Annotated in this window: 110 protein-coding genes and 1 pseudogene (1 of these 111 only partly in view); 29 read left to right on the top strand and 82 right to left on the bottom strand. The window is 63.4% G+C overall.

All coding sequences use genetic code 11. The annotated features are described in order from the left end of the window. From ABIE35_RS20885 to argC, 7 genes are all read right to left on the bottom strand, one after another. Positions 1-639: the 5' portion of an argininosuccinate synthase gene (locus tag ABIE35_RS20885; RefSeq protein ID WP_354517793.1), read on the bottom strand. Its footprint begins 567 nt before the window's first position; only the first 639 of its 1206 coding nucleotides appear in the window; the start codon lies at positions 637-639; its stop codon lies off the left edge, out of view. A gap of 68 nt (positions 640-707) precedes the next feature. Then, on the bottom strand, positions 708-1247 hold the full coding sequence (locus ABIE35_RS20880; RefSeq protein WP_089594443.1) for an arginine repressor: 540 nt from the start codon (positions 1245-1247) through the stop codon (positions 708-710). After that, positions 1247-2251 carry an ornithine carbamoyltransferase gene (gene argF, locus ABIE35_RS20875; RefSeq protein ID WP_354517792.1) on the bottom strand — a complete coding sequence of 335 codons (1005 nt, stop codon included), beginning with the start codon at positions 2249-2251 and terminating at the stop codon, positions 1247-1249. The genes ABIE35_RS20880 and argF overlap by 1 nt, the downstream gene beginning before the upstream one ends. Then, complete coding sequence (locus ABIE35_RS20870) at positions 2248-3573, bottom strand: acetylornithine transaminase (RefSeq protein WP_354517791.1); 1326 nt, start codon at positions 3571-3573, stop codon at positions 2248-2250. The genes argF and ABIE35_RS20870 overlap by 4 nt, the downstream gene beginning before the upstream one ends. Then, positions 3570-4526, bottom strand: a complete 957-nt coding sequence (gene argB / locus ABIE35_RS20865; RefSeq protein ID WP_502921405.1) for an acetylglutamate kinase — start codon at positions 4524-4526, stop codon at positions 3570-3572. The genes ABIE35_RS20870 and argB overlap by 4 nt, the downstream gene beginning before the upstream one ends. Before the next feature lie 10 nt (positions 4527-4536). Continuing rightward, the gene (gene argJ / locus ABIE35_RS20860; protein ID WP_354517789.1) at positions 4537-5703 is read right to left on the bottom strand and encodes a bifunctional glutamate N-acetyltransferase/amino-acid acetyltransferase ArgJ; all 1167 of its coding nucleotides are present in this window, start codon (positions 5701-5703) and stop codon (positions 4537-4539) included. Further along, the gene (gene argC, locus ABIE35_RS20855; RefSeq protein WP_354517788.1) at positions 5700-6731 is read right to left on the bottom strand and encodes an N-acetyl-gamma-glutamyl-phosphate reductase; all 1032 of its coding nucleotides are present in this window, start codon (positions 6729-6731) and stop codon (positions 5700-5702) included. The genes argJ and argC overlap by 4 nt, the downstream gene beginning before the upstream one ends. Before the next feature lie 167 nt (positions 6732-6898). Here argC and ABIE35_RS20850 point away from each other — a divergent pair, with 167 nt between their 5' ends. From ABIE35_RS20850 to ABIE35_RS20835, 4 genes are all read left to right on the top strand, one after another. Further along, entirely contained in the window at positions 6899-7987 is a 1089-nt protein-coding gene (locus ABIE35_RS20850) for a fatty acid desaturase family protein (RefSeq protein WP_207597061.1), read from the top strand. An 85-nt stretch (positions 7988-8072) separates the two neighbouring features. Continuing rightward, entirely contained in the window at positions 8073-9038 is a 966-nt protein-coding gene (locus ABIE35_RS20845) for a quinone oxidoreductase family protein (protein ID WP_354517787.1), read from the top strand. Positions 9039-9157: 119 nt separating this feature from the next. Continuing rightward, on the top strand, positions 9158-13114 hold the full coding sequence (locus tag ABIE35_RS20840; protein ID WP_354517786.1) for a Pls/PosA family non-ribosomal peptide synthetase: 3957 nt from the start codon (positions 9158-9160) through the stop codon (positions 13112-13114). Positions 13115-13126: 12 nt separating this feature from the next. Continuing rightward, positions 13127-14470 carry a M1 family metallopeptidase gene (locus ABIE35_RS20835; RefSeq protein ID WP_354517785.1) on the top strand — a complete coding sequence of 448 codons (1344 nt, stop codon included), beginning with the start codon at positions 13127-13129 and terminating at the stop codon, positions 14468-14470. On the opposite strand, the gene ABIE35_RS20830 is transcribed toward ABIE35_RS20835, so the two are convergent. From ABIE35_RS20830 to ABIE35_RS20805, 6 genes are all read right to left on the bottom strand, one after another. Next, entirely contained in the window at positions 14467-15105 is a 639-nt protein-coding gene (locus ABIE35_RS20830; protein WP_354517784.1) for a 4'-phosphopantetheinyl transferase family protein, read from the bottom strand. The two genes, ABIE35_RS20835 and ABIE35_RS20830, sit on opposite strands and share 4 nt — an antisense overlap. A gap of 78 nt (positions 15106-15183) precedes the next feature. After that, a complete protein-coding gene (locus ABIE35_RS20825) occupies positions 15184-15381 on the bottom strand; it encodes a hypothetical protein (protein WP_354517783.1) in 198 nt (65 codons plus the stop codon). 163 nt (positions 15382-15544) lie between these two features. Further along, positions 15545-16411, bottom strand: coding sequence for a trypsin-like serine peptidase (locus tag ABIE35_RS20820; RefSeq protein WP_354517782.1), 867 nt, complete (start codon positions 16409-16411; stop codon positions 15545-15547). A 185-nt stretch (positions 16412-16596) separates the two neighbouring features. Beyond that, positions 16597-19140: a phenylalanine--tRNA ligase subunit beta gene (gene pheT, locus ABIE35_RS20815; RefSeq protein WP_354517781.1), complete on the bottom strand. Its 2544-nt coding sequence runs from the start codon at positions 19138-19140 to the stop codon at positions 16597-16599. A gap of 2 nt (positions 19141-19142) precedes the next feature. After that, entirely contained in the window at positions 19143-20204 is a 1062-nt protein-coding gene (gene pheS, locus ABIE35_RS20810) for a phenylalanine--tRNA ligase subunit alpha (protein ID WP_354517780.1), read from the bottom strand. A gap of 192 nt (positions 20205-20396) precedes the next feature. Next, positions 20397-21332 (bottom strand): LppM family (lipo)protein, encoded by a 936-nt coding sequence (locus ABIE35_RS20805; RefSeq protein ID WP_354517779.1) that lies wholly within the window; start codon positions 21330-21332, stop codon positions 20397-20399. Between the two features lie 101 nt (positions 21333-21433). Between ABIE35_RS20805 and ABIE35_RS20800 the strand changes: the two genes are divergently transcribed. Together ABIE35_RS20800 and ABIE35_RS20795 are read left to right on the top strand one after the other, a co-directional pair. Continuing rightward, entirely contained in the window at positions 21434-21883 is a 450-nt protein-coding gene (locus tag ABIE35_RS20800; protein ID WP_354517778.1) for a hypothetical protein, read from the top strand. Next, a complete protein-coding gene (locus ABIE35_RS20795; RefSeq protein WP_354517777.1) occupies positions 21880-22509 on the top strand; it encodes an SIMPL domain-containing protein in 630 nt (209 codons plus the stop codon). Before ABIE35_RS20800 ends, ABIE35_RS20795 begins: the two co-directional genes overlap by 4 nt. Here ABIE35_RS20795 and pcp read toward each other — a convergent pair. Next, positions 22506-23147 (bottom strand): pyroglutamyl-peptidase I, encoded by a 642-nt coding sequence (gene pcp / locus ABIE35_RS20790; RefSeq protein ID WP_354517776.1) that lies wholly within the window; start codon positions 23145-23147, stop codon positions 22506-22508. The two genes, ABIE35_RS20795 and pcp, sit on opposite strands and share 4 nt — an antisense overlap. A gap of 92 nt (positions 23148-23239) precedes the next feature. Between pcp and ABIE35_RS20785 the strand changes: the two genes are divergently transcribed. After that, complete coding sequence (locus tag ABIE35_RS20785; protein WP_354517775.1) at positions 23240-24328, top strand: Rv2578c family radical SAM protein; 1089 nt, start codon at positions 23240-23242, stop codon at positions 24326-24328. Positions 24329-24338: 10 nt separating this feature from the next. Here the strand turns inward: ABIE35_RS20785 and ABIE35_RS20780 are convergent, their stop codons facing one another. Beyond that, positions 24339-24773 carry a (deoxy)nucleoside triphosphate pyrophosphohydrolase gene (locus ABIE35_RS20780; RefSeq protein ID WP_354517774.1) on the bottom strand — a complete coding sequence of 145 codons (435 nt, stop codon included), beginning with the start codon at positions 24771-24773 and terminating at the stop codon, positions 24339-24341. Between the two features lie 134 nt (positions 24774-24907). Here ABIE35_RS20780 and ABIE35_RS20775 point away from each other — a divergent pair, with 134 nt between their 5' ends. Beyond that, entirely contained in the window at positions 24908-26116 is a 1209-nt protein-coding gene (locus ABIE35_RS20775; protein ID WP_354517773.1) for an MFS transporter, read from the top strand. 148 nt (positions 26117-26264) lie between these two features. Here the strand turns inward: ABIE35_RS20775 and ABIE35_RS20770 are convergent, their stop codons facing one another. From ABIE35_RS20770 to infC, 4 genes are all read right to left on the bottom strand, one after another. Beyond that, entirely contained in the window at positions 26265-27176 is a 912-nt protein-coding gene (locus ABIE35_RS20770; RefSeq protein ID WP_354517772.1) for a TrmH family RNA methyltransferase, read from the bottom strand. A gap of 26 nt (positions 27177-27202) precedes the next feature. Further along, positions 27203-27877 (bottom strand): 50S ribosomal protein L20, sunset domain variant, encoded by a 675-nt coding sequence (gene rplT / locus ABIE35_RS20765; RefSeq protein WP_089594417.1) that lies wholly within the window; start codon positions 27875-27877, stop codon positions 27203-27205. A 119-nt stretch (positions 27878-27996) separates the two neighbouring features. Then, a complete protein-coding gene (gene rpmI, locus ABIE35_RS20760) occupies positions 27997-28191 on the bottom strand; it encodes a 50S ribosomal protein L35 (RefSeq protein ID WP_011774324.1) in 195 nt (64 codons plus the stop codon). Positions 28192-28312: 121 nt separating this feature from the next. Then, a complete protein-coding gene (gene infC / locus ABIE35_RS20755; RefSeq protein ID WP_502921404.1) occupies positions 28313-29353 on the bottom strand; it encodes a translation initiation factor IF-3 in 1041 nt (346 codons plus the stop codon). A 393-nt stretch (positions 29354-29746) separates the two neighbouring features. On the opposite strand from infC, the gene ABIE35_RS20750 reads away from it, so the two are divergent. After that, complete coding sequence (locus ABIE35_RS20750) at positions 29747-30148, top strand: DUF1844 domain-containing protein (protein WP_089597300.1); 402 nt, start codon at positions 29747-29749, stop codon at positions 30146-30148. An 81-nt stretch (positions 30149-30229) separates the two neighbouring features. On the opposite strand, the gene ABIE35_RS20745 is transcribed toward ABIE35_RS20750, so the two are convergent. The 8 genes from ABIE35_RS20745 to ABIE35_RS20710 form a co-directional block, all read right to left on the bottom strand. Next, a complete protein-coding gene (locus ABIE35_RS20745) occupies positions 30230-31534 on the bottom strand; it encodes an MFS transporter (RefSeq protein ID WP_354517771.1) in 1305 nt (434 codons plus the stop codon). Positions 31535-31583: 49 nt separating this feature from the next. Next, positions 31584-32504, bottom strand: a complete 921-nt coding sequence (locus ABIE35_RS20740; RefSeq protein WP_354517770.1) for an SseB family protein — start codon at positions 32502-32504, stop codon at positions 31584-31586. Next, on the bottom strand, positions 32504-33247 hold the full coding sequence (gene priA / locus ABIE35_RS20735; protein ID WP_354517769.1) for a bifunctional 1-(5-phosphoribosyl)-5-((5-phosphoribosylamino)methylideneamino)imidazole-4-carboxamide isomerase/phosphoribosylanthranilate isomerase PriA: 744 nt from the start codon (positions 33245-33247) through the stop codon (positions 32504-32506). Before priA ends, ABIE35_RS20740 begins: the two co-directional genes overlap by 1 nt. Before the next feature lie 47 nt (positions 33248-33294). After that, a complete protein-coding gene (locus tag ABIE35_RS20730) occupies positions 33295-33453 on the bottom strand; it encodes a CG2302 family histidine operon protein (RefSeq protein WP_354517768.1) in 159 nt (52 codons plus the stop codon). Continuing rightward, on the bottom strand, positions 33454-34206 hold the full coding sequence (hisH, locus tag ABIE35_RS20725; protein ID WP_354517767.1) for an imidazole glycerol phosphate synthase subunit HisH: 753 nt from the start codon (positions 34204-34206) through the stop codon (positions 33454-33456). Next, on the bottom strand, positions 34203-34829 hold the full coding sequence (gene hisB / locus ABIE35_RS20720) for an imidazoleglycerol-phosphate dehydratase HisB (protein WP_089594411.1): 627 nt from the start codon (positions 34827-34829) through the stop codon (positions 34203-34205). The genes hisH and hisB overlap by 4 nt, the downstream gene beginning before the upstream one ends. Before the next feature lie 46 nt (positions 34830-34875). Continuing rightward, entirely contained in the window at positions 34876-35994 is a 1119-nt protein-coding gene (locus ABIE35_RS20715; RefSeq protein WP_354517766.1) for a histidinol-phosphate transaminase, read from the bottom strand. 77 nt (positions 35995-36071) lie between these two features. Further along, entirely contained in the window at positions 36072-36431 is a 360-nt protein-coding gene (locus ABIE35_RS20710; protein WP_354517765.1) for a LysM peptidoglycan-binding domain-containing protein, read from the bottom strand. Positions 36432-36776: 345 nt separating this feature from the next. On the opposite strand from ABIE35_RS20710, the gene lexA reads away from it, so the two are divergent. Continuing rightward, a complete protein-coding gene (lexA, locus tag ABIE35_RS20705; RefSeq protein ID WP_354517764.1) occupies positions 36777-37520 on the top strand; it encodes a transcriptional repressor LexA in 744 nt (247 codons plus the stop codon). On the opposite strand, the gene ABIE35_RS20700 is transcribed toward lexA, so the two are convergent. Further along, a complete protein-coding gene (locus ABIE35_RS20700) occupies positions 37517-39577 on the bottom strand; it encodes an ATP-dependent DNA helicase (RefSeq protein ID WP_354517763.1) in 2061 nt (686 codons plus the stop codon). The genes lexA and ABIE35_RS20700 overlap by 4 nt on opposite strands. Continuing rightward, positions 39570-41132 carry a GTPase HflX gene (gene hflX / locus ABIE35_RS20695; RefSeq protein WP_354517762.1) on the bottom strand — a complete coding sequence of 521 codons (1563 nt, stop codon included), beginning with the start codon at positions 41130-41132 and terminating at the stop codon, positions 39570-39572. Before hflX ends, ABIE35_RS20700 begins: the two co-directional genes overlap by 8 nt. Before the next feature lie 522 nt (positions 41133-41654). Here hflX and ABIE35_RS20690 point away from each other — a divergent pair. Next, on the top strand, positions 41655-42269 hold the full coding sequence (locus ABIE35_RS20690) for a class I SAM-dependent methyltransferase (RefSeq protein WP_354517761.1): 615 nt from the start codon (positions 41655-41657) through the stop codon (positions 42267-42269). Here ABIE35_RS20690 and dapF read toward each other — a convergent pair. The 6 genes from dapF to ABIE35_RS20660 all read right to left on the bottom strand — a co-directional run bounded on the left by dapF (position 42250) and on the right by ABIE35_RS20660 (position 47775). Continuing rightward, positions 42250-43218, bottom strand: coding sequence for a diaminopimelate epimerase (dapF, locus tag ABIE35_RS20685; RefSeq protein ID WP_354517760.1), 969 nt, complete (start codon positions 43216-43218; stop codon positions 42250-42252). The two genes, ABIE35_RS20690 and dapF, sit on opposite strands and share 20 nt — an antisense overlap. A gap of 37 nt (positions 43219-43255) precedes the next feature. Further along, entirely contained in the window at positions 43256-44182 is a 927-nt protein-coding gene (miaA, locus tag ABIE35_RS20680) for a tRNA (adenosine(37)-N6)-dimethylallyltransferase MiaA (protein WP_354517759.1), read from the bottom strand. An 18-nt stretch (positions 44183-44200) separates the two neighbouring features. Beyond that, positions 44201-45730, bottom strand: coding sequence for a tRNA (N6-isopentenyl adenosine(37)-C2)-methylthiotransferase MiaB (gene miaB / locus ABIE35_RS20675; protein WP_354517758.1), 1530 nt, complete (start codon positions 45728-45730; stop codon positions 44201-44203). After that, on the bottom strand, positions 45730-46272 hold the full coding sequence (locus ABIE35_RS20670; protein WP_354517757.1) for a regulatory protein RecX: 543 nt from the start codon (positions 46270-46272) through the stop codon (positions 45730-45732). Before ABIE35_RS20670 ends, miaB begins: the two co-directional genes overlap by 1 nt. Then, on the bottom strand, positions 46262-47302 hold the full coding sequence (gene recA / locus ABIE35_RS20665) for a recombinase RecA (RefSeq protein ID WP_089594401.1): 1041 nt from the start codon (positions 47300-47302) through the stop codon (positions 46262-46264). The genes ABIE35_RS20670 and recA overlap by 11 nt, the downstream gene beginning before the upstream one ends. A 248-nt stretch (positions 47303-47550) precedes the next feature. Continuing rightward, complete coding sequence (locus ABIE35_RS20660) at positions 47551-47775, bottom strand: DUF3046 domain-containing protein (protein ID WP_089594400.1); 225 nt, start codon at positions 47773-47775, stop codon at positions 47551-47553. Between the two features lie 41 nt (positions 47776-47816). Here ABIE35_RS20660 and ABIE35_RS20655 point away from each other — a divergent pair, with 41 nt between their 5' ends. Beyond that, positions 47817-48368, top strand: a complete 552-nt coding sequence (locus tag ABIE35_RS20655; RefSeq protein WP_354517756.1) for a MarR family winged helix-turn-helix transcriptional regulator — start codon at positions 47817-47819, stop codon at positions 48366-48368. 96 nt (positions 48369-48464) lie between these two features. Here the strand turns inward: ABIE35_RS20655 and ABIE35_RS20650 are convergent, their stop codons facing one another. The 8 genes from ABIE35_RS20650 to ABIE35_RS20615 all read right to left on the bottom strand — a co-directional run bounded on the left by ABIE35_RS20650 (position 48465) and on the right by ABIE35_RS20615 (position 57234). Continuing rightward, positions 48465-48899 carry a helix-turn-helix domain-containing protein gene (locus tag ABIE35_RS20650; RefSeq protein ID WP_014921288.1) on the bottom strand — a complete coding sequence of 145 codons (435 nt, stop codon included), beginning with the start codon at positions 48897-48899 and terminating at the stop codon, positions 48465-48467. A gap of 137 nt (positions 48900-49036) precedes the next feature. Next, on the bottom strand, positions 49037-49579 hold the full coding sequence (locus ABIE35_RS20645) for a CinA family protein (protein WP_354517755.1): 543 nt from the start codon (positions 49577-49579) through the stop codon (positions 49037-49039). Next, positions 49576-50178, bottom strand: coding sequence for a CDP-diacylglycerol--glycerol-3-phosphate 3-phosphatidyltransferase (gene pgsA / locus ABIE35_RS20640; RefSeq protein WP_354517754.1), 603 nt, complete (start codon positions 50176-50178; stop codon positions 49576-49578). The genes ABIE35_RS20645 and pgsA overlap by 4 nt, the downstream gene beginning before the upstream one ends. Positions 50179-50216: 38 nt before the next feature. Continuing rightward, a complete protein-coding gene (locus tag ABIE35_RS20635) occupies positions 50217-53081 on the bottom strand; it encodes an FtsK/SpoIIIE family DNA translocase (protein ID WP_354517753.1) in 2865 nt (954 codons plus the stop codon). A 75-nt stretch (positions 53082-53156) separates the two neighbouring features. Continuing rightward, positions 53157-54848 carry a ribonuclease J gene (locus ABIE35_RS20630; RefSeq protein WP_207597024.1) on the bottom strand — a complete coding sequence of 564 codons (1692 nt, stop codon included), beginning with the start codon at positions 54846-54848 and terminating at the stop codon, positions 53157-53159. Positions 54849-54875: 27 nt separating this feature from the next. After that, the gene (gene dapA / locus ABIE35_RS20625) at positions 54876-55787 is read right to left on the bottom strand and encodes a 4-hydroxy-tetrahydrodipicolinate synthase (protein ID WP_089594395.1); all 912 of its coding nucleotides are present in this window, start codon (positions 55785-55787) and stop codon (positions 54876-54878) included. 58 nt (positions 55788-55845) lie between these two features. Continuing rightward, positions 55846-56802, bottom strand: a complete 957-nt coding sequence (locus tag ABIE35_RS20620) for a carbon-nitrogen hydrolase family protein (RefSeq protein WP_354517752.1) — start codon at positions 56800-56802, stop codon at positions 55846-55848. 96 nt (positions 56803-56898) lie between these two features. Next, positions 56899-57234 (bottom strand): hypothetical protein, encoded by a 336-nt coding sequence (locus tag ABIE35_RS20615; protein ID WP_354517751.1) that lies wholly within the window; start codon positions 57232-57234, stop codon positions 56899-56901. A gap of 89 nt (positions 57235-57323) precedes the next feature. Between ABIE35_RS20615 and ABIE35_RS20610 the strand changes: the two genes are divergently transcribed. Beyond that, the gene (locus ABIE35_RS20610) at positions 57324-58559 is read left to right on the top strand and encodes a heparan-alpha-glucosaminide N-acetyltransferase domain-containing protein (RefSeq protein ID WP_354517750.1); all 1236 of its coding nucleotides are present in this window, start codon (positions 57324-57326) and stop codon (positions 58557-58559) included. Here ABIE35_RS20610 and ABIE35_RS20605 read toward each other — a convergent pair. The 9 genes from ABIE35_RS20605 to ABIE35_RS20565 are packed head-to-tail and all read right to left on the bottom strand — an operon-like array spanning position 58535 to position 66164. Beyond that, entirely contained in the window at positions 58535-59023 is a 489-nt protein-coding gene (locus tag ABIE35_RS20605; RefSeq protein ID WP_207597021.1) for a hypothetical protein, read from the bottom strand. The two genes, ABIE35_RS20610 and ABIE35_RS20605, sit on opposite strands and share 25 nt — an antisense overlap. Before the next feature lie 4 nt (positions 59024-59027). Continuing rightward, complete coding sequence (dapB, locus tag ABIE35_RS20600; protein WP_354517749.1) at positions 59028-59786, bottom strand: 4-hydroxy-tetrahydrodipicolinate reductase; 759 nt, start codon at positions 59784-59786, stop codon at positions 59028-59030. 51 nt (positions 59787-59837) lie between these two features. Further along, positions 59838-60293: a molybdenum cofactor biosynthesis protein MoaE gene (locus tag ABIE35_RS20595; protein ID WP_354517748.1), complete on the bottom strand. Its 456-nt coding sequence runs from the start codon at positions 60291-60293 to the stop codon at positions 59838-59840. Beyond that, positions 60283-60780: a MogA/MoaB family molybdenum cofactor biosynthesis protein gene (locus ABIE35_RS20590; protein ID WP_354517747.1), complete on the bottom strand. Its 498-nt coding sequence runs from the start codon at positions 60778-60780 to the stop codon at positions 60283-60285. Before ABIE35_RS20590 ends, ABIE35_RS20595 begins: the two co-directional genes overlap by 11 nt. Continuing rightward, positions 60777-61313: a cyclic pyranopterin monophosphate synthase MoaC gene (moaC, locus tag ABIE35_RS20585; protein WP_354517746.1), complete on the bottom strand. Its 537-nt coding sequence runs from the start codon at positions 61311-61313 to the stop codon at positions 60777-60779. Before moaC ends, ABIE35_RS20590 begins: the two co-directional genes overlap by 4 nt. Beyond that, positions 61301-62527 carry a molybdopterin molybdotransferase MoeA gene (locus ABIE35_RS20580; protein ID WP_354517745.1) on the bottom strand — a complete coding sequence of 409 codons (1227 nt, stop codon included), beginning with the start codon at positions 62525-62527 and terminating at the stop codon, positions 61301-61303. The genes moaC and ABIE35_RS20580 overlap by 13 nt, the downstream gene beginning before the upstream one ends. Before the next feature lie 58 nt (positions 62528-62585). Further along, positions 62586-64193 (bottom strand): molybdopterin-dependent oxidoreductase, encoded by a 1608-nt coding sequence (locus tag ABIE35_RS20575; RefSeq protein ID WP_354517744.1) that lies wholly within the window; start codon positions 64191-64193, stop codon positions 62586-62588. Then, complete coding sequence (locus ABIE35_RS20570) at positions 64190-65410, bottom strand: sensor histidine kinase (protein WP_354517743.1); 1221 nt, start codon at positions 65408-65410, stop codon at positions 64190-64192. The genes ABIE35_RS20575 and ABIE35_RS20570 overlap by 4 nt, the downstream gene beginning before the upstream one ends. Then, entirely contained in the window at positions 65397-66164 is a 768-nt protein-coding gene (locus tag ABIE35_RS20565) for a response regulator transcription factor (RefSeq protein ID WP_354517742.1), read from the bottom strand. Before ABIE35_RS20565 ends, ABIE35_RS20570 begins: the two co-directional genes overlap by 14 nt. A 134-nt stretch (positions 66165-66298) precedes the next feature. Here ABIE35_RS20565 and moaA point away from each other — a divergent pair, with 134 nt between their 5' ends. Next, entirely contained in the window at positions 66299-67438 is a 1140-nt protein-coding gene (moaA, locus tag ABIE35_RS20560; protein WP_354517741.1) for a GTP 3',8-cyclase MoaA, read from the top strand. 4 nt (positions 67439-67442) lie between these two features. After that, complete coding sequence (locus tag ABIE35_RS20555) at positions 67443-67709, top strand: MoaD/ThiS family protein (protein ID WP_089594386.1); 267 nt, start codon at positions 67443-67445, stop codon at positions 67707-67709. 9 nt (positions 67710-67718) lie between these two features. Here ABIE35_RS20555 and ABIE35_RS20550 read toward each other — a convergent pair whose 3' ends face one another. The 8 genes from ABIE35_RS20550 to truB form a co-directional block, all read right to left on the bottom strand. Further along, positions 67719-68180, bottom strand: a complete 462-nt coding sequence (locus ABIE35_RS20550) for a DUF1579 family protein (protein WP_354517740.1) — start codon at positions 68178-68180, stop codon at positions 67719-67721. 78 nt (positions 68181-68258) lie between these two features. Next, on the bottom strand, positions 68259-69602 hold the full coding sequence (locus ABIE35_RS20545) for a M16 family metallopeptidase (protein ID WP_354517739.1): 1344 nt from the start codon (positions 69600-69602) through the stop codon (positions 68259-68261). 89 nt (positions 69603-69691) lie between these two features. Beyond that, positions 69692-71944, bottom strand: a complete 2253-nt coding sequence (locus tag ABIE35_RS20540; RefSeq protein WP_354517738.1) for a polyribonucleotide nucleotidyltransferase — start codon at positions 71942-71944, stop codon at positions 69692-69694. A 238-nt stretch (positions 71945-72182) separates the two neighbouring features. Further along, a complete protein-coding gene (rpsO, locus tag ABIE35_RS20535; RefSeq protein WP_039240590.1) occupies positions 72183-72452 on the bottom strand; it encodes a 30S ribosomal protein S15 in 270 nt (89 codons plus the stop codon). A gap of 159 nt (positions 72453-72611) precedes the next feature. Beyond that, positions 72612-73595: a bifunctional riboflavin kinase/FAD synthetase gene (locus tag ABIE35_RS20530; RefSeq protein WP_354517737.1), complete on the bottom strand. Its 984-nt coding sequence runs from the start codon at positions 73593-73595 to the stop codon at positions 72612-72614. A gap of 88 nt (positions 73596-73683) precedes the next feature. Next, positions 73684-74130: a hypothetical protein gene (locus ABIE35_RS20525; protein ID WP_354517736.1), complete on the bottom strand. Its 447-nt coding sequence runs from the start codon at positions 74128-74130 to the stop codon at positions 73684-73686. 2 nt (positions 74131-74132) lie between these two features. Then, the gene (locus ABIE35_RS20520; protein WP_089594379.1) at positions 74133-74486 is read right to left on the bottom strand and encodes a hypothetical protein; all 354 of its coding nucleotides are present in this window, start codon (positions 74484-74486) and stop codon (positions 74133-74135) included. A gap of 2 nt (positions 74487-74488) precedes the next feature. Then, on the bottom strand, positions 74489-75418 hold the full coding sequence (gene truB / locus ABIE35_RS20515) for a tRNA pseudouridine(55) synthase TruB (protein ID WP_354517735.1): 930 nt from the start codon (positions 75416-75418) through the stop codon (positions 74489-74491). A 34-nt stretch (positions 75419-75452) separates the two neighbouring features. Here truB and ABIE35_RS20510 point away from each other — a divergent pair, with 34 nt between their 5' ends. Continuing rightward, positions 75453-76607: a pyridoxal phosphate-dependent aminotransferase gene (locus ABIE35_RS20510; RefSeq protein WP_354517734.1), complete on the top strand. Its 1155-nt coding sequence runs from the start codon at positions 75453-75455 to the stop codon at positions 76605-76607. Positions 76608-76652: 45 nt separating this feature from the next. Here the strand turns inward: ABIE35_RS20510 and ABIE35_RS20505 are convergent, their stop codons facing one another. The 6 genes from ABIE35_RS20505 to rimP all read right to left on the bottom strand — a co-directional run bounded on the left by ABIE35_RS20505 (position 76653) and on the right by rimP (position 82954). After that, positions 76653-77135 (bottom strand): nucleoside deaminase, encoded by a 483-nt coding sequence (locus ABIE35_RS20505; RefSeq protein ID WP_354517733.1) that lies wholly within the window; start codon positions 77133-77135, stop codon positions 76653-76655. Between the two features lie 84 nt (positions 77136-77219). Further along, on the bottom strand, positions 77220-77723 hold the full coding sequence (gene rbfA, locus ABIE35_RS20500) for a 30S ribosome-binding factor RbfA (RefSeq protein WP_354517732.1): 504 nt from the start codon (positions 77721-77723) through the stop codon (positions 77220-77222). 78 nt (positions 77724-77801) lie between these two features. Beyond that, the gene (gene infB, locus ABIE35_RS20495; protein WP_354517731.1) at positions 77802-80672 is read right to left on the bottom strand and encodes a translation initiation factor IF-2; all 2871 of its coding nucleotides are present in this window, start codon (positions 80670-80672) and stop codon (positions 77802-77804) included. 152 nt (positions 80673-80824) lie between these two features. Beyond that, positions 80825-81166 carry a YlxR family protein gene (locus ABIE35_RS20490; protein ID WP_354517730.1) on the bottom strand — a complete coding sequence of 114 codons (342 nt, stop codon included), beginning with the start codon at positions 81164-81166 and terminating at the stop codon, positions 80825-80827. Between the two features lie 196 nt (positions 81167-81362). Continuing rightward, positions 81363-82343, bottom strand: coding sequence for a transcription termination factor NusA (gene nusA, locus ABIE35_RS20485; RefSeq protein WP_089594374.1), 981 nt, complete (start codon positions 82341-82343; stop codon positions 81363-81365). Continuing rightward, positions 82343-82954 carry a ribosome maturation factor RimP gene (rimP, locus tag ABIE35_RS20480; protein ID WP_089594373.1) on the bottom strand — a complete coding sequence of 204 codons (612 nt, stop codon included), beginning with the start codon at positions 82952-82954 and terminating at the stop codon, positions 82343-82345. Before rimP ends, nusA begins: the two co-directional genes overlap by 1 nt. Before the next feature lie 105 nt (positions 82955-83059). Between rimP and ABIE35_RS20475 the strand changes: the two genes are divergently transcribed. Genes ABIE35_RS20475 through ABIE35_RS20460 form a run of 4 tightly spaced genes read left to right on the top strand, consistent with a single transcriptional unit; the run spans position 83060 to position 86822 of the window. Then, entirely contained in the window at positions 83060-84205 is a 1146-nt protein-coding gene (locus ABIE35_RS20475; protein WP_354517729.1) for a DUF4439 domain-containing protein, read from the top strand. 51 nt (positions 84206-84256) lie between these two features. After that, positions 84257-84985: a VIT1/CCC1 transporter family protein gene (locus tag ABIE35_RS20470; RefSeq protein ID WP_354517728.1), complete on the top strand. Its 729-nt coding sequence runs from the start codon at positions 84257-84259 to the stop codon at positions 84983-84985. A 34-nt stretch (positions 84986-85019) separates the two neighbouring features. Further along, entirely contained in the window at positions 85020-86042 is a 1023-nt protein-coding gene (locus ABIE35_RS20465) for an aminoglycoside phosphotransferase family protein (protein WP_354517727.1), read from the top strand. 3 nt (positions 86043-86045) lie between these two features. Then, on the top strand, positions 86046-86822 hold the full coding sequence (locus tag ABIE35_RS20460) for an aspartate dehydrogenase domain-containing protein (protein WP_354517726.1): 777 nt from the start codon (positions 86046-86048) through the stop codon (positions 86820-86822). Positions 86823-86836: 14 nt separating this feature from the next. On the opposite strand, the gene ABIE35_RS20455 is transcribed toward ABIE35_RS20460, so the two are convergent. The 8 genes from ABIE35_RS20455 to dxr form a co-directional block, all read right to left on the bottom strand. After that, on the bottom strand, positions 86837-87634 hold the full coding sequence (locus ABIE35_RS20455; RefSeq protein WP_354517725.1) for a sulfite exporter TauE/SafE family protein: 798 nt from the start codon (positions 87632-87634) through the stop codon (positions 86837-86839). Further along, positions 87631-89442 carry a proline--tRNA ligase gene (locus tag ABIE35_RS20450; protein ID WP_354517724.1) on the bottom strand — a complete coding sequence of 604 codons (1812 nt, stop codon included), beginning with the start codon at positions 89440-89442 and terminating at the stop codon, positions 87631-87633. Before ABIE35_RS20450 ends, ABIE35_RS20455 begins: the two co-directional genes overlap by 4 nt. A gap of 400 nt (positions 89443-89842) precedes the next feature. Further along, a complete protein-coding gene (locus ABIE35_RS20445) occupies positions 89843-90574 on the bottom strand; it encodes a prolipoprotein diacylglyceryl transferase (protein WP_354517723.1) in 732 nt (243 codons plus the stop codon). A 74-nt stretch (positions 90575-90648) separates the two neighbouring features. Then, positions 90649-91527, bottom strand: coding sequence for a GNAT family N-acetyltransferase (locus tag ABIE35_RS20440; RefSeq protein ID WP_354517801.1), 879 nt, complete (start codon positions 91525-91527; stop codon positions 90649-90651). Further along, a complete protein-coding gene (gene ispG, locus ABIE35_RS20435; protein WP_011774258.1) occupies positions 91490-92656 on the bottom strand; it encodes a flavodoxin-dependent (E)-4-hydroxy-3-methylbut-2-enyl-diphosphate synthase in 1167 nt (388 codons plus the stop codon). Before ispG ends, ABIE35_RS20440 begins: the two co-directional genes overlap by 38 nt. A 46-nt stretch (positions 92657-92702) precedes the next feature. Next, positions 92703-92996 (bottom strand): YciI family protein, encoded by a 294-nt coding sequence (locus tag ABIE35_RS20430; protein ID WP_354517722.1) that lies wholly within the window; start codon positions 92994-92996, stop codon positions 92703-92705. Positions 92997-93059: 63 nt separating this feature from the next. Beyond that, the gene (locus ABIE35_RS20425; protein ID WP_354517721.1) at positions 93060-94391 is read right to left on the bottom strand and encodes a M50 family metallopeptidase; all 1332 of its coding nucleotides are present in this window, start codon (positions 94389-94391) and stop codon (positions 93060-93062) included. A gap of 32 nt (positions 94392-94423) precedes the next feature. Beyond that, positions 94424-95608 (bottom strand): 1-deoxy-D-xylulose-5-phosphate reductoisomerase, encoded by a 1185-nt coding sequence (gene dxr / locus ABIE35_RS20420; RefSeq protein WP_354517720.1) that lies wholly within the window; start codon positions 95606-95608, stop codon positions 94424-94426. Positions 95609-95713: 105 nt separating this feature from the next. Between dxr and ABIE35_RS20415 the strand changes: the two genes are divergently transcribed. Beyond that, a complete protein-coding gene (locus tag ABIE35_RS20415) occupies positions 95714-97174 on the top strand; it encodes a lipase maturation factor family protein (RefSeq protein WP_354517719.1) in 1461 nt (486 codons plus the stop codon). Here ABIE35_RS20415 and ABIE35_RS20410 read toward each other — a convergent pair. Continuing rightward, positions 97145-98212: a LacI family DNA-binding transcriptional regulator gene (locus ABIE35_RS20410; RefSeq protein ID WP_354517718.1), complete on the bottom strand. Its 1068-nt coding sequence runs from the start codon at positions 98210-98212 to the stop codon at positions 97145-97147. The genes ABIE35_RS20415 and ABIE35_RS20410 overlap by 30 nt on opposite strands. A gap of 282 nt (positions 98213-98494) precedes the next feature. Here ABIE35_RS20410 and ABIE35_RS20405 point away from each other — a divergent pair, with 282 nt between their 5' ends. Genes ABIE35_RS20405 through ABIE35_RS20380 form a run of 6 tightly spaced genes read left to right on the top strand, consistent with a single transcriptional unit; the run spans position 98495 to position 104694 of the window. Beyond that, on the top strand, positions 98495-99814 hold the full coding sequence (locus tag ABIE35_RS20405) for an extracellular solute-binding protein (RefSeq protein ID WP_354517717.1): 1320 nt from the start codon (positions 98495-98497) through the stop codon (positions 99812-99814). A 4-nt stretch (positions 99815-99818) separates the two neighbouring features. After that, positions 99819-100745 (top strand): carbohydrate ABC transporter permease, encoded by a 927-nt coding sequence (locus ABIE35_RS20400; RefSeq protein ID WP_502921403.1) that lies wholly within the window; start codon positions 99819-99821, stop codon positions 100743-100745. Continuing rightward, positions 100745-101644: a carbohydrate ABC transporter permease gene (locus ABIE35_RS20395; RefSeq protein ID WP_354517716.1), complete on the top strand. Its 900-nt coding sequence runs from the start codon at positions 100745-100747 to the stop codon at positions 101642-101644. Before ABIE35_RS20400 ends, ABIE35_RS20395 begins: the two co-directional genes overlap by 1 nt. 30 nt (positions 101645-101674) lie before the next feature. After that, positions 101675-102895, top strand: coding sequence for a Gfo/Idh/MocA family protein (locus ABIE35_RS20390; protein WP_354517715.1), 1221 nt, complete (start codon positions 101675-101677; stop codon positions 102893-102895). 9 nt (positions 102896-102904) lie between these two features. Next, on the top strand, positions 102905-103606 hold the full coding sequence (locus ABIE35_RS20385) for a ThuA domain-containing protein (RefSeq protein ID WP_354517714.1): 702 nt from the start codon (positions 102905-102907) through the stop codon (positions 103604-103606). Then, positions 103591-104694, top strand: coding sequence for a Gfo/Idh/MocA family protein (locus tag ABIE35_RS20380; protein ID WP_354517713.1), 1104 nt, complete (start codon positions 103591-103593; stop codon positions 104692-104694). The genes ABIE35_RS20385 and ABIE35_RS20380 overlap by 16 nt, the downstream gene beginning before the upstream one ends. A gap of 65 nt (positions 104695-104759) precedes the next feature. Here ABIE35_RS20380 and ABIE35_RS20375 read toward each other — a convergent pair whose 3' ends face one another. From ABIE35_RS20375 to ABIE35_RS20345, 7 genes are read right to left on the bottom strand one after another with little or no spacing between them, the layout of a single operon-like run. Further along, positions 104760-105629, bottom strand: a complete 870-nt coding sequence (locus ABIE35_RS20375) for an HpcH/HpaI aldolase/citrate lyase family protein (protein ID WP_354517712.1) — start codon at positions 105627-105629, stop codon at positions 104760-104762. A 46-nt stretch (positions 105630-105675) separates the two neighbouring features. Next, the gene (locus ABIE35_RS20370; protein ID WP_354517711.1) at positions 105676-106161 is read right to left on the bottom strand and encodes a MaoC family dehydratase; all 486 of its coding nucleotides are present in this window, start codon (positions 106159-106161) and stop codon (positions 105676-105678) included. Then, entirely contained in the window at positions 106158-106910 is a 753-nt protein-coding gene (locus ABIE35_RS20365) for a CoA transferase subunit B (protein WP_337341041.1), read from the bottom strand. Before ABIE35_RS20365 ends, ABIE35_RS20370 begins: the two co-directional genes overlap by 4 nt. Then, the gene (locus ABIE35_RS20360; RefSeq protein WP_354517710.1) at positions 106907-107710 is read right to left on the bottom strand and encodes a CoA transferase subunit A; all 804 of its coding nucleotides are present in this window, start codon (positions 107708-107710) and stop codon (positions 106907-106909) included. The genes ABIE35_RS20365 and ABIE35_RS20360 overlap by 4 nt, the downstream gene beginning before the upstream one ends. Before the next feature lie 20 nt (positions 107711-107730). Next, on the bottom strand, positions 107731-108894 hold the full coding sequence (locus tag ABIE35_RS20355) for an acyl-CoA dehydrogenase family protein (RefSeq protein ID WP_354517709.1): 1164 nt from the start codon (positions 108892-108894) through the stop codon (positions 107731-107733). Then, complete coding sequence (locus ABIE35_RS20350; protein ID WP_354517708.1) at positions 108891-111065, bottom strand: acetyl/propionyl/methylcrotonyl-CoA carboxylase subunit alpha; 2175 nt, start codon at positions 111063-111065, stop codon at positions 108891-108893. The genes ABIE35_RS20355 and ABIE35_RS20350 overlap by 4 nt, the downstream gene beginning before the upstream one ends. A 2-nt stretch (positions 111066-111067) precedes the next feature. Then, positions 111068-112678, bottom strand: a complete 1611-nt coding sequence (locus tag ABIE35_RS20345) for a carboxyl transferase domain-containing protein (protein WP_354517707.1) — start codon at positions 112676-112678, stop codon at positions 111068-111070. 140 nt (positions 112679-112818) lie between these two features. Here ABIE35_RS20345 and ABIE35_RS20340 point away from each other — a divergent pair, with 140 nt between their 5' ends. Both ABIE35_RS20340 and ABIE35_RS20335 read left to right on the top strand, forming a co-directional pair. Beyond that, a complete protein-coding gene (locus ABIE35_RS20340) occupies positions 112819-113451 on the top strand; it encodes an SACE_7040 family transcriptional regulator (protein ID WP_089594350.1) in 633 nt (210 codons plus the stop codon). A gap of 79 nt (positions 113452-113530) precedes the next feature. Beyond that, positions 113531-113895: pseudogene (locus ABIE35_RS20335) on the top strand (hypothetical protein); the annotation flags it as partial.

The raw sequence follows: 113895 nt of genomic DNA, 5'->3' as shown, positions 1-113895 counted from the left end.
TGCCGGCGGGAATTCCGGGGTGGCCGTGTAGTCGTAGATGTCCTTGGTGGGAGCGTTCCAGATGTCCTCGAGGTAACCGGTCTCAACGGCGCGTCCCCAGACGTTCTGGTCGATCGAGTACGGGTTCTTCTTGGTGGTCTCGATCGGCAGTCCCTTTTCCTCGGCGAAGGCGATGGCCTTGTCGCGGGTCAGGGCAAGGTCGCGAACCGGTGCGATGCACTTCAGGTCCGGGCCGAGGGTCTGGATGCCGACTTCAAAACGGACCTGGTCGTTGCCCTTGCCGGTGCAGCCGTGGGCAACGGTGGTGGCGCCGAATTCGCGGGCAGCCTTCACGAGGTGCTTCACGATGACCGGACGGGAGATGGCCGAAACCAGCGGGTAGTGGCCCTGGTAGAGGGCGTTGGCCTTCAAGGTGGGCATGGCGTACTCGTTGGCGAACTCGTCGCGGGCGTCGGCTACGTAGGCCTCGACGGCGCCGCAACCGAGGGCGCGCTGGCGGATGGTCTCCAGGGACTCGCCGCCCTGTCCGACGTCGACGGCCACAGCGATGACCTCGGCGCCGGTGGCTTCGCCGATCCAGCCGATGGCTACGGAAGTATCAAGGCCACCGGAGTAGGCCAGAACAATGCGCTCAGTCACGAGAGTGCTCCTTTGTTGTTGCTTGGTTCATTCGAATCAATGCTGGTGTGAATCAATGTTTGGAAAATCTATTGGTTGGCCGGCCCGGCTTCTTCGGCCATGCGCAGGAAACGCGCCGCCAGTTCCGCCCCGCCATCGGGATCCCGGGCGACCAACAGCAAAGTGTCGTCGCCTGCGATCGTACCCAATACAGAGGGCATCACCGAGTGGTCCACGGCCAGTGCCAGGAAGTTTGCCGCGCCCGGCGGGGTGCGAAGGACCACGATATTGCCCGAGGCCTCCGCGGTGACAAGGAGTTCGCCGCACAACCGCGTCAGCCGTGCATCCAGAATCTCCTGGGTCACGCCGCTCTTGGCGTTGCGGTCGCCGCCCTCCCCCGGAACCGCGTAAACCAACGCGCCTTCCTTTCCGCGGACCCGGACTGCGCCCAACTCCACGAGGTCCCTGGATAACGTGGCCTGGGTGACCTGGACGCCGTCGTCCGCCAGCAGGGCTGCAAGCTCTGCCTGGGAGCGCACCGACTCACCCGTCAGGATCGCGGTGATGCGCGCCTGGCGGGCAGTCTTGGTGGCTGGGCTGGCGCCCGGCACGGACGGGTTGGTGGACACTAGAACGTGCTCTCCCCGGTACCTTCAACTGGTGAAAGGCCCTCCACGAAAGCAAGTCCCGAGCGGTGCATCAACCATGCCATGAGCGCCTTCTGGGCGTGGAGGCGGTTTTCCGCCTCGTCCCACACGATCGACTGCGGGCCGTCGATGACGTCCGCCGAAATCTCGTAGCCGCGGTAAGCGGGAAGGCAGTGAAGCACGACGGCGTCCGGCGCAGCTTGCGCCATGGCGGCCTCGTCCACGGAATATTCACGGAAGAGTTGCATCCGTGCTTCCTTTTCGGACTCCTGGCCCATGGAAACCCAGGTGTCTGTTGCAACGACGTCGGCGCCTTTGAGGGCCTCGGCAGCATCGCTGGTGATGAGTACCGAACCGCCGGTCTCCGCAGCGCGTTCCTCTGCAGCGGCAACAATCTCCGCGGCAGGGAGATAGCCCTCCGGCCCGGAGATGCGAACGTGCATCCCGGCTGTCACGCCTGCAAGGAGGTACGAGTTGGCCATGTTATTGGCGGCATCGCCCAGGTACGCCATGCTCAATCCGGCCAGCTCGCCCTTGTGTTCCTTGACGGCCAGAAGGTCGGCCAGGAGCTGGCAGGGATGGTAATCGTCGCACAGGGCATTGATGACGGGGACCTTGGAGTTTTCCGCCATCGCCACCAGGCCGGCGTGCGCACCGGTCCGCCACACAATGGTGGACACCATGCGCTCCAGGACCTTGGCAGTGTCCTCCACGGATTCCTTATGTCCGATCTGCGCTTCACCCGGGTTGATAATCAATGCGTTGCCGCCCATGTCTGCGATGCCCGTGGCGAACGAGACGCGGGTGCGGGTGGAGGTCTTGTCAAAGATCACGGCCACGGTCTTGCGGCTGTTGCCCTCTGCGGCGAAGGGCTGCACGCTGTAAGGCGCGGCCTTCATCCGGACAGCGAGTTCCAGGACCTCAGCCTGCTCGGCGGGGCTCAGGTCCGTGTCTTTGAGGAAGTGGCGGGTGGTTGACGTGCTCACTGTGCGTCCTTAGCGGTCTGGGCGGTAGCCGTGGCGATCAAGGCGGGCAGGGCTGACAGGAACCGGTCGGCCTGCTCGGTGGTCAGGATCAGCGGAGGGGCGAGGCGGATGGTCCGCGGGCCCGGACTGTTGATGATGAAGCCTGCATCCAAAGCTGCGGTCACCATGGCAGGTGCGACGTCGGCGTTCACATCGAAGCCAATCAGCAGGCCCTCGCCGCGGACTTCAGTGACAGCATCGACGGCAGCCAGCCCTTCGCGCAGATGGGCTCCGACGCTCAGCACGTTCCGCAGGACACCTTGGCTTTCGATGGCGTGCAGCGTGGCCAGCGCGGCGGCCGTAGCCACCGGGTTTCCGCCGAAAGTGGTGCCGTGCTGCCCTGCGGTGAGCAGGGCCGACGTCGTATTTCCGAAGGTGACAAGGGCACCCACCGGGAACCCGCCGCCAAGACCCTTGGCGAGCGTCACGGCGTCGGGCACGATGCCCGCATCTTCACTGGCGAGCCATTTCCCGGTACGTCCGATGCCGGTCTGGACCTCATCCAGGATCAGCAGCGCACCAGCGTCGGTGGTCGCCTCGCGGGCAGCCTGCAGGTATTCGGCACTCAGTGGCCGTACGCCGGCTTCGCCTTGGATCGGTTCCAGGAACACGGCAGCAGTGGAATCGTCGACGGCGGCACGCAGGGCCTCGATGTCACCGAACGGAATGTGGACCACACCACCGGGCAGTGGTTCAAACGGCGCACGGTAGGCCTCTTTGGACGTGAGCGCCAAAGCACCCATGCTGCGGCCGTGGAAGGCACCTTCCAAAGCGATGATCTTGGTGCGCTTCCCGTCGGAGTTGTTCCTGCGTGCCAGCTTGAACGCGGCTTCGTTGGCTTCCGTGCCGGAGTTCGCGAAAAACACCTTGGAACCAGCCGGTGCCTTGCTGATTGCGAGGAGCTTTTCAGCGAGGGCGATCTGCGTGGGGCTCGTGAAGAAGTTCGAAACGTGCCCGAGCGTGGCCAGTTGGCTGGAAATCACGGAGGTGACGAAAGGGTGCGCGTGGCCCAGGGCGTTAACGGCGATGCCGCCCAGGAGGTCAAGGTATTCCTTGCCGTCCGCATCCCACACGAGGCAGCCCGCACCCCGGACCAGGACCCGCTGGGGCGTGCCGAAGACACCCATCAGCGAGGACGAGTAACGGGCCAGCCAGTCAGCGCCTGAGCTCTGGGAAACGAGCGCGGTTGCGGCGGTCTCCGCAGCAATGGGGGCCCCTTCCGTCCCCAGCCGCCCCCCATCGCTGCTGCGGCTTTCGGCTGTATGGCTCAGTTCGGTGCTCATGCGTTCACTTCCTCGTCGGGTACTACTTGGGTGCCGATGCCCGCCGTCGTGAACGTTTCCAACAACATCGAGTGCGGCAGGCGGCCGTCCACAATGTGTGCCCGCTCCACGCCTTCGTCGATGGCCTTCAGGCAGGCGGCCATTTTGGGGATCATTCCCGATTCGAGGCGGGGCACCATTTCGCGGAGTTCCGAGGCTGTCAGCGAAGAGATCAACGACGATTTGTCCGGCCAGTTGGCATAGAGGCCTTCGACGTCCGTGAGGATGACCAGTTTGCTGGCACCAAGGGCGGAGGCGACGGCGGCAGCTGCGGTGTCGGCGTTGACGTTCAACACCTGTCCGGTGGTCTGGAAGCCGTTTCCGTCGTCCACGATCTCCGGGGCCACGGTTGAAATCACGGGGATGCGGCCGGCGTCGAGAATGTCCGTGATGCCGGCGGGATCCACGCCCACCACTTCGCCCACCAGGCCGAGGTCCACTTCTTCGCCATCAACCACGGTGCCCGTGCGGACGGCGCGCAGCAGCCCACCATCCTCGCCGGACATGCCGACGGCATAAGGACCGTGGGAGTTGATGAGCCCTACGAGTTCACGGCCAACCTGCCCCGTCAGGACCATGCGGACCACGTCCATGGCCTCGGGTGTGGTGACGCGCAGTCCACCCTTGAACTCCGACTCGATGCCGAGGCGGCCGAGCATGGAGTTGATCTGGGGGCCTCCGCCATGAACTACCACGGGGTGGATGCCCACGTGGTGGAGGAACACGATGTCTTCAGCAAAGGCACGGCGGAGGTCGTCGTTGACCATGGCGTTGCCGCCGTACTTGATCACCATGGTGGTGCCGGCGAATCGTTGGATCCACGGCAGGGCTTCGATCAGCGTGCCGGCCTTGTCCTGGGCTGCCTTGGCCGAGACATGGCCCGTGGAGGTGGTTTCGCGGGTATGCGCAGTCATTGTCATTAGCTCAGCTCGAGTAGGCGCTGTTCTCATGCACGTAGTCATGCGTGAGGTCGTTGGTCCAGATGGTCGCTTCAGCGTCGCCGGCCTGCAGGTCAATCTCGACCAAAACTTCGCGCGGCTCCAGGTCTACCAGGTTGCGGTCATCGCCGATAGCGCCGTTGCGGCAAATCTGCACACCGTTCATGGCGACGTTGAGCTGGTCCGCCTCGAAAACAGCATCTGTGGTCCCCACAGCCGAGAGCACGCGGCCCCAGTTGGGATCCTTGCCAAAGATGGCAGCTTTGAACAGGTTGGAGCGGGCAACACTACGGCTGACGATTTCGGCGTCGCGTTCGCTTGCGGCGTTGAAGGTCCGGATCGCGATGTCGTGGCTGGCGCCTTCGGCATCACCGATGAGCTTGCGTGCAAGTTCGGCGCAGACGTTGGTGACCGCTTCGCTCAACTGCTCGGCAGACGGCAGAGCCTCGGAGGCGCCGGATGCCAGCAGCACCACGGTGTCGTTGGTGGACATGCAGCCATCCGAGTCCGCGCGGTCAAAGGTGACGCGCGTAGCGTCGCGGAGGACGACGTCGAGCTCATTCGCAGGAACCTCAGCGTCGGTGGTCAGGACCACCAGCATCGTCGCCAGGCCCGGCGCCAACATGCCGGCACCCTTGGCGATGCCTCCCACAGTGAACTGCTTGCCCTGGGCATCAGTGCCGGTGAAGACGGCTTCCTTGGACACGCTGTCAGTGGTCATGATGGCCGTGGCGGCAGCGGTGCCGCCATCTTCCGACAATTCACGGAAAGCCGCATCAACACCAGTAAGAATCTTGTCCATGGGCAGCTGCTCACCGATCAGGCCTGTGGAGCACACCACGACGTCGGAAGCGGAAACGCCCAGCACGTCCGCCACCTTCTCTGCCGTGGCGTGGGTGTTCTGGAAGCCCTGGGGGCCGGTGCAGGCGTTGGCACCACCGGAGTTCAAGACGACGGCGTCCACACGGCCATCGCTGACTACCTGGCGTGACCAGTGAACCGGCGCAGCAGCTACGCGGTTGGAGGTAAATACGGCAGCTGCGGACTTTTGCGGCCCGTCATTGACTACCAGGGCCAGGTCCGGGTTGCCTGAGGCCTTGATGCCGGCTTTGACGCCGGCGGCGCGGAATCCCTTGGGTGCGGTAATGGTCACGGTGCAACTCCCTGCAGGTTCAGGCCGGCGGTTTCATCCAGGCCGAGGGCAATGTTCATGGACTGCACGGCTCCGCCGGCGGTCCCCTTGGTGAGGTTGTCGATGGCGCACGTGACGATCACGCGGCCCGTGTGTTGGTCCAATGCCAACTGCATCACGGCGTGGTTGGAACCCTGCACTGACTTGGTGGTGGGCCATTGGCCTTCGGGAAGGAGGTGCACGAACGGTTCGTCGTCGTAGGCGTCTGCCCAGGCCTGGCGCAGTTCAGCCTCAGTCACGCCATGCCCTGCCTTAGCGGTGGCCGTTGTCAGGATGCCCCGGCTCATGGGAACCAACGTGGGCGTGAAGGAGACCGATACCGGTTCACCGGCCGCATTGGAGAGTCCCTGTTCAATCTCCGGCGTGTGGCGATGTCCGCCACCCACGCCGTACGGGCTCATGGAACCCATGACTTCGGCACCGATCAAATTCACCTTGGCCGCCTTGCCGGCACCGGAGGTACCCGAGGCAGAAACAATCACGACGTCGTCCGTCAGGAGGAGCTTGTTGGCGAACCCAGGCGTCAAGGCCAGCAGGGCCGACGTCGGGTAGCAACCCGGCACTGCGATGCGGGTGGCGCCCTTGAGGGCTTCCCGCTGACCGGGCAGTTCAGGCAGTCCATAAGGCCATGTTCCTGCGTGGGCAGATCCGTAGAACTTTTCCCATGCCGCGGAGTCCTGCAAGCGGTGGTCGGCACCGGCGTCGATCACTACAGTCCCCTCAGGCAGCTGGGCAGCGATCTCGGCCGAAGCGCCGTGTGGCAACGCCAGGAACACAACGTCATGGCCGGACAGGTTCTCCACCGTGGTGTCTTCCAGAATCCTGCTGGCCAAACCGTGGAGATGCGGCTGCAACTCCCCTAGTCTGGAACCGGCGTTGCTGTGAGCTGTGATGGCGCCGATGGTGACGTTCGGATGGCCTGCCAGCAGGCGCAACACTTCTCCCCCGGCGTAGCCGCTGGCACCGGAGACCGCAACAGAAATAGTCATGACTCCACTGTACAGCAAGAATATTCACGCTGTCCGATATTTATGCATGCGCTTGTGAGCAGTCTCATTATTTTGGAGATTGGCCGTATGCTTAGTGGAGGGTGATCCAGACCGTGCAGTCCGAACGTCGGCTGCAGCGTTGCCCGTTAGCGATACGGGGCACATTTATGTCACCCACGTCCACCGCTGAGCGCCCCAAAGCTCGCGCAATTCAACCCAATCCCGTCGTCCAGAGCTACTCGGAGCTTCTCAAGAGCGTCAAGGCAGCCGGACTCCTGGAACGCCGTAGCGGCTTCTACATCTGGGTCTTCGTGGCCCTGGCACTGCTCATGGCCGGCACCTGGCTCGGCTTCGCACTGATCGGCGATTCCTGGTACCAGCTCCTGATCGCCGCCGCCGTGGGCATCCTGTGCACGCAACTGAGCTTCCTTGCCCACGAGGCAGGTCACAAGCAGATCTTCGCTTCCCGGCGTGCCAACGATTGGTCAGCCCGTCTCCTGGCCACAGGAGTTGCCGGCATCAGCTATTCCTGGTGGGAACAGAAGCACGGAGCCCACCACAACCACCCCAACGTCATCTCCAAGGACCCGGACATCCGGAACAACGCCTTGGTGTTCTATGAGGACGCTGCAGCCGAACGCAAAGGCCGCTTGGCTTTCCTCACCAAGAAGCAGGGCTGGTTCTTCTTCCCGCTCCTGACGCTCCTGGGCTTGAGCCTGCAGTTCGACTCCCTTCGCTTCGTCTTCGGCAAGCAGAAAGTACGTCACCGCTGGGTGGAGACGCCCATCCTCGTGACCAGGCTTGCCGCCCTCCCGGTCCTGGCCTTCACCTTCCTGCCCATCGGCATGGCGTTCGCCTTCCTTGGCGTCCAGATCATGGTTTACGGCTTCTACATGGGAGCCTCGTTCGCCCCGAACCACAAGGGCATGCCCGTCCTCCCCAAGGACAGCCGCGTGGACTTCCTCAACCGCCAGATCCTGACCTCGCGCAATATCTCCGGTGGTCTCTTCATGGACTTCCTCCTGGGTGGACTCAACCGCCAGGTGGAGCACCACTTGTTCCCGGACATGGCTCGCCCCCATTTGTACAAGGCCACAAAGATCGTCCGCGAGTTCTGCGCCAAGCACTCCATTTCCTACACGGAGACCACGTTGATGCAGTCCTACGGCATCGTGGTCAGATACCTCAATGACGTAGGCCTGGCAGCAGGCCGCGGCTTCGATTGCCCCGTGGCTTCGACGCACGGACGCTTCTAGGCGTTCAACAAGGGAAGCCCCAACTTCCCTAGGATGGAATCTGAAACCGGGCCCCGGAAGGACCGCCCCGGAGTGAGGAGCCACCATGACGCACGCCATCGTTGCACAGCAGCCCGGAGGACCTGAGGTCCTCGAATACGCATCTGTGGAAATACCGAAACCTGGCCCCGGCCAGCTGTTGATCAAGGTCGCAGCTGCCGGGGTCAATTTCATTGAGACCTACCAACGCAGCGGCACCTACAAGGTGGAATACCCCTTCACCCCAGGCGCCGAAGCCGCCGGCACAGTGGAGTCCGTAGGCGAAGGTGTCGCAGAATTTTCCGTTGGCGACCGGGTTGCCACGGCTGAGGGGTCCAGGACGTACGCGGAGTACGCCGTGGTGGAGGCGGCCAAGGCACTTCCGGTTCCTGACGGCGTCGACGATCACACCGCCGCAGCCCTGCCGCTGCAGGGCATCACCGCACATTACCTGATGAACTCATCGTTCCGGGTAGAGCCGGGCCACACCGTTCTGCTCCACGCAGGCGCAGGTGGCGTTGGTCTGCTGTTGACGCAACTGCTGAAGGCCCGCGGAGCCCGTGTGATCACCACCGTGTCCTCTGATGAGAAGGCCGATCTCTCCACGCTTGCTGGCGCCGATGAAGTACTCCGTTACGAGGGCTTCGCTGACAGGGTCCGTGAACTGACCGACGGCGAGGGCGTCAACGTGGTGTACGACGGCGTCGGCAAGGACACCTTCGATGACTCCCTGAAGAGCCTGCGCATCCGGGGTGCCATGGTGCTCTTCGGTGCGGCCTCCGGCCCGGTGCCGCCCTTCGATCCCCAGCGTTTGAACGCTGCAGGTTCGCTGACGCTGACCAGGCCCACCATGGCGCACTTCGTCCAGAACGCCCAGGAACGCAGGTGGCGTTCAGCCGAGATTTTCGACGCCGCCGCCAACGGCACCCTCGCGGTCAGGGTGGGCGCAACGTACCCTTTGGCCGAGGCAGCGCAAGCGCACAGGGACCTTGAAGGCCGCCGAACCACCGGCAAAGTCCTTCTGGTTCCTTAACCTGTCCATGCCCGGTTCCCAACACCCAGTGACGTGCAGGCAAACAGCAGTGGAACACAGCTTGACGCGCAGGAAACGTCAGACACCTTTTGTTCATCTTTCTGCGGAAAGCTGACGTCGTGAGCACAGAACATCCTTTGGGGGCCGGGCATACCCCTGCCTTGACCACATACCGTCCCCAGCTACCGGGAGGCGCCGCCGCCCCGGCCGAGCGCACCCTCGTTGACATCCTGACAGAGACCGCATCGTCGTTCCCTGAGGCCTCGGCGCTGGACGACGGGCACCAGTCCCTGAGCTACACCGATCTCCTCAAGGCCGTCCGCGGGTTTTCCGCCCAGCTCCATGCGGCAGGTCTTAGCCGCGGCGACAAGATCGGCGTCCGCATCCCGTCCGGCACCAACGAGCTCTACATCGCGATCCTGGGAATCCTCATGGCGGGGGCTGCCTACGTTCCCGTGGATGCTGACGACCCCGACGAACGCGCCCGCTTGGTGTTTGGCGAAGCCAAGGTGGGCGCCATTGTCGCTGCGGGCCTGGACATCCAGCTTTCCGGCGAGGCCCGGGAACCCGTTTCCGCGCCCGCCACTCCCGGACCGGACGACGATTCCTGGATCATCTTCACCTCGGGATCCACAGGCACCCCCAAGGGCGTCGCTGTCCAACACCGCTCCTCGGCAGCGTTTGTTGACGCCGAGGCCAGGATCTTCCTTCAAGCTGAGCCCATTGGACCCCAGGACCGGGTGTTGGCTGGCCTTTCGGTGGCCTTCGACGCTTCCTGCGAGGAAATGTGGCTTGCCTGGCGCCACGGTGCTTGCCTGGTACCGGCACCACGAGCGTTGGTTCGCACCGGCATGGACCTCGGTCCGTGGCTCATCAACCACGGCATCACCGTGGTTTCCACTGTGCCCACCCTCGCTGCCTTGTGGCCTGCCGAAGCACTCGAAAACGTCCGCCTCCTGATTTTCGGTGGTGAAGCATGCCCGCCCGAACTCGCTGAACGCTTGGCGGTGGACGGCCGTGAAGTCTGGAACACCTACGGGCCCACAGAGGCCACCGTCGTTGCCTGCGCCGCTCCGCTGGGGGGACGGGGCCCCGTACGGATCGGGCTGCCACTGGACGGCTGGGACCTCGCCGTCGTCGATCCTCAGGGCATCCCGGTGGCCGAAGGTGAGGTCGGTGAACTGATCATCGGCGGAGTGGGGCTGGCCCGCTATCTCGATCCTGCCAAGGATGCCGAGAAGTACGCTCCGATGGCAACGCTGGGATGGAGCCGGGCCTACCGCTCGGGTGACCTGGTGCGCTTCGAAGCCGAAGGCCTGGTCTTTATGGGCCGCGCCGACGAACAGGTGAAACTGGGTGGACGCCGGATCGAACTGGGCGAGGTGGACGCGGCACTGCAGTCTTTGCCTGGTGTCGCCGGCGCAGCAGCGGCCGTGCAGACCACAGCCGCAGGCAACCAGATACTTGTTGGATACCTGGCCCCCGTTGATGGCCATGAGTTCTCCATGGACGAGGCCCGCCGCCTGCTGGGCGAAAGCCTTCCGGCTGCCTTGATCCCCCTGCTGACCGTGGTGGATTCGCTACCCACCAAGACCAGCGGAAAAGTCGACCGTCATGCGTTGCCGTGGCCGCTGGCAGGAGCCGGTGCAGCCGAGGCAGGGAACGCCCCGCTGAACCTGCCCGATGACGCCCGTTGGGTGGTTGAGCAGTGGGAGGCGGTGCTGGGCAGTCCCGTCAGTTCCCTCGACGCCGATTTCTTCGCCTACGGTGGCGGTTCCTTGGCTGCGGCCCAACTCGTTTCCGCCCTTCGTGTCCGTTACCCCACCATCACGGTGGCGGACATCTATGCCACGCCGCGCGTCGGCGCATTGATCGACGCCGCCCGGCAATCGCTCCCCGACGGCGGCGTGGCGGGGCCCGCAGCTGAGCGCACCGTCCGTCCTACCGCCTTGAAGTCGCAGGTCTTCCAAGTCCTGATGGGCGTGCCCTTGCACATCCTGGTGGGCATGCGCTGGCTCACCTACCTCATGGCCGCCAACAGGCTGCTGGCAGATTTCGCCGGCTTTGCCGCCGCACCCGTGGTGTCGTGGTGGTGGATCGCGGCATCATGGCTGATCTTTGTCAGCCCCCTTGGCCGGATGGCGATCTCAGTGGTTGCAGCCAAGGTGCTGCTTGGCAAGATCCAACCCGGCACCTACCCGCGTTCAGGCAAGACCCATCTGCGATTGTGGTTGGCCGAGCAAATACAAGATCTGTCGGGCGCCATCGGCCTGGCCAGCGCCCCGTTCGTCCCTTACTACGCACGGGCCCTCGGAGCCAAGATCGGCAAGGACGTCCACCTGCACTCGCTTCCCCCGGTCACCGGTCTCCTGTCCTTGGGCAGCGGAGCCAACATCGAACCCGAAGTGGACCTTTCCGGCTGGTGGGTTGACGGTGACTCCGTCCACATCGGCCAGATCCATGTGGGAGCCGGTGCAGTAGTCGGCGCCCGAAGCACCCTGATGCCCGGAGCGACCATCGGCGCGGGCGCCCACGTTGACGCTGGATCCGCTGTGCTGGGCAAAGTGAAAGCCGGACACCTCGTGGCCGGCTCCCCAGCGGAGCGCCGTGGAAAAGCCAAGCACGAATGGCCGGAAACAACCACCAGGCGGCCAGCGATTGACCGGCTCTGGCTATCCGCCTTTGCCAGCGCTTCGGCTTTGCTGGCTCATATCCCCTATGTTTCGGCGTTCGCCGGCGCCCTGGTGGTCCTGGCATTCATCCGAGGCCACCAGTCGTTGGAGACAGCGCTTCCACAGATCGCCCTGGCCGTTCCTCTGGCGGCCCTCGTGTGGTTCTTGGGCAACCTTGTCCTCATCCTGATTGTTGCCAGGCTCCTCGGTTTGGGCCTGAAAGAGGGCTACTACCGGGTGCGCAGCCGCATCGGGTGGCAGGTTTGGGCTACCGAACGACTCCTGGACATGGCACGTGACCTCCTTTTCCCGGTCTATGCGAGCCTGTTCACGCCTCTCTGGTTGCGACTCCTCGGTGCCAAGGTAGGCAAAAACGTAGAGGCCTCCACCGTCCTGCTGGTTCCGAAAATGACCACCATCGGCGACGGCGCCTTCCTGGCTGACGACACCATGGTGGCCTCCTACGAACTTGGTGGCGGCTGGATGAAGATCGCGCCGGCCAAAATCGGAAAGCGCTCCTTCCTGGGTAACTCAGGAATGACCGCCGCGGGACGCAACGTGCCCAAGAACTCCCTCGTAGCGGTGCTGTCTGCCACGCCCGCCAAGGCAAAGTCGGGGACCTCGTGGCTTGGCAGTCCCCCCGTCAGGTTGCGCCGTACCGCCGTCGATGCCGATCAGACCCGCACCTTCCGCCCGGCCCTCAAGCTGAAGATTGCAAGGGCGCTCTGGGAACTTTGCCGCCTGATACCGGTCATCCTTACGGTGGCCATCGCGGTCAGCGTGATGCTGGTGCTGGATTGGATCGCGCGCGGGTGGGGCTATTGGATTGCGGCGGTCCTGGGTGGAGTGGTGATGCTGGCAGCAGGAGCAGTAGCAGCGCTCAGCTCCATCGTGGCCAAATGGGTTCTGGTGGGGACCATCCGCTCGGGGGAACACCCCCTCTGGAGCTCGTTCATTTGGCGCAACGAGGTGGTGGACACCTTCATCGAAATGGTGAGCGCCCCGTGGTTTGCCCGATCGGCCGCCGGAACTCCCGCCTTGGTGTGGTGGCTTCGCGGGCTCGGAGCGAAGATCGGCCGTGGAACCTGGTGTGAAAGCTATTGGCTGCCCGAAGCTGACCTCGTGACGCTCGGTGAGAACTCCACCGTCAACCGTGGCTGCGTCGTTCAGACGCACCTTTTCCACGACCGCGTGATGAGCATGGACACAGTAATGCTCGGTAACGGAGCCACCATGGGTCCGCACGGCGTCATCCTCCCCGCCGCCAGCATCGGCGACGGCGGAACTGTTGGTCCGGCGTCGTTGGTTATGCGTGGTGAGACAGTGCCGGCCGGAACGTACTGGATGGGCAACCCGGTGAGCCCGTGGGTGGGTCCGTCAGCACAAGCGCCGCGCCTCAAGTAGATTGGACGGATCATGACCGTACCAATCCCTACCCCGATGACCGAAGCCGACCCCTACACTTTGGACCACGGCAGCACCAGCTATCGTGTGGACCGGTACGAGTTGGATCTCGATGTCAGGCTGGGCAGCAACAAGCTGATCGGCAAGGCGGTCCTGCGATGCACAGCTTTGGAACCCCTGACGCAGATCGTCCTGGACCTGGTGGGCTTGCGGGCCAGCAAGGTCCAGCTGGATGGCAAGAAGCTCCAGAAGTTCAGCCACAGGGCCGAACACCTTGTGCTCAACCCGGCGTCGCCACTGAGGCCCGGTCAGCAGTTCTCTGTGGAGATCCGCTATGACGGCAATCCCCAGCCGCGCCGCGGCCTGTGGGGTGATGTCGGCTGGGAAGAACTGAACGACGGCGTGCTGGTGGCCGGCCAGCCCAACGGTGCGGCCTCCTGGTTCCCCTGCAATGACCATCCCCGCTACAAGTCCAGCTTCCTCATCTCCATTACCACAGACGACAACTACCGGCCGGTGTGCAACGGCACGTTGATCTCCCACTCCCGCAAGTCGAGCAGGGAGACCTGGGTCTACGAACACGCTGAACCCATGGCCACCTACCTCGCCACCGTGCAGATCGGTCGGTACGTCAAGGTTCCCCTGCACGTTGACGACACCCATCACCGGGTGCCGCAGTTCGTGGCAGTCACGCCCGAGATGGCGGTGGATGCCCTTCACGGCCTGCGCCGCCAGCCGGACATGATGCGCACTTTCGAGGATTGTTTTGGCCCTTACCCGTTCACGGACTACACCTCGGTAGTCACTGAAGACGAACTGGAAATCCCGTTGGAAGCCCAGACCGTCTCCATCTTTGGCCGGAACCACATGCGTGACGCCTGGGATTCCCAGCGCCTGATCGCCCACGAGCTCTCCCACCAGTGGTTCGGCAACTCGCTGACCGTCAGCAGCTGGAAAGACATCTGGCTCCATGAAGGATTCGCCTGCTACGCGGAATGGTTGTGGTCCGAAGAATCCCGGACCATGACCGTTACTGCGCGGGCAACGGCTGCATGGAAGAGGCTCGACGCCGGGCCCCAGGATCTGCTGGTCGGAGACCCCGGCCCTGAGCTGATGTTCGACGACCGCGTCTACAAGCGCGGCGCCCTTGCCGTTCACGCGGTGCGGATGGCAGCTGGGGACGAGGCCTTCTTTGGGTTCCTGCAGCACTGGACTGCCACCAACCGGCACAGCTCAGTGTCCACGGACGCGTTCATTGACGCCGCAGACTCGTTCATTCCAGGCTTTGATGCTGCGTCGATCCTTCGGCCATGGCTCTACGAGGCTGCGCTTCCCGCGCTGCCTTCAGCGCGCTAGCCGAGTGCCAGGGCGGCTACCAAACCCTCAGGCAGTGCCCTTTCCGTGACATCCCGCAGGCCGGGCAGGTCCAGCACATCCAGCTCTGCGGGGTTGCGCCTCAGGCCCTCCCCTGTCATCTTCAGCCACGCCTCTTTGCGTGCCCAGAGTCGGGCGCGCTGACTATCTCGCTCCTGGTCCGGGATGGTGGACAGGAAGCGTTTCTCGGTTGCGGTCAGCGCGACGTCGTCGAAGCCTTCGAAGGTTGCTTTGCCGGTCGATTCAAGATCCACTCCCAGCCGTAGCTCTTCGGGAGCATGCACGACGCCGGCCAGCAGCACCCAGCCCGACGCCCTGGAGGCGCTGAGCGCCACAGGTGCGGGGCCGCCGTCGAGCATGAACCCTGGGCGACCATGGTCCTGGCCGGGGCCGCACTGCGGGCAGTGATACTCCGGCACGAGGCGTGTGGGCTCGACATCGAGCAGCGAAGCGGCGAAGTGCCGCAGCGCGATCCGACCGGCAACGAAATCTTCCTTATCCTCGGGTTTGGCCAAGCTGTTGGCACGTTCGAGGGCGGGCGGGCCGAGTTGTTGAATCTGACCGCCTGTGCCGGGCACGTCACTGAGCTTCCGCAGCTCAAGCACCGGGCTGTCCATCTCGGCCTTCCTTGCACTTTTGCTCGTGAGTCGAAGCCAGCATTCTGGACAAACAGCTGGTCCGACCCCTTCCCCCAGCTAAACGTCGCCTGTCAGCCCACTCCTTCGACGGTTCATCACGTGCCAGCCCAGGACAGATCCCACCACGACGATGGCCGCCATAACGAGGCTGATTCCGAGATTGTAAGGTGCAGCGAGAACAACCTGATAAATGAACTGTGCTACGAGGAATGCAGCGCCGGCGATGAGTCCGGCTTTGACCTTCGAGTACTTCATCAGAACTCCTATCACGCTGCCCATCACTACTGTAGCCCTCCCCTACGACGTTCCACGCCGAGTCGCTGTCTGTAGACGGCGCCACTCGCCTCACTCAGCCGCATTCCCCTCAGCCAGGATCTCACTGAGGGGAACACTTGTTGGGTGGGTTAACTCAGTTGGGCTACTTCACCGACGTCAGGTAGTTCGCCAGCGTGGGCGTGATGCGGGTGCCCGAGTTGGAGCTTCCGCCGTTGGTGTGGATAGCCATGATGGTGTTGGAGCTGTTGTAGACGGGTGCACCGCTCTGCCCACCAAAGGTATCCATCTTGTAGTAGACCTTCTCCGTGGTGGTGCTCTCGATGGGACCGGTCATGGACCACATGGTGCCGAAGGCCTTGTCTCCCGGGTAGCCACGAACGGTCACGTTGGTGCCATTCAGGCTGGCGGTGGTGCCGGTGTAGTTCAACCAGCCGGTGGTGTTGCCGATGGTGCAGTCGAGCTTAATGACGCCCCAGTCGGCGTTGGTGTTCGCCGAGTCTATCCAGCGCTGGTCGGTCAGGAGCTGAGTGGCACCACACGTACCGTAAGGATCCGTCGATCCATTCCGACCAGGCGCCACTTTCACGCCCCAGGAGTAATCAGCCGTCGAACCAGTTCCGCCTTCGTGGACGCAATGTCCTGCCGTCAGCACGGTATCGTCGGAGATCAAAGCACCGGAGCAGATGTAGCCGCCGTTGAACTCAATCTGAACGATCGAGCGGTTGGGCGCAGCTGTGGTGTTGGTGATGCGGACACGGCCGTCAGCGCCGATCACTGAGTCGGTGGAGGCCCCTCCGTTCTTCGACGGTGCGGCAATCGAGTATTTGTCAGCCAGTGGTGATGCAGCGGAACCGGACGTCTGCGAAGGGTCTACCGTGTGCGATACAGGTTGGACCTCGGCGGCGGCTGCCTGCGGCGTCGACTCTGACGCGGTTGCGGCTCCACCAAGCGAGGACGTCAGAGCCATCACTGCAGCTCCGACAAGCAAAGCAACGTTCTGCTTCTTCATGGGTACCTTTCAAGGGACGGCTCAGAGAAGAGCCGTGCGAGGGATGTGATACACATGCTTCACATGTGCATGACAAAACTGTCATACATGCATGAATAGTCTGTCAAGATGCTGGGAGCTCAATCTCAATAAAAGAAAATCCCCGGAACCATCAGGTCCCGGGGATTCACTCGATACAGGGAGTGCTAGCGCTGGACTGCTCCGAAGCGCTCGGCCGCAACGGCAACGGCAGCCGCTCGGGCCTCCGAAGCCTCATCCGCCGTCAGCGTGCGGTCGTCCGCACGGAAACGCAAGCCGAAAGCCAGCGATTTCTTGCCCTCCTCGATGCCGGGACCCGCGTAGACGTCGAACAGCGCCACGTCTTCGAGGAGTTCTCCGGCGCCTTCACGCAGCGCGGAGAGGACCAGGTCTGCCGCCACATCCTGCGGAACCACCAAGGCGACGTCCTGCGTGGCGACGGGGAATCCAGAGATGTGCTTGGCCACAATCACGTCAGCAGCGGCTTCGAACAACGCTTCCACGTTGACCTCCAGAGCCACGGAGCGTGCGGGCATGTCCTGAGCCGCCAGGAGCTTGGGGTGCAACTCTCCTGCGTAGCCCACGACGTCGCCATTGCGCAGCGCCAGTTGAGCTGCACGGCCGGGGTGGAATGCCTGGTGGCTGCCCTGGCTGACGACCAGCTCGACACCCAAAACATCTGCAATGAGGAGTGCCACGTCAACAGCGTCCGCCCAGTCCCAGACGCGCGGTGTGTGGGTAGCGGCAGCCGGAGAATCGTGGCCCGTCAAGACAGCCGCGACGTGCAGCGGCTGGGGCGGGACGCCGTCGTACAGCGCATCCAGAACCTCATCGGAAGGCTTGACGCCCAACGGCGGGATGGAATCCGTGCCGAGCTTGTCACCGGGCAGGAAGACCGAACCCGCCTCGTACACAGCCAGGTCACGGAAGCCGCGTGAGTGGTTCCGGCGGGCAACCTCGATCAGGCCCGGAAGGATGGACGTTCGCAGGTAGCCGTGTTCCTCACTGATCGGGTTGGCGAGCTTGAGCGCCGGACGCGCACCGCCTTCAGCAGCAACGCCAAAGGTGTCGTTGGCTGCCTTGGAGACGAACGGGTAGGACAGCACCTCGGTGAGCCCTGCATCCGCCAAGGCCTGGACGACCCGGCGCTTCTGCTGCTGGCTGCGGCTCAGGCCACGGCCTGGAGGCGCCACCGGAAGGGTGGACGGGATGTTGTCGTAGCCGACAAGGCGCGCGATTTCCTCGGACAGGTCTTCCTTGGTTTCGAGGTCATTGCGCCAGCTGGGAGCCGTGACCCTGTAACCGGCGGCAGTTTTTTCAACCACAGCGCCAAGGTCCTCAAGGGACGTGATGATCTGCTCTTCGGTGAAGTCGATGCCGATACGCGCGGAAGCGAACTCTGCCGGCAGTTCAATGGTGACCGCATCAGGGGCGGTTCCAACGTCGGTCCCCGTCTCATCTGCCGTTCCACCGGCAAGCTCAACCAAAAGGTCAACCACGCGCTGGGCAGCAATGTTCGCAACGTGCCAGTCGACGCCGCGCTCGAAGCGTTTGGAGGCTTCGGAGGGCAGCTTGTGGCGGCGGCGGGAGCGGGCGATCGACACTTCGTCGAAGTGCGCGGCTTCCACCAGGATGTTGGTGGTGGAATCCGACACCTCAGTGTGGGCTCCTCCCATCACGCCGGCGATGCCAATGGCGCCCGAGTCATCGGTGATCAACAGGTCCTCGACGTCGAGCGTGCGCTCCTTGTCATCGAGGGTGGTGATCTTCTCCCCCGCCACTGCACGACGCACCACGATGTCGCCCGCGAGCTTGTCGAGGTCGTAGCAGTGGTTAGGCTGTCCCAGCTCGAGCATGACGTAGTTGGAGATATCAACCGGCAGCGAGATGGAACGAACGCCGGCCAGACGGAGGCGCGCGGACATCCACGGCGGTGTGGGACGTGATGGGTCCACACCACGTACCGTGCGGGCCACGAAGCGGTCGCAGCCTGGCTTGCCATAAATCGGGGCGTCGTCGTTGAGCTTGACGCCATAGCCGCCCTGCAGGGCAGCCGGCGCATTGACCTTGGACGCGGGATCCACGAACGAGGTTCCCGTGGCGTGGGCGTACTCGCGGGCGACACCCCGGATCGAGAACGCGTAGCCGCGGTCAGGGGTCACGTTGATTTCGGCGGCCTGGTCGTAGAGGCCAAGGAGTTCCATGGCGTCCGTGCCGATTTCCGGATCGAGGCCGATGCGGGAGAGGACCAGGATGCCGTCGTGGTCGTCGCCGATGCCCAGTTCTCGGACGGAAGCGATCATGCCCGCGGACAGGTGACCGTAGGTCTTGCGGGCTGAGATCTTGAAGTTTCCTGGCAGAACAGCTCCGGGAAGGGTAACTACCACCTTGTCGCCCTCAACAAAGTTGTGGGCACCGCAAATGATTCCCTGAACTCCGGAAGGGTCAATGCCCTCACCTTTGAGCGTCTGTTCCTGTCCCTCGGGAACGACGCGGACCTGGCACCAGTTGATCGTCTTGCCGTTGGACTGCGGCTCCTTGACCAGGCTCAGGACCTGGCCCACGACGATGGGCCCGGAGAGCTCGTCCGTCGGACGGTGGACTTCTTCTTCTTCAAAGCCGACCTTGACCAGGTCCGCCATAACATCTTCGGCCGTTGCATCGGCCGGAACCTGCGCGAATTCACGCAGCCAGGAAAGTGGGATACGCACTGTTAGATCTCCATCCCGAAGTGCTCGCTGAAACGTACGTCGCCTTCGATCATGTCGCGCATATCGCCGACCTCGTTGCGGAACATGAGCGTGCGCTCAATGCCCATGCCGAAGGCAAAACCTGAATAGATGTCCGGATCGATGCCCGCCGCACGGAGGACGTTGGGGTTGACCATGCCGCAGCCACCCCACTCGATCCAGCGCGGGCCACCCTTGGCGCCCGGGTGCCAGATGTCCAGTTCCGCGGAAGGCTCCGTGAACGGGAAGTAGTTGGGGCGCAGACGGATGGAGGCTTCGTCGCCGAACATCTGGCGGGCGAAGTGCTCCAACGTGCCGCGCAGGTCAGCCATGCTGAGGTCCTTGTCGATCGCCAGTCCCTCGAACTGGTGGAAGACAGGCGTGTGCGTGGCGTCCAACTCATCCGTGCGGAACACCTTGCCGGGGCACAGCACGTAGATGGGAACTTCACGTTCCAGCATGGAGCGAACCTGGACAGGCGACGTGTGCGTGCGCATGAGCAGGTGAGCCTCAGGAGGCTCAACAAAGAACGTGTCCTGCATTTCGCGGGCCGGGTGGTCCGGCTTGAAGTTCAACGCATCAAAGTTGAACCACTCCGACTCCACCTCGGGACCTTCGGCGATTTCCCAGCCCATGCCAACGAAGATGTCCGAGACGCGGTCCTGCAACGTAGACAGCGGGTGACGTGCACCTGCACGACGACGTCGCGGAGCGGCCGTCACATCAACGGTTTCTTCGACCAGAATGCGGGCGTCGTTCTCGGCCTCGAGAACCACGGTCCGGGCTGCGAGCGCCTGGTTGACGCGGCCGCGGGAGGACCCCATGAGCTTGCCGGCGGCGGCCTTGTGCTCCTTGGCAAGCCCACCGATTTCACGGTTGGCGAGGCTCAGTGGCGACTTCTCGCCGGTGTGGGCGAGGCGGACAGCCTTGAGTTCATCAAGGGAGGAAGCAGCCGCGATTGCGGCAATGGCGTCCTCGACGGCGGCGGTGATGGCGGCTTCATCCAGCGGATTCGGGATGGCAGCGCCTGGCAAAGTGTCAGTCATCTACTGTTCTTAGCTACGAGTAGGGAGCGGCCGGCAAGGCAGGCCTGCAAAACGAAAGGGCAGTGCTCGCCGCGGACGGCAGGCACTACCCTTCAGTCTAGTTGAACGTCACGGACGGGATTTAACCCATCAAGACGCGTCCCGCTATGTGAACGGCACGACGACGGAAGTCGCCACGGGTTCTGCGACGCCCTAAGCGGGCGGTGCCATTGGCGGCGGTGGAGACTGGCCGTCATCGTTCCGTTGGACGGGTGGCGTCGCAGGCTGCTGCTGCGTGGGGAACTGCTGAGCAGGCGGCTGCGGGACCTGGGCCGGCGGCGCGCCCGGGGTGTAGCCCTGCCCTGCCCAGTCCGCTTGGGGTGACTGCGTTGGCTGCCGGGGGTATGCGTCCTGCTGGGGAGCATAGCCCGGCTGGCCGTACGGTGCAGCGCCTGCGAGCGCTGGCGTTTGCTGCGCTGACTTCCTGCGCAGCAGTACGAACAGGAGCACCAACCCAGCGGCGATCACCAGCACGGCCATCAGGATCCAGATGATCCACATGGGAACGCCGGCGTTGGCTTCGGCCTTGGCCTGGACCGCAGTCTCTTTGATGGACAGCATGTCGAAGGTGGCAGTGTTGCCATCCACAGTGGCGCCCGTGGCTTCGACGACCTTGCCGGGGAACGTGAACTTGACCGTGGCTTCGTCAAACATTGACTTTGCCATGCTGGAAGCCTGGGGATCGCTGCTGTCCATCCCGGTCACGCCGCCCATGGAGAGGACATAGAAGTCACCCTCCTTCTTGAGTTCGAAAGGATTTTCGGAGCTGGACGACTCGGCGAGCTTCGCAGGGTCAAGATTGGCGGCTGTGATCCGCTTGCCCTTGTACTTTTCGTCCTCGTAGTCCACCACGGTGGCACCTTCCGGGATGTCCATCTCCTGGCTGCCACTGCCACTGCCGTTTGACTCCATGAATTCTTCAAAGGACTTATCGCCCAGTACCGACTTCTGGATCGCGTAAACAACCTCGTAGTCCACGCTTTTCTCGTTGTTCACCTTGACGGACATGTTCAGCTTGACGCAGCCGGTCAAAGCCACCATGACGGCAAGCAGGACACCCACCACGCCCACGGCGCGTTTAATGTTCATCGCGTTTCTTCCCCCATTCATTCCCCTGCACCGATGAGTGCTCGAACAGCGTATCCCTGCCGCTCATGCCGTGCCATACGCGGCAGGTCTAGCATGGCTTCATGACTCCCGCGCAACGCCTGCGGCAGATCGCCAACGTCGTAAACCTGTCTACACCACTGGGACTCGCGGTAGCCGCTGCGTCCCGGAGCACCTTGACCCGCGGGCCACGCGGCCTCCTGATAGCAGCCGGGTATGGCTGGAAACTTCCCCACGCCGGAGCGTTCACGCTGGGGAACGTGATCCTGTACCGGGCGCCCCATGGCGTTGCCGGAACGAACTCCGTGCTCTTGGGACATGAGGAGCAGCACAGCACCCAGTACGCCTACTGCCTGGGACTTCCGTTCCTTGCCCTCTACGGCGTCGCCGCGGCGTGGTCCATGCTGCGCAGCGGGAATCCGGGCTCGAGCAACTTCTTCGAGCGCCAGGCCGGCCTCGCGGCGGGCGGATACATTGACACTGACCACCATCGGCAGGACGGACCTGCCGGCAACGGAATCGAGGCCTCATGAAACGCACCATCACTGTAACGGGGACTGCGAGCGCCACAGCAGTTCCGGACCTGGTCACGTTGACGCTGGGCGTGGAAACGCGCCGGGACACTGCCGCCAAGGCCTACGACGACGCCGGGAGGGCGGCCGGCGCTGTCACGGCCAGTTTGCGGGAAGCCGGCGTCACGGACGTCGACCTGCGGACCAGCGGCCTGAACCTGCGGGCCGATCTGGTGTGGGTGGAAGGACAAGGCCAGAAGGTCACGGCGTATGTAGCGTCCACCACCCTGCAGGTGGGAATTCGTTCACACGCGGATGCGCCGGCAGCCATCGCCGCCGCCGTAGCGGCCGGTGGTGACGACATCAGGATCAATGGCATCGAACAAGGCTTCGCCGATGCAACCTCGGTGACCGCACAGGCGCAGAAAGCGGCTTGGCTGGACGCATTGGCACGTGCCCAACAGTACGCATCGCTGGCTTCTGCCCGGCTGGGGCAGGTGAAATCCATTGCCCAGGAGCCCGTCCATGGCACCCCCATCCCCTTGGGCGGGATGGTCCGGGCATCGTACTCCACTGAATCACTGCCCGTTGAAGCCGGAGAATCCTCCGTCACGGCCAGCGTCGCCGTGGAATGGGAACTTCTCTAGTGGATGGCGCCGGCACTCAAGGCAGCGTCCACCCTCGTCTGTAGCGTCGTCCGTACCACGACGGCCAGACCCTCCGCCATGGATTCCAGCGGCATGGACGGGGTACCGCTTTCCGGGGACACCTGTTCCGGGAGACAAGGGATGTGTACGAAACCGCCGCGAATGGTTGGGGTCGATGCCAGCAGATGCATCAACGCGTAGAAGAGGTGGTTGCAGACGTAGGTTCCTGCCGACTGCGAGACCTCGCCCTTGATTCCAGCAATCTGGAGGTCCCGCAGCGCGGCCTTGATGGGCAGGGTGGAGAAGTACGCCGCCGGCCCACCTGGGACCACTTCCTCGTCCACAGGCTTCTGGCCTTTATTGTCGGGGATCCGTGCGTCATCGCAGTTGATGGCCACGCGTTCAAGGGATATCCGTGCGCGGCCAGCGGCCATCCCCACACAGATCACAAGATCAGGGTTGATGGTGGCCATGGCTTCGCTGAGTGCCGTGGCCGACTCACCAAAGACGCACGGCAGTTCCCGGGCTTCGACCTCCAAGCCCTCAGCCCGGAGAATGTCCTGTGCGCGGCGCACGGCATGCCAGGAAGGATTGACTTCGTCCTGGCCGAACGGTTCGAAGCCAGTCAGCAGAATCATGGGCCAACCTTAGCAACGCTTGGCCCTCGGCTTTCCACAATTCGCTGTGGGCGTCCTTGACATTCATTCGAACATACCTTCGAATGGAGTTCATGAGATGGGACGCACAAGCACTGTCACCTAACCGTGGACCGGCGTCCGACGACGGCGGCTCTGCAGCTCCAGGCCCTGCCCCGGCCATGGATGCGTTACTGCCGCTGGCCGGGCTGGTGCGTTCCATCTCAACACCCGAATTCTCCGGAGTCACCTTTCATGAGGTCACCGCAAAGTCAGTGCTCAACAAGGTGCCTTCGGGTTCTGCCATGCCGTTCGAATGGACAGTGAACCCTTACCGCGGATGTAGCCACGCGTGCGTCTACTGCTTTGCCCGCAAGAGTCATACCTATTTGGAGTTCGACGCCGGGCGTGACTTCGATTCCCAGGTGGTGGTGAAGATCAATGCCGCCGAAGTCCTCCGGAGGGAACTCACCAAACCCTCATGGGAAAGGCACCAAGTGGCCTTGGGGACCAACACCGACCCCTACCAACGCGCCGAAGGCCGCTACGCCCTGATGCCCGGAATCATCCGTGCACTGGCAGACTCAGGCACACCCTTCTCCATCCTGACCAAGGGCACCCTGTTGGCACGGGACATCCCCCTGCTCAAGCACGCTGCCACCATGGTGCCCGTGGACCTCGGGATCTCGCTCGCAATGACCAATGAAGATCTCGCCGAGCTCGTGGAACCCGGCACCCCCTCCCCCAGGGCCCGGCTCAAACTGATCTCCCGGCTCCGGGACGCCGGACTGGGTTGCGGCGTCATGGCAATGCCCATCCTGCCGTGGCTGACCGACTCCGACGAAGCCCTCGATTCATTGTTCAGCGAACTGGCCAAAGCCGGCGCCACGGGCGTCACCGCAGGAGCCCTCTACCTTAAGCCGGGAACGCGGGAGTGGTACATGCAGTGGCTGGCGGCCCAGCACCCCGAACTCGTCGGCAAGTACCGCCGCCTCTACGGCCAAGGCTCATACGTTTCCAAGGAATACAGCACCTGGCTGACCGGCCGGATCACCCATTTCAAAGCGAAGTACGGCTACACCCGAACCTCAGGATTCAGCCACCGCAACGCCCGTCCGGCACAGGGGGCCTCCGCACCCGAGGTGGGCGCCGGCACACTTCCTGAACAGCAGCCGCTCTTCTGACGTGACCCTGCTAGGCAGGTGCAACTACGCGGTCAAGCAGAGCCCGGACAATGGGGAAGTCCGCCGGGATCCAGGGAAGGCTCAGAGCTTCTTTACCGCCCATCAGTGACACCCACCGCAGTTCGTCGTGGTCTTCCAGCGGAGCGGGCTCGCCAGCTGTCATTTCCACAAACCAGACCCGCATGGCGGCCCGTTCGTTGAGGACCCACCCTTCCGGTTGACCTGACTCCAACTCGTGTCCCAGCTGAACCGCAATGCCAAGCTCTTCGGCAAGTTCCCGGTGCAGTGCGGCCTCGGCAGTCTCGCCGGCCTCCACCTTGCCCCCTGGGAATTCCCACATACCGGCAAACTGCGGCGGTGCCGAGCGGCGCGCAGCAAGAAGGCGGGTGGGTGCTTCAAGGGAGTCGACGATCGCAGCGCCAACAACGCTTATCAGTGCAGTCACTCCCCCAGTCTAGGGGCGGCCGCTTGATGGGCATCGTCACATTCCTGCGTCAACGACAAGCCACGGGACTAAACTTGTTATCGGATTTTCTCCGCATTCCCCCAGCCCACAAGGCACCCTCAAGAAATAGGCTTATGACTACCACCACGTCCCCGCCCACCGCCGCTAAAGCAACAAGGCGCCACCTTGGCCTGGCCATCCTGGCGTTGGCCATGGGCGGGTTCGCCATAGGTACCACCGAGTTCGCCATGATGGGCCTCCTGAAGGAAGTGGAGGAGGGACTCGGTATCAGCACGCCCGAGGCAGGAAACCTAATCTCGGCCTACGCCCTTGGCGTGGTCATCGGCGCACCGATCTTCGCCGCATTCGGGGCCAAGCTCCCCAAGAAGCATCTCGCCTTGGGACTCATGCTGTTCCTTTCACTGGCGAACCTGACATCCTTCATCGCACCGGACTACGGCTTCATGCTGCTCTCCCGCTTCGCCTCGGGCCTTCCGCACGGAGCCTTCTTCGGCGTGGCCGCCGTCATCGCCGCCGGGCTCGTTGCTCCAACCAAGCGCGGATGGGCGATCTCCATGGTGATGGCCGGGCTCACAGTTTCCAACGTTATCGGCGTGCCCTTGGCCACCTGGGTGGGACAAACCTTTGGCTGGCGGCTACTCTTCATCATTGTTGGTGCCATCGGACTAGTGACCGTTGCCATGGTGTGGAAGTTCGTGCCCTTCGAAGCAGCACACCCCGATGCCAGCATCCGTCGTGAACTTGGCGCCCTCAAGCGCCTGCAGGTGTGGTTGGCCCTGCTCATCGGCATCATCGGCTTCGGCGGGTTCTTTGCCGTCTACACTTACATCGCCCACACCATGACATCCGTGGCAGGAATCCCCGAGAGCCTCATACCAGCTGTCGTGGCCCTCTACGGCCTCGGCATGGTGGTGGGCAACATCGTGGGCGGACGCATCGCCGACAAGTCCGTCATGGGCACCATCTACTGGGTCATGCCAGGCATCGCCGTAGCCTTGGTGGTCTACGCCATTGCGGCGCACTGGGCCTGGGCGGCCTTCATCATGGCGTTCGTTGTGGGCGGCGTCGGTTCGATGCTGACCCCTGCATTGCAGACCCGCCTTCTGGACGCGGCCCCGGGAGCTGCATCCCTGGCGTCCTCGCTGAACCACTCGGCCCTGAATATCGCCAATGCCCTCGGAGCCTTCCTGGGCGGCACCGTGATCGCGTGGGGCTGGGGCTACGTAGCGCCTGCCCTTGTGGGCGCGGTACTGGCCGTTCTGGGCCTGGGCGTGGCCCTGCTCAGCGGCCTGCTGGAGCGCAAACGGCCGCTTGCCAGCTGACCTTCGATGCCGTGCGGGTGCTGGAACTTTCCCAGGCCTTGTGCCGGGCGGCGATAACCGCCACCATCGCTTTGGTACCGCGTCCTGCGCCAGGAAGAGTGGTCATCGGTACATCTCGCGCAAACTGCCGAAACCAGCGACGCGCTGTTTACACGTTCCCCACTATGGCGCCCTGCTGGGAGCGTGCACTGGCGTAGAGGCACACGGTAGCTGCTGTGCCCAGATTCAGACTCTCAGCTGCCCCATAGACCGGCACAGCCACGCGGTGGTCAGCGAGCGACAGCTCGGCGTCTGACAAACCCTGCGCCTCGTTACCGAACAGCCAGGCAGTAGGCGCCTCAAGAGCGTACTCAGAGGCTACAGCACCATTCCCGAGCCTCCGGGCAGCATTTTCGTCCTGAAGCTTGTCCAGGTTGACGGTCCCGTAACCGTCCGCGGCCAGGACACCGATCCCGCGCTCCCTGCAGCGCTCCACCAGATCCTCAACATCGGCTCCAAGCACCACTGGGAGGTGGAACAGGGAACCTACGGTGGATCGGACAGCTTTGGGATTATAGATGTCCACGCTGGAGCCTGTCAGGACCACGGCATCGGCGCCGGCGGCATCCGCTGCGCGAAGGACCGTGCCGGCGTTGCCGGGGTCCCGTACCTGGCACATGACCGCGATCAGGCGCGGACCGGCGTCGAGCACTGATTCCAAGGTGACGTCCACAAAACTGCACACGGCCACAATCCCTTGCGGGTTCACCGTATCCGCCATGGCTGCCAGGACTTCGTCGCTGGCCAGCCGGAGCGGCGTTCCCTCCGCGAGGTCTGCAAGTTCCGGAAGACGGTCCAGGCACGCTTCGCTGGCAAAAACTTCATGCACGACGGCGGAGCCTCCCGCCGCTGTGCGCTCACGGTGCAGGCTCAACGCCTCGCGTACCGCCTGCGGACCCTCCACCAGGAAGCGTCCGCGTTTTAAACGCGCCGGGCGCCCGGCAAGCTTGGCGACATCCCTTACCCGATCAGCTCGGGGGTTGGTCATCGAAAAGTCTTGCGGGCGCCCGGTTTCGTTCATATAAAGAACTTTAGTGGCTGTTGCGACTAGTTCTTGATCTGCTGGCGAGCTTCGCCACCTGCAGGCTCAAAGCCGGCAGCCTTTGCAGCCTCAACGGTGGAGAACCAGTACTCAGCAGCGGTGGTGTTGTACCAGGTGGAACCCGGAACGTGGTACTTCTTGGACTCGGCGTTGCCCTTGATGGCGTAGCCTTCCGGAGCCTCGTCGCCATCAGCGGCAACTGCGCCATCGATGGCCGGCTTCTCGGAAACGACAGCCTTGACAGCCGTTGCCGTAGCGGCAGCCGGAGCAACCTTTGCAGCCTTCGGAGCAGCTACGGCCTTGGCAGCCGGAGCGGACGTGTCAGCCGGAAGTGCAGCCTTGGCAACGTTCACCAGAGCGGCGAAAGCGTTGGCGTCAGAGACAGCCAGCTCGGCCAGCATGCGGCGGTCAACCTCAACCTCAGCGGCCTTCAGGCCCTGGATGAGACGGTTGTAGGTAAGACCGTTGGCGCGGGATGCAGCGTTGATGCGCTGGATCCAGAGGCGACGGAAGTCACCCTTCTTCTTACGGCGGTCACCGTAGCTGTACACAAACGAGTGCAGCAGCTGCTCTTTGGCCTTGCGGTACAGGCGCGAACGCTGACCGCGGTAACCCTTGGCGCGTTCGAGGACAACCCGGCGCTTCTTGTGGGCGTTTACCGCCCGCTTCACACGTGCCACGTGCGTACTCCTTCAGAAATCTTTATCCCAAGCTGCTACTGCCGGAAACCCGGCCGGCCTGAGAAGGCTTTTGGTGTAGTCGGCCACTGCCGGATGGCAGCAACCAAAGAACTTGGAACTTAGACGCCGAGCATCTTCTTGATGACCTTGGCATCGCCCTTGAAGACGAGCTTGTCGCCGGCGAGGCGACGGGTCAGCCTGGAGGACTTGTGCTCCAGGTAGTGACGGCGGTTGGCCTGCTGACGCTTCAGCTTGCCGGTACCGGTCAGCTTGAAGCGCTTCTTAGCACCGCTGTGGGTCTTCATCTTCGGCATGGGAACCGATCTCCTTACGTATCCACGGACGAATCCGCGATTCTTTCGCGCAGCCGGCCTGCGAGGGCCTGCATGCTGGTTGCTTGCCGGTAGAGGCGGAGCCTCTGCGGCGTTGAACTAGTTAGTTGGTCTTGCGTGAAGCAGGCTTCGGCGCGGCTTTGGGGGCCGCGGGCCGAGCTGCCGGCTTGGGAGCTGCCGGCTTGGCCATGGGCTTCGGAGCCGCAGGAACCGCGGGCTTCGGAGCGGCCGGAACCACAGGCTTCGGCGTTTCGGCCGGTGCAGCCTTCGCTGCCGGAGCCTTTTCAACCGGTGCAGCCTTTGCAGGTGCTGTCTTGGCCGGTTCAGCCTTGGGAGCCGGGGCTTCCTTGACTACGGGAGCTTCTTCGACAACAGGCGCCGGAGCTTCCTCTGCAACAGGAGCTTGCTCGACTGCCACTGCCTCTTCAACTGCCGGGGCTTCTTCAACAACCGGAGCCTCTTCGGCAACGGGCGCTTCAACCTCGGGAGCCTCCACAGTTTCCTGCGTGGTCTCGGCTTGGCCAGCAAGCAGGCCGGCCGGAAGAAGGTCACCCAAGGTCTGCGTCAGCGGAGCCTGGTCACCAGTGGTGTCCACGTGTCCCGACGCCTTGGCCTCGTTCTGGGCCTTGGCTTCTGCACGCTGGGCGGCACGGCGGGCTTCTGCCTTCGCTTCAGCCTTGTTCTTCAGCGGACCGATCACCATGACCATGTTGCGGCCATCAATGCGCGGGCTGGACTCAACGATGCCAACCTCGGCAACATCTTCAGCAAACTTCTGGAGCAGGCGGATGCCCATCTCCGGACGCTGCTGCTCACGACCGCGGAACTGGATCATGGCCTTGACCTTGTCACCGGCCCCGAGGAAGCGAAGTGCGTGGCCGCGCTTGGTTTCGTAGTCGTGCTTGTCGATCTTGAGGCGGAAGCGAATTTCCTTCAGAACCGTGTTGGTCTGGTTCTTGCGGGCTTCGCGGGCCTTGACTGCAGCCTCGTACTTGTACTTGCCGAAGTCCATCAACTTGCAAACAGGAGGCTTAGCCTGCGGGGCAACTTCAACGAGATCGAGATCGGATTCGGCAGCAAGACGCAGGGCGTCCTCGATGCGGACAATTCCTACCTGTTCGCCGGCAGGGCCGACCAACCGCACCTCGGGGACGCGGATACGCTCATTGATTCTTGGCTCGCTAATGTTAAAGCTCCTGTGGTTGTGGTGATATCACCGGCAAATAGAGAAGGCCCCCAATTGCTGGTGCAATCGAAGGCCTCGAAGATCGGCTGCACTCCCCTTGCGGGAAGTACGCACTATGGGTGGCTGTGCCACCCACGTGTCCGACCAGGTACCCGGCAACCTCTTGTCCCGAAAGGGATCCTGTCCCCGAGGGGAAACGGCTGACGCGGGTGGGAGAGAACTCCGCTTGCAAACTGAAAGACAATTCTACAGAAACAACCCGCCAAGCGCACATTGCACGTGGCGGGAGCATTACTGCTGATGTTGGCCGTGAATAACGACTTCCAGTCGGTCTGTGACAAGCTTACCAGTATGAGCACTGAAGACAGCAATTCCCGCAACTCCTACAGCGAAAACGCGGCTTCGCCTGCCGCTGATGCCGGGGTTTCCCAGCAGATCCGCGACATCGCTGAAGTCCCGGCCGTAGAAGTCATCACCACTGGCGCCGTTCACCTGATGAGCGCAGCCGCCGTGAAGGTAGGCCTTGCGGATGACCCCAACGCCGAGGACCTCAAGGATCTCGACGAAGCCCGCAAGCTGATCACAGCCCTCGCTGGCCTTGTTTCCGCAGCCGCCCCGGAAATCGGCTCCCAGCACGCCGGCCCGTTGCGCGATGGGCTTCGCTCTCTGCAACTGGCCTTCCGCGAGGCATCGCTGATTCCCGACGCTCCAGGCAAGGGCCCCGGCGAAAAGTTCACCGGTCCGGTGAACTAGCCGGCAACTGCCGCAGGTTTCAACGACGGCGGGTCGACCACATGTGGTCGACCCGCCGTCGTGCTTTCCTCCACTTGCGTGTCAGACGCAGGCGGCGCGTCGACGCAAGGAAGTCAGGACCAAGCCTGCAATACAGAGCACGACGCCTGCCGAACCGATGGCCGCGAATCCCGCTGAAGGACCCACGGCATCGATGAAAACGCCGGCCAAAGGGGCGCCCAGCGCAACGCCGGCCGTCAGAGCAGAGCCGTACCAGCCCATTGCTTCGCCGCGGCGTTCCTCGTCCACGAGGTCGGCGACCTTCTCCGACGACGCAGACAGGACGGGTGCGCACAACAAGCCCGGCAGGAGTGACAGGAAAGCCAGGGTCCAGGTGTCCTGGGCAAATCCCATGGGGATGGTCAGGGCGGCCATGCCCAGCAGCAGCAGCATGGGCGAAATGGAGCGCTTCATGGAGCCGTAGATCAGTCCGCCGATCACGGATGAGGCGCACCAGAAGAAGAACACGATGCCAATTTCATTCTCGTGCCCACCACGTTCCAGCAACCCGACGATGCTCACATCCGAGCCGCTGAGCACCATGCCTGAACCGGCCGCCACCGTGAAGAGAGCAGCCACGGATGCGGTGAACCACGTGAAATTCCTGGCGACACGGCTTCGGAGGGCGGCACTGCGCGAGGTTGAGGGCGCCATTTCCGATGCTGCTTCCTGGACATGGGCCGGCGCCGAGGCCACCATGGCCGCTTCAGCGGCAGCAAGATCCGCTGCGGCCCGGTCCGCGGACTCCTCCGGCGTGCAGGCCGCTTCGCTTCGCGTTGGCGGGTTGAACCACATGAGGAAAAGGCCAGCCACGGAGACCGAGATACCCACCGCAGTCAGGCCTATCGCCGAGTGACCGCTAGTGGCAACAATGGCTCCAACGGCCGGACCAATCATGAAGACGAGTTCCGTTGCGATGGAATCGAGGGCGAACGCAGACCTGCGCTGCTCCCCCTCCACCATGACGCCCAGCGACTGACGTACAACACTGAAGATCGGCAGGGTGAAGAGCCCGCCAACAAAGACCAACGGCAGAAGCCACTCATAAGATACATGCGGGACGATCGACCAGATCACGGTCTCGGAGACCACCGACGGGATCAGGGCCTTCCGCAGGCCCACCATATCCACCCTGCGGCCCCGCCACGGCGCGCCCAAGGCGATGCCAATGGTCATCACGGCCGCTGCTGCCCCTGCGGCTGCGTAGCCTTGGCCCAAAGTCAGGACGATGTGCAGGGTGAGGAGAACGCCGGCCGCGGAATGCGGAATACGGGCGATCATGCCCACCACCAGCAAGCGCCGGACAGGGCGGATGGACAGCATCTCCTTGTAGAGAGCGAAATTCACTGGCTAAATCCTCTTGTTCCCCCGGGGCAGACCGGGGAACCGGCTGCCGTTAGTGCAGCCCAGGCTCCTGCGCCGCACGCTGCAATTTCACTTCAATGGAGTCAACGCCCTCAGCGAAGGAATCCATCCGAGCCCACGCCTCATTGAGTTGCGCCACCAGCGTTTGAACCGCCACAGCGTCGAGTCCATCTTCCAGGAAGAGCACCACCCGCAACTCCGGACCCGAACCACCGCCGGACACCGTCCGCCCGTCGGCCGTCAGCGACGCAACGCCTGCGCCGGGCTGCGTCTCCAGCCGGCGCACGGTCCGGAAACCTGACACGGTTGAAGCGAGAGCAGACTCCAGTTGATCATCAAGGTATGACGGCGTCCAGTCCCGCTGTTGGGCGAGGGCCCACATGGCCGGGCGTCGGACCACGAACGTGAAGTCCGACCCTGGATCCAACACCAGCAACTGCGCACCCTCGGAGACTGCGGAAAGAGCAGCGCGGGCCGCGTAAACCGCCACGGGACGGGCTTCCCCATGCCAAGCTTCCAGTGCAGCCGCCGAGGTAAAGACAGGCATGGCTTTGCGACCATCGGGCGCTTTGAGTGTGACCAATGCCATATCCGCCTGCTTGTCAGCATGCAGCCCGTCAACGCCGACGGCTTCCTCTGCCAACTGCGCAACAACGGGAACAAACACCCGTGCAGTAGCCAGCGAGGCCACAACATCGGCCTCGGTTCCGGTGCCGTTGATCAACGCGGCAATCGCGGTGACGTAGCCGGCGTCGGCCGTTCCGTCGTCGTCCTCAAAGTTATGGATCCTGGCGTCGTCCCCACTAAGGCTCCTGCCTGCCCACGGTTGCCCGGCAGAGTCAGTCGCTCCCCCGGCCCCGGCCAGGGCGGCGGCAATGTGGCCCGGCAAGTGCCGGCTGCCTGCACCAGGGTGGCCTTGGCGACCTTGCGGGTGTCCGGCGTCGTGGGGCATCAGCGACGACCGGCAACGTCCAGGGCTTCGGGCAGCGTGAAGGCACCGGCATAGAGTGCCTTGCCCACAATCGCACCCTCGACGCCCAGCGGTACGAGTTCACGCAGGACTCGGAGGTCCTCAAGGCTGGAGATGCCTCCCGAGGCGACAACAGGCTTTCCGGTCTTCTCCACCATCTGCCGCAGCAATTCCACGTTGGGCCCCTGCAAGGTTCCGTCCTTGGTAACGTCCGTGACGACGTAGCGCGCGCAGCCGGCATCCTCAAGGCGGGCCAGGACTTCCCAAAGGTCGCCGCCCTCCTTGGTCCAGCCCCGCCCGGCAAGGGTGGTACCCCGGACGTCAAGTCCGACGGCGATCTTGTCACCGAAGCGGTCAATGGCCCTGCGGGTCCACTCGGGGTTCTCCAGCGCTGCCGTGCCAAGATTCACCCGCGCGACACCCAGTTCCAAGGCACGCTCCAACGATTCGTCATCGCGCAGGCCACCGGACAGCTCTATCTTGACGTTCAGTTGCTTCACTACCTCGCTGATGAGGTCCGCGTTGTTGCCGCGACCGAATGCGGCGTCGAGGTCCACCATATGAACCCATTCAGCGCCGGCATTCTGCCAGTTCAGGGCTGCTTCCAGAGGCGTTCCGTAGCTGGTCTCCGAGCCGGCCTCTCCTTGGAGGAGGCGGACCGCCTGGCCGTCAACGATGTCGACGGCGGGCAGGAGTTCCAGAACGGGCTGGGCAGAGGTGGTCATGTGGGTCCTTGGAGTTCGAGGTTTGACGCGGGTTCTTGGTGACCGGTTCAGTTACCGGGCAGCGTCAGGAGGTAGGCAGCCAGCAGGGACAACCCTGCCAGCATGTAGAAAGAGATGGAAACCCAGCGGGGCTTCTTCTGCTGATGGAAGGAAATACCGCCGCCCACCAGTACGCCGGCAAGGCCCATGAGGACAACAGACCACATCTAGGCGGCACCGCTTCCGGAGGTTTCCGCTCCTGAAGTGGCGGTCTTTCTCAGGCCGTCCACCCAGTTCCGCAGCAGGCGCGCCCCGGCGTCCCCCGACTTTTCCGGGTGGAACTGGGTAGCGCACAGTGGCCCATTTTCCACGGCGGCAATGAACCGTGCGCCGTGCTCGGACCACGTCACCTGCGGCGGGGCCATGCGAGGCTGCACAACATCGAAGTTCCATTCCTGCACACCGTACGAGTGCACAAAATAGAAACGCTCCTGCTCGACGCCGGCAAAAAGCTTGGAGCCTTCCGGCACATCCACAGTGTTCCATCCCATGTGCGGGACGACGGGAGCAGGCAGGAGCTCCACCTTGCCGGGCCACTCGGCCATGCCCTCGGATTCGGTGCCGTGTTCCACACCGGCTTCAAACAGAACCTGCAAACCAACACAGATGGCCAGCACAGGCCGGCCGCCGGCAACCCGGCGTCCGATCATCCGGATGGCATCCACGGCCTTAAGTTCCTTCATGACGGTCTCGAAAGCACCGACGCCGGGGACCACCAGGCCGTCGGCGTTGAGCACGTCTTCAGGCTTGGAGCTCAGCACTACATGGGCGCCGGCACGCTCCAGCGCCCTGACAGCCGAACGTACGTTACCCGAACCATAGTCGAGCACCGTGACGGTGGGCTTGCCTTCCGGGGACTCGGGCTTGACCGAAGCGATGGTGTCGGCCACTGCCCCGTCCTTCAGGACCTGACCGCTCACAATGCCCCCTTGGTGGAGGGGATGCCCTCGACCCTGGGATCAGATTCAACTGCAGCACGGAGTGCGCGGGCAAAGGCTTTGAATTGGGCTTCCACGATGTGGTGGGGATCACGGCCGGCGAGAACGTTCATGTGCAGGCAAATCCCGGCGTGCAGGGTGATGGCCTCAAAAACGTGGCGGGTCAATGAACCGGTGAAGTGACCACCAATCAAGTGGTACTCCTGGCCGGCCGGCTCTCCGCCGTGAACCAGGTAGGGGCGGCCGGAAACATCCACCACAGCGTGGGCAAGGGCCTCATCCAGAGGAACAGTGGCTTCGCCGAAGCGGCGGATGCCTGCCTTGTTGCCCAAAGCGGTGCGCAGCACCTCGCCAAAGGTGATGGCAACATCTTCGACAGTGTGGTGGGCGTCGATGTGGGTATCGCCGGTGGCCTTCACGGTCATGTCGATCAACGAGTGCTTGCACAGCGCCGTCAGCATGTGGTCGTAGAACGGAACCGAGGTGCTGATGTCCGAGACACCTGATCCGTCCAGGTTGATCTCCACCAGGACGGAGGATTCGCTGGTGGTGCGCTCCATGCGCGCGGTGCGGGCAGCGGACGGCGTGGCGCCGGTTTCGCTCATTGGGACGTCCTTATACACGAAGAGTGGGTTGGGTCTATGGACAAGTTTAGGCGGGCTGTGACGCCTGGCCGTCCAACAGCGCTTCCAGCGCCTCGAGGAAGGCCGTGGTTTCCGGTTCGGTGCCAGCAGTGACCCTGAGGTGGCCGGGAATCCCGACATCGCGGATCAGCACGCCGGCGTCAAGCAGGCCCTGCCAGATCGCATGAGGATCCTTGAGTCCGCCGAAGAAGACATAGTTGGAGTCCGACTCGGCAGGCTTCAGGCCCATGCGCAGGAGCTCGGTCACAATACGGTCGCGCTGGACCTTGATGTCCTCGACGTCCGCCATCAGGGCTTCCCTGTGGTTGAGCGCAGCCAGGGCGGTTGCCTGGGTAACAGCCGACAGGTGGTAAGGAAGGCGGACCAGCCGAATGGCATCCGTGACCTCGGGAGCTGCAGCCATGTAGCCAAGCCGGGCACCGGCAAGGGCAAATGCCTTGCTCATGGTGCGGGACACGATCAGACGCTCGCGTCCCGGCAACAAGGTCAGGGCGCTCGGGGTATTGTCGTGCGCGAACTCGTGATATGCCTCGTCCACGATCACTATTGCCTGACTGGCTTCGCCTGCCTCATATACGGCCTCAACGACATCCAACCCCAGACCTGTTCCCGTGGGATTGTTTGGCGAACACAGGAACACGATGTTGGCACCGGTCTCCCGGACCTGCGCAGCAGCGGAGGCAGCATCCAGGCCGTAGTCGTCAGCCCTGACTCCGCGGACGTATTCGGTATCCGTGCCGCTGGCAAGCAATGGGTACATTGAGTACGTGGGCGGGAATCCCAGTGCCTTCCGGCCAGGTCCGCCAAATGCTTGGAGGATCTGCTGCAGAACCTCATTGGATCCATTGGCTGCCCAGATGTTGTCCGGGGAAAGATTGTGGCCAAGATACTCGGCCAGCGACTGGCGAAGTTCCGTGAACTCCCGGTCCGGGTAGCGGTTGAGCCCTGTGGCCGCAGCAGCAACAGCCTCCGTGATGGCCGCCTGCACATCAGCCGGGACGCCATGGGTGTTTTCGTTGACATTGAGCAAAATGGGGACATCAAGCTGCGGAGCGCCATAAGGGCTCAGTCCACGCAGGTTGGTCCGGAGGGGTAGTCGGTCAAGTCGCTCAAGCTGGTCACTCACCACCACAGTTTAAGGGGCTGCCGGGACTGCCGACTAACTGTGACGCCGGAGGGCCGCCTCATGCGGAACGGAACCCGCTAGTTTGCGGGTACGAACAGCTGCTGACCGGGCTGGATCCGGCCGCCACGGAGGTCGTTGAGCTGGATGATCTCCGAAATGACATCGCGGGGATCCCGCTCGGGAGCAGCGGCGCCGGCGATACCCCACAGCGACTGTCCCGGCTGGACTGTAACGGTGACGGCGACAGGCGGCTGGAGTTGCGCCTGCGAGTCAGAGGCCTTGGCCGGTGACGTGATGAAGCCAGCCAGACTCAGCAGCGCAGCCACCAGCAGCATTGCCGGGATGCCGAAGAAGACCATCCGTCCCCGTCGGGTCAGGCGCAGACGCGCAGGCGCCTGGGTGGTGCGGAAATCAGCGAACGTAGTGATTGCGGACATGAGCTGAGCCCTTCTGAGCTATTGCCGTGCGCCGGATCCCGGTACATGGCTGCCAATTCTGTGCGTTCCCCTGCCCAACTCCGTCAGTTCGAACACTCCGTTCGAACATCCGGCGTCAGCATCAGGTTTATAGAACACATATTCGAACCTTGCTATGACATTTTTAGCACTTATCAACGAACGGTGTCGAGACTCGCTAGAACAAATGTTTGATAAACGCCTGTGGCTGCCCTACGTTTGAGTGAAGAAACAGCACTGTTTCAGTGGAACAGGAGGGTCTGACATTTTTTGCAGACCCGACGACCCCGGGCACACTTCGGGCGGAATGGAAAGGCATTGGCGAACATGGCAGCGAAAGCCACCGGCGGCGGGGCACCCCTGCGGAGCCAGCAGCCTCAAAAAACTCCCAAGAGCCTGACTGTCCGTCAGAAGAAGATCCTGGAAACCATCCAGCGGTCCGTCAATGACAACGGTTATCCGCCCAGCATGCGTGAAATTGGTGACACCGTGGGCTTGGCAAGCCTGTCGAGCGTTACGCACCAGCTCTCCCAGCTGGAGAAGCTTGGGTATCTCCGCCGCGATCCCAAACGCCCCCGGGCCATGGAAGTCCTCATGCCTTTGACCCTCGATGGCGGACCCATTCCGGGAGTGGAAGCACCCACTGCTCTCCGCAGCACGGGTGGCTTTGCCGTGACCGAGCTTGCCAGCGCCAGCGATACTGCCATGGTTCCGCTGGTCGGTCGTATCGCTGCCGGTGGGCCCATCCTTGCTGACCAGACAGTGGAGGACGTGCTTGCCCTGCCCCGGCAACTCGTAGGGCACGGCGAACTCTTCATGCTGAAGGTAGCCGGCGACTCGATGATCGATGCCGCGATCTGCGACGGCGACTGGGTAGTTGTCCGCAGGCAGAACGATGCCATCAACGGAGACATCGTTGCCGCCCTGCTGGACGACGAAGCAACGGTCAAAACTTTCCGCCAGCGCGATGGGCACACGTGGCTTCTTCCGCAGAACACCCAGTACGAACCCATCCTTGGCGACCAGGCCACCATCATGGGCAAGGTCGTGTCGGTCCTGCGTTCCCTCTAGGAGGCTTTGGCTGGCCCCAGGCGCTCCAGCACGCCCCGCACCACGGTTCTATCCGTCGTCGCCCAGAACGGCGGCAGGGCTGCCCTGAGGAAGCCCCCGTACCGCTCTGTTGAGAGCCTGGAGTCAAGGACCGCCACAACCCCTTTGTCTCCCGTGGAACGGATGAGCCGGCCAGCCCCTTGGGCCAGACGGATGGCAGCGTGCGTTGCTGACACGGCCATGAATCCGTTCCCACCCGACTGTGCCACGGCACGCGATCGGGCCGTCATCAACGGGTCATCCGGACGCGGGAACGGGATTCGGTCTATAACCACAAGGCGGCACGAACCACCGGGCACATCCACACCCTGCCACAGCGACATCGTGCCGAAGAGGCAGGTATCGGGCTCGTCAGCGAACTGCTTCACCAGTGCTGCCATGGTGGATTCACCCTGACAGAGAATACTGACGTCGAGACGGAGTCTCATGGCATCGGCGGCCTCCTCAGCCGCCCGCCGCGACGAGAAAAGACACAGCGCTCCCCCACCGGAGGCGCGGATGAGGTCTTCCAACTCATCCAGGGCCTCAGGCGAAGTTCCGCGGCCGGGCTTGGGCAAGTGCTTGGCCACGTAGAGCACACCCTGCTTGGGGTAATCGAAGGGCGAGCCGACATCAATCCCGGTCCAGCTTGGTGCTCCATCGCCAATCAGTCCAAGGCCGCCTGCAGCCGGTTCGAAAGCCGAGCCGATGGCCAGAGTAGCGGAAGTTAACACCACCGTGTGATCGGCAAAGAGACCTTCACGCAAGCGTCCCGCCACACTCAGGGGTGCAATGTTGATCAAGGCCGGAGCGGTCTCGTCTGGTTGAGAGTATCCCTGCTGGGGATCGAACGTGCTGTTGCGGGAAAACCACACCACTTCCCGGTTCTCCTTGGCCGCGAGCATCCGCTCGCAAAGCTCAAGAATGAGCATGAGCCGTGAGCGAGCAAGTTGCCTGCCGCCGTCGACCGCGTTGGAAGATTCCGTCTTCGAATCCGACAATGCTGCGCGTGTGGCTTCCCTCAGTTGGTCCAAACAGTCGAGCTGTTCGTCATTGAGCCCGTTGGGCAAAAGACCGTTGGGCACGCCCGCTATGGCCATATCCAAGCGATCGGCCGCCGCATTGAGGGCATCCACGGTGATGGCGGTGTGCTTGCGTGCGCTCGACGCCGCCGCATGAACCATGGCCACGGACAACTGGCCTGACACCGCGCCCGTCACCCGGTCCTGCAGTTCGTGGGCCTCATCGACTACCACGACGTCGTATTCGGGCAGCACAGCCAGCCCTTCGAAGGCACTGACGGCCAGCATGGCGTGGTTGGTGACCACGACGTCGGCCTCGCCTGCGCGGGACCGGGCCAACTCACTGAAGCACTCCTCGGCGAGGGGACATTTCTGCGCGCCGAGGCACTCCATGGACGTCACGGACACTTGCCGCCAAGCGCGGTCCGTGACGCCGGGCATGAGTTCGTCACGGTCGCCGGTAGTGGTCTTTTCGGCCCATTCGCGAAGCCGGACCACTTCCTTGCCCAGCTGTGATTGCGGTCCCCCCATGGACGCAGCAAAGTGCGGGACACTGGTGTCCTCGCCCAGGGAAAACAGCTGTCCCTCGGACGGTTCCTCACTGGGGAACCCGCCTTCGAGTTTTTGCCGGCAGACGTAGTTCGCCCTGCCCTTGACGAGCGCCACGTTGACGGGGCGTTCAAGGGCTGGGTTGATGGTCTCCAACAGCCGGGGAAGGTCCCGGCCAACAATCTGCGTTTGGAGTGCCAAGGTGGCGGTGGACACCAAAGTCGGTTTGTCGCTGTCCATCGAATGCGCGATCAACGGAATCAGGTACGCCAAGGACTTACCTGTTCCCGTTCCCGCCTGGACCAGCAGGTGCTCTCCGGTCTCGATAGCCCTGGTGACATACTTGGCCATCTCGTGCTGGCCGGCACGGCTTTGACCGCCCATGCCGGCAACAGCCCGGTCCAACAACTCGAGGGTGGTCTTCTCCCCCAACGACTCGACGGCGTCTGCCGCCACCTTCTCAACCATTGGTGACGAACGGCTCCAGTTCGGCTGCCAGTCCTTCGCGGACCATGACAACAACGCGGGTCCCGTTTTCCTCGTGCTCAAGGGTGAGGATTTCCGAGTCGGAGCTGTGCAGTTTACTGATCATTTCGCCACGGTCGTAAGGAATGAGCAGCTCCAGGCGTACGCCCGGCCGGGGAATGGACTGGCTGATGTCTTCCAACAACTCAGCAATGCCCTGGCCCGTGCGCGTGGAGACCACCGCGTGGCGGGGTTCCTTCTGCTTGAGGCGTTCCACCACGAAGGGGTCCGCGACATCAACCTTGTTCAGGACGATGATCTCGGGCACCTTGCGGGCATCCACCTCCGTGAAGACAGCCCGGACAGCAGCAATCTGGCCTTCGGGATCAGGATGCGAGGCGTCCACTACGTGCAGGATCAGGTCTGCGTCCGCCACTTCTTCCAAGGTGGAGCGGAAGGCTTCAATCAGCTGGGTCGGCAACGAACGGACAAACCCCACAGTGTCCGCCAAGGTGTAGCCGATGCCATCCGGCGTTTGGGCTTTACGGACGGTGGGATCCAAGGTGGCGAACAGGGCGTTCTCCACCAGCACACCAGCGTCAGTGAGGCGGTTCAGGAGCGAGGACTTGCCGGCGTTCGTGTATCCGGCGATTGCGACGGAAGGAACGGCATTACGACGGCGGTTGGCGCGCTTGGTCTCGCGCGCCGGCTTCATCGCGGCGATCTCACGGCGAAGCTTGGCCATGCGGGTGCGGATGCGACGACGGTCCAGTTCGATCTTGGTTTCACCAGGACCACGCGAACCCATGCCGGCACCAGCCCCACCCACCTGGCCACCGGCCTGGCGGGACATGGAGTCACCCCAACCACGGAGGCGCGGGAGCAGGTACTCGAGCTGGGCAAGTTCAACCTGGGCTTTGCCTTCACGGCTCTTGGCGTGCTGGGCGAAGATGTCCAGGATCAGCGTGGTGCGGTCCACTACCTTGACCTTGACAATGTCCTCAAGGCCACGGCGTTGGGAAGGAGCCAGCTCGGTGTCCACCACTACGGTGTCCGCACCGGTCGCGGCAACGATGTCCTTGAGCTCCTGGGCCTTGCCCGACCCCAGGAAGGTCCCTGGGTCCGGCTTCGTTCGCCGCTGCACCAAACCGTCAAGTACTTCCGAACCGGCAGTCTCTGCCAAGGCAGCGAGTTCGCGGAGCGAATTTTCTGCGTCGGCCAGTGTCCCTTCGGTCCAGAGTCCGGCCAGGACAACGCGCTCAAGGCGCAGCTGCCGGTATTCGACCTCGGTGACGTCTTCGAGTTCCGTGGACAAGCCAGCCGTACGGCGCAGTGCACGGCGCTCGGCCAGGTCTTCCTGGTCACCGTCGTAGATGCTGTGTTCCTGGTCAAGCGTGGAAATGGCCTGCGCCTTGCCGAACACACCACCGGCATCGTCGTTATCGGATGCCTGCGCAGGTACATCCTTGGAAAGAATCCGGTCGATTACGGCCTGGATTTGTTCAGGACTCATGTCCTGGGCGTCGGAATCGGATCCGGAGTGCTTCTGGGTGGTCATGGTCTCCTTAGACTGTTCGGCTATTCCAGAATAGTGCTGTTTGCTGTTCGATGGGGCGGTATTCGCGCTGGGCTGACGGGCATGGGCCAAAGAGGGCCTCCTGTGCTGAACGGCCGCCCGTGGAATGGACGGCGGTTGCTGTGATCTGGCGTGGTGGGATCCGCGCGGAGGTTCCTGGCCATCTGGAGATTGCACTGCCGGCTTATCTGGAGCCGCACAAGATGCTGGCGGTTCAGTGGGCTGGGCTGGATGGTGTGATCTTCAAGACATCCGTGATCGGAAACGCGGGTCAACGGAAATGCCGGTGGGACCTGCCTGGCGGAAAGATCGGGGCTTGGCAGAACTGCCAAGGACCGGGCTGCATCGCGGGGCGGTGCCGTGTGACGCCTGAGTACTCAGGCGGGCTGCGGCGTTATTACTCGAAGATCAAGAACATGCGTTTCACACTATCATCCAATGTCAAGCCGCCCCTGGGGACAGGCAGTTTCCCATGGCGCCGATAGCCAACTAATCTGGCAAATTATGGAGTCTGCACACTATTTCACCGCCCAACCGGCCGGACCGTTCACCCGAAAGCCACTCACGGTGGAACTCGCTGGAGCCACACGCCACTTGCAGACCTCCTCCGGCATCTTCAGCCCCGACGGAGTGGACAAGGGCACTGCCATACTCTTCTCCGAAGTTCCGCCGCCTTCACCGCAGGGAAACTTGTTGGACATCGGCTGCGGCTGGGGTCCCATTGCTTTGACGTTGGGGCTGATGGCGCCCCACGCCAAGGTGCACGCTGTGGACGTCAACGAGCGCTGCGTCACGCTGACCAATGAGAACGCGGCTGCCTTGGGCCTGGACAACGTGACGGCGAGCCTGCCACACGAGGTAGACCCCGCCGTCGAGTTCGACACCATCTGGTCCAACCCGCCCATCCGCATCGGCAAGGACGAGCTGCACAGCCTGCTGCTTACGTGGTTGCCACGGCTGGCCCCGGGAGGAAACGCTTGGCTGGTGGTTCAAAAGAACCTTGGTTCCGACTCCCTCCAGCGGTGGCTCGCCGGCGAGCTGGACAAGAGCTACTCCGTGGGCCGGGAGAGCACGTCCAAGTCCTTCAGGATCATTCGGGTCAGGAAAGCGTCCCAGTAGCCACGATCACGGCCGGGCCGCTGAGCTCTACATGCTCACGGCCGCCTGCACCGGGGAAGAACTTAACACCCACGACGCCGCCCGGCACGTTGACGTGCCAGTCGTTCGGCGCTGTGTTGCCGGCCCAATGACGAATGGCGACGGCGGCAGCGCAGGCTCCTGTGCCGCATGATTGGGTCTCCCCTACGCCGCGCTCATGGACGCGCATGGTGATGGTGCCGACGCCGTCTTCAACCAACGGTTCGGCCGGAACAACGAATTCAACGTTGGTCCCGTTGACAGGCTTGGGATCGACCACCGGCGCCTTGAACAACTGCGTGGCCGACAACTCCTTGAGTTCGGCCAAAGCAACCACAGTGTGGGGATTGCCCATGCTGACTGAGAGGCCGGGACGGGCTACCTCCAGGCCGTCCGCGCTGACCAGCGCGTCCATGGCCTTGCTGGTGGCTTCCTTGGGGAAGATGAACTCCCACGGGCCCATGTCCACGGCGTAACCGTTGGCCGTACGGACCACTTTCTTGACCCCGCCACGGGTGCCGATGGTCAAGGTTTCGCCCGGGCCAAGATCCACCAATTTTTCGGCAATCAAGAAGTGCACGAAGACGCGGACGCCGTTGCCGCACATCTCCGAGAGGGAACCATCACCATTGCGGTAATCCATGAACCATTCGGCGTCTGGATCCTTCTCCAGGAGGTCCCGGCCCTCCGGAAGGAACCGCGACGGAACAGCCCGGATAAGGCCGTCTCCACCAATGCCTACGTGGCGGTCGCACAAGTGGGCGACCTGCTCCGGGCTGATCTCGTGGGCATCGCCGGGGTCGGCAATCAGGACGAAGTCGTTGCCCGTTCCATGGCCCTTGGAAAACGTCAGACCGGCAAGGCTTGAGGCGGTCACGGTAGCACCGGCAGCTGCGGACTGCTGGGCGGGAACTGCAGGGGTTTCATCCATGCCACTAGGCTACCTTCCACGCTGGTTCGGCCAGAAATCAGGCCTGCGGGCTTGAAGCGGTGGCGACGGCCTGGGCCGCGAGGTCGGGATCCTGCCAGTCAAGCCAGGTGATCCGGGGGTCGGCCCTGAACCAAGTGAGCTGACGCCTGGCGAACTGCCTGGTGGCCACGATGGTTTCCTCAGACGCGGCAGCGACGTCGGTTTGCTGGTCCAGGACCCTCAGGAACTGCGCGTACCCCAGGGCGCGGGACGCGGTCTTGCCCTGCCTGAGCCCTGCAGCATCAAGCCGTTCAACCTCGTCCAGCAGACCATCCTCCACCATCCGATGGACCCTATGTGCCAACCGTTCCCTCAGGACCTCACGGTCCACTGACAGGCCGATCTGCACTGCCGGCTGAAAATACTCGCGTTGCGGCATGAACGAACTGAAAGGGCGTCCGGTGAGCTGGTGCACTTCAAGGGCCCGGATCACCCGCCGCGCGTCCCCCAAACGGGCTGCCGACACGGGATCAACGACTTCAAGCCGTGTCCGCAGCGGCGCGAGGCCGTGCGCGTCATACTCTTCTTCCAGCGCCTTACGGATGACGGTGTCGGTGCCGGGGAACTCCAGGACATCCAGTGCGGCACGGACGTACAGACCGGATCCCCCTACCAGGATGGGGCGTTTCCCGCGGGAACGTATTTCCCCAATGGCTCTACGGCAGTCTGCCTGGAAGTCCGCAACACTTGCCTCCTGGGAGACATCCATGGTGTCCAGCAGGTGATGGGGAACGCCCTTGCGCTCTTCCACGCTGATCTTGGCCGTTCCGATGTCCATCCCGCGATAGAACTGCAGGGCATCCGCGTTGATGACCTCACCGTTCAAGGCGAGGGCCAGGTTGACGCCCAGGTCCGACTTGCCGGAACCAGTGGGTCCAACCACTGCAATGACGGGCAGGGAAGCGTCCTTGGTGGAGGTAGGCACGAGGATCCTGGTCCGACGTCAGGCGCGACGAGCCGGCAACGACGGCATGCCCAAGGACACCCCGGCCTTGCTCGAGGCCAAACCCGGTGCAGGGACACCGCAGGACTCTGCTTGGGAACGATCCCAAGCGTCGCCGGCACGGGATCGGCGCAATACATAGTCGCCAGCGGTAGCCGGATCCGCCACAAGATGGAAAGCAGCAGCCTCCGTGATCGTGACTGTCACAAAGTCTCCGGGACGGGGAGTATCTGCACCGGACGGCACGGAGAAGTGCACCAGGCGCTGATCCTTGGAACGACCGGATAAGCGGTGGGTTTCCTCGGCTTTACGCCCCGACTGGGCCGTCACCAGCACTTCAACTGTCCGGCCCAGCTGCTTGGCATTCTCCTCAGCGGCAATGCGGTCCTGGAGGGCCGTCAGCCTTTCGAAACGCTCCTGCACCACATCCTTCGGAAGCTGCTCCGGCAAGTCTGCGGCCGGCGTGCCGGGCCGTTTGGAGTACTGGAAGGTGAAGGCTGAGGCGAAACGGGACTTCTCCACGACATCCAGGGTCGCCTGGAAATCCTCTTCAGTTTCGCCTGGGAACCCGACGATGATGTCCGTGGTGATGGCTGCGTTGGGAATCCGATCACGAACCTTGTCCAGAATCCCGAGGAATCGGCTGGATCGATAGGAACGCCGCATGTCTTTGAGGACTTTGTCTGAGCCGGACTGCAAAGGCATGTGCAATTGCGGCATGATGTTGGGCGTCTCAGCCATGGCGTCGATGACGTCATCGGTAAAGGCTGCGGGGTGCGGGCTGGTGAAGCGAACGCGTTCCAAGCCCTCGATTTCACCGCACGCGCGCAAGAGTTTGGAGAAAGCCTGCCGATCCCCGAACTCCACGCCATACGAGTTGACGTTCTGGCCGAGGAGAGTCACTTCCACAGCGCCATCATCCACGAGCGCCTGGATCTCAGCGAGGATTTCTCCGGGGCGTCGGTCCCTCTCCTTGCCGCGGAGCGAAGGCACAATGCAGAACGTGCAGGTGTTGTTGCAGCCCACGGAGATGGAAACCCACCCCGCATAAACAGAATCCCGTTTAGTGGGAAGAGTTGACGGGAAAACATCCAGAGACTCGAGGATCTCAAGTTGCGCTTCATTGTTATGCCGGGCGCGGTCCAGCAGGGCAGGCAGCGCGCCAACGTTGTGGGTGCCAAACACGGCGTCAACCCACGGCGCCTTCTTGACGATGGTTTCCCGGTCCTTCTGGGCCAGACAGCCACCTACGGCAATCTGCATGCCGGGGTTCGCCGCCTTGACCTGCCTGAGTTGGCCGAGATTGCCGTAGAGCTTGTTGTCCGCATTCTCCCGAACAGCGCAGGTGTTGAAGACCACCACGTCAGCGAGCTCACCCTCCGCAGGCACGTAACCCGCGTCCTCCAGGAGTCCCGCCATGCGCTCTGAATCATGGACGTTCATCTGGCAGCCGAACGTGCGGACCTGATAGGTCCGGGGCTCAGCCGAAGGAGTGGCGGAAACTGTTGGGGAAGGAATGGTCAAACTCACTACTCAAGGGTACCGGCTTCTGCCAGCACCTCACCGACGATCCTGAAGGCCATGGAGGGGGCGTAGCCCTTCCGTGCCAGCATCGACGCCAGACGACGGGTGTACTTGTCCCGTTCCGCGCGATCAGCCAGATCGACGCCGGGACGCAGCTTGCGTTGAACAAGCTCACGAGCAGCCACTTCTTCATCCTGATCGCTGAGCTGCGACAGTGCTTCTTCGGCTGCGTCCAGTTCGATTCCCTTGTCCGTCAGTTCGCGGCGAAGTGCGCCTTTAGCTAGCTTCTTGCTCTGCGAACGGCTGCGGACCCACATCCTCGCAAACTCAGCATCATCAATCAGCTGAACCTCTTCAAACCGGTCCAGGACTGCCTCGGCCACGTCCTCGGGCACATTGCGTTCCGCGAGCTTGCGGGAAAGCTGGAGCCGGCTCCGCGGCGCCATCGTCAACTGCCTCAGGACGATGGCACGCGCCACGGACTCGGGATCAGGCTCGGGATCGGCGGATACGGACGACTCCGGATCCGGCCCTTTCCTAACCGTCAACGGCCTTCAGCTTTGGGGAGTCTTCCTCCGGCTTGACGCCAACGCCAAGCTTTTCCTTGATCAAGCGCTCCAGCTCCTGGGCGAGCTCAGGGTTATCCCGGAGGAACCGCCGCGAGTTCTCCATGCCCTGACCCAGCTGATCGCCATCATAGGTGAACCAAGAGCCCGATTTCTTGATGATGCCGTGCTCGACGCCCATATCAATGATGCCGCCCTCACGGGAGATGCCCTGGCCGTAAATAATGTCGAATTCAGCAATCTTGAAGGGCGGCGCCATCTTGTTCTTGACGATCTTGGCCTTGGTGCGGTTACCTACGGAGTCCGCGCCTTCCTTCAAGGTCTGGATACGACGGACGTCGATACGCACCGAAGCGTAGAACTTCAGGGCCTTACCACCGGTGGTGGTTTCCGGGGAGCCGAAGAAGACACCGATCTTCTCACGCAGCTGGTTGATGAAGATCGCTGTGGTTTTGGTCTGGCTGAGCCTGCCGGTGATCTTACGCAGGGCCTGGCTCATCAGGCGGGCCTGCAGACCCACGTGTGAGTCACCCATTTCGCCTTCGATTTCAGCACGGGGTACCAACGCGGCCACAGAGTCGATGACGACGATGTCCAGGGAGCCGGAACCTACCAACATGTCCATGATCTCCAAGGCCTGCTCGCCGGTATCCGGCTGCGAGACCAAGAGTGCATCGGTATCCACTCCGAGCTTTGCAGCGTAGTCCGGGTCCAGGGCGTGCTCGGCGTCGATGAAGGCCGCAATGCCGCCGGCACGCTGGGCACTGGCAACGGCGTGCAGCGCAACGGTGGTCTTACCCGAGGATTCCGGTCCGTAGATTTCCACCACACGGCCACGGGGCAGGCCGCCAATGCCAAGGGCGATGTCCAGGGCGATGGAGCCGGTAGGGATGACCTCGATGGGAGCCCGGGTGTCATCACCCAGGCGCATGATGGATCCTTTGCCGAACTGCTTGTCGATCTGGGCAAGCGCTGCTTCGAGCGCCTTCTCACGATCCGGGGTTGCCGCCATGGTTCACACCTCTGATGCTTTCTCGCTGTGGAGTGGCCCTAAGGGCCGCTTTCCTGTCATGTCAGACGCTATTACGACGTGCTGACATTTTTATGAGCCGAATCCGGCTATGTGGACAACCGGGCAATCCGGATGCTCGGAAATGCGGCCTTCGGGATCAATTTTCCTCTCACAGGAGCATATCCCCATCCGAACAGATATTCGAACAATGGTCCGGCGTGTCCCCTGCCAAGACAGCAGTGCGGCGCTCAGTTGGAAGCCGGTTTGATGTCCCGCCCCAGCCTGCGTTCGGCGGGAACGTCCTGCACTTCGCACACAGCCAACCACACCTCGCGGGGCTGGTAGCCGGAGGCCAGGGCCTCAACGGCAGTGCGCCCACCCACGCCTGCGAGTACCAAGGAGCCGGCGAGGACCCGGGAATAGCCTGCCCCGAACTCATCGTCCATCAATCGCCAAAAGTCACTTGCCCTCACGGATAGAGTCTCTCATGGAGCCGGACTCTAGAATGGTTGCCATGAGCAATCCTCTCCAGAGCACGCCCGGTCAGGCCGTGCCAGGCGACGCCGTAGACGACGCCCTCCAGCAGGTGGAACACCAGCTGAGCCTGCTCTGGCGCCGGGCCCGGTCAATCTCCCATCAATTGTCGCGCCAGGTCCACCCGGACATGGAACCGGCCGCCTACGGGCTGCTGACCGTCATCCGGAGGGAAGGACCCATCAGGCTGACCGACCTCGCTACGTGCATTGGCGTTGGCAAGCCGTCCGTGAGCCGGCAGATCGCTTTCCTGGAGAGCATCGGCCTGGTCTACAAAGAAGCTGACCCGCAGGACGGAAGGGCACAATCCATCCGCCTGACGGACAAGGGCGAGGACAAGATGCACCAGGTCCAGGATGCCCGGCGGCAGGTATTCCGCGAACGCCTGGGCGAATGGCCGCTTGAAGACGTCCAGACCCTTGCCGACTACATGGGCCGGCTCAATGCGATCTACGGCGACGGCGTCCTCAAGGACGTGACCCTGAGGGAACCCGACATTGCCGCCGACCCCGCCAAACCGACCGACGCCTGATCCGCGAGGACTCCCGCCCCTCAGGCCATACCAGCGAATACCAAAGAAGGTCCCCAGCCGACGGCTGGGGACCTTCTCCAAATTCTGGTGGAACGGTTACCGGGCTCCGGAGAGCATTCCCTGTGGGAAGTCGTCCGTGAGGTCCAGATCGCGACCGTAACGCTGGGAGAATTCCTGCGGAACGGTGTCCGGCACGGCCACTCCCTCAGCAACGGCCACACGGTCGCTGACTTCGCGGAGCATGTGGGACAACGGAACATCCAGGGCTGTGCAGATAGAGGACAGGAGCTCGGAAGAAGCCTCCTTCTGTCCGCGTTCAACTTCACTCAAGTAACCAAGTGAGACGCGGGCGCTGTGCGAAACCTCGCGGAGGGTACGGCCCTGACGCTGGCGGACATCGCGCAGTACATCACCGATCTCGTGGCGTAGTACAACCATTTTGCGCTCCTTCTGTTCGCTCTGTGCCTGATCAGCCAAGCCCACATCCTTCCAGCGGACAACGCCGTTTACGGATACGGGCTGCTTTACCATCTGTATCGCCTTGCTCCCTCAGTCATCCGGTTCGCTGGTGGGCGGACCGGGTTGGTTTCTACATCCTAGGCGCCCCGGCTCTTCCGAAGCGACTCAATGACACAACTATTGGCAATCAGTTTTTGTTCCCGGCTACTTTACGAACGGTAACCATCCCCCTCCAGCGCGGCAAGCAGACGCACCAGGGCCGCCTCGCAGGCTTGCTCGCGAATGGACTGGCGGTCCCCCGTGAAGCTGAATTCGAAGGCTTGTGTTCCGGCATCGGCAGCGATTCCAACGAACACTGTTCCCACGGCTTTGCCGTCGTGGGGATCAGGTCCGGCCACGCCGGTAGTGGATACTCCAATCCTGGCGCCGCAGGCGCGCCGGGCACCGTCGGCCATGGCTTCCGCAACAGCACCGTCCACGGAGCCGACGTCGGCAAGCAGCCCTTCCGGGACGCCCAGGACGCCGGCCTTGACGGAGTTTTGATACGCAACAACTCCGCCCTGAAGCATCCCTGAGGCGCCGGGAGTATTGGCCAAGGTGGCCGCTACCATTCCAGCGGTGAGCGACTCAGCCGTAGCCACCGTGAGGTTCTTTGCGATCGCCGCGGCGACCACCGCCGTCGACGTCTCTGCCGCGGCGACCACCGCCGTCGACGTCTCTGTTGCGGCGGAGACGGCGTCACCGGACGTCATGCCCGACGCCCCGCCGCCCGCAGCCTGAGGGCTTGGACGATGTATTCGACGCCGGTCCACAGGGTGATGGCAAGCGCCAGCATCATGACCCAGAAGGCAACGTCGCCCAGCCAGGGGGCGATCGCTTTGAGGGGAAGGATGTACAGGAAGATGGCTACGGTTTGGACCACCGTCTTCAGCTTTCCACCCCTGGAGGCCGGCATGACGCCGTACCGGATCACGACGAACCGAAGGGCCGTGATCCCCCACTCGCGGACGAGGATGAGGATGGTGACCCACCACGGCAGTTCCCCCAGGATGGACAGGAGCACCAACGCGGAGCCGATCAGCAATTTGTCGGCGATGGGATCGGCGATCTTGCCGAAATTGGTGATGAGGCCGCGCGCCCTGGCGATGTCGCCGTCGAGCTTGTCCGTGTAGATGGCTACCGCGAAGGCCACCACGGCTGCCCAGCGCCACAGGCCGTACTCGCCGTTGTCGGCGAGCAGGAACCAGACGAAAAACGGGACCAGGACGATCCGGAGCATCGTGAGGATGTTGGGCAGGTTCCAGACATCGGAGTTGCTGGACGTCGCGTTATCACCCTCGGCTGTAGTCACCCCTCTAGGCTACCGTCTTTGGGCTGACGCCTTTGAAGCTAGCGCCCCGTCAACGACCAGGCGTCTTCGCCGCCTTCGTCGTCGTCATCGGGCCCGTCAGCGCCATCGTAATACTCAATGGCCTGCGTCCGGTTGTCCAGGTCTGCCTGCACGAGATCCTCCGCATAACCGCCGACGGCGATATTCGAGTTCGCGTTGTCGCTCAGGGCCGCCGTGTGGGCGTCGGGGGCGGCGGGCGATTCCTGGCCCTTCATCGCTGCCAGGACGGCCGCGAGGTCGTCCGGCTTGACCAGGACATCGCGGGCCTTCGAGCCTTCCGAGGGCCCCACCACGCCGCGTGATTCTAGGAGGTCCATGAGTCGCCCGGCCTTGGCGAAGCCCACCCGGAGCTTGCGCTGCAGCATCGACGTGGAGCCGAACTGGGTGGTCACCACCAACTCGGTGGCCTGCAACAGGACCTCGAGGTCGTCTCCGATGTCGTCGTCGATCTGCTTCTTGGGGGCTTCGGCAGCAACGTCGTCGCGGTAGACGGCCTGGAGCTGTCCCTTGACGTGCTCCACCACCTTGTGGATCTCGGATTCCGTCACCCAGGCGCCCTGGACACGCATTGCCTTCGACGCACCCATCGGCAGGAAAAGCGCGTCACCCTGGCCAATAAGCTTCTCCGCGCCCGGCTGGTCCAGCACAACACGGGAGTCCGTCACGGACGAGGTTGCGAAGGCCATGCGGGAAGGCACGTTCGCCTTGATCAGGCCAGTGACCACATCCACGGACGGGCGCTGGGTGGCCAGGACCAAGTGGATACCGGCGGCACGGGCGAGCTGGGTGATGCGGACGATCGAGTCTTCGACGTCGCGCGGGGCCACCATCATGAGGTCGGCGAGCTCATCCACGATCACCAGAAGGTAGGGGTAGGGCTTGATGACCCGTTTGGAGTCCACGGGCGGCACCACTTTGCCGGCACGGACAGCCTTGTTGAAGTCGTCGATGTGCTTGTAACCATAGTTGGCGAGGTCGTCGTAGCGGGCGTCCATCTCCCGAACCACCCATTGCAGGGCCTCCGCGGCCTTTTTGGGATTGGTGATGATGGGCGTGATGAGGTGCGGGACGCCTTCGTAGGCGGTGAGCTCCACACGCTTGGGGTCCACCATGACCATGCGGACTTCATCCGGGGTGGCACGCATGAGGATGGAGGTGATCATGGAGTTCACGAAGCTCGACTTACCAGCACCAGTGGCCCCAGCCACCAACAGGTGGGGCATCTTTGCCAGGTTGGCCACCACGTAGCCGCCCTCGACGTCCTTGCCAACGCCCATGACCATGGGGTGGTCTGTCCGGCGGGCGTTCTGGCTCCGCAGCACATCGCCCAGCGAAACCGTTTCGCGGTCCGTGTTGGGGATCTCGATACCAATCGCCGATTTGCCGGGGATGGGGCTCAGGATGCGGACATCGCTCGATGCGACCGCGTAGGAAATGTTCTTGGACAGCGCTGTAACACGCTCCACCTTGGTACCGGGAGACAGCTCGATCTCGTAGCGCGTCACAGTGGGACCACGGCTGAAGCCAGTCACGGAAGCGTCCACGTTGAATTGTGTCAAGGTGTCCGTCAGGGCGGCGACGACGGCGTCATTCGCCTCCGTGCGCTCCTTCGGAATGGAGCCCGGCGTCAGGTAGTCCGAGGCCGGCAGTGTGTAGGTGACATCCCCGGCGAGGGACAACTGCTCCGTGCGCTGTGGGATCGGCGTTTGCGGGAGCGGCGCACCGGCAGGCTTCGCGGGGACCTGGGCCACGGTGGGTGCGGGAACGGTCATGTCAGGAGTGATGACCGGGATGGCTTCGGTGGGGTTGTCGATGCCGGGCACACCCCCGAGGCCCTGGGCTGCCTTGATCTTCCCGACGGCGATCTCCGCCTGGGTTGGGCGACGCACCCCCGGCGGAACGCGCGGTTCCGACGCGGCGGGGGTTTCGTCGTCGTCGACTATTGCGTGTTCGAAAGCTTCGTCCCCGACGTAGCCCTCCAGGCCTGCCTCGGGTTCCTCGTCCTTGCCGAAGAGGCGCATGCGCTTCTTCTTGGGCTTGGCCGGTGCGTCGTTTTCGTAAAGGTAGCTGCGATCGTGGGCGTCCTTGCCGGAACCGTCCATGAGGTCCACACCCATAAGGTGCTCATAGGCACCCCGGATCCGGGAGGGAATGGCGCCAAACGGGGTCGCGGTGACGATCAGGAAAGAGACGAACGCCAACAAGCTGTAAAGGACCACCGGTACTGCACCATGGATTGCGGCCAGAGGGGCGGCAGCGAGGAATCCCAACATGCCGCCTGCCTTGCGCAGGCCATCGAACCCATCGGCCACGGTGGGCAGGCCGCCAATGACGTGGGCCAAACCCGAGCCGGCCAGGGTCATGATCATGAAGCCAATGCCCACACGGTTGTTGCCGCGGCCGTCCTGGGGTTTCCGGAACAATCGGAAGGCACAAACAAAAAGCATGAAAGGCAGAATCAGGGTCATCCAGCCAAACGTCCCGTTGACGACGCTGTAGACGGCGTCCGGAAGCCAGCCTGTCAGGCCCCACCAGGCGAAGGTGGCAATCGCGATGCCCAACACCAGATTGAACAGGGCTGCGCCGTCACGGCGATCCGCTGGGTCGAGGTCGCTGACGTCGTAACCGATGCGCCGGACGCCGGCACCGACCACATGGCCGATCCCCTGCCAAAAACCTGAAAGCATGCGCAAGGGCAGCGGAGCCTGGGGCACGACGGCGGCTGCCTGCTTGGTGCGGGCAGTGCTTCCACGCCCGCTTTTGCTCGCGGCGGCGCTGGTTTTGGATGTGGCTGCGCTCCGGCCTGTTCCGCCGGATTTACTGCTGGAGCTGCCTCGTGGCGTGGAGGTAGTACGGGTCGCCATAAGTGCCACGGTACCGCAAGGGGGCCTGAAATCCGCGGATTTCAGGCCCCCTTGGGTATGCATGTTGCCCTGGGGCTACGCCTCAAGCACCACCGGAATGATCATGGGACGGCGGCGGAGCTTGCGGTTGACCCACGTGCCGATGATCCTGCGCACCACCTGCTGCAGCTGATGGTTGGTGTGGTCTGCGTGATTAAGCACAGCGTCTTCCAGCGCGGCGTTGATCTTGGGGATGATCTCGTCGAAGACGGAATCATCCTCAGCAACACCACGGGCATGGATTTCCGGTCCGGACACGATCTTGCCGGTAGTGCGGTTGATGACCGTGATGATGGAAATGAAGCCCTCGTCTCCGAGGATGCGACGGTCTTTCAGATCGGCGTCGGTGATCTCACCCACGCTGGAACCGTCCACGTAGACGAATCCGACCTCTACTTGGCCAACGATGTTGGCTTTGTGGTCCTTCAGGTCGATCACTGTGCCGTTGTCGCTCAGGATGATGCCCTCGGAGGGAACACCGGATTCCCGTGCGATGTTGCCATTGGCAATAAGGTGACGGGTTTCTCCGTGCACGGGCATGGCGTTGAGCGGCTCAAGGATGTTGTAGCAGTACAGGAGCTCCCCTGCCGCTGCGTGCCCGGAGACGTGGACCTTCGCAGTGCCCTTATGGATCACGTCCGCGCCGAGCTTGAGGAGTCCGTTGATGATGCGGAACACGGCGTTCTCGTTGCCGGGAATCAAGCTTGAGGCCAGAATGACGGTGTCGCCGGGGCCAACCACTACGCGGTGGTCGCCGTTGGCCATCCGTGACAGTGCAGCCATCGGCTCGCCCTGGGAACCGGTGGACATCAGGACCACGCGGTCATCGGGCATGTTGTCGATGTTCTTGATGTCCACCAAAATTCCGGCCGGCACATCGAGGTACCCCAGCTTGGCGGCGATGGCCATGTTGCGCACCATGGAGCGTCCAACGAAAGCGACCTTGCGGCCATGCTTCTCTGCGGCATCAAGGACCTGTTGGACACGGTGAACATGGGACGAGAACGACGCGACGATGAGGCGCTTTTTGGCTTGGCCGAACAGGCGGTCCAAAGTGGGACCAATTTCCTTTTCGGCCGTGGTGAACCCAGGGACGTCCGCGTTGGTGGAGTCGGCCATGAAAAGGTCCACGCCCTCTTCCCCCAACCGGGCGAAGTGGCGGAGGTCGGTGATGCGGCCATCCAGCGGCAACTGGTCCATCTTGAAGTCGCCAGTGTGCAGGACCGTGCCACCCTCGGTCCGGATGAACACGGCCAGTGCATCAGGGATGGAGTGGTTTACGGCAATGAACTCGCACTCGAACGGGCCGAATTGCTCCACCTGGCCTTCGGTGACGGTCAGGGTGTAGGGCTTGATCCGGTGTTCCTGCAGCTTCGCTTCCACCAGGGCCAGGGTGAGCTGGGACCCGATCAGCGGAATATCGGCCTTGAGGCGCAACAGGTAGGGAACCGCACCGATGTGGTCCTCGTGACCGTGCGTCAGTACGACGCCGACGACGTCTTGCAGACGGTCTTCGATGTAGGAGAAATCGGGCAGGATGAGGTCTACGCCGGGCTGGGTCTCTTCTGGGAAGAGCACGCCACAGTCAACGACCAGCAGCTTGCCGTCGATTTCGAAGACGGCCATGTTGCGGCCGATCTCTCCCAGGCCACCGAGCGGAACAATCCGCAGCGTGCCTTTCGGCAGTTTCGGCGGCGTAACCAGTCCGGGAAGGGCGGTTTGGGTCATATTGTGCTACTTTCCGGCGGAACCGTCCTAGACGTTGAAGTCCATTCCGGCTTCCGCCAAATCCCCGCGGATGATGTCGATCTCGGCCGCGTCCGGCTCCACGAGGGGCAAACGGACAACCGAGTTGGGCAGGACTCCCTGCCACTTGAGAATCTGCTTGGCGGCTACTGCGCCTTGGACCCGCGTCATGGTTGCGCGGATGACGGGTTCCAGTTCAAAGTTGATGGCCCTCGCAGTGGCGAGGTCGCTGGCGTTCACGGCGTCGATCAGTTCGCGGAAGCGACGCGTGGCCACGTGGGTGGTGACGCCCACCAGGCCGACGGCGCCGAGCGCCATCCACTGGAGGGTCAATCCGTCATCACCGGAATAGAAGACCAGGTCAGTCTCAGCCATGACCCTGGTAGCAGCGGCAAAATCCGCCTTGGCGTCCTTGACCGCAACGATGTTCTGGTGCTTGGCCAGGCCGATCATGGTCTCAGGAGCAATCGCGATGGAGGAGCGGCCTGGGATGTCGTAGAGCATGACGGGCAGATCCGTTGACGAGGCAATGGTCTCGAAGTGCGCCCGGACGCCTGCCTGGCTGGGCTTGTTGTAGTAGGGCGTGACGATCAGGAGACCGTCCACGCCAACCTCAGCCGCGCGCTGGGAAAGGTGCACCGAGTGTGCGGTGTCGTTGGTGCCGGTTCCGGCAATGATGGCAGCCTTGCCGCCGACGGCTTCTTTGACCGCACGGAACATACCGAGGTTTTCGTCGTCCGTGAGGGTTGATGTCTCTCCGGTGGTGCCGGTAACAACGAGCCCATCGCAACCATCCTGGACAAGCTTCTCTGCCAGTACAGCGGCTTGGTCGTAGTCCACCTTGCCGTCCTCGGTGAACGGAGTGACCATCGCGGTCAGGAGGGTACCAAGGGCGGGAGTGTGGGCGCGCAAGTCAGACATAAGAAAAACGTTACCCTGTCACGGGCTTGTTACAAGAATGGGTTCCGCGTGATGGTCCTCATGCCCCTGCTGCGGATCTGTAGGCGTCAAGGCGGGACCGGTTCAACGACACCATGGCGACTTCCGTTCCGGTGCCGGCCATCCGGACCAAGGCAACCCCGTCGGGGCCCCACCCTCCACTGAGGCCGCAGGAAGGGCCCAACAGCGTTTCCCCTCCAAGGTTCGCCAATAATCCGAACATCCGATGATCCATGGAACGGGCGCCCAAATGCAGTCCGAGCCTGAGCTCCTCGCCCCTCGTGTACAGCGCAGACACTGCATACACATCGGCCTTCGCTTCCGCCGCTGCACCGGCGTGGGCCGGATGCGCGGCGTCAGCACAGACAGCAAAGGCAACCCGCCATCCGTCAACGTCAAGCACCTCCGGACCGCTTCCAGGGACAAAAAGCTCCCGTTCCGGCCCATGCAAATGAGTTTTGAAGACCGGTTTCACCGAACCGTCACGGCCAACGACGAGCGAGGCCAGCCGGGGCGTCTGATCCACCTCCCGCCAGCCTGCGCCGACGACGGCCACCGTCCTGGTGCGGGCACAGACATCCTGGAGGGGGCGGAGCCGCGGGTCGTCTTCGGTCAACCACGGCGAAGGCCGGCTGCCCAGTAAGGGCCGTCCTGCTCCGCCGGGGACTTCGAATGCGGTGAGTTCGTACCCGGTCAAGGAGAGCTCGGGAAAAAGCACCAGGCGAGCACCACGGTTGCAGGCCTCCTCCACCAGCCTCACATGGGCCGCGACGTTGGCCTCCACGGCCGCTCCGCCGGCACCTGGAAGCAGCGCTTCATACTGAACGACGGCCACGCGAAGCACTGCCGGGTCATCCGGTTCATCCCTTGGGCGGGACGGGGCTTCAACGAACCCGGGCCCTGCGGGAGCGGTGTCAGCGGACGGGCTCTCAACGGACATGCCACCCAGGGGCTGGGCCGGCCTTTGGGTTGGGACTTGCGGGAGTGTCGGAGTCACCCGCCCATCCTATTCCGGAGGCGACCACAGGGTGTTGCAGGTCAGGGCGAGGCGAGGAGCCAGCAGGCCTTCCCAGTCCAGTCAGACACCGGCTGGCTAGGCCGGCCCAGGCGTCCGCGCAGGCTGCTCCGAGCAATACTGCGCCACGGCCCGCTCCTTGAGGTGTTCAGCCCAGGTCACCAAGCGCTGGGAAGCGCGAACGTACTCGAACAGTTCCAGCGGCGTCAGGGAATCCAAGTCTGCCTCGGATAGCCGCCGGGCCAGTTCAGCTCCTGGCGGCTGCTCGGCCAATACTGTTCCTTCGCGGCGCCACTGGGTGTCTTCAGGGGGTTCGCCCGCCACGAGTTGCCTGAACAGGAAGTCGACGACGCCAGGGCTCATTGCTTTCATGGGTCCGGTGAGACCGTCGGGTGGCGTGGGAACATCGTTCATCCTGCCATGCTATTCGAACATATATTCGAAAACAAGAGCCTGACTCCACCGCCGGTCCGGCTCACAGTTGGCTGTGAGACCATCGCAGCATGACTTCGCAAGAGACTGCGCCTCCGCGGAAAGCGCGCGACGGCGGCCAGGTCTCCTTCCGGCTCACTGGGATCGACGCCGCCAGGGGTGCAGCGTTGCTTGGAATGATGTCCACGCACCTCCTGCCGACGTTCGGGCCCTCCCCGTCGTGGGAGCCGACCTTCGTGGGACTGGTATTTTCGGGCCGGTCTGCTGCTCTCTTCGCTGTCCTTGCCGGCATTGGATTGGCGCTGAGTACGGGCCGGCAGGAACCTCGCGCAGGCAGCGATCTCCGGTCCGCCAGGGGCGGCGTCGCAATGCGCGCCCTGGTGATTGCGGTCGTCGGCCTCACCCTGGGAGGGCTGGACGTCAACGTCGCCGTCATCCTGGTGCATTACGCCGTACTTTTCCTGTGCGTCCTGCCATTCCTTGGCCTTCGGCTCAAGGCACTGTGTTTCTGGGCGGCGGGCTGGGTGCTGTTGTCACCGCTGCTGGCCTACCTGGTCCGGCCGTTGCTGTTGGACGCCGCACCTCCCCTGCGACTGGGTCACAACCCCAACGGCGAGGACCTGGGGACGCCGGCTCGTCTCCTCGCAGACCTCTTCTTCACTGGTTACTATCCGGTGTTCCAGTGGATCTCATATCTGCTGATCGGACTGGCGCTCGGCAGGTTGGCGCTGAAGACCGCGAAGGTGCAGTTCCTGCTCTTAAGCGGCGGAATCGCTGTGGCTGCAGCGGCAAAGCTGGGAGGGTTCCTTGCCCTGGAAGCATGGGGCGGCCAGGCCGCGCTGGAGGCGCTTCCCGGCACCCGCGGGTACCCGCTGGAAAGCATGCTTCAGGTTAATCTGACCGGGCTGGAGCAGACCGGTTCGTGGTGGTGGTTGGCCACGGCGTCCCCCCATGCAGGGACCACGCTGGACCTGCTGCACACCAGCGGAACGGCTGCCGCAGTGGTGGGTTTCTTCCTGCTGCTCGGTACCGTGGCCGAACGTATCAAGGTCAATTTCCTGATAGTTCTCAGCGGGCCGGGAGCCATGACGCTCAGCCTCTACTCTGCCCATGTATGGGTGGTTTCGGGGTTCACCAACCAGCCGCTGCCTGCAGGGTGGACGGAAGAGGTCATGTACTGGACCCAGGCACTGTGTGCCGTGGCAATCGGCGTGTGCTTTGCCTTGATCCGGCGCCGCGGACCGCTGGAGTGGGTAGCCCATACGGCGTCGAGGCTGGGCAGCTACCGTCCCGCAGCGGTGGGCTGAGAGCGGAACAGCTTCACGGCGTCGCGCATTGACGCCCGGGCGCGCTTGCGGTCCCCCGAGGCGTCATAGGCGCAACTCAGCCGGAACCAGGAACGCCAATCCTCCGGCGCCGCCTCGGCCTCGGCGCGGTACTTCTCGAACTCCGCATCCGCGGCAGCCCGGACAATCCGCCCGCCGGGCGTTCTCGGCAGGGTGTCCTCGGGCAAACCGCCTTCCGCTTCCAGGACCTTGGCCATCTGCTCGGTGCGGGCGCCAAACAGGAGCTCACGGATGAGCGCCCACGCACCGACGATGGGCAGGACCAGATAGGCCGCTCCAATGCCCTTCGCTACCAGGTTCGGATCACCGAGGAGGAGGAACGAGCGCTGGACGGACACCACCAGGTACAGCACAAGCAGGAGGGTGATGGCGCCGACCCAGATTTTGGTGCGGTTCTTCTTCAAGGAAGTCCAAAAGTTTCCCATGGACCTAGAGTCCCAGGTCCAGGTAGCCGTCCAGGCCAACCGTGAGGCCGGGGTGCGCTGCTACCTTGCGCAATCCCAGCAGGACGCCGGGCATAAAGGAAGCCCTGTCAAAGGAGTCATGGCGCAACGTCAGCTGCTCACCCGGACCGCCTAAAAGGACCTCCTGATGGGCTACCAAACCGCGGAGCCTGACACTGTGGACGCGGACACCCTCCACGTCACAGCCCCTGGCTCCGTCCAACGATGTTTCAGTGGCGTCCGGGCTTGCTGGAACTCCGGCTGCCTGCCGTGCATCAGCGATCAGCTGCGCCGTACGCACCGCCGTGCCGGATGGTGCGTCCACCTTGTTCGGGTGGTGCAGCTCGATGATCTCGACGGACTCAAAATACTGTGAGGCTTTGGCCGCGAAAGCGGAGGCCAGCACAGACCCCAGGGCAAAGTTCGGGGCGATCAGGACGCCGGTGTCCGGCTTCTGCTCCAGCAATGCCCGGAGGGACTCCAGCCTGTCGGCATTCCAGCCAGTGGTACCCACGACAGCGTGGATGCCATGCTCCACGGCAAACCGGACGTTGGTCTCGGTGGTGTCCGGGACGGTGAGGTCAACAACATACTGTGCGCCGGCGTCGAGCAGGGTTTCCAGGGAATCGCCGCGCCCCAGGGCAGCTACAAGCTTCATGTCATCAGCGGCTTCCACGGCTTTCACGGCTTCAATTCCCATGCGCCCGTGGGCGCCCAGCACTGCAACAGCAAGTTGTTCGGTCATGCCGTTAACCCTACCGCCGGGCCGGCACCCGACAGGAACCGTGACTCAGACCTACTCCCCCGCGCCAACCCACTCGACGGTGCCGTCGGTGAAGAACTGTTCCTTCCAAATGGGAACCTGCGCCTTTACCCTGTCCACCAGCTCGGAACAGACAGCAAACGCCTGTCCCCGGTGGGCCGCCGCGACGGCGCAGACGAGGGCCGGGTCGCCGATCTCCAGCATCCCGATGCGGTGCGCTGCCCATATGCGGACGGGTTGATCGGCTTCGCCTGAATGCTCAGCTACCAACTGGGCCACGACGTCGGACATGACCTGGTGCGCCGTGGGATGGGCACTGTAACTGAGTCGGTCCACACCCTTGCCGGAATCGTGGTTCCGGACTACGCCACTGAAGCTGACCACAGCCCCGGCGGAGTCCGACTCGACCGCCGCGATGGCTTGGTCCACCGAGATGGGTTCCGCGCTGAGGACAGCGCTGACTACTTCGAAATCTGTTTCAGTGCCCATGGCCACCTTCCATTTGTTCGCACAAGTGCCCGATCACTGGGTCCAGGACGGCCAATCCATCCATGACGCCCTTCGGGGATCCCGGCAGATTGATGATGAACGTCTTTCCCGCAGCTCCCGCGTGGCCGCGGCTCAGCATGGCCATCGGCGTCTTCGCAGCGCCCGCGCGCCGGATTCCTTCCATGATGCCGGGAATTTCGCGGTCCAGGAGCGGCAGCGTCATCTCCGGTGTCTTGTCATCAGGGCTCAGGCCCGTTCCACCGCTGGTGATGACGATGGCGGGGTCCTGGGTCAGGAGCGCCCTGAGGGCAGCTCCCACCGGTTCCCCGTCCGGCACCACCATGGTGGGGAACGTCTCGAAGCCGTGCTCATTGAGCCAATCGAGGATGATGGGCCCCGTCTCATCGGCGTAGATCCCGGCAGCAGCCCGGGTGGAGGCGATCACGACGCCGGCCTTCCGAACGCTGTTCGGCTCGCAAGCACTCATTCGCCGGCCTCCTGGACCGGTTCCCCGGAGACGTCCCAGTCGCCGCTCTTGCCGCCACTCTTGGCCAGCACGCGGATGTCCGTCAGCACGGCGTGCTTGTCCACGGCCTTGATCATGTCGTAGACACTTAGCGCCGCGACCGATGCCGCCGTCAGGGCTTCCATTTCGACGCCGGTCACGCCCTTGGTCTTGACGGTTGCCAGGATGTCCACCGAGCCGGCGCCCAAGTTGAAATCCACGGTTACTTTGGAAATCGGCAACGGATGGCACAACGGGATCAACTCGGGCGTCTTCTTCGCCGCCATGATGCCTGCCACCCGTGCCACGGCGAGCGCATCGCCTTTGGGCAGCTCACCGGCGCCCAGGAGGACCATCACATCGGGGGTTGTGCGGACGGTTGCCGTGGCGGTGGCCTCGCGTGTGGTCACTGCCTTCGCGGAGACGTCCACCATCTGCGCAGTGCCGTCGTGCCTCAGGTGCGTCAGGCCGCCGCCGTGTTCTGGTATCCCGGAAGTTTCATTCACAGCATCCATACTTCCACTTCGGCTCCTGCGGTGAGTTCCGTGACGTTGCCCGGGATCTGGACCAACGCGTTGGCACGGGCAAGGGCGTGGACCAGATGGGAGCCTGCGCCGCCTTCCATACGAAGGAAACCGTCCCCGGCCACCGAACCACGCCGGACCTGGTGTTTGCCCTCCGGCGAGGTCAGGGGTTCGGCCAGGCGTACTTTCCGTACGGGTCGTGGCGCGGGAGTTCCCATAACCTCCGACAGGGCTGGCCGAAGAAACATCTCAAAGGAGACGAGGCAGCTGACAGGATTGCCGGGAAATCCGAGGAACGGAACGCCGTTGAAGGTCCCCAGCCCCTGCGGCCCGCCCGGCTGCATTGCAACGGGGAGGAAATCAACGGGCTGGTCGGCCATCGCCTGGCGCACCACCTCGTAGGCACCCTTGCTCACTCCCCCGGTGGTGACAATGACATCCACGGGACGGTCCACCCCCCAGGTGTGATGGTGAAGGACGGCCAGGAGGTGTGCGGGGTCGTCGTCCGAGATGCCTGTTCGAACAACATCCAGGCCCGCCTGGCGCATGGACGCTTCAAGCAGCGTTCCGTTGGAGTCGAAGATCTTGCCGGGCGTGAGTTCTTCCCCCGGTTCCACTACCTCGTCTCCCGTGGTGATAAGGAGGACACGCAGAGCTTCAGGGACCTCAACTGTTGACAGGCCCATGGCTGCCAGCAGGCCGAGCTGGGCCGGTCCCAGCAGGGTGCCTGCCGCCAGGGCCAGGGCGCCCTTATGGATGTCGCTGCCGCTGTTCCGTACATAAGCACCGGGAGCCGCCGCGGGAAGGACGACGACGGCATCCATGGTTATCGGGTCGGGGAAGGCACTGGGGTGCGCTTTCTCGATGGGTACGACGGCGTCGGCACCCTCTGGAATCATGGCCCCGGTCATGATGGGCGCGGCGTGGCCGGCCTTCAGCGCCGTTGGTGTCGCACCTGCCGGGACTGGCGCTGCCACCCGGAGCTGCCCGCCGTCGTCGGGAATGTCTTGTGACCGGACGGCAAAGCCGTCCATCTGGGAGTTCGCGAACGGCGGCAAGGAGAGCGGCGCATGGACATCGACGGCGAGCGGCTTTCCCAGTGCGTCGAGCAACGGCACACGGTGGTTTCCCTTGGTGGTGGCAACGCCTGCCAGCAGTTCCACCACTGCCCGGCGATGGCTTGCAACAGATCTGGGCACGGACAACCTCCTGTTGTGACACGCTGGCTTCCGGAACTTCTCCGGACGTACCCAGACTAGGGCCTTAGCCCACCTTGACGCTGATGGTGTGATAGCCCGTGGCGCCGTCCGGAGCCACGGGGGCTTTGTCCTCGGTCTGCGGCTGGCCGGTCAAGTCGGTGGCCCGCACTTGGACCTCGTAGTCGCCGGGGGTGAGGTCCACGCCCAGCTGCCACTGATACCAGGTGTCCGTGGAAATCCCGCTCGCAAGAGTGGCCTGCTTCCAGGGGCCGCGGTTGACGCGGAGCTCAACGCGGCTGATGCCCCGGTGCTGGGCCCAGGCCACACCTCCGAACTGCACTGTGCCCGGCTGGACCGTCCTGCCGCTGCGGGGAACGTCGATGCGTGACTGCGTCTTGATGGGTCCGTGATCGCTCCAGCCCCGGGGAGTCCAATAGGCGGTGTCGTCTGCAAAGCGTGTGACTTTCAATTCGGTCAACCACTTGGTTGCCGAGACGAATCCGTAGAGCCCGGGAACGATCATGCGGACCGGGAAGCCGTGCTCCAGCGGGAGTGGTTCGCCGTTCATGCCGACGGCCAGGAGGGCGTCACGATCGTCGGTCAAGGCCTCCAAGGGTGTGCTTGCCGTCCAACCGTCGTTACTGGTGGACAGCACCATGTCTGCTCCGGCTTTGGGGCCGGCCATGGCAAGCAGTTCCCTGATGGGCCAGCCCAGCCAGAGCGCATTGCCTATGAGGTCTCCGCCGACGTTGTTGGACACGCAGGCGATGGTGACGTGCCGTTCGATCATGGGTTTGGCGAGGAGAGTGGCGAAGTCGATCTCGATCTCGCGGTCAACCAATCCGGTGACCCTCAGCCTCCACGCCGGAGGGTCGATAGCCGGTACCGTCAGTGCCGTGTCGATTCTGTAGAAATCGGAGTTCGGGGTCACCAGGGGGCTGATGCCGTCCACGGACAGCGAGGCGCCGGCGGGTATTGCCTGCGGTGGGATCACGGGTTCCGGGAGCGTCATGGAACTGCGGAAACCTGACGCCACGGCCGTGGCCCGGGTGAGGACCGCAGTGACGGTTCCGGCCACGGCGGCGGCGAGGGAGGTGCCAGCGAGGGCGTTGAGGAAACTCCGCCGTGCCAGGGGTGCGGGATCATGCCCCTGCAGTTCCTCGTTTGCGGCCTCGGGTGCCCACGTGACGAGCCGCCGGTTGAGGGTGCGCAACAGCAGCATCGTGACGACCGCGGCGACGATCGGGGCCAAGGCCGCCTGCGGGCTTGCTTGGGCACGCGTGACGACGGCGGTCAGTCCAGCTGCTCCGGCCACCCCGGCCAGAGCCAGTCCCCAGCCGGCGCGGCGATGCTCCAGAACGCCGGCCAGCGCGGCCAACAACCCCGCGACGAGAACGATGGATGCAACCAACACGATCTTGTCCGCTGTGCCGAACAACTGCACGGCCAGGTCCTTCACTCCGGGGGGCACTGCATCAATCACAGCTCCGCCCAGGGCCGTGACAGGGGAAACCAACGGGCTCAGCAGGCCCGCGGTCAGTTCGCCGGCCGCAATCCCCGCACCGCCTGACGCTACACCTGCCGCGGCAGGCCACAGACGTAGGCTGAGCCGGCCGCGTGACCGGGTGGAGGCACGGGTTTCCGGCCTGTCCACACTTTTATGCGTGCTCATGCTGCGCCTCCTGCGCGTTCGTCGGCTGAAATCCCGGACGTGGCCGGGACGGATCCCGCCGGAAGGGACAGCGCAAACCGGCAGCCGCCGTCAACGTTTTCCACGGTGACAGATCCACCGTGGGCCTTGACGATGCCGGCCACCATGCTCAGTCCAATGCCCGCGCCACTGTAACTGCCCTGCAGTCCCTCAGTGGTGCCCCGGGCGGGGTCTTTCTGCCAGCCCGTCTCGAACAGATGCGGCAGGTCCTCGCTGCGGATACCCCCACACTGGTCCTGCACTGCGACCACTGCATTTCCACCGTTCAGCCCCGGGCCCTCGCGTCCGACGCTGACGTGGACCTCAGTATCCGGCCTGCTGTAGATAATGGCGTTGAGGAGGATGTTCCGCACGGCCCGGGCGAGGCTGGGTCCATCGGCGACGGCCATGCACTCACGGTCGCCGCCGCCGTCGAGCGTGATACCGCGCTGAGCGGCCAAAGGTGCGAGGTCGGACAACGCATCGCTGACGAGGTCGTAAAGGTCCAGCCGTTCAGCACGGAGACGGAGAGTGCCGGCCTGGATCTTGGACAACTCCAGGAGGTCATTGACCATGGCGGTCATCTGCTCCGTCTGTCCGATGATCTTCCGGTAGTAACCAGGCACGTCGGACGCCATGCCGTCCTCAAGTGCCTCGGTCATGGCGCGCATGCTGGCCAACGGGGTCCGGAGATCATGCGATATCCACGACACCAATTCCCGCCGGGCAGTCTCAATGGCGGCTTCACGCTCCCGTGACTCGGCCAGGCTGCGGCTGCTGGCCTCAAGTTCCTTGGCCAGTTCGGCAAGTTCGGACGTCATGGCGGGAGCTCTGCCGCGCCCATCCCCGGCGTGATCCAAGGTCTCCCCTCGGCCCAGCCGCCGCGCGGCAACCACCAACCGTGCAGCGTTACGGGACACGCCCGCGCCCAGCATGAGTGACAAGGCAACAGCCACCGCTGATGCCACGGCCAGGATGTACCACATGACTTCCAGGTCCCTGGCAGAAATGAACATGGCATTGAACGCGCTGACCATGCCGGCTACCAGGACCGCAACCGTAGCCACCACCACCAGGCAGATCTGCGCCAGGACCGACGCCCGACGCAACAGTCGCAGGCTGAACAAGGTCGCGGCGCCGATGAGGACGGCCCAGAACAAGACCCAGGCCAGGATGGTCCACAGCTCACTGCCCTCCATGGCCACGCTCCCCGCCCTCGGCCTGCTCCCGCGCGTTGCCGGCGGCGGAATCAAAGCGGTACCCCACACCCCAGACCGTTTTGAGCAACTCCGGCTTGGTGGGGTTGGCTTCAATCTTCTCCCGCAGGCGACGCACGTGCACTGTGACTGTTGAGAGATCGCCGAAGTCCCAGCCCCACACGACCTTGATGAGTTCCTCGCGGCTGAAAACCTGGTGGGGCCGCCGCATCAGGAAAGCCAGGAGATCGAATTCGCGCACAGTCAAGGCCACCGGAGTTCCGTGATGCGTCACTGTCCGGGACGCGGGATCGAGTTGGAGACCCGCGGCTTCCACCGGTGGTTCCGGCGTGAACTCCTTGATGCTTCGCCGGAGCACCGATTTCACCCGGAGGACCAGCTCCCGCGGTGAGAAAGGCTTGGTGACGTAATCGTCAGCGCCCATCTCCAGGCCCAGGATCCGGTCATCTTCGGTTCCCAGGGCCGTGACCATGATCACCGGTACGCTCATGGACTGACGGAGCCGGCGGCATACCTCCACGCCGTCCAATCCGGGCAGCATGCGGTCCAGGATCACCAGATCGGGTTGGCGGGCCGCTGCCAACTGCAGGGCGGTAAATCCATCACCGGCCATGTCCACCTGGAAGCCAGCTTGCAGCAGGTAGTCGCGGACCACGTCGGCGATGGTCTGTTCATCTTCCACCAGGAGGATGCGGCGATTCCCTGGTTCCGCTGTTGATGCCGTAGGTGTGGTCACGCTTTCAGCATAGGTTTGCCGGCGGTCCCCGGCACCCGATTCAGGCATCCGCGGTGCAAGTGTATGGAATCCGTAAGAACTGCATGACTGTAATTGGTGTCACTGATCCTGCCACGGTGGCGTAGCCTGAATTCATGAGTGTTCAGCTGGGAATGCCGGTGCCCCCTTCGGGTGGCCCCGCAGGCAGCAAGGAAAGTGGCGTCGCGGTACCGCCGCCGCGCCCCGCAGGAACGCCTGCGGGCCTGTGGGACCGCTATGGCCGGCGGGCTACGGACATGCGGCTGTCCCTGACGGACAAATGCAACCTGCGCTGCACTTACTGCATGCCGGCCGAGGGGTTGGAATGGCTCTCGAAACAAGCCGTAATGACCAAGGACGAAATTGTCCGGATCGTCCGCATCGGCGTCAACGCCCTGGGCGTGCGGGAACTGCGCCTCACGGGCGGCGAACCCTTGGTCCGCGCTGACCTGTTGGACATCATTTCCGGCATCCGCAGCGACCACCCGGACCTCCCGATCTCCATGACCACCAACGGTGTTGGCTTGGACAAGAAGGCGGCGGCACTGAAGGCCGCAGGCCTCACCCGCATCAACGTTTCCCTCGACTCGCTTCATGAGGAAACCTTCACCCAACTCACGCGCCGGCCGTTCCTGGATCGCGTCCTGGCCGGCGTTGATGCCGCATGGGCGGCTGGCTTGGGGCCGGTCAAGTTAAATGCAGTGCTGATGCGCGGGATCAACGACGCCGAATCGCCGGACTTACTCGCCTGGGCATTGGGCCGTGGCTACGAGCTTCGCTTCATCGAACAAATGCCACTGGACGCCGATCACGGGTGGACCCGTCGCAACATGATCACGGCCGCGGAAATCCGGGATCTGCTCTCCCGCGACTTTGTGCTGGGCCACGACCCCCGCGAACGGGACGGCGCCCCGGCCGAACGCTTTGAAGTACGACGCCGGGACACGGCTTCCGGTGAAGCTACAGGTCCGGTCCTTGGTACAGTCGGCATCATCGCGTCGGTCACCGAACCGTTCTGCGCCGACTGCCGCCGAACGCGCATCACGGCCGAGGGCAAGATCATGAGCTGCCTCTTCTCCCGGGAAGAGTTCGACCTCCTGGGCCTGCTGCGTGACGGGGCCACAGATCATGAACTGGCATCGCGGTGGGAAGACGCCATGTGGGTCAAACCTAAAGCCCATGGCATGGACCACACAGGTCTTGGCGCAGCGGACTTTGTCCAGCCGGACCGCAGCATGAGCGCAATCGGAGGCTGAACCCGTGCTTGTCCGTTACTTCGCTGCCGCACGCGCGGCGGCCGGTGTCGAGGAAGAACGTCACGTCCTCCCGGAAGGCACCAGCCTGGAAGCGTTGCTGGAAGCCGCCCTCGCCGTCGAACGTCCACTGCCTCCAGAAGGCACTCCGACGCTGGACCGCATCGTGGCACGAAGCAGTTTCCTGCGCAACGAGGTAGCTGTGAGGGACCGTTCAGCACCGCTTGGAGCCCAGGACGTCATCGATGTCCTGCCGCCCTTCGCCGGAGGCTAAGGATCTGGCTCAGGCCTTACGAAAGACGCTCTTCAGCAACGGACTGAAGTCCGGTGTCCCTTCCAGCCGTAGATCTGCCGTGTGCACCAGGACCCCGTCCTCGACGCGGAATGTGTGCCTGGCGACGCCGTCGGCAGTCCTCCTGTCCAAGGTCAGGGTGCCTGCATTCCACGCTCCTCTGACCGGGCTGGACGGCGGCCTCCCCAAACTGTCTACGTAGTACCAAAGAGTGTCCCCGTGATCCCGGTCCACAGTGAACATGCCATGCCCTTCAAAGTGCGTGCCGTCCGCCTCGCGGTGCCGGTAGCTCTGGACGACGGCGTACCCTCCGGCAGCCTTGGTGAAAACCACTTCCGCTTCAGCCGTCCGGGCACTCCCCCACGGCGACGCGGCAATCTCCGTGATGCCGCGCCAGTGACCGATGAATTCCTGCAACAGCTCCGCGGCCTGGCCGCTCGAGGGCAGATCCATTACGTCTCCAAAGTCGTCAGGGCAGCATGATCACCGTGTGATCATGCTGCCCTGTTGACAGTGCGTGCGTCCAGAGGCCTAGAGTCCGAAAGTCTCGGTTTCCTCGAAAGGACCCACCACAGTGATGGTGCGGGGTGCTGCTGCGAGTTCGCGGGCCAGGTCCTGCACTTCTTCCACCGTGACGGCCTGGATCCGGGCAAGGGTTTCGTCAATGTCCTGGAATTCTCCGGAAACCAACTCTGCCCGGCCCAACCGTGACATACGTGATCCCGTGTCTTCCAGGGCCAGGACGATTCCACCGCTGAGCTGGCCTACGGCCTTGCGGAGTTCTTCCTCCGTGATGCCCTCCTTGGCAAGCTTCTCCAACTCGACGCCCAGGAGGTCCAGCACCTGGCGGACCTTGGACGGCGTGCAGCCTGCGTACATTCCGAAATAGCCGGCGTCAGCGTAAGCCGCGGTGAAGGAGTACGTGGAGTACACCAGGCCTCGCTTCTCGCGGATTTCCTGGAACAGCCTGGAGGACATGCCGCCACCCAGGACAGCGTTGAGCACGCTCATGACGAATCGCCGGTCATCGGTTGCCACAATCGTGGGGCAACCCATGATGATGTTGGCTTGCTCCACGGGGCGCTTGACCACATGGAGGCCGGACGTTCCGCTGATGACGGCGCGGTCCGTTCCACGGCGGTTGACGGGGGCTGCCTGGGGGTCGAGCTGCCAGCCCGCGGCCGTCAGGGCATCGAGGACAAGGTCACAGACGACGTCGTGGTCCAGGCCGCCGGCAGCGGTGATGACCAGTTCCTCCGGGCGGTAGTAGCGCTGGTAGTGCGCCCAAACCGCATCCCTTGCCACAGCCTTGATGGCGTCAGGGGTTCCACCGATGGGACGGGCCAGGGGGTGGTTGCCGAGGACGGCCTCAACGAATTTCTCGTGGGCAACATCCGTAGGGTCATCGCTGTCCATTGCGATTTCCTCAAGGATGACGTCGCGTTCCTGCTCCAATTCAGCAGGATCCAGGACGGCGCCGGTGATCATGTCGGCAATGACATCGATGGCCATGGGCAGGTCGGTGTCCAGTACCCTGGCGAAGTAGCAGGTGCTTTCTTTCGCGGTGGCAGCGTTCGATTCGCCGCCCACCTCGTCAAAAGCCGACGCGATCTCCAAGGCGGTGCGGCGCTTGGTGCCTTTGAACAGCAAATGCTCAAGGAAGTGTGTGGAACCGTGCTGGCCGTCCGCTTCATCGCGCGAACCCACTGCCACCCAGAACCCTATGGTGGCCGAACGCTGGCCGGGCATTGCCTCGGTCAGGACGCGCACGCCGCCGGGAAGGACCGAGCGCCGTACGACGGAACCGCCCTCGGCACCATGGATCAATTCGCCGCCGGGAAGAGTTTGCTCCAGCGGCAAGGGTACGACAGTCATCAAGGCCTTTCAGGTTTTCGGGTTAAGGCCGGAAGGGCCGGTGGAGCTTTTTCAAGCCCACCGGCCCCGCCGGGTGTACTGCTTACAGACTACTCTGCGGCCGCTTCAGCGGCCTCAGCCGGAGCGTCCTCGGCAGCAGCTTCGTCTTCCTCGGCAACAACCGGGGAGAGGGAAAGCTTGCCGCGGTCATCGATCTTGGTGATCTCGACCTGGACCTTCTGGCCCACGGAGACTACGTCATCAACGTTGTCCACGCGCTTGCCGTTGGCCAGCTTGCGGAGCTCGGAGATGTGCAGCAGGCCGTCCTTGCCCGGGGTCAAGGAAACGAAGGCACCGAAGGTGGTGGTCTTGACGACCGTACCCAAGTAGCGCTCACCGATTTCCGGGACCTGAGGGTTGGCGATGGCGTTGATGGCGGAACGTGCTGCATCGGCAGACGGACCGTTCGTGGCGCCGATGTAGACCGTGCCGTCATCTTCGATGGAGATGTCCGCGCCCGTGTCTTCCTGGATCTGGTTGATCATCTTGCCCTTGGGGCCAATGACCTCGCCGATCTTGTCCACGGGGATCTTGACGGCGATGACGCGCGGAGCGAACTCGGAGAGCTCATCCGGGGTGTCGATCGCTGCGTTGATGACCTCGAGGATGTGGAGGCGGGCTTCGCGGGCCTGCTTCAGTGCTGCTGCCAGCACGGAAGCGGGGATGCCGTCGAGCTTGGTGTCCAGCTGGATGGCCGTGACGAACTCGGATGTACCGGCAACCTTGAAGTCCATGTCACCGAAAGCGTCTTCGGCGCCGAGGATGTCGGTCAGCGCTGCATAGCGGGTCTGGCCGTCAACCTGGTCGGAAACCAGGCCCATGGCGATACCGGCAACTGCTGCTTTCAACGGCACACCGGCGTTGAGCATGGAAAGCGTCGAAGCACAGACCGAGCCCATGGACGTCGAGCCGTTGGAGCTGAGGGCCTCGGATACCTGGCGGATGGCGTACGGGAACTCTTCACGCGTCGGCAGAACCGGAACCAGGGCGCGCTCTGCAAGAGCACCGTGGCCGATTTCGCGGCGCTTCGGGGAACCGACGCGGCCGGTCTCACCGGTGGAGTACGGCGGGAAGTTGTAGTTGTGCATGTAGCGCTTGCGCGTTACCGGCGACAACGAGTCGATCTGCTGCTCCATCTTGAGCATGTTCAGCGTGGTGACACCCATGATCTGGGTCTCGCCGCGCTCGAAGATGGCCGAACCGTGGACGCGGGGCAGAACCTCTACCTCGGCGGTGAGCTGGCGGATGTCCGTCAGGCCACGGCCGTCGATGCGGATCTGGTCCTTGAGGATGCGCTGGCGCACAACCTGCTTGGTGACCGAGCGGAAAGCTGCGGACAGTTCCTTCTCGCGGCCTTCGAAGTTACCGGCAAGCGCGCCCAGGACTTCGTCCTTGAGTTCGTCAGAGGCGTTGTCGCGGTCCTGCTTGTCAGCGATCTGGAAAACAGCAGCCAGCTTGTCGGCAGCAGCGGCTTCAACGGCGGCGTAAACATCGTCCTGGTAGTCCAGGAACACGGGGAACTCGACGGTGGGCTTGGCAGCGCGTGCAGCCAGGTCCGCCTGTGCTTCACAGAGTGCCTTGATAAACGGCTTTGCAGCCTCCAGGCCCTCGGAAACAACCTCTTCGGTGGGTGCAGTGGCGCCCTGTTCCTTGATGAGGTTCCAGGAGTTGTCCGTGGCTTCGGCTTCAACCATCATGATGGCGACGTCGTCACCCGTGATGCGGCCGGCTACAACCATGTTGAAGACGGCGTTCTCAAGCTGGGAGTGCTTGGGGAAAGCAACCCACTGCGAACCCTGTTCGTCGGCGATGAGGGCGACGCGGACGCCACCGATCGGGCCGGAGAACGGGAGTCCGGAAAGCTGCGTGGACATCGAGGATGCGTTGATGGCAACGACGTCGTAGAGCTCATCGGGGTTGATCGCCAGGACGGTGACCACGATCTGGACCTCGTTGCGCAGGCCCTTGACGAACGCGGGGCGCAGGGGACGGTCCATGAGGCGGCAAGCCAGGATGGCTTCGGTGGACGGACGGCCCTCGCGGCGGAAGAACGAGCCCGGGATACGGCCGGCAGCGTACATGCGCTCTTCAACGTCAACCGTCAGCGGGAAGAAGTCGAAACCTTCGCGCGGCTGCTTGCCTGCGGTGGTTGCGGAAAGCAATGCGGTGTCTTCGTCGATGTAGACCATCGAAGCTCCGGCTGCCTGCTTGGCAAGGCGGCCGGTTTCGAAGCGAATGACGCGCTTGCCGAAACGACCGTTGTCGATAATGGCTTCGGAGAACTGGATTTCGGGACCCTCCATAGAGAGTCACCTCCGTTTCTGTTAGCGGAAGTCCGCCGCATCAACCCAGGCCTCTTCTTTATTCCTGGCCTGTACGACACCCGGTCATCGATCGAGATCCACGGGGCAATCGTCACCGATCGTTCCCGGGAATCACTACCGAGGACCGCGAATGCGCGATGCGGTTGATTCCTGTTTTTAGTTGTTGGTGAAGAAGACGGCCCGTTCCACGAGGGACCGGGCCGTCCCTAAAGTCAGACTAGCGACGCAGGCCGAGGCGCTCGATGAGCGAACGGTAGCGGGCGATGTCGGTGTTCTTCAGGTAGGAAAGCATGCGCTTGCGACGACCAACCATGGCCAGCAGACCGCGCTGGGTGTGGAAGTCGTGCTTGTGCTCCTTCATGTGCTCAGTCAGATCCTTGATCCGCTGGGTCAGGACTGCAACCTGCACCTCGGGCGAACCGGTGTCGCCTTCAGAGGTTGCGTATTCCTTGATGATGGACTGCTTTACAGCGGCTTCAAGTGCCACGTGAACTCCTAGAGTTGTGCCGTGCCTCCCGGTGCAGCACCTCGCTGACGGGTTGCCTTTGGTGCGTCGCCGCACACAAAAACAGGTCCAGCCGCCACGGACTGCAGCCGGATCCACTCATCAGTTTACCGGCAGGCCGGCAGTGTTGTCGAAATGCGCCTAGCTCTGGCCCAGGAGCTCGCGCGCCTGGGCGACATCCAGGCACATCTGCTCGACCAATGCCTCGGGTCCCCGGTACGCCACCATGCCCCGGAGGCGCTGGGTGAATTCAACGGCTACGGTTTGGCCGTAGAGGTCGAAGTCCTCCACATTTTCCTCGGGACGATCGATCACATGGGCTTCAACCTGACGGCTGACCCCGTCGAACGTGGGGTTGGAACCCACGGAAATTGCAGCCGGCCACCGGGTTCCGGACTGGTCGATCAACCAGCCGGCATAAATTCCGTCCGCAGGAACATAGCCGGTGGAATCGTGGGAAAGGTTGGCGGTGGGGAATCCGAGGTCACGGCCACGGGCAGCGCCATGGACGACTTCCCCCCGCATCCGGTGGGGCCGGCCCAGGACTGCCGCGGCAGTCACGACGTCTCCCTCGGACAAAGCTTCCCGCACCCAGGTGGAGGAACAGCGGCGGTCGGTATCGCCGTCGTCGTGGACCGGAAAGCCTCCCGCGCCGTACTCATTCACTACCTGAACACTGAAGCCGAGCTGGTCCCCCAGCTCCTGCATGGTGATGACATCGCCGGCATTTCCTGCGCCAAAACGGAGGTCATGACCCACCACCAAGTGTGCGGCGTGCAGCCCGTCCAGGAGGACCTCGCGCACAAACTCCAGCGGCGTCATGGCCGCCAAGTCCAGGGTGTACTTCATTACCAGTACGGCATCGACGCCGGTGTCCGCCAAGGCATCCAGCTTGTCTTGGAGCCCCATGATCAGTTCCGGGGCAGAATCCGGTCTGTGGACCAGGGCGGGATGCGGATCAAAGGTCACTGCTACCGACGGGATGTTGTGCCGCTTGGCGGTATCAGTCAGTTGCGCCAGGACATGCTGGTGTCCGCGATGGACACCGTCAAAGTTTCCGATGGTGACGACTGTAGCTCCGAAGTCCTTGGGGACTTCAGTGGGATCGTTCCAGATGTGGACCATCAACCTCGCCTTTTACTGCAGATATTCGTTCCGCCCGGCAACCTTCCGGCGCCGGAACATTCTAAGGTTACCCGCCAGGGCAGCTGGCTCAGGACGGCCTGCGTTTGTTGAGCCACAGGAGCCCGAGGATCGGCAGGACCAAGGGGACGAATCCGTAACCGCGTCCGAAGAGCGACCAGACGGTGTCGTGCGGGAACGCGACGGGATCGAAGAGGCTGATGGCCCCCACCACCAGCACGCCCACAAGTTCCGTCAGCACCGCCGCGAGGGAAACCTTGTACCAGGCGCGGCCGGGCTTGGCCAAAGAAATGGTTGCCACGATGTACACGACGGCGGCGAAAGCCGAAAGGATGTGTGCCAGTGGAGCTTCGGCAAACTTGGTGGCGATCTGGTAGCCCGCACGCGCCGTTGCCGACAATGCAAAGACTGCGTAGACCGCGATCAGCAGGCGGCCCGGACCAGTATTGCGGGTGTCCTTCTGCTGCGGGTTTGCCGGGTTGGTCTCGGTTCCAGTCACGTCGTGTTCTTCCTTCAAGGTCAGTACCAGATCTGGTTCATGCGGGCACCCATGACGAGCACGGTGACGCCTACCGCGGCCAGGACGAAGTTGCTCCAGCGGGTTCGTTCAAGGATGGCCCAGTAGACAGCACCCAACGGGATCATCAGGGCCGTTACCAGGTAGCCCCAGAACTCCCAGGCCTCACCGGCAATCTGTTCGCCCATGGCCACCCGGACGATCGAACCCACCAAATACACCAGGAGGACCAGTTCAACGGCGAGCACGGAGAAGATAGTGGGATCGTTCGGTGCTTTCTTCATCAGGCCTGCCACGAGGCACATGATGGTGGACACCAATCCGACGATCAGGATGGCATAGAAGTATCCGTCCATGGTTATTGCCCCTGCCCGGTTCCGGACCCTGTTCCCGGAGCGAAGACCAACACCGGTTTTGCGAAGCTGCCGGCGTCCGCCAGCAGTGCTACCAGCTCCCCCGACGGCGCGAACGCGGCTGCTGGGTTCTCAGCCGTAGCGGCCGTGGGCGTACCTGCGCCGGGGCCGGCAGCAATACGTCGGCCAAAGGAGATCTCCGTGGTTTCTTCTTCGCTGAGCTCCCGGTTGGGCATGAGGGCCCTGGCCGCCAAGGACATGTCCAGCACGTTGAGTTCTTCTGCCAGTTCCTCCAAGGTGCGGGCCTGGTCAAGGGTGTACGGACCAACCTGGGTCCTGCGCAGGGCAGTAAGGTGCCCCCCAACGCCCAGGCCATGGCCGAGGTCGCGGGCCAACGCCCTGATGTACGTACCGGAAGAACATTCCACGGTGACGTCAACATCCACTACCCTGCCGCCGTCGACCCTTGCTATGGAGTGGACATCGAAACGATGGATGGTGACCGGGCGGGCGGCGAGCTTGACTTCCTCGCCGGAGCGGACGCGGGCGTAGGAACGTTCACCGTTGACTTTGATGGCGCTGACGCTGCTGGGAACCTGCTGGATGGGTCCTGTCAGCGCGGCCACCCCGGAGGCAATGGCGTCATCGGTAACCTCCGCGGCCGTGCGGGATTCGATGACCTCGCCCTCAGCGTCATCGGTGATGGTGGTTTCGCCCAACCTGATGGTGGCGGTGTAGGTCTTGGAAGTGCCCACGATGTAGGTCAACAGGCGCGTAGCCTTGTTGATGCCGAGCACCAGCACGCCGGTAGCCATGGGATCCAGCGTTCCCGCATGCCCCACTTTCCGGGTACCAGCCAGCCGCCGCATCCGGCCAACCACATCATGGCTGGTCCATCCCTGCGGTTTGTCAACGATTACCAGTCCAGAAAGCACGCTTACCAGTATATGGGTGGCTAGGATGGCTCCCATGCCTGAGCTTGCCACACATGTCCGCGACGTCCCCGTGAACCAGATCCGCGAAATCACCGAAGCCGCCTGGGCTACCCCCGGAGCGATCGTCCTCAGCATCGGCGAGCCGGGCTTTGCACTGCCGCGGCACGTCCTGGACGCCGGCATTGCCTGCCTTGACCGGGATGAGACCAATTACACACCCAACGCCGGGATTCCCGCGCTCCGTGAAGCCTTCGCAGCCCGCTTTAGCGAACAGCAGCACGTGCAAATAGGCGCGGAGCGGGTCTATGTGGTGGACGGTGCGCAGCAGGGCCTGCACTTCGCCATGAGCCTCCTGCTCGCTCCAGGCGACGAGATCCTCATTCCCAATCCCGGCTACCCCACGTTTGCCATGACCAGCCGCCTCCTGCACGCAGTGCCAGTCCAGTACCCGCTGTACCCCAAGAACAACTTTCAACCCCACATCGAGGACATCGAAGCACTCATCACGCCACGGACCAAGGTGCTGGTGTTGAACTCCCCCTCCAACCCTTTGGGCGCGGTCATCAGTGAAGAAGCCACCCGCCATCTCGTGGAGCTGGCAGCGCGGCATGATCTCTGGATCATTTCGGACGAGTGCTATGAGGCTTTCACGTTCGATATTCCCCATGTCAGCCCGGCCCGCTTCGACAGCGACGTTCCCGGTGAAGCCCGCGTGTTCACCTCCCTGACGCTGTCCAAGACCTACGGCCTCACAGGCCTGCGCATCGGTGCCTTGGTCTGCCCACCAGGACTGGAGCAGAAGATGAACAACGTCATGGAGTCGATCGTGTCCTGCGTAGCATCGCCCTCCCAGTACGCCGCGCTGGCCGCCCTCACCGGCCCCCAGGACTATGTTTCCCACGCCCGCGACCACTATCGGAGCAACCGGGATGCGGCCTCAGCGGTGCTGTCAGGGAAGGGAATTCCGTACCTGGGAGCACAGGGCGCCTTCTATTTGTGGGCGGACGTCTCCCATGTCACCAACGGGGACGTCCGCACCTGGGTGCGAAAGTTCCTGGCTGATGCCGGGGTGTCCTTCGCACCGGGAACGGCGTTCGGCTCAATCGGTGAGGGATGGATCAGGATTGCCCTCTGTGGTGGACAGCAAGACCTGCTCGACGGCGTCAGACGACTCCCAGCCAAGGTTTAGTCCCCGGGGACGTCAGGAAGTGTGCGCCCCGGTAGGCACTCCGTCTTAGTAGGCAGTCCGGCGGGAGTGGTTCAGCCAGGCCTCGAAGGGGTCAGCTGACGCAGCCAACTCCGCGCGCTCTACCGGCAGCAGCCCAGGCCTGGCACCGGCGAAATATTCGTAGAACACGGCGTCATCAAAGCCCGCCCGGGCGGCACCGTGCCTGTCCGCCGCGAAGTAGACATGGCCGATCCTGGCCCAGAGCGCTGCCGATAAACATAAGGGGCACGGCTCACAACTGGCATAGAGAACCGATCCCGTGAGGTCGAACCGTTGCGTCGCGGAAGCGGCCCGGCGGATTGCCACGACTTCTGCATGGGCTGTGGGGTCATGGTCGCGGGTGACCCGGTTGACACCTTCATGGACAGTCCCGTCCGGGGTGACCACGACGGCGCCGAAGGGACCGCCGCCGTCGGAAACGTTCTGCACCGCCAAGTGGATGGCACGGTTCAGGTAATCATCACGTTGCTGAGCAGTGTGCGCCGACATGCTCTGATCCTAACGAGTTTGAGTACAGCTAATGCCCCTAAAACGCAGTCTTAGGGGCATTAGCTGTACAGAAACGCTGAGGTCTTAGCGGTTGGCGTCTTCGTCGAGTTCTTTATCTCCGGAGAGGTCAGTGTCCTCTTCGTCGAAGTCGTCCTCGTCGATGTCCTCAGGGACATCGCCCTTGTAGGGGTCGGCCTCACCGGCGTGCTTTGCGCTGGCAGCCAAAGCGGCTACCTCGGCATCGCGACGCTTGGCTTCGCGCAGCAACTCCTCAAGGTTCGAGGCGTTGACCGGGATCTGGTCCGCAACAAACTCGAGCGTCGGGGTAAGCCGGACGGTGATGTTGCGGCCAACTTCCTGCCGAAGCACACCCTTGGCCTTCTCCAAGGCGCGGGCAGCATCAGCGTGGGCTACCTCGTCGCCGAAGACGGTGTAGTAGATAGTGGCGTGCTGAAGGTCGTTGGTGACGCGGGCGTCTGTGACCGTGATGGACTCGACGCGCGGATCTTTGACCCGTCGACCGAGGGCCTCAGCGACGACGACCTTAATCCGCTGTGCCAGCTTGGCAGCGCGTGCGGGATCAGCCATGACTTCCTCCTGGAAAGTAGAAACGGGGACGGAACGGGTCCGCCGGGGGCTACCCGACGGACCCGTTCCAAACGGAACCTAGACGCGCGGCTTTTCGCGCATTTCGAAGGTCTCGATGATGTCGCCTTCAGTGATGTCGTTGAAGGAGCCAAGACCGATACCACACTCGAAGTCGGTACGGACTTCGGTGGCGTCATCCTTGAAGCGCTTGAGCGTCTCAACGGTGAGGTTGTCACCGATGACCTTGCCGTCGCGGCTGACACGTGCCTTGCTGTTACGGCGGATGATGCCCGTGCGGACAATCGAGCCTGCGATGTTGCCGAACTTGGAGGAACGGAAGACTTCGCGGACCTCGGCGGTACCGAGCTGGACTTCTTCGTACTCCGGCTTGAGCATGCCCTTGAGAGCCATCTCAATGTCATCGATTGCTGCGTAGATGACCGAGTAGAAGCGCATGTCCACGCCTTCACGGTCAGCCAGTTCAGCAACGCGTTCGGCCGGCTTGACGTTGAAGCCGATGATGATGGCGTTGTCCACCGTGGCGAGGTTGACGTCGTTCTGCGTGATGGCACCCACACCGCGGTGAATGACACGGAGCTGAACGTCGTCGTCTCCGACGTCGATCTTAAGCAGGGCGTCTTCGAGGGCTTCCACGGCACCGGACACATCACCCTTGAGGATGAGGTTGAGGGTGTCGATCTTGCCTTCTGCAACGGCCTGATCGAAGTCTTCCAGGCTGATGCGCTTGCGACGCTTGGCCAGTGCGGCGTTGCGGTCGGCAGCTTCACGCTTCTCAGCGATCTGGCGGGCCGTACGCTCGTCAGGGGTCACCAGGAAGGTGTCACCTGCACGCGGCACGTTGGACAGGCCGAGGACCTGCACCGGGCGGGACGGCAGTGCGACATCGAGTGCCTCGCCGTTCTCGTCGAACATGGCGCGGACGCGGCCGTGAGCCGTACCGGCCACGATCGTGTCGCCCACGGCCAAGGTTCCGGACTGGACCAGGACGGTAGCAACAGCACCGCGGCCCTTGTCCAGGTTCGCTTCGATGGCAATGCCTCGAGCGTCCTTGTCCGGGTTGGCGCGCAGATCCAGTGCGGCATCGGCCGTCAGCAGGACGGCGTCGATCAGTTCATCGATGTTGAGGTTCTGGCGTGCAGAGACCTCAACGAACATGGTGTCGCCACCGTATTCTTCCGGAACCAAGCCGTACTCGGTCAGCTGGCCCTTGACCTTGTCAGGGTTGGCGCCTTCCTTGTCGATCTTGTTCACCGCGACGACGATCGGCACATTGGCTGCCTGGGCGTGGTTGAGCGCTTCCACCGTCTGCGGCATAACGCCGTCGTCGGCTGCGACAACCAGGATCGCGATATCGGTGACCTTGGCACCACGGGCACGCATGGCCGTGAAGGCCTCGTGACCGGGGGTGTCAATGAAGGTGATGTCGCGGGCAGTGCCCTCGTGGACGTGGCTGATCTGGTAGGCACCGATGTGCTGGGTGATGCCACCGTGCTCGCCGGCCACAACGTTCGAGTTGCGAATGGCATCCAACAAGCGGGTCTTACCGTGGTCAACGTGACCCATGACGGTGACAACCGGTGCGCGGGCCTCGAGAACGTCGTCGCCTTCGGCGTCGAGTTCATCCTGGATGTTGATGTCGAACTGATCCAGCAGCTCGCGCTCTTCATCCTCAGGGGAAACAACCTGGAGCTTGTAGCCAAGTTCGGCGCCAAGCAGGCCAAAGGTGTCTTCGTCGAGGGACTGCGTAGCCGTTGCCATTTCACCAAGGTGGAACAGCACGGTGACCAGTGATGCGGGGTTCGCGTCAATCTTCTCGGCAAAGTCCGTGATGGACGAGCCACGACGCAGGCGGATGATGGTCTCGCCATCACCGCGGGGTACCGATACGCCGCCCAGCGACGGAGCGCTCATCTGCTCCAGTTCCTGGCGCTTTGCACGCTTCGACTTACGCTGCTTGCCACGTCCGGCGCCACCCTTGCCGAAGGCACCCTGGGTGCCACCGCGACCGCGGCCACCCTTGCCGAAGCCACCGCCGGCGGGAGCGCCGCCACCGGTACCTGCACCGGGTGCGCCACCGGGACGACCGGGGCCGCCACCGGGACGGCCTGCGCCACCCGGACGGCCTGCGCCACCGGGAGCCGGACGCTCAGTGCGGTTGGGCATCATGCCCGGAGTGGGACGGTTTCCGGCACCGGGACCGCCAGCGGGACGCGGAGCGCCAGGACGGGGTGCACCCGGACGCGGAGCGCCCGGACGGGGACCACCGGTGCCTGCGGCAGGACGGGGACCGCCTGCGCCGGCAGCGGGACGGGGACCACCGGGACGTTCGCCGTCGTTGCGGCGTTCACCCCGGGGCATGCCCTGGGACGGTGCAAACGGGTTGTTACCCGGACGCGGCGGACGTTCTCCGTCGCCACCACGGCCCCGGGGCATGCCCTGGGAGGTAGCAAACGGGTTGTTGCCCGGACGGGGACCGCCGGGACGGGGAGCCTGGCCACCTTGACGTGCCGGAGCCGGCGTCTCTGCCTTGGGAGCGGGACGGGCGCCGGGCTTGGCCGAAACCGGGGTGGACGCGGCGGGAGCCGCGGGTGCTGCCGGAGCCGAAGCCGCGGGGACCGCAGGTGCTGCCGGAGCCGAAGCTGCCGGAGCGGGGGCTGCAGGTGCCGGGGCCGGAGCCTTCGGTGCTGCGGGGCCCGGAGCCGGAGCTGCCGGACGGGATGCTGCGGGAGCTTTGGGGGCTGCTGCGGGAGCGGCGGCCTTGGCGGCGCCGGCACCCGGGTATGCGTCGCGAAGTTTCTTCACGACGGGGGCCTCGATGGTTGACGAGGCGGAGCGAACGAATTCGCCCAATTCCTGCAGTTTGGTTACTGCATCTTTGGAAGTAATACCGAGCTCTTTGGCGAGCTCATGTACGCGGACCTTGGCCACATTTCTCCTGTCTCGGTCCGCACCGAGCCAGGCACGAACCGTCTACTTCTTACTGCGGGCCTTCGCCGCTTGCGCGAATAAAAGGCCCATTGCAGAGCGCAACAAAGTTGTCATCGTTACGCACTCATCGCTGGGAACTCATCGGGTTTCCATCAGTTTTCTGACCCGCTTTCAGGTTTGGACGGTTTTCCTGTGGCGGCCTGGGCCTCCACAAGTGGCGTGCCCGGCATCAAGTAACGTTCGACGGCGTCCGTTTCGACAGCGCCCGCAAGGGCCCTTCCGAAAGCGCGCCGCTTGATCGCCAATGCCAAGCACTTTTCGCTGGGGTGCAGCCACGCACCCCTGCCGGCCATCCGGCGTCGGACATCCACCAGGACGGCGGATGAACCGCCGCCTTGGGCGACCAGCCGGACAAGCTCGGACCGGGAGCCTTGCTTCCGGCATCCGATGCACGTGCGAACAGGCACATGGCCATGTTCAAGCAGTTCAGCCACGACGTGTCCAACCTGCCTTACGTTACTGGCGCCCGACGGGCCCCGGTCCTGCACAAGCAGCTGAGGCACGCCAAAGCGCGCGGATACCGGACGTAAGCCCGGCTCCATCTAGTCTAGCCCCCCGGCCCCGCACTCCCGAAACCAGGGGCGCCCAAGCGCGGCGCGAAACCGGAGGCATCAGCCGCCGGCTGAACCGCTAGTCGACCTTTGCCGGAGCGGCGTCGGAGACGATATCGATCCGCCAGCCAGTCAGCTTTGCGGCGAGGCGGGCGTTCTGGCCCTCCTTGCCGATGGCCAGCGAAAGCTGGTAGTCGGGAACCACCACGCGGGCCGAGCGGGTTGACTCATCCGTGATTGTGACGGAATTCACCCTCGAGGGCGACAGCGAGTTGGCGATGAAGGTTGCCGGGTCATCACTGAAGTCGACGATGTCGATCTTTTCGTCGTTCAGTTCAGTCATGACAGCCCGGACGCGCGAACCCATTTCACCGATGCAGGCGCCCTTGGCGTTGATGCCGGGGGTGTTGGCCTTGACGGCAATCTTGGTGCGGTGGCCTGCCTCGCGGGCAAGCGCCACGATCTCCACGGAGTGGTCGGCGATTTCCGGAACTTCCATTTCGAACAGCTTACGGACCAGTCCGGGGTGCGAACGGGACAACGTGATGGAAGGACCTTTTGCGCCCCGGTGGACATCCACCACGAAAGCGCGCAGTCGGCTTCCGTGGAGGTACTTCTCACCGGGAACCTGCTCGGGCGGCGGCAGCAGTGCCTCAACGGCTCCCAGGTTGACCTGGATCATGTGCGGGTTGTTGCCCTGCTGGATCATGCCGGCAACGAGTTCGCCTTCACGGCCCTTGAACTCACCCAGGACGTTGTCATCCTCCACGTCGCGAAGACGCTGGAGGATGATCTGGCGGGCCGTGCTGGCTGCGATGCGGCCGAAGCCGGCCGGGGTGTCCTCGAACTCGCCGATGGGCTCGCCGTCGTCGTCAATCTCGGTGGCCCAGATGGTCACGTGGCCGCTCTTGCGGTCCAACTCTGCGCGGGCCTTCTCGAAGGCGCCGGGCGTCTTGTGGTACGCCACCAACAGAGCTTGCTCGATGGTGGGAATCAGGAGATCCAGCGGGATTTCACGCTCACGCTCCAGGAGTCTCAGTGCGCTCATGTCAATATCCATTAGGCCTCCTCAGAAGGTCCGTTGTGCTCGTCTGCCAGCGCAGCCTCGTGGAGGTGGCTGAATTCAATCTCGACTTTTCCTTGGCGGATCCTGTCGAAAGGAATAGTGATGGGGTCGCCTTGCTTGGGCTTCATGCCCTTCTTGACCTCGTGTTCGGGGATCAGCGTCACGCCGTCATCCTCCACCGAGGCGATGCGGCCCAGGAGATTGTCCCCCTGGATCACGTTGACCCGGACCATGCGGCCGCGGGCCCGGTGCCAGTGGCGCGGTTCGGTCAAAGGGCGGCTGACGCCCGGCGAGGAAACCTCAAGGTCATACGGACGTCCGTCGTCATGGGGATCGTTGTCCAGGATATCGGACAGCCCGCGCGAGACATCCGCAATGGCGTCAAGGCTGACACCGCCGGTTTCCTCCTGCGGCAGGTCCACGACGACGTGGACCGTGCGGTGTGAACCGGCAACGTGGATGGAAACATCCTCGAGGTAGAGCCTGCTGGCAAGGACAGCCGGTTCAAGCAGCGCCTTAAGCCTGCTCTCTTCCGGGTTGTGGATGGTGGCCGTTGAGTTGGATTCAGAACGGTGTGTTGAAGTCGTGGCTTCCGAGTCACTCACGTTGCCCGCCGCCTCCCGATAGATGTTGTTGTGACTACTAGCCTAACGATTTTCCCGGGAACATGGTGCACGGACTTTGCCGCCCACGTGACACCATGGTCTGTTGTGAGCGGGCAGATAAGTGAAAAACGACGAACACCACCCTGGGGCCGGGTCCTGCTGGTTGCCGTGGTGGCGTTGCTCGTCGCAGGGACGGGAATAGTGCTTATTCCGCGTGATTCCGGCACTCCCCCGCCCGTTCCCTTCTCCGAAGCGGCCCGTGCGGATGCGCTGGAGGACACTCTGCAACTTCGCGAATCGGCCGCCGCTCTGTCTTCGTCCGCCGGCCAGGGTGCAGCACAGACCGCCCTCAAGGACGCTGTGACTTTGCTGACAACGCAGGCCCGCGCCCTCCTGCTTCCGTCCGAAGCAACGCCCTCCGCCACCGCGACCATTGCCGGCACGGCAGACGCCAGCACGCGTGCCGCCTTGGTTGCCGCTTTGTCCGCGAGCGGAACCCAGCGCCTGGCAGACGCCTACGAGGCCGACGGCGGCATCGCCCGGCTCCTCGCCGCGGTGGGGTCCGCCCAAGTCCTGGGGGCCGAAAAGCTGGCTGGTGCATGGCAGTTGCCAATCCCGAAGGATGCTGCGGCATCCACGACCAAAATGCCTGCCACCACACCGGCGACGGCACCGTGCCCCTCGGTCAGCCCCACGCCCGAGCAAACGTCCGCCACCACCGACGCAGCCTTGGCAGCTGCGGTCCGCACACATCAGGAAGCCGTCTACGCGTACCAGGTGGCGCTTAAGCGGCTGGACACTGCGGCCGCCGGCACCGCGGCCAAGGACCTTGCAACCCACGAACTGCTGCTCCAGCAAGTGGAGGCGCTGACCCGGGCCAACTGCGGGGACACACCTGCCAGCGAAGCCGGCTACCGTCTTCCGGAACAGTTCGCGAAGGACCCCGCCGCTGCCCTGGCCGCGCTGGAAGCGTCGGCTCTTCCGGTGTTGGGGGACTTGGTTGCCCTGTCTACGGGTGAGACCCGGGCATGGGCTGTGGAGGGCCTCCTGGCAGCTGCCCGCAGGAGCCTGGCGTGGGGCGCGGACGTGCCTGCACTGCCAGGTCTGACGCTCGACGCCGGGGAGTTGCCGCCGCTGCCGACGCCCGGTTCGGCGACGGGTTCAGCGTCCGGCTCCGCCTCCACCACACCATCCACAGAACCCACCATGAAATCCACTATGAAGGGGTCCGCCACTTCCCCCGCCGGGTAGGCCAGCCTAGCCATGCTGGTCAAGACCCTCCCCCGGTGCTTGGCTTGGATTATGGCTTCCCCGGACACCGCAGCTGTGCACGAGAACGAACCCCACCGGGATGACCTGGCCCACCGGTTGAACTGGTTGCGGGCCGGGGTCCTGGGCGCCAATGACGGGATTGTGTCCGTGGCTGCGATCGTGGTGGGCGTGGCAGGTGCCACCACCAGCACCGGCAGCATTCTTGCCGCCGGCAGCGCGGGCCTGGTGGGTGGCGCCATTTCCATGGCTTTGGGCGAATATGTCTCCGTCAGCAGCCAGAGCGACACCCAGAAGGCGCTGATCGAGAAGGAACGCCTCGAATTGGCCCAGCAACCCGAGGACGAACTCAACGAGCTGGCGGCCATCTACGAGTCCAAGGGACTCAGTGCCAGGACTGCACGGGCGGTTGCTGAAGAGCTCACGGAGCACGATGCCCTGGCCGCCCACCTCTCTGCGGAGCTGAACATCCACGAGGATGACATTGTGAGCCCGTGGAACGCGGCGTTCGCCTCCGCTGTGGCGTTCACTTTGGGGGCCATGTTGCCCATGCTGGCCATCCTCCTGCCGCCCCCGGAACTCCGGGTGCCGCTGACCTTCGTAGCGGTCCTGCTTGCCTTGGCGATTACCGGGGCTGTTGGCGCCTGGATCGGCGGTGCTTCCCGGTTCCGCGCGGCCTTCCGGGTGGTGTTGGGTGGCGCGTTGGCGCTGGCTGCCACGTTCTCCCTTGGAACGCTCTTGGGTGCCAGCGGCGTTTTCTAAGGGCCACGGCTTCCCTCAGAGTTAGGCTGATCGCGTGACCCTTCACGCGATGATTCCCATTCCGGGCGACCTCCACACCCGGTACAACCGCGACTCCGCGGGACGCGACTGGCTGGCCAGCCTTCCGGGACTTATCTCCGATGCCCTCGACCGGTGGCAGCTCTCAGTTGACCTCGCACCCGGCACCGAACCATGGAACGGACATGGAGCCCTGGTGGTGCCCGTACTCCAGAACGGCGTCCCGTCCGCCCTGAAAATCGCATTCCCGCACGACGAAGCCCAAGTGGAACGACACGCCCTGGCACTGTGGGATGGTCACGGCGCGGTTCGCCTGATGGCAGCGGATGCTCCCAGTTGCACCATGCTCCTTGAACGGCTTGATGCCGCCCGTTGGCTCCAGGACGCCCCTATGGATCATGCGAGGGACGCCTGGGGCAGCATCCTGCGCCAGCTCTCCATCCAACCCGACGAGCGGTTGGAGTGGCGGGCCTTTGACCACGTTGCCGCAACTGCCGAGCGATGGAGCGATGAGCTGCCGGCGGAGTGGGAACGCCTGGACCGGCCGTTTCCCAGGTGGCTGCTGGAAGCGGCACTGGAAGTGTGCCAGACGCGTGGCGCCGTGGGACGCCGCTCCGGGACGGATGTCCTGGTTCACACGGACCTGCACTTCATGAACATCCTTGCTGTCCCCACTGGCAACCGGCAGCTCCGTGGCGACTACCTGGCCATCGACCCGCAACCACAGATTGGTGAGGCCGAGTTCGCTGTGGCGCCGGTTTTGTGGAACCGGATCCATGACCTCTCCCGAACGGCTCCGGAGGCTGCGCTGCGGGAGCGTTGCCACGACTTCAGTGTCGCCGCAGGACTCGATCCCGAGGCTGCCCGGCAATGGAGCATTGCCCGCGAGGTGGACAATGCTCTGGGGTACGCGGGGACTTCCGGTCACGGCGGGGACTTGGCGCGATCTTTGTGGGTTGCCAGCACGCTTGCGGGCCGGACACTCGACGACCTTCCACGGGCCCATGAGCTCCCTGATCCCGGCGCGACGGCGCGCTAGGCCATGACACTCGCCGTGGCCCTGATCGGGTCCGGGGCCATCGGCTCAAGGATCGTGGAACTGCTCGACGCCGGGACTGTCCCTGGCGTCAGGCTCGCCGGAGTTGTGCCGCACGGCAACTCCGGTACAGGCTTCAGCTTCGACGACGCCTTGGAAGTGGCCGATGTGTTGGTGGAGTGCGCCGGTGTTGCCGCCGTCGCGGAATTCGGCCCCCGCACCGTAGCGGCAGGCACGGACCTGCTGGTCACCTCGATAGGCGCCTTGTGCAACCAGTCCCTGCGGACAAAACTGCTCGACGACGGTCCAGGCCGGACCTTCCTCACCACCGGTGCCTTGGGCGGACTGGACGCGATCACAGCCGCCTGCGCTGGCGGCACCATTCACCGCATCACCCTGGAGTCGCGAAAACTGCCCACCGCACTGGTGCAGCCGTGGATGGACGGGGAAACCAAGGAACGGCTGCTAGCAGCGACACGGCCCGTGGAGCTTCTGCGGGGCGGCCCTGCGGAGTTGATCAAGGCCTTCCCCAAATCCACCAACGTGGTGTCCGCGCTTGCCCTGGCCGCGGGCAACTGGGATGTGGTGGAGGCCGTGCTCATCGCAGATCCGGGCGCCCGCCAGACATCCCACCATGTGGTGGCGGAGACAAGCCTGGGTACGTTCGATATCTGCGTCACCAACGAGGCATCCCCCGGAAACCCGGCGTCCAGCGCTTTGGTGCCGCACGCCGTCGTCCGCGGTCTGAAATCGCTGGCCAATGCCAGCGGAAGTTTCATCTGACGCCTGCGTGGGAATCAGGCCGCGAAGTTCTCATTCCAGACGTCGACGCCGAGCTTGATGATCAACGCCGCAACAACAATCAGGAAGACAACGCGTACAAAACTGCTCCCCTTGGCTACCGCGGTGCGGGCACCAAGATAGCCGCCGGCCATATTGGCCAGGCCCAGAATCAGCCCTACACCCCACAGCAGGGAGCCGTGGGGAAGGAAAAAGATCAGTGCGCCTGCGTTGGTGGCCATGTTGACGATTTTTGCCTTGGCGCTGGCTTCCAGGAAGGCGTAGCCCATGGCCGAAACCAGGGCGATCACCAGGAAAGAGCCGGTACCAGGGCCTATCAGACCGTCATAAAAGCCAATCACGGCGCCAATGAGGCACGCCACCACGTAGTGCTTGTGGCCGTCGTGGCGGAGGGCCGTCAGCTCTCCGGCGCGAGGGCGCAAGGCCGTGAATATGGCGACGGCGATCAGCGCCACCACGATGATCGGCTTGAACACACTGGCAGGCAGCGAAGCGGCCAGGATGGCCCCACCGAAGCTTCCCGCCAACGCGATGACCGCCATGGGCACAGCCGTCTTGAGATCGGGTCCCACGCGCCGGTAATACGTCACGGCGCTGGTGGTGGTGCCGAAAATCGACCCCATCTTGTTGGTGGCCAAGGCCTGCACGGGCGTGATGCCGGGAACCAGCAGCAGGGCGGGGAGCTGGATCAGTCCCCCGCCCCCTACAACAGCGTCCACCCAGCCGGCGGCGAATCCAGCCACCACAATCAGGATGAGAGTGGTGAGCTGGATGGATTCGAAGCCGGAAATCACCGGTTTCGTACGGCGTCGACCACGTAATCCACGGCCTTGTCCACCGCAACGTTCTCGGCTTCGCCGCTGCGGCGATCCTTGACTTCCACCACACCGTCTACAAGTCCCCGGCCAACAGCCAGGATGGTGGGCACGCCAACAAGCTCGGCATCGCCGAACTTTACGCCGGGAGAAACCTTCGGGCGGTCGTCGAAAATGACGTCCAGGCCGGCAGCTTCAAGCTCAGCGGAGAGCTTTTCAGCAGCCTCGAAGATTTCATCACCACGGCCCACGGCCACCACATGGACGTCTGCCGGAGCCACCGAGCGTGGCCAGACGAGACCGCGGTCGTCATGGTTTGCTTCAGCCAAGGCAGCCACTGCGCGGGTAACACCAACGCCGTAGGAGCCCATGGTGACAACCTGCTGCTTGCCGTTCTGGTCCAGCACCTTCAAGTCCAAAGCCGCGGCATACTTGCGGCCGAGCTGGAAGATGTGGCCCATTTCGATGCCGCGGGCGGTCTCCAGCGGACCGGATCCGTCCGGGGCGGGGTCGCCTGCACGCACTTCGGTGCTTTCAATGACGCCATCCCACGTGAAGTCGCGGCCGGCGACCAGCCCGAAGACATGCTTGCCCTCGGCGTTGGCGCCGGTAACCCAGCTGGTGCCGGAGACGACGCGGGGGTCCACCAGGAAGAGCACCTTGGAGGAACCTTCAAGGCCAAGGACAGGCTCGTCAAGGGACAGGCCGGGGCCGATGTAGCCCTTGACCAGCCACGGCAGCTTCTTGAGGTCCTCTTCGTTGGCAGCCTCGAGGCCGATCTCGCCGGCAATCGGCAGGTGGGAACCGATGTTGGCTTCCACGCGCTTGAGGTCCACTCCGCGGTCGCCGGGGACACCGATCACGACGATCTGGCGCTCACCTGTTGGCAGCGTCACTGCAAGGACAACGTTCTTAAGTGTGTCAGCGGCAGTCCAGGCGCCGCCTTCGGCCTCGCTGCGCGGAGCCAACTGGTTGGCTGCGGCCACCAAAGTATCAATGGTGGGAGTGTTCGGGGTGTCCAGGACCTGGGCGGCCGGTGCGTTGCTGAAATCGATCTCGTCCGGGACAACAGTGGTCACGGCTTCGACGTTGGCGTAGTAGCCACCGGCTGAGCGTACGAACGTATCCTCGCCGATCTCGGTGGGGAACAGGAATTCTTCACTCTTGGAGCCACCCATGGCGCCGGCGGTGGCGGCAACAGGGATGACTTCCAGGCCGAGGCGCTCAAAGATTTTCAGGTATGCGGCGCGGTGGGCGGCGTAGCTGGCATCCAAACCGGCGTCGTCGATGTCAAAGGAGTACGAGTCCTTCATGATGAACTCGCGGCCACGGAGGAGGCCGGCCCGGGGGCGTGCTTCATCGCGGTACTTGTTCTGGATCTGGTAGAGGCTCAGCGGCAGGTCCTTGTACGAGGAGTACAGGTCCTTCACCAGGAGCGTGAACATTTCCTCGTGCGTGGGGGCAAGCAGATAGTCCGCGCCCTTGCGGTCTTGGAGGCGGAACAGGCCTTCGCCGTATTCGGTCCAGCGGTTGGTGGCCTCGTAGGGCTCGCGGGGCAGCAGCGCCGGGAAATGGACTTCCTGGGCGCCGATGGCCGACATTTCCTGGCGGATGATCTCTTCGACCTTGCGCAGGACGCTCAGACCCAGCGGCAGCCACGTGTAAATGCCGGGTGCTGCGCGGCGGATGTAGCCGGCACGGACCAGGAGCTTGTGGCTGGCGACCTCAGCGTCGACGGGATCTTCACGCAGGGTGCGCAGGAACAACTGGGAAAGGCGAAGGACCACGGGTACGTATCCGTTTCTATGGCAGGTGTGGCAAAAACAAACTGTCTACTAATCTACCGGGTGCCCACACACAGAAGAGCCACGCCGTCGCGTGTGGAAGCCCCTGGCCCCAACGGGCTGGTCATCCTGCGATGGCGTGGCTCAGCGGCCGGCCGGCCGCAGACTCTGTCCTGGGACTAGATCACCGTTCCCTCCAGCGGAACGGGATCATCTGCGGCTGGGAAGCATGGGTCACTGCCGAACTCACGGATGGTGTGGGCGCCAATGACGCCTGTCAAGGTATTGATCATGAGTCCCCCGATACCACCCGCACCCCAACGACACGGCTTGGGTAGAACCTATGTGATCGCGGACACATTTTCAAGCTCGGGTGACATGCTGCGCGGCAGCAGCGTTGACGCTACTTTATAAGTGCTGCGGCCTGGTCCATGAGTGCCCCGGCAGCTGCCGCACCGCCGTTTTCTGCGTTCTTTCCCGAGGCTGTGGCGGAGATGAGGACGCCGTCCTTGATGGCAGCAGCCATCAAGGTGGACTGGGTCTGGCCGTCAGGGAGGGTCATGGTGGTCTTAATGCCCAGGGTTCCGGGTACTGTACCGATGCCGTCGAACTTTTCCGTCTTCATGGTCATGGTGGTCCCTGACATGGACATCGTCATGTTCGCGCACGTGGTGATCTGGTCTTCGTTGCTCTTGACGTTGTTCTCCAGCACGTCCTTGGAGACGCCGGATGCCAGCGTCACACTGGAAATGACGCCGGAAGCAACGTCAATTTTTGCACCGCTGGCGCCGGTGGCGCCCTCGATCGGCTGCGATGCGCCGGCCATGGCCAGGTCCTTGCACTCGGCCGGCTCAATGTTCATGGAGCCCAGGAGCTCCTTGAGGGGATCCTGCTGACCGGCGAGGTCGTCAACGGAGGAAACCAACAGTTCCGTTCCGTCGGCAGCCTTGATCTGCTTCACCAGGTCTGTGAGTTCCTGGGTGGTGTACTGTTTTGCCTCGGCGGGCGCAGGGGCCGGCGTCTCACTGGCAGGAGCTGATGCAGCATCCGTAGAGGTACCGGCACCGCCGCACGCGGTGAGGCCCATGACCAACAGTCCTGACACGGCAAAACCGCGCAGCGCATTCTTCTTCATTTGTTCCCCAAGAAAGTTCGAGTGATGGCTGGCGTGCGCCAACCGGGACAAGACTACAAGTTCCCGGCCTGCGGCTAAAAAAGGACCGTGGCGAATGTGCCCACTTGCTCGAAGCCCACCCGTTCGTAGGTGGCGCGGGCTTTGGCGTTGTAGTCGTTGACGTAGAGGCTGGTCACCGGGGCAAAGGTCTTTGAAAGATTCACGACGGCGGCCATGTACCCGGCGCTCTGGCCGCGTCCCCGGAGTTCCGGGTTCATCCACACGCCCTGGACCTGGGTCACATCCGCCGTGACAGCACCGAGTTCAGCTTTGAAGACCACCGTGCCTCCGGCGTCAATGTGGACCAGGGAATGCCCCTGCCGGATCAGGCCGGCCACCCGCTTGCTGTAGAACTCCTGGCCTCCGAGGAAGGGAGAATAGCCAACTTCTTCCTCGAACATGGCGGCACAGGCCGGAAGGATGCGGTCGAAGTCCTCCATGGCGCCAAAAGTCAGGGCCGGATTGGCGCCGATGGCAGGTCCTCCGGAGATGGTCAGGAGGGGCTGGCGGGACCGGATCTCGTGGGCGGCATGACCCAGTTGTTCAAAACGCGAGTAGAGGGCCAGCACGGTGTCGGCGGGGCCAAAAATGGAAGCGTAACGGCGTCCGGTTTGGTGGGCCGCCGTGGCTGCATAGCCTGCCAATGCAGGGTCAAGTTGCACAGGAACAAGGTTGGCCCCGGCCCAGCAGGCACCCAGGAGCGTTTGATCGTGGAACACTCCAAAAATACTGGCACCCCCGCTGGTGGGCGCAGCCGTCCCCGTGCTGTCCAAGTGGGCCAGGATGAAGACGTTGGCCACCACATCTTCGCTGGCCAGCGCGCGCAGAGCCAGGGTGTCGGCTTTGCCGAGCACCCTGACTCCCAAGCCGTTCTCGTTACGAGACGCTAACCACGGGGCTACCCTTGACAGCATCTTCGCCATCGGCCTCCCCCATCTCTTCGGCGATGCGCATGGCCTCTTCGATCAGTGTCTCAACAATTTCGCTCTCAGGCACAGTCTTGATGACTTCGCCCTTCACGAAAATCTGGCCCTTGCCGTTTCCGGATGCCACGCCAAGGTCTGCTTCACGGGCCTCGCCGGGTCCGTTGACGACGCAGCCCATAACGGCGACGCGCAGGGGAATCTCCATGCCTTCCAGCCCGGCCGTTACCTGCTCCGCCAGCGTGTACACATCAACCTGCGCACGTCCACAGGAGGGGCAGGAGACGATTTCCAGCTTGCGGGGGCGCAGGTTCAGCGACTGCAGGATCTGGTTGCCCACCTTGATTTCCTCCACCGGCGGCGCCGAAAGGGAAACCCGAATGGTGTCACCGATGCCGCGGGACAGAAGCGCACCGAAAGCCGTTGCCGACTTGATGGTGCCCTGGAACGCCGGCCCGGCTTCGGTCACACCGAGGTGCAACGGCCAGTCACCCTTCTCTGCCAGCATTTCGTACGCGGCCACCATGATGACGGGATCGTTGTGCTTGACGGAGATCTTGAAGTCATGGAAGCCGTGTTCCTCGAACAGGGACGCTTCCCAAACAGCGGACTCCACCAGGGCTTCCGGTGTTGCCTTGCCGTATTTCTTCATGATGCCCGGCTCCAGCGAACCAGCATTGACGCCGATCCGGATGGACGTGCCGTGGTCCCGGGCCGCTGCCGCAATTTCCTTGACCTGGTCATCGAACTTACGGATGTTGCCCGGGTTCACACGAACAGCCGCGCATCCGGCCTCAATGGCCGCGAAAACGTACTTGGGCTGGAAGTGGATATCGGCGATCACGGGGATCTGGGACTTACGGGCGATGATGGGAAGCGCTTCAGCGTCGTCCGCCGAAGGACACGCAACACGCACGATGTCGCAGCCGGATGCCGTCAGTTCGGCAATTTGCTGAAGGGTGGCGTTGATATCCGTGGTGGGCGTCGTGGTCATGGACTGAACGCTGATGGGCGAATCAGAACCAACACCAACGGACCCAACCTTGATCTGCCGAGTCTTACGGCGAGGGGCAAGGACGGGGGGTGGGGCTGCTGGCATTCCCAGGCTGACCGAGGTCACGTGGACTCCTTGGATTGGGGTGGATCGTTGAGGTGGAGACGCCCGGCTAGGACGCGTGGGCTGCCAGGATCCCGATGATGGGGGACCATTCGGTGGTGCGGATGCCGGCAATTACGCCAGCTTCGGCAAACGGATCCTGCTTGAGGAGGTCGTTGAGCCCGGTTTCATCTGCGGACTTGAAGATCAGGAGGGCACCGGCACCGTCACCGTACGGGCCGCTGGCAAGGAGCTTGCCTTCCTCGGCCAGTTCGCCCAGCCAGGCACGGTGTGCGGGGCGGGCTTCGTCGCGGAGGGCACCGGAGTCGGCGACGTATACGTACTCAACAGCGAAAACAGTCATGGTGCTAGCCTATCCCGCCTGCTCCGCCGGAAATATTCATGCTCTGCCCAAAATGCTCATGGCTTAGCCGAAGATGTTGACGGGCTTCACGATGTCCGCGTAGATCAGCAGGGCACCCATGGCCATCAGCAGCGCAGCCACCACGTAGGTCAGCGGCAACAGTTTCGCAATGTCGAACGAACCCGGATCCGGCTTTCCCCTCAACCTGGCCACCTGGCGCCGTGCGCCCTCGTACAAAGCCCCGGCCACATGGCCGCCGTCGAGGGGAAGCAAGGGGATGAGGTTGAAGATGGCCAAGGCGAAGTTCAGCCCTGCAAGCAGCCCGATCAGGGTTCCGATGCGGGCCTGCATCGGAACCTGTTCCATGGCCGCGACTTCGCCGGCTACCCGGCCAACACCCACGACGCTGATGGGACCGTTCGGATCCCGGGGTTCCTCGCTGAAGGCTGCTTTCGCCACTCCGGCTACCCTGGCCGGCAGGTTGAAGATCACACCGGAAATTTGTTTGATGTTCTCTCCCGCCATGGGGAGAACGGCCGACGCCGGCTGGGGAACCAATGCGCTTTGGGCGCCGATCCCGAGGAAGCCGACTTCCTGGTACTGCAGAACACCGTTGGCGTCCTGCGCCTGCCGCCCATCGGAGCCCACCACGGGCCGGGACGAGAGCACCGGGGTCACGGTGGTCTCCACTGGAGAACCGTTGCGCTGCACGGTGATGGCCACATCCTTGCCTGCCGAGGCACGGATCCATCCGGTCAGTTCGTCCCAACTGGTGACGGTCTTTCCGTCAAAGGACGTGATGGTGTCGTTCGGTTGGAGCCCTGCGGCTGCTGCCGGTGTGGGTTTGCAGTCCGCTGAGTCCGGGTCCACAGTTTCGCCAGCGGCAACCTGGCATTTGGAAACGTCCGCGATGGTGGTGGTCGCCTGCGCCGTGCCGAAGCCCATGAGCAGGACGGCCAACAGGATCAACCCGATGATCATGTTCATGGCAGGGCCACCGAGCATGACAATGATCTTTTTCCATACTGGCAATTTGTAGAAGACGCGGTTCTCGTCCCCCGGCCCCACTTCTTCATGCGCCATGGAACGCGCTTCTGTGGCCAGCGTTTGGAACATCCCGGTGCTGGAAGGGCGGACAGCGCCGTCCACCTTGTTGGGTGGGTACATGCCGATCATGGAGACGTATCCACCCAGTGGAAGGGCTTTGAATCCGTACTCGGTCTCGCCCTTCTTCCTGGACCAGAGAGTGGGGCCGAAGCCGATCATGTACTTGGTGACGCGGACTTTGAAGAGCTTCGCCGGCACCAGGTGGCCTACCTCGTGCAGCGCGATGGAAACGGCGACGCCGATGGCGACGAAGACGACTCCGAGAATGAAGAGAAGGACGGGACTCATGCCGGTGGGACTGCTTCCATAAGGGTTCTGAGCTACAGGGCGCTGCTGGCTAAACGATCAAGGGTGCGGGCGCGTGCCCACTTCTCAGCATCCAGCACGGACTCCACCGTTAGCTCGGAGGAGCCTGAATGTTCACTGAGGACGGACTCCACCGTATCCACGATGTCCGTGAAGCGGATACGCCCGGCGTGGAACGCCTGGACGGCCTCCTCATTGGCGGCGTTGAACACTGCCGGGAAGGTGCTGCCTTGTTTGGCAGCGTCCTTGGCCAGGTCCACTGCGGGGAATGCCACGGTGTCCAAGGGCTCGAACGTCCAACTGGTGGCCTTGGTCCAGTCGCAGGGCTTGGCAGCACGCGGGACGCGATCCGGCCAGCCCAGCCCCAGCGCGATAGGAAGGCGCATGTCCGGGGGTGATGCCTGGGCAATGATCGAACCGTCCACAAACTGCACCATGGAGTGAACCACCGACTGAGGGTGGACCACCACCTCGATCCTGTCCAAGGGAACATCGAACAACAAGTGCGCCTCAATGACTTCCAAGCCCTTGTTGACCAGGCTGGCGGAGTTGGTGGTGACCATCAGGCCCATGTCCCAAGTGGGGTGGGCCAGCGCTTCCTGCGGTGTGACCCCATGAAGCTGATCGCGTGTGCGCCCGCGGAACGGACCGCCGGATGCGGTCAAGATCAGCTTCTCAACTTCCTGCTCGGTCCCGGACCGCAAGCACTGGGCGATGGCGGAGTGCTCAGAGTCAACAGGCACAATCTGTCCCGGCCGGGCCGCGGCTTTAACCAGGGCACCACCCACGATCAGTGATTCCTTGTTGGCCAGTGCAAGCGTTGCGCCGGTGCTGAGCGCGGCCAAGGTAGGTGCCAGGCCAATGGAACCGGTGATGCCGTTGAGGACGACGTCACACTCGATGGCTGCGATCCGGGTGGAGGCGTCCGGGCCGGCGAAGATCTCCGTCGCAAAATGTGGCACCCCCGCAGCCGAGGCTGCCGCGTCAATCAGTTGCCGCAAAACCGCGGGATCTCCCTGGGCGATGCCCACAGCCCGCGCCCGGGTGTGGACCGCCTGCCGGGCGATGAGTTCTAGGTTCCTTCCACCTGCGCTGAGCGCCACCACCTCGAAACGGTGCGGGGCGGCATCGACGACGTCAATCGCTTGTGTGCCGATGGAACCGGTGGACCCGAGGATGACGATCTTGCGCGGCTGCATTCTCCAAGTATCCCAGCCAGTAACGCGAGCGGCGAACGGAGCAGGGACGATACTGGGAAATCCTGCATCGCTTGACCATCCACAGCCCACGCGTACGGTGGAAAGGTGGAGTGGCTGTCCTGGTTTGATGCGCGGGACTATGAGTTCGCCCGGCAGGTGTTGCAGCGCGGCACGGCTGCGCTGTATCTGGTTGCCTTTCTTTCCACCATGAACCAATTTCCTGCACTCCTCGGCGAGCGCGGGCTGCTGCCGGTGCCGGCGTTCCGGGCCATGGCCCGCAGACTGGCCAGGCCCACCCTCTTCCGCTGGTATTACTCCGATGCGCTCCTGGGGTGGGTGTGCTGGACGGGGATCGGCGTCGCTGCCTTGCTCGTGATCGGTCTCCCCCAAACGGGCCCTCCATGGCTGCCCATGCTGGCATTTCTGATTCTGTGGTTCCTCTACATGTCGATCGTCAATGTCGGCCAGACGTTCTACGGCTTCGGCTGGGAGATCCTGCTTCTCGAGGCCGGGTTTACCGTGGCCTTCCTCGGCTCGGACCAGACTCCCCCGCCCACCACCATCCTGATCCTCATTGTGTGGCTGGTTTTCCGGCTTGAGTTCGGGGCGGGCATGATCAAGATCCGGGGCGGCCGCGAGTGGCGCGACATGACGGCTATGTTCTACCACCATGAGACACAGCCCATGCCGGGCCCGCTCAGCAGGCAAGCCCATCTCCTGCCGCGTCCGCTGCATAAAGTGGAAGTGGCGGGCAACCATTTCGCACAGCTGGTGGTGCCGTTTTTCCTCTTCGCGCCACAGCCCCTGGCCGGCATTGCGGCAGGCATCATCATCGCGACCCAGCTATGGCTGGTAGGCACCGGGAATTTTGCCTGGTTGAACTGGGCGGCGATCATCCTTGCCTTCGCGGCCGTCAGCGACCCCCTCGCCCACGCGTTCTTTCCGTTCATCCCGCTGGACTGGCACCCTGGCGCCGATACCCCGGTGTGGTGGCTCGCCGTCGTCGTGCTGGTGACTGTGGTGTTGCTGGTGTTGAGCTACCAGCCGCTCCTGAACCTTTTCTCCAGCCGGCAGCTGATGAATGCCAGCTTCAACCGTTGGCGTCTGGTCAACGCCTATGGGGCGTTCGGGACGGTCACCAAGCAGCGGATCGAGATCGTGGTTGAGGGCACACTGGCCGAGGAGCCGGACGCCGCGGATGAGCATTGGCTCGAGTACGGCTTCAAGGGCAAGCCCGGCGAGGTGCGGCGGCTCCCGCGGCAATGGGCGCCGTACCATCTACGCCTGGATTGGCTGATGTGGTTCCTGCCGCTGCGGACTGTGCACGAGGACTGGTTCTACGCTTTCCTCGACAAGCTGCTGGAGGCAGACAAGCCCACGCTGGGGCTTCTTCGCCATGATCCGTTCGACGGCGAACGCCCCCGTTGGGTGCGCGCACGCAGCTATCTGTACCGTTTCGCCAGCCGTGCGGAGTTCCGCGAGACCGGCGAACGCTGGGTGCGCGTGTGGCTGTATGACGCCATTGGACCCGTGCAGCTAAGCCCGCGACGCCGCCTTCTTCCGTGAGGGCACGTCCACGGGCGGTGCCGTGGATTCCCGGACAACCAGGTGTGTTGCGAGTTCCACGCGCCGGGAGTCGATGTCTTCGCCCTGCATCTGGCGAAGGATGAAGTTCAACGCCGATCGCCCTATCTCTTGTAGCGGCTGGCTCACGGAGGTGAGGGGCGGCGTGGATTCTTCAGCTTGGTAGGTACCGTCGAACCCCACCAGGCTCATTTCCTCGGGAATCCGCACGTCCTGCCTACGGGCCTCGGCCAGCACCCCCATGGCGATGCTGTCGCTCCCGGCGAAGACTGCCGTGGGCGGATCCTCCAGCGCCAACAGGGACTTGAAGGCGGCAGCCCCGGTCTCGGGCCGGAACGGGCCTGCCGATACGTATTCGTGTTCGACCGTGATGCCTGCGGCCATGAGTGCGGCCATGTAACCGTGCAGCCTGGCCTGGCTGCATTCGGCGGTGGCAGGGCCGCCGATGTACGCAATCCGCCGGTGCCCCAGTCCCAGGAGGTGAGTCGCGGCTGCTTTGCCACCGGCCCAGTTGCTGGCGCCCACACTGAACAAGTCGGCCGGCGGCGGGTTGAGGGGGTCGATCACCACAATGGGAATTTGACGCCTTTGGAAGGCCTCCAAGTGGGCTGTGCCAAAAGCTGAGGTCACCACGATCATCCCGCTGCGGCCTTCATCGACCATGCGTTGGGCCCGTTCTTCCGGTCCCAGCGGAGGCGCCGCCTGGAGACCGGTCACGGACAGGATTACCTCCATGTCGGAGACGTTTGCCTGCTCCATGATCCCCTTGAGGACCTCCATGTTGTAGGCCGAATTGAGGGAATCAAAAACCGCTTCGACAGTCCGCTGCACCGGATTGCTTTTGCGCTGGAGGGGAGATTTATAGCCCGTGCGCTGCAGTGCCGCCAGCACGCGGGCCCGGGTTGCCTGCGCTACATCCCCGCGCCCGTTGACCACTTTGGAGACCGTGGGCACGGATACCCCCACCTCCTGCGCGACGGCAGAGAGGGTCAGCTTGGAGGGTCGATCGTCGGTGCTCACAGTTTTCGCTTTCGAAAAGTTTCGGTTGCAGACAGTGTGCATCGTCGTCGGCCCACGCGTCAAGACGACTCCCATGGCCGCGGAAAATCCTGGAAATTGGCCCTTGACGGTGACGTGCCTCACGACTAGGTTTGGTGGGCACTTCCGAAAGGACCTTCGAAACATTTCGAAAAAGTCGACGGAAAGGGTGATCGAAGCTGATCCCCAACACCGCGGAGTGTGGCTTTTACACGAACAACCGGGCCATCAGCGTCGAGCCCGAAGGACGAATGGAAACTGCACATGAATAGTCTCAAGTTGCGCACCGCCGGAATGGCCGTTTCTGCAGCCGCATTGTCGATCGCACTCGTAGCCTGCGGGTCCTCGGGACCGGCCGGAACAGGAGCCTCCGGAGATTCGGCAACCATGTGGGGCCTCACCGGCGGCGACCAGCCCGTAGTCCAGGCAGCCGTGGACTCCTGGAACAAAGCACACCCCGATTCGGCCATCAAGCTCGACTTCTTCGCCAACGATGCGTACAAGACCAAAGTCCGCACCGCCGTCGGAGCAGGCCAGGGGCCCACCCTCGTCTACGGCTGGGGCGGCGGAGTCCTGAAGTCCTACGTTGATGCCGGCCAGGTGGATGACCTCACGGGATTCCTCAAGGAAAACCCGGAAGTCCAAAACCGCTACCTGCCCTCCATCCTGGAAAGCGGCGTCATCGACGGCAAGACCTACGCCCTCCCCAACAACAAAGTGCAGCCCGTAGTTCTCTACTACAACAAGGAAGTCTTCGACAAGATCGGCGCGGAGGCACCCAAGACCTGGGACGAACTCATGGCCCTGGTCCCCAAGTTCAAGGCCGCAGGCGTGGCCCCCTTCTCCTTGGGTGGGCAGTCCAAGTGGCCGGACCTCATGTGGCTCGAATACCTGGTAGACCGCATCGGCGGCCCGGAAGTGTTCGCCAACATTGCCGCCAACAAACCCGGTGCCTGGTCTGATCCCGCCGTGATCGAAGCACTGAGCAAAATCCAGGAACTGGTGGATGCAGGCGGCTTCATCAACGGGTTCTCCTCCATAGCCGCGGACAGCAACGCCGACCAGGCCCTGCTCTACACCGGCAAGGCCGCCATGATCCTGCAGGGCAGCTGGATCTACCAAGGAATGAAGAAAGACGCAGCGGACTTCGTCACCAGCGGCAAGCTCGGATACACCCCCTTCCCCACCGTCGAGGGAGGCAAGGGCGACCCTGCCAACGTTGTGGGCAACCCCACCAATTTCTGGTCGGTCTCCTCCAAGGCCACCGATGAACAGAAGAAGACGGCCCTTGAGTACGTCAAGGACGGGATGTTCACCGATGAGAACGTCCAAGGCCTCATCGACTCAGGAGCCGTACCCGTGGTTACCGGAATTGAAGACAAACTGGCGGCATCCCCTGACAAGGACTTTTTGACCTACGTTTATGGACTCGCCAAAGATGCACCGGACTTCACCCTGTCCTGGGACCAGGCCCTCAGCCCTGCGCAAGGCGATGCCATGCTGGCCAACCTGGACCAGATCTTCCTGAAGAAGATCACCCCGGAACAGTTCGCTTCCACCATGAACGCAACGATCGGAAAGTAGCCCGGTGTCGTCCACTACTGCGCACCGCCGGACCGCCCGGGCACAACTGTCCCGACGGACCCTCGAGAAGGGTCCGTCGGGGTGGCTGGCCGCCCCGGCGCTCGCGTTCTTCATGCTGTTCGCCATCCTCCCGCTCCTGGGAGTCCTGTTCCTGAGCTTTACCCGCTGGGATGGCCTGGGCGAGATCAAGCTCGACGGCCTGTCCAGCTGGAACACCGTCCTGGCCGATCCTGTGACGGGCAACGCCTTGCTGGTCACCGCCAAGATCATGTTCTTCTCCTTCATCGTCCAGGCACCCATCAGTCTCTTGTTGGGCGTCTTCACCGCAGCAAACCAGAAGTACCGTGCCGCATTGGCCGTCCTGTACTTCGTTCCGCTGTTGCTCTCCTCTGCCGCTGTGGCCATTGCCTTCAAGGCACTGCTGGACCCGAACTTCGGCCTCGGCCCCGGCTTGGGTTTGCCGTTCCTGGCGCAGGACTGGCTGGGCAACTCCGATCTGGTCCTGTTCGTGGTGGTCTTCGTCATCGCGTGGCAGTTTGTTCCGTTCCACACCCTGATCTACCAAGGCGGTGTCCGCCAGATCCCCGCTTCCCTCTACGAAGCCGCGCAGATCGACGGTGCCGGCCGCATACAGCAGTTCCTCAACATCACGCTTCCCCAACTGAAGTACACCATCATCACCTCCTCCACCCTCATGGTGGTGGGATCCCTGGCGTACTTCGACCTGGTGTTCGTGCTGACCGCGGGCGGCCCCGGCTATTCCACCAGGCTGTTGCCGCTGCACATGTACCTCACTGGCTTCAAAGCGAACGACATGGGCGCGGCGAGCGCGCTGGGAGTGATCCTGGTGGTCATCGGGCTGGCCCTGGCACTGTTTCTTCAACGACTCGGCGGCAAGAACCGCAACGCCAGCCAATTGGAAGGTGCGTAATGGCTTCCACCACACAACTCCCCACACCACCGGCAACGCTGCCCGAACCGGCGGCCGACCGCCGTCGTCCGCAGAAGATGGGCCGCTCGCGGCCCAACTTCCTCGGAGGACTGGGTGGCTGGCTCTGGCTCGCGGTCATTATTGTGCCCGTGTACTACGTGGTGATCACCAGCTTGAAGAACCAGGCAGGCTTCTTCACCTCCAATCCGCTGATGCCCCCGGCGGAACCAACGCTGGATAACTACAAGCTGGTCGTGGAGAACGAGTTCGCCAAGTACTTCACCAACAGCCTGATCGTGACGGTGGGCAGCGTGGTTCCAGCCCTCTTTGTGGCCTTCATGGCCGCGTACGCAATTGTGCGCGGCAAAGGGAAGTTCCTGAGTTGGACCAATAACGTGTTCCTCCTGGGCCTGGCCATTCCGCTGCATGCCACGATCATCCCGATCTACTGGATGATCACCAAAGCCCAAATGTACGACACCTTGCTGGCACTCATCCTGCCCTCGATTGCCTTTGCCATCCCTATTTCCGTGCTTATTCTCTCCAACTTCATGAGGGACGTACCCAACGAGCTTTTTGAGTCGATGCGGCTGGACGGCTGCTCCGACTGGGCCATGATGTGGCGCCTGGCATTGCCGATGACCAAGCCCGCTGTCATCACGGTTGGCATCTACAACGCACTGCATGTGTGGAACGGCTTCCTGTTCCCGCTGATCTTGACCCAAAGCCCGGACACACGCGTTCTGCCGTTGTCGCTCTGGACCTTCCAAGGTGAGTTCAGCGTCAACATTCCTGCAGTGCTCGCCTCGGTTGTCCTGGCCACGCTCCCGCTGCTGGTGATTTACGTCGTTGCACGGCGCCAATTGCTCAGTGGCCTGACCGCCGGCTTCAGCAGATAACTGGCTGCCGCCAGTAGAAAGGGACCACACATGAAACAGCCACAGCCCTTGCGCGTAGGCATGGTGGGCTACTCATTCATGGGAGCCGCCCACTCCCACGCCTGGCGGACCGCGCCGCGCTTCTTCGACCTGCCGCTGAGGCCTGAATTGACTGCCGTGGCTGGCCGCAACCAAGCCGGTGTCCGTGCAGCAGCCAGCAAATTTGGTTGGGACTCAGCCGAAACTGACTGGCGTCGTCTGATTGAGCGCGAAGACATCGACCTCATCGATATCTGCACGCCCGGCAACACCCACGCGGAGATCGCCATCGCCGCTCTGGAAGCGGGAAAGCATGTCCTCTGCGAGAAGCCACTGGCCAATTCCGTGGAGGAAGCGGAGAAGATGACGGCAGTGGCCCAGGCGGCAGCCGGCCGTGGGGTTCTCTCCATGTGCGGCTTCAGCTACCGCCGCACGCCTGCCCTGGCGCTGGCCAAGCGGATGGTGGACGACGGCCGGCTGGGCAACATCCGGCACGTCCGCGCACAGTATCTGCAGGACTGGCTCAGCGACGCCGATGCGCCACTGACCTGGCGGATGGACAAATCCAAGTCCGGCTCCGGATCACTGGGCGATATCGGCGCGCACAGCATCGACGCCGCGCAATGGATCACCGGCCTGAACATCAGCGGCGTCTCGGCCTTGCTGGAGACGTTCGTCGAGGAACGCCCGGTGGGCGGAGACTTTGTGGGGCTTGGTGGCCACGGCGGCGCAGATGGTCCTCGAGGGCCAGTGACGGTGGACGACGCGGCGCTGTTCACCGCCCGTTTTGAGGCCAACCACGACGACGGCGCTGACGCAGGCTCACGCGTCAATGGCGCTTCCGGCCCCATCGGCATCTTCGAAGCTACCCGGTTTGCCATGGGCCGCAAGAACGCCATGCGCCTGGAACTGAACGGCACGAAGGGGTCGCTGGCCTTCGATTTCGAGGACATGAACTCCCTGCAGTTTTACGATGCCGCCTTGGAACCTGACGCGGGCTTCCGAAAAATCATGGTCACCGAACCTTCCCACCCCTATGTCGGCAACTGGTGGCCCACCGGCCACGGGCTGGGATACGAGCACGGCTTCACGCATCAGGTGGTGGACCTCGTGACCGCCATCAGCGCAGGCGAGCAGCCGTCGCCGTCGTTCGCTGACGCTTTGCAGGTCCAAAAGGTTCTGGCCGCAGTCGAGGCGAGCGCGGATAACTCAAGCCGCTGGCAGAAAGTCTGAAAGGAAAACATGACAAGCGAGAACAAAGCAGCGTTGGTGGTTCGAGGCGGCTGGGACGGCCACCAACCGGTGGAAGCCACCGAACTGTTCATTCCCTTCCTCAGGGACAATGGCTACGACGTGCGGGTGGAAGAATCCCCTAAGATCTATGCCGACTCCGAGTACATGGCGGGCGTGGACCTCATAGTGCAATGCATGACCATGACGACCATCGAGAAGCACGAATTCGAGGGTCTCCGCGCTGCCGTCGAAAACGGTACGGGCCTTGCCGGCTGGCACGGGGGCATCGCCGATTCCTACCGCAACAACTCGGACTACCTGCACCTGATCGGCGGGCAGTTTGCCTGCCACCCCGGCAAGCACGCGGACCAGCGGATCGGCGAGCAGTCGGATAACTACGTCCCTTACACCGTGAACATGTTGCCCACTGCGGCCGATCACCCCATTACGCAGGGAATCAGCGACTTCGACCTCGTCACGGAGCAGTACTGGGTCCTGTCCGACGACTACATTGACGTCCTGGCCACCACCACGCAAAAAGTTCGGGACTGGGATCCTTGGAACCGTGAGGTCACCTCGCCTGCCATCTGGACCCGTCAGTGGGGTGAAGGCAGAATCTTCGTCTGCACTCCCGGCCACCGCGTGGAAATCCTCCAGGACAGCAACGTCCGTACGATCGTTGAAAGGGGCATGCTGTGGGCAAGCCGCTGAACGTTGGAGTGATTGGCTGTGGCGCCATCATCTCCCAGTACCTGACCAACTTCCGTCGGCTCGATTCCATCAACCTGGTGGCCGTCGCAGACCTGGACCCGGCGAGGGCACAGGCCGTCGCCGACTCATACGAGGGCGTCCGGGCACTGACCGTGGACGGACTCCTCGCCGCCGATGACGTGGATCTGGTCCTGAACCTGACCATCCCTGCGGCCCACGCCGACATCGCGCTGAAAGCCATCGCCGCCGGCAAATCCGTTTACGGCGAGAAGCCACTGGCTGCCACCACGGCGGAGGCCCGGGACGTCCTGTCCGCTGCCGCAGCGGCTGGAGTTGCTGTGGGCTGCGCTCCTGACACCGTGTTGGGAACGGGGATCCAGACCGCCCGCAAGGCAATCGACGACGGCCTGATCGGAGCGCCTGTTTCCGCAACGGCCACGATGGCAACTCCGGGGCACGAGCGCTGGCATCCCAACCCCGACTTCTATTACCAGCCCGGCGGTGGTCCCTTGCTGGACATGGGGCCTTACTACGTCTCGGCCCTGGTCACGCTGTTGGGCCCCGTGGTGTCGGTGGTGGGGGCTGCCAGCCATACCCGGAACGAACGCACCATCGGTTCGGGCCCGCGGCAGGGACAGACGGTGCCAGTGGACATTGACTCGCATGTCACCGGCGTTCTTGTCCATGCATCCGGCGCCTTGTCCACCCTGTTCATGAGTTTTGACGCCGTCAAGACCAAGAGCCCCAACATAGAGATCCACGGGGAAAAGGGGTCGCTGATCGTCCCGGACCCCAACCACTTCGACGGCGATGTACAGCTTTTCGCGCTGGGTGCCGAGGACTGGGAGACGCTCCCCGTTTCGGCCGGCTACGTGGACTCGGGCCGTGGCTTCGGAATCGCCGACCTCGCAGCGACCCCTGCGGGCCAGGAACCGCGTGCGGGCGGACAACTGGCCTTCCACGCGCTGGAAGTCATGGAATCGGTGCTTGAATCCGCCAAGAGCGGGCAGGCGGTGGCCATCACGAGCACTGCCGCGCGGCCGGCGGTAGTTGAACTCTCGGAAATCACGACGTCGGTACTCACCTAACGCTCCGCACACCCGCCGAGTTGCCAGTTGGTGCCCATGTTTCCGCGAAACATGGGCATCAACTGTCAGTTCGTTGGACGGACTGTCCCTGGGACGGGCTGCTTTGCCCGGCGGAGTGTCGCTTGGGCGTGCTTGAGGATGGGCCCGTCGATCATCTTTCCCTTGAACTGGAACACCCCCGTGCCTGCCGCTGCCGCTGCTTCCAGGAGCTCACTGGCTTCGGCCACCACTTCTGCGGAGGGAGCATAGGCCCCACGAACTACTGCCACTTGGTTGGGGTGGATGCAGGCCTTGGCGCCAAAACCGCTGGCTACGGCGTCGTGGGATTCTGCCGACAGTCCGTCAAGATCCGGGATGTTCACGTATACGGAGTCGATGGCTTCCTTTCCCGCAGCCTTTGCGGCAAGCAGGACCGCGGACCGTGAGTGCAGCGCGACAGCCCGGTACCCGCCGTCGTCGTTCCTGCTGGAGAGGCCACCGAGTGACGCCAGCAAGTCCTCGGCACCCCACATGAGCCCCACGACGTTGGGCTCGGCGGCGATAGCTGAGGCGTTGACGATGCCCGCCGCGGTTTCGCATAGGGCAATGACCTGATAGCCGGCCAAGGCCTTGAGCTGCTCCGCGCTCTCCGCCTTGGCCAGCATGACCGTCCGGTAGGGCGTCTTGGCCAGGGCTTCAAGGTCGAGCTCGAACTCGGGCGTCCCCACCGGGTTGACCCGCACAATGGTTCGGCCTGGTTCCAGTCCCCCGGTACCGGACTGCTCAAGTATCGCTTCGCGTGCCTGCAGCTTGTCCGCAGGAGCTACGGCATCTTCCAGGTCCAGGATGACGGCGTCGGAACGATCAGCGGCCTTACTGAATCGCTCAGGGCGGTCGGCGGGGCAGAACAAGAGGGCCGGACCCATGGTGAAAGGAGTCGCGTCATAAGAAAGCATGGAGGTCCTTGCTGCTGGTGTCCTACAGAGAGTTGGAAATGGTGGGTCAGGATTGCGCGGCGTGCGCTTCCTTCGTCCACATCAGGCACGTCCGGGTGGCCAGCGCCACCACCGCCCCATCCTGGTTACGGCCAGTGTGCTGCATGGTCACCACGCCTTGACCGGGTCGGGAGGTCGACAACCTCTTTCCTGTGATCACCGTTTCCGTGTACAGGGTATCTCCGTGATACAGCGGGTGCGGAAAGGTGACATCGGTCAGCCCCAGTTGCGCGATGATGGTGCCCTGGGTCAGCTGGGTCACCGACTGCCCCACCATGGTGGACAAGGTGAACATGGAGTTCATGAGCCGCTGCCCGAAAGGCTGGGTTGAGCTCCACGCCGCGTCCAGGTGCAGCGCCTGGGTATTCATGGTCATGGTGGTGAACAGGACGTTGTCCGCTTCAGTAACGGTCCGCCCGGGCTTATGGGCGTAGATCACGCCCTCTTCGAGTTCGTCGAAGTACAGCCCCCGCTGCTCAACAACCCGGGTCATACGGTGAGCTCCTGGTCTTCCTCGAACAGGTCGGCCCCGGTTGCTGCGAGGACGTCCTCAAGAGTGACATTGGGGGCCAGTTCACGAAGGACCAGTCGCGGGTCCCCTTGGTCCTTGACGACGTCGATGACGGCCAGGTCGGTGATGATCCGGTCTACGCACCCTTTACCCGTCAAGGGCAGCGTGCAGTCCTGAACAATTTTCGGTCGGCCGCTGCGGTCCACGTGCTCCATCATGACGATGACCTTCTTGGCACCGAACACCAGGTCCATGGCGCCACCCATGCCCTTTACCATCTTGCCGGGAACCATCCAGTTGGCGAGGTCCCCGTTGGCAGCCACCTCCATGGCACCCAGCACAGCGACGTCCACGTGCCCGCCGCGGATCATGCCGAAGGACGCCGCCGAATCGAAGAACGCGGCCCCCGCATTCGTGGTGACCGTTTCCTTGCCCGCGTTGATGAGGTCCGGATCAATTTTGTCCTCGGCAGGGTAAGGACCGACGCCCAGGATCCCATTCTCGGAGTGAAGGATGACCTCCACACCGTCAGGGATGTAATTGGGGATCAGGGTGGGCATCCCGATTCCCAGGTTCACGTATTGGCCGTTGGTGAGCTCCTTGGCTACGCGGGCGGCCAGTTCGTTGCGGGTCCAGCCTTTGGCCTCGTGATGTTCGACGTCGGCGCGACGGTACTCGTGCCGGACGGCTTCCGGGCGGGGCGGAATGTCGTGGAACGTGTTGTCGGTCATCGTTCCGCTCCTGTCTGGCTTGTGACCGCTTGGTTTGTGCCCGTACCGGGGGTCAGCGCCACGGTCCGCTTTTCGATCCGCTTCTCGCTGGAGGTCGCCAGCACCACCCGTTGGACGAAGATTCCCGGCGTATGAATATGCTCAGGGTCAAGCTCGCCGGGTTCCACCAGCTCCTCCACTTCGGCAATGGTGGTCTTTGCCGCCATGGCACAGAGCGGGTTGAAGTTCATGGCCGTTGCATGGAACACCAAGTTGCCGTGCCGGTCACCCTTCCATGCGTGAACCAAACCGAAATCCGGCGTCAGGGACTCCTCCAGGACGTAATCGGCGCCATTGAAGGTGCGGACTTCCTTAGGGGACGAGGCCAGCGCAACGTTCCCTTCGGCGTCGTACTTTTGCGGAAGCCCACCCTCCGACACCTGGGTTCCCACACCGGCCTTGGTGTAGAAGGCCGGGATACCTGCGCCACCGGCGCGGAGCTTCTCCGCCAAAGTTCCCTGCGGGGTGAGGACTACTTCCAGCTCCCCCGCCAGGTACTGGCGGGCAAATTCCTTGTTCTCTCCCACGTACGAGCTAATGGTGCGGCGGATGCGGCCGTCCTTCAGGAGAATGCCCAGGCCCCAGTCGTCCACGCCACAGTTGTTGCTGACAGTCTCAAGACCAGTGGTGCCTTGGCTGTGAAGGGCCTCGATCAGGGAGACGGGAATACCGCAGAGTCCGAACCCTCCCACAGCCAAAGACGCGCCGTCCGGAATGTCCTTCACCGCTTCCGCGGCGCTGGCAACAACCTTGTCAATCATCCTTGATCCTTCCCGTACGGTTACAGACCCAGCTCGCGCGCGATCAGCATCAACTGGACCTCGGTGGTGCCTTCCCCGATTTCTAGGATTTTGGAATCCCGGTAATGACGTGCCACCGTGAATTCGTTGATGAAACCATAGCCGCCGAACACCTGGGTGGCGTCCCGCGCGTTGTCCATGGCTGCCTCGCCTGCGACCATCTTAGCTATGGCAGCTTCGGTCTTGAACGGCTTCCCTGCCAGCATTCGGGAGGCGGCATCGTAGTAGGCAAGGCGGGCGGTGTGGGCCCTGGCCTGCATCCGGGCGATCTTGAACTGGATGGCCTGGTACTTGCCGATGTTCTGTCCGAAGGCGCTGCGTTCCTTGGCATACTTCACGGACAAGTCCACGCACCCCTGGGCTGCACCGGTAGCCAGAGCGGCAATGGCGATACGGCCCTCGTCAAGGATGGAAAGAAAGTTGGCATAGCCCCGGCCGCGCTCACCCAGAAGGTTGGCTTCAGGAACGTGGACATTGTCCAGAGTGAGCGGATGCGTATCCGAAGCGTTCCAGCCCACCTTGTTGTACGGCTTTTCCGCCCTGAAACCGGGCGTGTCCGTTGGCACCAGGATGGTGGAGATCTCCTTCTTGGTGCTGCCATCCGTGTTCTGTTTCTGGCCCGTGACTGCCGTGACCGTCACCAGGGTGGTGATGTCCGTGCCGGAGTTGGTGATGAACTCCTTGTTGCCGTTGATAACCCACTCGCCGTTTTCCAGGTGGGCGTTGGTTTTGGTGCCGCCCGCATCCGACCCTGCTTCGCGCTCGGTCAGGCCGAACCCGGCCAGGGAACGTCCCGACGCCAATTGCGGCAGCCATTCTTCTTTCTGCGCGTCCGTTCCGAATCGGTACACGGGCATGGCGCCCAGCGAGACACCGGCTTCCAAGGTGATGGCCACCGACTGGTCCACCCGTCCCAGCTGCTCCAATGCCAGTGCGAGGGCGAAATAGTCGCCACCCATTCCGCCGAATTCCTCGGGGAACGGCAGGCCGAACAGGCCCATCTCCCCCATCTGCTTTACAACCTCATAGGGAAAGCTGTGCTCTTCGTCATGCTTGGCGGACACGGGTGCGACAACCTCGTCGGCGAACTCGCGGACGGAGTCGCTGAGGTCCTGGTACTCCTCATTGAGTTCAAAAGTGCTCATGGCCGGATTTCCTTGTCTGTGCTTGTGGTCTCTGCGTCCACGTGAATGGTGGCGAGCACTTGGTCGGCCTTGACCAGGTCGCCGGGTTTGCTGGTGAGGTGGACGGTTCCAGCGACGGACGCCACCAGGTGATGCTCCATCTTCATGGCCTCGACGGCCAGGAGCACCTGGCCTTCTTCCACCGTCTCGCCATCGGCTACCGACACCGACACCACCGTTCCGGGCATCGGCGAGCGCACTTCCGGGTCCGCTGCCCCTTCGTCGCGCTGTATGCCCGCAAGCATCCGCCGCAGGCGCTCGGCACGGTTCAGGACCTCGAGCCGGCAGGACCAGCCATCGGTGCCGATGTAGATTTCGCGGATACTGCCCAGCTGACTAACGCCGTTCTGCCCGCGTGGGTCCACGCCAACCGCGTAGGTGACAAGGCCGCCGTCGAACTCCAGGGCAATCCCGTCCACGCTGCGGTCCGCTAGCCGGACGTTAATCGGCGGCCCGCCGTCGATGCTTGCCGTGACGGTACCGTCCACTTCGGTGACGGACACCGTGGCAAAGCTGCCTCCGGGAGTCCCCAACGTGGCGGTCCAGGCGCCCCGGGCACCAATACGCCAGGAGTCCGGCGTTGCCCAGGCGTCCCCCGCCGGCGTCGATCCTGTGCGCTCCAGCCACAGCGTGAGCGCGGCAGCGATCAGTTCGTCGGAACCGGCGTGACGGAAGGACATCGACGGAAGTTTGCGCTCGATCAACCCGGTATCCAACTGCCCGGCGCGGACCTGGGAATCGTTGATCAACAACCGCAGATACTCGACGTTCGTATCCACGCCAAGCAGCGTGTACCGGCCCAGGGCAGCGTCAAGGGTATCCAGCGCCGCCGACCTGTCCTCACCCCATGCGATGACCTTGGCCAGCATGGGATCGTAGTCCCCTGTGATCTTCAGGTTCCTGCGCATGGCCGAATCAATCCGGACATTTGCCTGCGCCGTTTGCCGGCCCGAAACGGTTGCATCCGAGGGGCCGTGCTCTGAGAGCGCCACGATCCGACCCATCGATGGCATGAAGTTCCGCTCCGGCACCTCGGCGTAGACGCGCGCCTCCACGGCGTGGCCTTGAAGAACGACGTCGGACTGCGCCACGGTGAGCACCTCACCAGCGGCGATCCTCACCTGCCATTCAACGAGGTCGATGCCAGTGACCATCTCAGTGACGGGATGCTCCACCTGCAGGCGGGTGTTCATCTCCATGAAAAAGAACTCGTCGGGGTGTTCGTCGGACACCAGGAATTCGACAGTACCGGCACCGCTGTAGTTGACCGAACGTGCCGCGTTGCAGGCCGCCTCGCCAATGCGGGCCCGCTGCTCCGCGGCGTCGGGCAGAGACTCAAAAAGGGCCGACGGCGCTTCTTCGATGACCTTCTGGTGGCGTCGCTGGAGTGAGCACTCGCGCTCTCCGAGGTGGATCACATTCCCGTGGTTGTCTGCCAGCACCTGGACCTCGATGTGCCGGGGCGTGCTGATGAGCCGTTCCAGGAAAAGGGTGTCGTCGCCAAATGCGGATGCTGCCACGCGCCTCGCTGTTACGAGCGTGGACGCCATGTCCTCAGCCCGTTCCACCACGTGCATGCCCTTGCCGCCACCACCTGCGGACGGTTTGATCAGCAGGGGGAAACCTACGGCCGCTGCGGCGTCGATCAGTTCCTGATCGCTAAGTCCTGGTTGTGCGATGCCGGGAACGCAGGGAACACCGTAGGTCATGACGTGGTTCTTGGAACGGATCTTGTCGCCCATGACGTCTATGGCATTGATGCCCGGCCCAATGAACGTGATTCCTGCGGCATCAAGCGCCTTGGCGAACTGCACATTCTCCGACAAGAACCCGTAGCCCGGGTGGACCGCTTCAGCTCCGGTGCGGCGGCATGCGTCGATGATGGCATCGATCTTCAAGTAGCTTTCGGCTGGTGCCGTGCCACCGATGGCGACGGCGGTATCGGCGAGGGCCACATGCCTGGCATCCTTGTCAGCGTCCGAGTACACAGCGACGGAGCGGATGCCCATCTCCCTCAGTGTCTGGATGACGCGGCAGGCGATCTCTCCGCGGTTGGCAACGAGGACGGCGCTGAAGGTTCGGGCAGCGACGGCCGGGGCGGGTGGGGCTGTGGTTGTTGTGGGCAGCGTCATGGTCACATCCTGAAGAGGCCGAAGGAGGTCTCGGGCAGTTGTTGGCGGGAGACAACGTCCAAGGCCATCCCCAGGACGCGCCGAGTGTCAGCGGGGTCGATGATGCCGTCGTCCCACAGCCTTGCGGTGGAGTAATAGGGGCTTCCTTGTTCTTCGTATTGCTGCTTAATAGGGGCTTTGAAGGCTTCCTCATCCTCAACAGACCATTCCTGGCCGGAGGCCTCGTACTGATCCCTTTTGACCGTTGCCAGCACGCTCGACGCTTGATTTCCGCCCATCACGGAGATCCTCGCGGCCGGCCACATCCAGAGGAACCGCGGCGAATACGCGCGGCCGCACATGGAATAGTTACCCGCGCCGAAGGAACCACCGATGACCACCGTCAGCTTGGGTACCCGGGCTGTAGCCACTGCGGTGACCATTTTGGCGCCGTTCTTGGCGATGCCGCCTTGCTCGTAGTCCTTGCCCACCATGAAGCCGGAGAGGTTCTGCAGGAAGATCAGCGGGATGCCGCGCTGATCGCAGAGCTCGATGAAGTGGGCGCCTTTGAGCGAGGATTCGCTGAAGAGGACGCCGTTGTTGGCCACGATGCCTACGGGATGCCCGTGGAGGTGCGCGAATCCAGTCACTAGCGTGGTGCCGTAGTTCTTTTTGAACTCGTGGAATTCGGAAGCGTCCACGAGCCTCGCGATGACTTCGCGGACGTCGTACTGGGCGTTGACGTCCGTGGGAACCACACCGTAGATCCCGGAAGGATCGACGACGGGCGGCAGGACGACGTCGGACATATCCCATGCCCGCTGTGCCGGCTTAGGTAACGTCGCCACGATGTCCCGAACGATCTCCAGCGCGTGCTGGTCGTTCTCGGCCAGGTGGTCGGTGACCCCGGAAATCCTTGAATGGACGTCCCCGCCGCCCAACTCCTCGGCCGTGACAATCTCGCCAATAGCGGCTTTGACCAGCGGCGGGCCACCCAGGAAGATAGTGCCCTGATTCCGGACAATGACCGTCTCATCGCTCATGGCGGGTACATAGGCGCCGCCGGCCGTGCACGACCCCATGACGGAGGCAATCTGCGGGATTTTGGCCGCGGACATCCTGGCCTGGTTATAGAAGATCCGACCGAAGTGCTCCTTGTCGGGGAAGACCTCGTCCTGCTTGGGCAGGAAGGCTCCCCCGGAATCCACGAGGTAGATGCACGGGAGCTTGTTCTCCAAGGCGATTTCCTGGGCCCGCAGGTGCTTTTTGACCGTCATGGGATAGTAGGTGCCGCCCTTGACTGTGGCGTCGTTGGAGATCACCAGGACATGGCGTCCATGGACCAATCCGATGCCGGCAATAACCCCGGCGCCCGGGCAATCGTCGTTGTACATGCCATTGGCAGCCAACGGTGCGATCTCAAGGAACGGGCTGCCGTCATCCAGCAAGTAGTCGATGCGTTCCCGCGGGAGAAGCTTTCCCCGGGCGATGTGCCGCTCACGCGACGTGGCCGGGCCGCCGAGGGCCGCCGTCGCCAGGCGTTCCTTCAGTTCTGCCACCAAGGCCAGTTGCGCCTCCTGGTTGACTTCAAAGGTGCCGCCGGCGGTTCCCATCAGGCTGGCAATTGTCTCCATTGACCCCTGTTCCATTCCCGGCCACAGGCCATTTCGGTTAGTGCCGCGTAACTGAAATTTAGGTTAGTCTTTATTAACTGTGATGTCCAGCACAGCCGATCCCGCGAGTATCGGGTCCGCCCTGGCGCCAAGGAGGAAAAGTGACCGGAGGTCCGGAAGCAAGCAACAACGGCACCCGTGCCGCCGCCACGCAACGTGGGCAGGCCAAGGAAGTCCGACGACTTGCGTTGTTGTCCGCTGCCGCCGGACTTTTTGCGGAGAACGGTTTTACCCGCGTATCGCTCGAGGATCTCGGCGCCGCAGCGGGCGTCAGTGGACCCGCCGTCTACAGGCACTTTCCCGGCAAGCAAGCAGTCCTCGGCGAACTTCTCCTCAGCGTCAGCAGGGACTTGCTGGATGGTGGATCACGGGTGGTCTCAGAGTCGGACGATCCCCTGACCGCCCTGAACGGCCTTATCCAGTTCCAGGTTGACTTCGCGCTCAGCAATCCCGACGTCATCCGCGTCCAGGACCGCGACTTCGGAAGTCTCAGCGACGCCGACCAAGCGGAAGTCAGGTCCCTCCAGCGGAGTTACGTTGAAACCTGGGTGGACGTCCTTGCCCGTATCCATACGGACGCCGATGTCCCCGGCCTCCGCGTCCGGGCGCACGCAGCCTTTGGTTTGATCAACTCCACACCCCACTCAGTGCGCCACCACGGCAGGAAAATTGCCGCCAAGTCAGCCAGGCCCATCCTGGAACAGATGGCGTTGGCTGCTCTCACCTCGGCATAACTGTCTTATTTTCTTGGGCGGCTGGGGCCGTCTTCCATTGTCAGCTAAAACTGTCGTACCCCCCTGACAGGATGTTTTTATGGAAGAAACAGGGCAGTCGAGAGCACTGAGGGTGGAATCGTCCCCTGCTGTCGCTGCCCTTGCCGCTGTCCGGTCACGGCGTTTCTTGAGCATGCCGGACTTGCTGAGGGCCGGGTTCAGGGATTCGACGGCGCCCGTCACCTGGAGCGGCGGCTTCCACGGTGCTGGGCTGCTCAACAGCAAGGCCAAGTCCGCCCCGGCTTCATCGCTCACGGGCCCCGCCCTGGCCCACGATGCGGCCCAAAGCACAAGACCGGACCCTGAAGCGCAGCGGAATGCCCAGACCGGCCATGCCTCAGAGTCTGCTCAGCCAGTCCAACCTTTCGACACCCAGCGCCCTGATCCCAAGGCAGCTGGCGAGCC

This window comes from Paenarthrobacter sp. 4246 (genome assembly GCF_040546855.1).
Taxonomy (GTDB): domain Bacteria; phylum Actinomycetota; class Actinomycetes; order Actinomycetales; family Micrococcaceae; genus Arthrobacter.
Note: the sequence above shows the minus strand (reverse complement) of the source record. Positions and strands in the feature narration are given on the sequence as shown.

Bases quoted from the DNA above. Each gene is read 5' to 3' on its own strand.
- ABIE35_RS20775 (WP_354517773.1), top strand. From the start codon at position 24,908: ATGACTACCACCACGTCCCCGCCCACCGCCGCTAAAGCAACAAGGCGC.
- ABIE35_RS20630 (WP_207597024.1), bottom strand. From the start codon at position 54,848: ATGACCCAAACCGCCCTTCCCGGACTGGTTACGCCGCCGAAACTGCCG.
- ABIE35_RS20345 (WP_354517707.1), bottom strand. From the start codon at position 112,678: ATGGAGACAATTGCCAGCCTGATGGGAACCGCCGGCGGCACCTTTGAA.
- ABIE35_RS20690 (WP_354517761.1), top strand. From the start codon at position 41,655: ATGGAGTCTGCACACTATTTCACCGCCCAACCGGCCGGACCGTTCACC.
- ABIE35_RS20710 (WP_354517765.1), bottom strand. From the start codon at position 36,431: ATGTCCGCAATCACTACGTTCGCTGATTTCCGCACCACCCAGGCGCCT.
- dxr (WP_354517720.1), bottom strand. From the start codon at position 95,608: ATGCAGCCGCGCAAGATCGTCATCCTCGGGTCCACCGGTTCCATCGGC.
- ABIE35_RS20470 (WP_354517728.1), top strand. From the start codon at position 84,257: ATGGCTTCCCCGGACACCGCAGCTGTGCACGAGAACGAACCCCACCGG.
- ABIE35_RS20355 (WP_354517709.1), bottom strand. From the start codon at position 108,894: ATGAGCACTTTTGAACTCAATGAGGAGTACCAGGACCTCAGCGACTCC.
- moaC (WP_354517746.1), bottom strand. From the start codon at position 61,313: ATGGATGCTGTGAATGAAACTTCCGGGATACCAGAACACGGCGGCGGC.
- ABIE35_RS20405 (WP_354517717.1), top strand. From the start codon at position 98,495: ATGAATAGTCTCAAGTTGCGCACCGCCGGAATGGCCGTTTCTGCAGCC.
- ABIE35_RS20730 (WP_354517768.1), bottom strand. From the start codon at position 33,453: ATGTGGTCTGTTGTCCTCATGGGCCTTGCCGGCGTACTGGTGGGCGGC.
- ABIE35_RS20835 (WP_354517785.1), top strand. From the start codon at position 13,127: ATGACCGTACCAATCCCTACCCCGATGACCGAAGCCGACCCCTACACT.
- ABIE35_RS20750 (WP_089597300.1), top strand. From the start codon at position 29,747: ATGAGCACTGAAGACAGCAATTCCCGCAACTCCTACAGCGAAAACGCG.
- ABIE35_RS20655 (WP_354517756.1), top strand. From the start codon at position 47,817: ATGAGCAATCCTCTCCAGAGCACGCCCGGTCAGGCCGTGCCAGGCGAC.
- ABIE35_RS20825 (WP_354517783.1), bottom strand. From the start codon at position 15,381: ATGAAGTACTCGAAGGTCAAAGCCGGACTCATCGCCGGCGCTGCATTC.
- recA (WP_089594401.1), bottom strand. From the start codon at position 47,302: ATGGCGGCAACCCCGGATCGTGAGAAGGCGCTCGAAGCAGCGCTTGCC.
- ABIE35_RS20805 (WP_354517779.1), bottom strand. From the start codon at position 21,332: ATGAACATTAAACGCGCCGTGGGCGTGGTGGGTGTCCTGCTTGCCGTC.
- ABIE35_RS20440 (WP_354517801.1), bottom strand. From the start codon at position 91,527: ATGCTGTCAAGGGTAGCCCCGTGGTTAGCGTCTCGTAACGAGAACGGC.
- rbfA (WP_354517732.1), bottom strand. From the start codon at position 77,723: ATGGCTGATCCCGCACGCGCTGCCAAGCTGGCACAGCGGATTAAGGTC.
- ABIE35_RS20425 (WP_354517721.1), bottom strand. From the start codon at position 94,391: ATGAGTCCCGTCCTTCTCTTCATTCTCGGAGTCGTCTTCGTCGCCATC.
- ABIE35_RS20460 (WP_354517726.1), top strand. From the start codon at position 86,046: ATGACACTCGCCGTGGCCCTGATCGGGTCCGGGGCCATCGGCTCAAGG.
- priA (WP_354517769.1), bottom strand. From the start codon at position 33,247: ATGACCACCTCTGCCCAGCCCGTTCTGGAACTCCTGCCCGCCGTCGAC.
- dapF (WP_354517760.1), bottom strand. From the start codon at position 43,218: ATGGATGAAACCCCTGCAGTTCCCGCCCAGCAGTCCGCAGCTGCCGGT.
- ABIE35_RS20540 (WP_354517738.1), bottom strand. From the start codon at position 71,944: ATGGAGGGTCCCGAAATCCAGTTCTCCGAAGCCATTATCGACAACGGT.
- ABIE35_RS20740 (WP_354517770.1), bottom strand. From the start codon at position 32,504: ATGCCCCACGACGCCGGACACCCGCAAGGTCGCCAAGGCCACCCTGGT.
- nusA (WP_089594374.1), bottom strand. From the start codon at position 82,343: ATGGATATTGACATGAGCGCACTGAGACTCCTGGAGCGTGAGCGTGAA.
- ABIE35_RS20545 (WP_354517739.1), bottom strand. From the start codon at position 69,602: ATGACTGTCGTACCCTTGCCGCTGGAGCAAACTCTTCCCGGCGGCGAA.
- ABIE35_RS20370 (WP_354517711.1), bottom strand. From the start codon at position 106,161: ATGACCCGGGTTGTTGAGCAGCGGGGGCTGTACTTCGACGAACTCGAA.
- ABIE35_RS20770 (WP_354517772.1), bottom strand. From the start codon at position 27,176: ATGAACGAAACCGGGCGCCCGCAAGACTTTTCGATGACCAACCCCCGA.
- ABIE35_RS20505 (WP_354517733.1), bottom strand. From the start codon at position 77,135: ATGTCGGCGCACACTGCTCAGCAACGTGATGATTACCTGAACCGTGCC.
- ABIE35_RS20795 (WP_354517777.1), top strand. From the start codon at position 21,880: ATGAAACGCACCATCACTGTAACGGGGACTGCGAGCGCCACAGCAGTT.
- ABIE35_RS20520 (WP_089594379.1), bottom strand. From the start codon at position 74,486: ATGGACGGATACTTCTATGCCATCCTGATCGTCGGATTGGTGTCCACC.
- pheS (WP_354517780.1), bottom strand. From the start codon at position 20,204: ATGACTGACACTTTGCCAGGCGCTGCCATCCCGAATCCGCTGGATGAA.
- ABIE35_RS20610 (WP_354517750.1), top strand. From the start codon at position 57,324: ATGACTTCGCAAGAGACTGCGCCTCCGCGGAAAGCGCGCGACGGCGGC.
- ABIE35_RS20650 (WP_014921288.1), bottom strand. From the start codon at position 48,899: ATGGTAAAGCAGCCCGTATCCGTAAACGGCGTTGTCCGCTGGAAGGAT.
- ABIE35_RS20360 (WP_354517710.1), bottom strand. From the start codon at position 107,710: ATGATTGACAAGGTTGTTGCCAGCGCCGCGGAAGCGGTGAAGGACATT.
- ABIE35_RS20615 (WP_354517751.1), bottom strand. From the start codon at position 57,234: ATGAACGATGTTCCCACGCCACCCGACGGTCTCACCGGACCCATGAAA.
- ABIE35_RS20590 (WP_354517747.1), bottom strand. From the start codon at position 60,780: ATGAGTGCTTGCGAGCCGAACAGCGTTCGGAAGGCCGGCGTCGTGATC.
- ABIE35_RS20430 (WP_354517722.1), bottom strand. From the start codon at position 92,996: ATGACTGTTTTCGCTGTTGAGTACGTATACGTCGCCGACTCCGGTGCC.
- ABIE35_RS20385 (WP_354517714.1), top strand. From the start codon at position 102,905: ATGACAAGCGAGAACAAAGCAGCGTTGGTGGTTCGAGGCGGCTGGGAC.
- ABIE35_RS20800 (WP_354517778.1), top strand. From the start codon at position 21,434: ATGACTCCCGCGCAACGCCTGCGGCAGATCGCCAACGTCGTAAACCTG.
- ABIE35_RS20575 (WP_354517744.1), bottom strand. From the start codon at position 64,193: ATGAGCACGCATAAAAGTGTGGACAGGCCGGAAACCCGTGCCTCCACC.
- moaA (WP_354517741.1), top strand. From the start codon at position 66,299: ATGAGTGTTCAGCTGGGAATGCCGGTGCCCCCTTCGGGTGGCCCCGCA.
- ABIE35_RS20365 (WP_337341041.1), bottom strand. From the start codon at position 106,910: ATGACCGACAACACGTTCCACGACATTCCGCCCCGCCCGGAAGCCGTC.
- ABIE35_RS20390 (WP_354517715.1), top strand. From the start codon at position 101,675: ATGAAACAGCCACAGCCCTTGCGCGTAGGCATGGTGGGCTACTCATTC.
- ABIE35_RS20395 (WP_354517716.1), top strand. From the start codon at position 100,745: ATGGCTTCCACCACACAACTCCCCACACCACCGGCAACGCTGCCCGAA.
- dapB (WP_354517749.1), bottom strand. From the start codon at position 59,786: ATGACCGAACAACTTGCTGTTGCAGTGCTGGGCGCCCACGGGCGCATG.
- hisB (WP_089594411.1), bottom strand. From the start codon at position 34,829: ATGAGCGAAACCGGCGCCACGCCGTCCGCTGCCCGCACCGCGCGCATG.
- ABIE35_RS20375 (WP_354517712.1), bottom strand. From the start codon at position 105,629: ATGCTTTCTTATGACGCGACTCCTTTCACCATGGGTCCGGCCCTCTTG.
- argC (WP_354517788.1), bottom strand. From the start codon at position 6,731: ATGACTATTTCTGTTGCGGTCTCCGGTGCCAGCGGCTACGCCGGGGGA.
- ABIE35_RS20510 (WP_354517734.1), top strand. From the start codon at position 75,453: ATGCCTGAGCTTGCCACACATGTCCGCGACGTCCCCGTGAACCAGATC.
- ABIE35_RS20820 (WP_354517782.1), bottom strand. From the start codon at position 16,411: ATGAAGAAGCAGAACGTTGCTTTGCTTGTCGGAGCTGCAGTGATGGCT.
- hflX (WP_354517762.1), bottom strand. From the start codon at position 41,132: ATGACCACCCAGAAGCACTCCGGATCCGATTCCGACGCCCAGGACATG.
- ABIE35_RS20785 (WP_354517775.1), top strand. From the start codon at position 23,240: ATGAGATGGGACGCACAAGCACTGTCACCTAACCGTGGACCGGCGTCC.
- rpmI (WP_011774324.1), bottom strand. From the start codon at position 28,191: ATGCCGAAGATGAAGACCCACAGCGGTGCTAAGAAGCGCTTCAAGCTG.
- lexA (WP_354517764.1), top strand. From the start codon at position 36,777: ATGGCAGCGAAAGCCACCGGCGGCGGGGCACCCCTGCGGAGCCAGCAG.
- ABIE35_RS20645 (WP_354517755.1), bottom strand. From the start codon at position 49,579: ATGACGTCCGGTGACGCCGTCTCCGCCGCAACAGAGACGTCGACGGCG.
- ABIE35_RS20700 (WP_354517763.1), bottom strand. From the start codon at position 39,577: ATGGTTGAGAAGGTGGCGGCAGACGCCGTCGAGTCGTTGGGGGAGAAG.
- ABIE35_RS20595 (WP_354517748.1), bottom strand. From the start codon at position 60,293: ATGGGCACTGAAACAGATTTCGAAGTAGTCAGCGCTGTCCTCAGCGCG.
- ABIE35_RS20530 (WP_354517737.1), bottom strand. From the start codon at position 73,595: ATGGTCCACATCTGGAACGATCCCACTGAAGTCCCCAAGGACTTCGGA.
- ABIE35_RS20570 (WP_354517743.1), bottom strand. From the start codon at position 65,410: ATGGAGGGCAGTGAGCTGTGGACCATCCTGGCCTGGGTCTTGTTCTGG.
- ABIE35_RS20845 (WP_354517787.1), top strand. From the start codon at position 8,073: ATGACGCACGCCATCGTTGCACAGCAGCCCGGAGGACCTGAGGTCCTC.
- ABIE35_RS20850 (WP_207597061.1), top strand. From the start codon at position 6,899: ATGTCACCCACGTCCACCGCTGAGCGCCCCAAAGCTCGCGCAATTCAA.
- ABIE35_RS20870 (WP_354517791.1), bottom strand. From the start codon at position 3,573: ATGAGCACCGAACTGAGCCATACAGCCGAAAGCCGCAGCAGCGATGGG.
- ABIE35_RS20350 (WP_354517708.1), bottom strand. From the start codon at position 111,065: ATGACGCTGCCCACAACAACCACAGCCCCACCCGCCCCGGCCGTCGCT.
- pcp (WP_354517776.1), bottom strand. From the start codon at position 23,147: ATGATTCTGCTGACTGGCTTCGAACCGTTCGGCCAGGACGAAGTCAAT.
- ABIE35_RS20550 (WP_354517740.1), bottom strand. From the start codon at position 68,180: ATGGATCTGCCCTCGAGCGGCCAGGCCGCGGAGCTGTTGCAGGAATTC.
- ABIE35_RS20635 (WP_354517753.1), bottom strand. From the start codon at position 53,081: ATGGCGACCCGTACTACCTCCACGCCACGAGGCAGCTCCAGCAGTAAA.
- ABIE35_RS20445 (WP_354517723.1), bottom strand. From the start codon at position 90,574: ATGAAGAAGAATGCGCTGCGCGGTTTTGCCGTGTCAGGACTGTTGGTC.
- ABIE35_RS20830 (WP_354517784.1), bottom strand. From the start codon at position 15,105: ATGGACAGCCCGGTGCTTGAGCTGCGGAAGCTCAGTGACGTGCCCGGC.
- ABIE35_RS20605 (WP_207597021.1), bottom strand. From the start codon at position 59,023: ATGGGAAACTTTTGGACTTCCTTGAAGAAGAACCGCACCAAAATCTGG.
- argB (WP_502921405.1), bottom strand. From the start codon at position 4,526: ATGACTGCGCATACCCGCGAAACCACCTCCACGGGCCATGTCTCGGCC.
- dapA (WP_089594395.1), bottom strand. From the start codon at position 55,787: ATGTCTGACTTGCGCGCCCACACTCCCGCCCTTGGTACCCTCCTGACC.